This window comes from Pseudothermotoga hypogea DSM 11164 = NBRC 106472, from assembly GCF_000816145.1.
GTDB lineage: Bacteria > Thermotogota > Thermotogae > Thermotogales > DSM-5069 > Pseudothermotoga_A > Pseudothermotoga_A hypogea.
Genome location: NZ_CP007141.1, coordinates 1,037,663 through 1,153,005, shown reverse-complemented (window position 1 = coordinate 1,153,005; position 115,343 = coordinate 1,037,663). Strand labels below are relative to the sequence as shown.

The following is a 115,343-nucleotide window of genomic DNA, read 5'->3' as shown; positions in this document are numbered from 1 at the left end:
CATACGCTGATTCAGGAAGACGTCGAGTTCGACAACCTGGGACTGGTTGTCATAGACGAGCAGCACAGATTCGGCGTCAGGCAGAGAGAAGCTCTGATCAGTAAAGGCGCCGCGGTGGACACCCTCGTCATGACGGCAACACCCATACCGAGAACCCTCGCGCTGGCCGTCTACGGCGATCTTGACCTGACGATCATCGATGAGATGCCACCGGGAAGGAAGGATGTCAAAACGATTCTGGTGAGTGTGACCAAGATCGATCAAGTGTTCGACTTCGTCAGAAAAGAAGTGGAGGATGGCAATCAAGCGTTCATAGTTTATCCACTCATAGAGGAATCGGACAAGTTGCAGGTGAAGGCAGCGACTCAGATGTACGAGAAGTTGTCGAACGAGGTTTTCAAAGATCTGAGGGTGGGTCTGTTGCACGGTAGGATGAGTCAACAGGAGAAAGACGCGGTGATGGAAAAGTTTGCACGTGGCGACTTCGACATACTCGTCTCCACGACGGTCATCGAGGTGGGAATAGATGTGCCGAACGCGACAGTGATGGTCATCGAGAACCCAGAAAGGTTTGGCCTGGCACAGCTTCACCAGCTCCGTGGAAGGATCGGCAGGAGTGACAGGCAAGGTTACTGTTTCTTAGTCGTGGGCAACGTGGAGGAAGAGGCGCTGGAGAGGCTCAAATATTTCGCCAGCACCAAGAACGGTTTCGAAGTTGCCGAGTACGATATGAAACTCAGAGGGCCGGGCGAAATACTCGGTCTGAGACAGCACGGACTGCCAGATCTGAAAGTGGCCGATCTGATAAGGGACAAACAACTTCTTTTCAGAGCGAGAGAAGATGCCGAGTTCGTGATGAAAAATCTTGACAGGTTCAAGGCTCTCATCGAAAAAATTGAAAAAATCTACGGCGAGAGATTGAAACTGGTGAAGGTGGGATAAAATGGTGGGTGCGGCAGGAATCGAACCTGCGGCCTCTTCCTCGTGAGGGAAGCGCTCTCCCTCTGAGCTACGCACCCAGCTCGCAAGAAAAATTGTACCATTTGTGTTGGAGCATTTCAAGGGGAGGAAGGCATGAAAGTTCTACTCTATGCGGAAGCGAAAAGGCTTCTGTCGAGGTCTGGGATCGGTATCGCATTGAAACATCAAATGGAGGCGTTGAAGAGAGCAAACGTTGACTTCACGCTCGATATAGATGACGAGTACGATTTGGCACACATCAACACCGTTGGACCTGGGGCAAGATTTCTGGCCAGCAGTTGTCGATCGAGGAACATCCCTGTTATTTGGCACGTCCATACCACCGCTGAAGACATAAGGAACAGTTTCCTCTTCAGCAACGTGTACTCCAGATACGCAAGGTTCTCTCTGAGCAGGATCTACTCGAAAGCGAACTTCTTGTTGTTCCCAACACCTTACACTGAGAAGATCGTGAGGGGCTACGGTGTGAGAGTGCCCGGAGCGGTCGTATCGAACGGCGTGGATACCGAGTTCTTCAGAAGGGACGAAGACAGGGCAAAACAGTTCAGAAAGAAGCTAAGCTTGACAGGACCAATCGTTCTGTGCGTCGCACTGCCGTTCAGGAGAAAAGGAATTCACGACTTTGTCGAAGTTGCGAGGAAATTGAAGGAGTATCACTTCGTGTGGATTGGTTCAAAAGCTATTGCTTCCCTCTTGCCGAGAGATGTCAAAAAGCTCTTGAAGAATCCTCCTCCGAACGTCCTGTTTCCTGGTTTCATGCCTCAGGAAGAGCTCGTGGGGGCATATTCTGCTGCCGATGTTTTCTTTTTCCCCTCATACGAGGAAAACGAAGGGATTGCGGTGCTGGAAGCTTTGTCGTGCGAATGTGCCGTCGTTGTGAGAGATATACCGGTCTACGAGGGTTGGTTGCAAAATGGTGTAAATTGTCTCAAGGCAGAGAGCAACGAAGATTTCGAAGCGGCGATACGAAGACTCGTTGAGGACAGAGATCTTGCGAGGGATCTTGGTCAGGAAGCGAGAAAAACTGCTCTCGAGAGGGATCTGATCGTCGTTGGACGGAAACTCAAAACGGTGTATGAGGACGTGCTGAGAAAATGGCGAAAAAGTTGAGTAACCTCACAAAGGCTACCTTAATTCTTCTGGCGAGTCTGCTCATCGTTTTTCTGATCGCAGGTTTCACTGATTTGAGAGCGACGCTCGACGCTATGAAGAGAATCTCTTTTGAATGGATCTTTGCGATACTGCTACTCGTTCTGTTCGACTGGTTCTCCGAGACGTTGACTGTATGGCTGTTCGCCCGTTCGTACAAGGCCAAGGTATCACTCATCTATCTGTTCAAAAACACGCTCGTTGGAAGGTTCTTCTCCGCGATAACACCCTTCTCCACGGGTGGACAACCCGCACAGATCGCGTTTCTTGGAAAAAGAGGTGTTGAATATGGACAAGCCACGGCTATGCTCGTATCGCGCTTTCTTTTCTACCAGATCGTCGTGACGGGCGCGAGCGTCTTTGGGCTGCTCAGAGCATACTCGATGTTTGCGAAGAGGATCTCGAACCTTGCTTTGCTCGCGTTCTTCGGCTTCGCTTTGAACGGGTTCGTGCTCTTCTTACTGTTTCTTTTCACGCTGAACAGGTCCTTGGCGGAGAAAACGATTTCGAAGGTCTCGAAACTCTTCGTCTCTTTGAGGATCGTCAAGAGGAAGGAACTCTTTCAGCAAAAGTTGCTCGAACAAACAAGACTTTTTCACGACTGCATGACACAGTCTGCAAAGAATCCTTTGATCAGTGTTCTTGCCCTGCTCATGGCCCTGCTCGAGGTAGTGGCGAAGATCTCCGTCACCTACTTCGTGGCGAGATCTTTGAACATCACAAGTTCGTATTTCAACGTCGCCATGACGCAACTGGTCGTGTTCTTGGTTGCCTCTTTCGTTCCCACCCCGGGCGCAACCGGTGCGTCCGAGGGGGTTTACACGCTGTTCTTCAAGTTCTTGTTCGGTCCGAAGACCGTGGCGGCACTTTTGGTGTGGCGCTTCTTCACGTACTATTTGAACATCATCGTTGGTGGTTTGACCACGGCGCACGAGCTGGGGTGGATGAAAAATAAGAAGTCTTAGTTTAGCCTTGTGTGACGATCTTCGATCCACTCTTCTTCGCCATGTAGAGCCTTTCGTCTGCAACACGAATCAACTTGGTCAGTTCATCGCCATCTTCCGGAAACGTCGCGATACCTACAGAAGCGCTCAGTTGAAGCGTTAATTGATCGATTTTCATCGGTTCTTCCATCGCTTTGATGAGCCTCTCGGCAAATGCTTTTGCATCTTGCTTCGAACAATCGTACGCTGAGATCACGAATTCATCTCCACCGAACCGTGAGACCATATCGTTGGATCTCGTGAACCTTTCGAGTCTGGCCGCAACCAATTTCATAACTTCGTCTCCCACCTGGTGCCCATACGTATCGTTGATCGGTTTGAACTTGTCAAGGTCCATGAAAAGGATGCTCAAAGGTTTGTTCTCTCTCTTAGCCAGCTTGAGCATCTTTTCGGCGAACTCCTCAAGCAACCTTCTGTTTGGAAGATTGGTGAGAGTATCGTGGTACGACATGTACTCTAACAACTGGTTCTTCACTCTGAGTTGATTTTCGAGCTCGAGCCTGTTGAAGATGATTCCGAGCACGTTAGCCAAGACCTTGGCCAGGACGATCGAATCCTCGTTGAAAGCATCGCTCCTTTCAAAGTTGTCAAGGTTCAGCACCAACGCGAGCTCGTTTTTGATTCTCACAGGTATGATCAATGTTGCTTTGATCTTTTTTATTCCACCGAAATTTGCCAAAATACCTACACGTTTATCAGATTTGAGTAAGGCTTCATCGAATCTCTCTATGTCTTCCCTTAAGACTATTGCGTAGCTTCTATCCCTACCAACCCATTCTTCCTCCTCTTCGACGGTGAAGCTCACTTTCTGAAGCTCCTCAAGTTCATACCCCACCGCCGCGACGTACACGAATCGATCATTCTCTCTCACAAGAATCGATCCAGCCTGAGCTCCAGGCACGATCTTCATGGCCTTTTCCAAGACATCTTGATAGACATTTTCGGTTTGCCCACTCAGAAGTTTCGAAGCGATCTCACCTAAGTACTGGAGTATCTCCACGCAGGTTTCAAACTTTGACACACGCAACACTCCTTCACTCGTTTCAAATGTTCGTGAAGAACGTCCGACAAAAACAAAACGCAGTCTTGGGCTGACCATCACACTTTAGCAAAGAAAAGCAACAACACTCCAAACCGTTTTCTAATTGTATCATTTGCTCAGATTACCAACCCTTTAAGCATGTTCAACCCATTTTTACACGTTCACGGGTAAGTTTATGAACGAAACGATCAGTCATGACCTTGATCTGGTGCGTTCACTACGATCACACTCAACCGCGACTCATGATAAGCCTCGTATGTTATTATAACGAAGGAAATAGTTCAGGTGAAATTTATGTCTGAATGTATCCTGTAAAGTTTTGAATGGGGGGCCTGACGTGAGGTTAGAAATCGTGTTCAGGACTTACACCTGTTCCATTCCCATAAACTATCATTACCAGCTTTGTTCCTTTGTCTACAAAAGGTTGATGCATGTTGATCGTGATTTCGAATCTTTCTTACACGAGAAGGGATATAAAGGATTCAAGCTTTTCACGTTCTCACAACTGTTTTTTGAAAGGTCGGCCGTGAGATTTGATTCACTCTTGATATGGCCTGCGATGGGGAGATGGTACATATCGTCGGTGAGTGAGGAGTTCATCACGAACTTCTTCTCGTCTCTCATACAAGTTCCACAGATAGAAATTGAGGGCACAGTTTTTCCGATCGAACAGATCAATCTTTTGCAGGAGCCAAGCTTCGAAGGGTACGCAGAATTCTTCATGCTCTCCCCGCTCGTGGTGAGTGTTCCCATTGAACGAAACGGCAAATTGTATCACAAATACCTTTTGCCAAGCGATGAGCAGTTTGAACAAGTGCTCAATAAGAATTTGATCAAGAAATATGAGGCCTTTTACGGAGAAGCGATCGATGCTTCGATCACGATAGAACCTGACTGGGATTACATAAAAAGACGTAACAGGATCACAAAGCTCATAGATATACGAGGCATAAAGATAAAGGGCGCAGTCTTTCCATTCAAGGTGAGGGGTGATAGTAGATTGATAAAGCTTGGTTACGAAGTAGGGTTCGGCGAAAGAAACAGCCTTGGATTCGGAATGGTAGCACCTATGGTTTCTGAAGTACCGCTCAAGAAAATTTTTGAAATCAATCGGGGGTGAACCACACGATCACGGGCACAGTTTTGCTGAGTTCAACTGTGTGTGAGAGAGAAGCGTGGTTGATAGCTCACCAGATAGAACCAGACCAGTACAACCCTTTCATAGAAATAGGAAGACTGATACACACAGAGAGTTACAAGAACAATCGAATCAGAGAAATATCCCTGCCGGGCATCAAGATCGACATGATCTATGAGCAAGGGGAAATGGTTGTGGTCGGTGAGATCAAAAAATCCTCAAAGTTCCTTAAGGGTGCTCGAGTCCAGCTGCTCTACTATCTGTCGGAAATTAAAAAGAGAGGGGTCCAGGCTGTCGGGAAGATACTCATCCCCAAGGAGAAAAAGCAAATAACAGTCGTACTTGATGAGCAATCGTCAACGGAACTGAATGAAGCTATCAAGAAGGCAGAAGAGATAATTTCTTTACCGAAACCCCCTCAGCGGAGACGGTCATCCTTTTGTTCCAAGTGCGGTTATCAAGAATTCTGCTGGTCTTGAGGTGATCCTATGGCAGAACCGATATACATTTTTTCAGATGGTATTCTGAAGCGCAAGGAAAACACCATCTTACTTGAAACCAAGGATGGAAAAAGACATATACCAGTAGAAAACGTTTCAGAGATTAACATCTTTTCCGAAGTCGATTTGAACAAAAGACTGCTGGAGTTTTTGACCGAGAAACAGATAATAGTTCACTTTTTCAATCATTTCGGCTACTACGTTGGAAGCTATTATCCAAGGGAATTTCTCAACTCAGGCCTTGTGATACTCAAACAGGCCGAACACTACCTTAACAGCGAGAAGCGACTTTTGCTCGCAAGGATGTTCGTCAAAGGCGCACTGTGTAACATCATCAACACCTTGAAGAAGTACAACGATGACGATCAGTTTGCTGAAAGAATTCAAAGTATAAGAAATCACGTTGAAAATCTGATTCTGTGCTCAGAAGTGAATCAGTTGATGGCTCTCGAAGGTAACGCACGCGAGATCTACTACAGTTGTTTTGACCGAATGATAAAATCAGAGCATTTTCAATTTGGCTCTCGAACCAAGAGACCACCAGAGAACGAGCTGAATGCACTCATGAGCTTCGCGAACAGCTTACTCTACACCACGGTCTTGTCACAGATATACAGGACTCACTTGGACCCAAGGATCGGCTATTTGCACAGTACCAACAACAGAAGATTCACCTTGAATCTCGACATAGCTGAGATCTTCAAACCTGTTCTCGTGGACAGAATGATACTCACACTCGTCAACAGAAAGCAGATCAAACCAACAGATTTCCATCAAATAGCCGGCGGCATATCCATGAAAGAGAGTGCGAAAAAACTCTTGGTTCAGACGTTTGAAGAAAGACTTCAAGACACCATCCACCATGCAAAGCTGAAGAGACAGGTTTCTTATCGTTCACTGATCAGGATGGAAGCCTACAAAATCGAAAAACACATCTTGGAAGATGAGGAATACGAGCCATATCTCGGGTGAGCAGAGAGTTGGGTGTCGAAAATCCTAAGATTGATCCGTCAGTTAAGTGTGGACACAACTATTGGGGATAACCATGTACGTGATAGTCACGTACGACATCGAGCAGGAACGCGTCGGAAAGATCTTAAAAGTATGTAGAAAATATCTGAACTGGGTTCAAAACTCCGTTTTTGAAGGAGAGATAACACAAGCTAAATTCGAGAAACTGAAATTAGAGCTTCAGGAAAACATTGAAAGATCGAGAGATTCTGTCAGATTCTACATCATTAGTGACAAGACTCTGGTCACAGTCGAAGTACTTGGTCAAGAAAAGGGCTCAACCAGCTTCATGTACTGATAGGGGGTGAAACATGTGTTGACAAAGGTTATTGAGATTGGACGTTTGATGAGGCAGTCAGAGTATTATCGAAACTTTACAAAGGCAGTGAAGCAGGACAAGGGATTGGCTTTACTCGTCAGCTTAGAACCGTTAGAGTACAAAGGTGTTGTGGCGCTCGAGACACCAGGACCAGACCAAGCACATCTGTTGCTTTACACCGACCAGCTGGGACAAGTGTCAGGGAAATCACCTACAGTGAACTTGACCGTGAGCGGCAAGAGTCTGGAAAAAATAAAAGAAGCCATTGAGAAAGCCTTGCGAAAGTTCAGAAGGTTCTTCGAGGACGAGGAGGTCTTGAGAGATTTTGTCAAGCTTTTTGAAAAGAATCATTTGCAGATAGTCGAAGACTTAGAAAAACAACTCATGACTATGGAAGAAAAAGGCACTTACTTGACCATAATCTTGATAAAAAATGGTCAGGAAATGATGCCTGCCGAATACGAACCCTTCAAGGAGGTCTTCATAAAAAGGGCGCTCGAGAAGGCAACGAGCACAGGGGTTCAAGGTACGTGCCATTTTTGTGGCAAATCCAGACTTGTTTCCGCGACTGTCAACGAAGTCTTCAAATTCGCAACGTTCGATAAACCAGGATTCTCCCCAAGCTTGAAGATCGAGGGGGCTGTAAAAGTCCTGCCGATCTGCGAGGAATGTAAAACAGATCTGCAGAACGGGGCAAACATCGTGACCAGAGACCTCACGTTCAACTTTCTTGGGAGGACCATCTGGTTGATACCTTCATTGATGCACAAAAACGACTCGATTCTGAGTCGCGTGATAGAAAGAGTGAAGGAAAACTCCAAGACATTGAAAGACTTCGCCAGGAATGAGGAAGAAATCGAAGAAGCTCTTGCCGACGAAGATCCATTCGTTCATTATGACTTTCTCTTCATGGAAATAAACAAGAACCAGCAGAGAATAGAGTTGCATCTGACAGAGGTCTCTCCCACAAGACTTAGAAAACTGGTCACCGAAAGAAAAGAAGCTGCGAAGAGGATTGCTGTTGAAAATGTGCCTGAACCGACTCTCGGCTTGTTGTGGGACTTGTACGAGAAACCAACATCAAAGAGTGAAGCGAGAAAAGATTACCTTCAGTTAATTAGATCGATCTTTCACGGTGAGAGTTACAACCTGCAAAGATTCCTGTGGTACTGTATGCGAAAAATCAGAAAGGCTGTACAAGAAATAGATTCAAAGCAGACAAGGAATTTTCACTGGCGTACGCTGACTTATCTGAGCTTTGCAGCTGTTTTGTTTCTAAGCCAAATAGAGGTTTTCCATCTGAGAAAGGAGGGTGAATCAGTGGTTAGTAGCGAAGTGAGCGAGTTCTTCCAAAGGTACCCGGAATTTTTCAATGAACCTTGGAAAAAGGCAGTTTTCTTGACAGGGGTGCTCGCAGGGAAAGTCTTAGCGGTTCAGTACGCGAAAAGACAAGCAGCACCGTTCTTCAACAAACTTAAGGGACTGAAGATGAACATGCGGGATGTTCAAGGTCTTCTGCCAGAAATCCGAAACAAGCTTGAGCAGTACAAAAGTTACGGGCAAAGGACTGATCTTATCATGAAGGTTGCGGCGGAGTACTACTTGTCGGCTGGAGAAAAAAACATCACGATCGATGAACTGAACTTCGTTTTCACCCTTGGGTTGGCTTACTCGAACAAGGAACCTTTCAAGATCGAAGTCGAGGAGGTGGAGCAGAATGAACAATAGGTCTGAAATTCTCTTCTTGTACGATGTGAAATGGGCGAATCCAAACGGAGACCCACTCGACGAGAACAAACCACGGATTGACGAAGAAACGGAAAGATGCATCGTAACTGATGTCAGACTCAAAAGAACAATAAGGGACGAATGGTTGTCATGGGGAGAGACAATTTGGGTATCTGGTGAGGCGGTGAGCCCTGATAAGCGTCGTGAAGAGCTTAAGATCGAAAAGAAAGAGGACGCGTTGAAATGTCTGGACGTCAGATTGTTTGGCGCAGTGATTCCGATATCGAAACAGGCCGACACGTCCTACACTGGTCCAGTGCAGTTCAGGCCAGGTACATCACTTCACGCAGTCAAGGTGGTATTCCAACAGGGCACGGCAGCGTTCACGAGCCAGGATCAGGCACAACAGAGAAGTTTCAGAGAAGAGTATCTGATACCCTACGCACTTATAGCTTTCTACGGTGTTGCGAACGAAACCGCAGCAAAAATCACAAACGCGACCGAGGAAGACCTTCAAAAACTCCTCAAGGCCATTTGGGACGGGACAAAGAATCTCATCACACGTTCAAAAATGGAACACAACCCACGCCTTCTGATGAGAGTGGTTTACAAAGAAAATGTGAAATACCATATCGGTGAACTTGACTCTTACTTGGAGATTCAAAGCAGCGTCGATGAAAAGAGCATCAGAGATATCTCGGAAATTCAATTGAAAATTGACAAACTCTTAGAAAAACTTGATCAAAGCAAGGACCTAATAAAAAGGGTCGAACTGAAACAGAGCGACCGACTCACAGTGTTGAAGAACAATGCACCAGTAAAAATCAACGAGGTACTCGAAAGGATGAACATTGAGGTAGTGAATTTGCCATGAAAGTTTTAGTTTTTGACGTTTTCGGAAAATACGCTCTCTTCAGAAGAAGCTACACAACGACCAGCTCGACTTCGTATTCCTTCCCCCCCAGAACTGCGATATGCGGTCTTCTGGGAGCCATACTTGGCATACAAAACGATACTACCGAGAGCAGTGAACATCTGAGGACTTTCGATGATGCGCACTTTGCTGTAAAGCTGTTGAATCCGATCAAGAAGATCAACATAGCGACGAATTACGTTGAAACAAAGAGTGGCCAGAAACACGCGAGAATTCAGATAGTCTTGGAGTTGATCAAAAACCCAGCTTACAGAATATATGTTTCGGAGTTCGGTAAATACGAAGAGCTCCAATACTGCCTGAAGAACAAGATCAGCGTTTTCACACCCTACCTTGGTCAAGCACAAATGATAGCGAACTTCAGCTACGTGGGTTCTTTCGACGCTGAGCCTGTATCCACCCCGTTGGAAGTGCACACTGTGATAAAGGTCTTGGATGGCACAAAAATATTTCCACAAAAGGGACAATTGTTCATCAAGGAACGAATGACGTTGAACATGGACAATGAACGAACACCCACGGCTTTTGCCTCTTACTGGGTCGAGAAGAACGCAACACCCATAAAGCTGGTACATTACGTTGAGCAAGTCTACAGGATAAAGGAGCTGGGCGAAAACATATGCTGGATAGACTGAAGTCTCACCCAGATAGACTCTTGTTAGATCATCTCATTGGTACGGCTGAAAGAGCCACTAAGAAAGCTGAATTGATTCGATGGGAACCATTTGGAATCAACAAAGAGAGCGCTGTTCGATTGGTTCAACTTTGTGCGCTATGTCATGACTTTGGGAAGGCATCGAACGAATTTCAAAATTATATTCTGCATCCGGGCAGGGGGCATACGACGCATGCCCCCCTTTCCTCTTTAGTGACGTATCAAACTCTACTGGGTAATGGATTTGAGTCCAAACTTGCGGTCTTTGGTTATTTCGCTGTCAGATACCACCATGGTCATCTCCCGAATTTCGGATTTGTAGAAGAAAATCCGAGCGAGCTTGAGAAACAATTTCGCTCCGTTCCTCCAAGCCTTATTGAGTGGTTTGAGAAAGAAACAGGCACGAATTTGATGAATTTTGATGTCAAGGCGATATGCAGAAAAGTTCAAAGTCAGATTTCGAAACTCAGTTTCTTTACAGATTTCACGATGAAAGACTACATACTGTTGCACACACTGATTTCCATTTTGGTCAGTTCCGACAAAGAGGATGCCGCACTCAAGGATATGATCGTAGAAATAGAACCAAAGATCACGTTGGATCTCGTTCAAGGTTACATCAGGAATATAGCAAAGGATAATCCCATGTACTCATTGCGTCAGAGATTCCACGAGGAGATAGATCGATCGCTGAGTAGAATCGATAGCAAAATTCTTTCAATAACCGCCCCAACAGGTTTAGGTAAGACCTTGGCAAATATAAAGGTCGCCCTTTCTCTTGCGAAAAAAGACACCTTAATTGTTTACGCGCTGCCTTTCATAAACATAATAGACCAGACAATGGAATTGATGTACAAGATACTCGACGGTGTTGACCACGATGCCACTGTACTTTTACCTTACCACCATCTGGCGGATCCTTTGTTTTCAAGCAGAGAGTACGAACAATCATCGATACAACGTGTAATAGTAGAATGCTGGCACACACAGATGGTGATCACGACGTTCGTATCGCTCTTTGAATCGTTGTTCACGAATAGACGAATTCCCTTCTTTTACAAACTTTTGAACTCAGTAATCATCCTGGACGAAGTTCAATCGATACCTCACAAATATTGGGAACCAATCTCCCGAATACTATCCGAGCTCACGGAGTTCGGTAGTGTTGTGATTCTGTCTACAGCGACTCGACCGGCTCTATTGAAGAACGCCACGAGCATAGTGAAAGAAAACTACGGTGTTGATCTCAATCGTACAAGAATACACTTTCATGGAGAGGTGGGGTACGAAGAATTCTTTGATGTTGTAGAAGAAAATGTGAAAGAAGCTTTGAGGCTCGGGCAGAAACTGCTCATCATTCTAAATACAATAAAGCACTCGAGGGAGATCTTCGAGTACGTCCTGAAACGGTTCAAATTCGACCAATTGTTCTACTTATCATCGAATGTCATACCGAAACAGAGATTGGAGAGGTTAAGGAGAATGAAGCAGATTGATCGGGGACCTTTGATTTGTGTGAGCACCCAGGTTATCGAAGCTGGTGTGGATATATCTTTTGACAAGGTGATCAGAGACGACGCTCCACTTGACAGCATCATACAAGCAGCTGGACGATGTAACAGACACTTCGAGAATCGAATGGGGGAAGTTAATGTCTACGTCGTGAAAAAAAGCGAAAACAAAAGAAGCCTGGCCTCCTATGTGTACGATTCCATGCTATTGGGTATCACCAAGGAGGTTACGTCAAATCGGCAAGTCTGTGAGGAAAGAGAATTCTCTGATCTGGTTCAAGAATACTTTCAGAAAGTTGATAATCGAGGTAACACCGACAAGAAAAATCTCATCAATAGTTTCAAAACGCTAAAATTCGAAGAGATCTCCAACTTTCATCTCATCGAAGATGGAGCCCAATCGGTACCAGTCTATGTCGAGTACGATGACTTCGCAGTTCAGCTCAGGGAAGAGCTCAACTCGATAATGAACAAAGATCACGGTCTTGGAAAATTCGACAAACTGTCATCGATAAAGAGAATACTTCAGAAGATGGCTCTGTACACCATAGACGTTCGAATGAGCCGAGAGGAACTCACATCGGCGCTGATAGTTGAAAACGGTTTCGTCGTCGTGACAAGGGACAATCTATCGCATTGGTATAACGACCAAACAGGATTCCAGAGAAGTTCATCCGTACTCATGTTCTGACTTATTGATTCTCAGGTGTGTGGTCATATTGAATTAATAGTGCTTTAACTTGGAATAGCAAAACCTACGATTCCTAATCGTAAATGCTCTTTACTGAAGCTCTTGACAGACGCAGTGTTAGATTATTAATCATTTGTGAAAGAGCAAAGTTAATTGGGGATGTAAGATGATAGTATTCATCTTTTGGTGTGGTTATCCGTTTATTTGTGAAATTTCACAATCATCCTGGACAAATGTTAACGAAAGGCTTGCAAGAGTGTTTTGAGACAAATGGACCTTCGATAGAGGGAAAAACTCAGGAGATTCCTACTGAAAGTCGACGCGATGTTTTATCAGGACTCGTGGACAAAATCGCAAAAATGATGGTTCTTCGAGCTAAGTCAAACCCAGCGTACCCCTTATTATGAAGATCCGTTATTATATAATATCTATGGGTTCAATCGAATCTATGAGGAATGGAAACATCCACGTCTCGGTTGCTGTGTCTACAACTTTCTTAGTTCAATCGAATCTATGAGGAATGGAAACTAAGGAGAAAGGTTCAGAGCTAATCGGCTATCTAAACGGTTCAATCGAATCTATGAGGAATGGAAACAAAAATCAACCACTCCGCTTCTTATTGCCGAAAAGAGTTCAATCGAATCTATGAGGAATGGAAACAGCTCTCTCTTGTACGCAACCGCTACCGGCTCGTTTCGTTCAATCGAATCTATGAGGAATGGAAACTCTCTTGTGTAGATTTCCTTCGCATTCAAAAATGTTGTTCAATCGAATCTATGAGGAATGGAAACAAGCATATTACACAGTTCCGTATCTCCGCTGTATGCCGTTCAATCGAATCTATGAGGAATGGAAACATCTTGAAACTCCTCATACTTTCTCCCCCTCTCTAAGTTCAATCGAATCTATGAGGAATGGAAACTTTCCGTTCAGCCACCTGTACAGTTCCTTAAACCCGGTTCAATCGAATCTATGAGGAATGGAAACCACCCGAGAAAATACAAGCAAATATCGAGCAGATTAAGTTCAATCGAATCTATGAGGAATGGAAACCAGCAACGTATGTGTTAATGAGTTCGCCGACGCTTGGTTCAATCGAATCTATGAGGAATGGAAACTCGCGGATACGTTGTTCGTGTTCAGCCAAATAACACGTTCAATCGAATCTATGAGGAATGGAAACAATAGTTATCCCGTGGAAAGTATGCACTATGCACTAGTTCAATCGAATCTATGAGGAATGGAAACATTGCTCCTGCCGGAGACTTCGCTTCCGGATCCCAAGTTCAATCGAATCTATGAGGAATGGAAACAAAATAAACTCAAAGCAACATGGCAGGAAGTGAAGGGTTCAATCGAATCTATGAGGAATGGAAACCGGGCGAGGACACGTGGATTACACCGCCGCGGATAAGGTTCAATCGAATCTATGAGGAATGGAAACGGAGCTAAAACTCCACCAACCCACTTGGCAGTTCCGGTTCAATCGAATCTATGAGGAATGGAAACTTCCAGAATCGGTACCGTCTACGGCTGGGAATATACGGTTCAATCGAATCTATGAGGAATGGAAACTGCCATTCCTTCTCATGCTACACAGATCCTTGAAATGTTCAATCGAATCTATGAGGAATGGAAACAACAAAAGAAAAGCCCGCTTTGATGCGGGCTTTGAAAGTTCAATCGAATCTATGAGGAATGGAAACTTGTTCCTGTGCAGTAAAGATGCCTATTTTTACGAGAGTTCAATCGAATCTATGAGGAATGGAAACTTGAGATGATTGCGAAAACATCTTCAAGCAACGGAAGTTCAATCGAATCTATGAGGAATGGAAACCAGTTGAAAAGCTCGAGTCCACTCTCTATGGTGATCGTTCAATCGAATCTATGAGGAATGGAAACACTGCGCTGGAGAACGGGTTCCTTAGCTGTTGTCCAGTTCAATCGAATCTATGAGGAATGGAAACCGATTTAGACGTGTTCGTGGAACGTGGTGGGGGAGACGTTCAATCGAATCTATGAGGAATGGAAACTGCCATTCCTTCTCATGCTACACAGATCCTTGAAATGTTCAATCGAATCTATGAGGAATGGAAACTCGGACTAACGCGCGTGCTCGAACAGTTTGCTAAAAGTTCAATCGAATCTATGAGGAATGGAAACTAATGCTACACAGATCCTTGAAATAGACCCAAATACGGTTCAATCGAATCTATGAGGAATGGAAACAAGGCCTAACGATCACTCCCGACGACGGAACTGCGGGGTTCAATCGAATCTATGAGGAATGGAAACAGGACTTTCCTTTGCTTCAGGACGTGTTCGCGATCATGTTCAATCGAATCTATGAGGAATGGAAACTCCAACGTTTCTAAAGAGACTTTCATGTTCCCCCTCCGTTCAATCGAATCTATGAGGAATGGAAACGAGTTGACACAGAGGAATATAAGAAGCAGCTTGAATAGTTCAATCGAATCTATGAGGAATGGAAACGGAAACATCTCGCTATCTAACTATTCCGCGAACACGTTCAATCGAATCTATGAGGAATGGAAACAGTTGAATAGAATCTCCCACGTAGATATCGGAGACGTGTTCAATCGAATCTATGAGGAATGGAAACCGCACCGTGTGAGGATGTTGATTTTGTGTCGTTTCAGTTCAATCGAATCTATGAGGAATGGAAACTGTGGTGGTGGAAAAAGAGAACCAGAAGCTGAATATGTTCAATCGAATCTATGAGGAATGGAAACATTCTTCGCCAGGAAAGTCCTTTTTCTCTTAATTGAAGTTCAATCGAATCTATGAGGAATGGAAACAGCTTACGAAATCACATTCCAGTTCGTTGCTCAAGATGTTCAATCGAATCTATGAGGAATGGAAACTCGGTAGTTGGCTCCTGTCGACAAGCTTCATTCTTGGTTCAATCGAATCTATGAGGAATGGAAACTTCCTGAGGAAGACGCTCTCAGGGCCATAGATATTTGTTCAATCGAATCTATGAGGAATGGAAACTTATGATATTCCGATTGAGCTTTGTAAGCGGTTTGAGTTCAATCGAATCTATGAGGAATGGAAACTTTCGCAAGCGACAAGTTTTGAAGAGCTGGAGCAAAGTTCAATCGAATCTATGAGGAATGGAAACGCGTACGCGAGCGAATGCGCATCGGAAGCGGAGCGAGTTCAATCGAATCTATGAGGAATGGAAACCGGAATTCGACGGTGTTCATCATTTTGTACATATCTCGGTTCAATCGAATCTATGAGGAATGGAAACAAGGTAGCAATGTTGACGAGCTTGAAAGAGAGGAAGTTCAATCGAATCTATGAGGAATGGAAACCGAGGACGTTTATCTTGTGCTTTGCAGGATCGTATTCGTTCAATCGAATCTATGAGGAATGGAAACCATATCTAACGAACCGAGCGAAGGCGAATTTCTCATGTTCAATCGAATCTATGAGGAATGGAAACTGGATACCACATCTCCAGCTCATTCAAAAACTCTTCAAGTTCAATCGAATCTATGAGGAATGGAAACTAGTTTTGTTTTGGCATGCCTATCCCTCCGTCCAAATAGTTCAATCGAATCTATGAGGAATGGAAACCGTTCACAAAGCCTTCATTGTGCTTTTGCTCGTACTCGTTCAATCGAATCTATGAGGAATGGAAACTCGGATCAGTTGACCTCGTATCTCAAAACGCTATCGGGTTCAATCGAATCTATGAGGAATGGAAACTTGTATCCGTTGTTGCCCGAACGTGTGCCGGTTCTCGTTCAATCGAATCTATGAGGAATGGAAACACGATTGGTCGAGATAATGAAAGAACGAGGGTTCCAGTTCAATCGAATCTATGAGGAATGGAAACGAGAGAACGTGTAGTCGTGAGGAAAGGAAGTGATAGCGTTCAATCGAATCTATGAGGAATGGAAACTTTTCACCGCAGATTCAAATATTTAAGTGCAAAGGAGTTCAATCGAATCTATGAGGAATGGAAACCTCTTAAGAGAGTAGAAAAAGTAGAAAGGTTAGAAAGTTCAATCGAATCTATGAGGAATGGAAACCAGGGTTAGTCTGGCGTATGACGATTTGCGACCTGGTTCAATCGAATCTATGAGGAATGGAAACTCATGCCACATCTTTTGTGAAGACGAACGAAGCTACAAGTTCAATCGAATCTATGAGGAATGGAAACCCATTTGGCGCAAGTACTCCACCATACCATTTACGAGTTCAATCGAATCTATGAGGAATGGAAACAAGAATTCTTTCCAGAACTCAAGATCAGGATACTCGTTCAATCGAATCTATGAGGAATGGAAACACCTTACAATGATGGGCAAACTCCCACGCTCACTTCAAGTTCAATCGAATCTATGAGGAATGGAAACTGATATCCGCGACACTGATAGAGGCGGTCACACGACGTTCAATCGAATCTATGAGGAATGGAAACTGCTTTCCCTCCTCACGAAATACTCCCAGCTTCTCACCGTTCAATCGAATCTATGAGGAATGGAAACCGTTCTTCCATCTTCGTCGAGTTCGGTTCTTATCACTTGTTCAATCGAATCTATGAGGAATGGAAACCCAAACCCTCTTTCACGAGTTACTTCACGCGGTGATGTTCAATCGAATCTATGAGGAATGGAAACTGTTTCCGAGGCGATGCTCTCGAATATCGCGGACGCGTTCAATCGAATCTATGAGGAATGGAAACGCCGAGTTCAAATGAGCGCGTTTTCCTTCACGAAGAGTTCAATCGAATCTATGAGGAATGGAAACATAGGTTAGTGGGCACGTAAACGCTTCTTGTGGTTAGTTCAATCGAATCTATGAGGAATGGAAACCTCTCACACCCGACAACGCACCTGAAGGGAGTGTGGTGTTCAATCGAATCTATGAGGAATGGAAACTATCCTCGCAGTTCTTGCATACAACTGGGGAATCGGGTTCAATCGAATCTATGAGGAATGGAAACTTGGGACTTCTTTTTGAAAGGCGATGTCTCAAAGCTGTTCAATCGAATCTATGAGGAATGGAAACCCCTTTTAAGGGGGTGTGATGATGTCTTCGGGCATAGTTCAATCGAATCTATGAGGAATGGAAACCTGTGACGAAGAAAACTTTAAAGCTGTGGTACACCTCGTTCAATCGAATCTATGAGGAATGGAAACTAACACCGCTGGGACGTGTGAGTAGAGTGACAATCCAGTTCAATCGAATCTATGAGGAATGGAAACCTCGCAAGAATTGATAGATTCGTGGTATAGAACGACTGAGTTCAATCGAATCTATGAGGAATGGAAACCCGAGGATCGACTTTGTAATAACGCGAACACGATTCTCGTTCAATCGAATCTATGAGGAATGGAAACCGGTTCCTATATTACGGGTATGTAAACTGGTATACATGTTCAATCGAATCTATGAGGAATGGAAACATCAGTGGCACTTTGAATTACTTCGTAAAGCGGATGGGTTTCGATCGAATCTATGAGGAATGGAAACTTGAGCGAGCCACCACAATCTTCATGTATCTCGCCAAGAACTCCGAGTATCAGAAGATCGGCCTTCACCCGAACCTTGAACGGTCCCTCCGCATTTTTCCTTATCACAACACTCCCGTTGAAGTCGATGTTTCCCGTATCGTAGCCAAGATCTTTGTCGATCACGAGCAGTTCTCTTATACACCTTCGAATCTTTCAGTACGGTTGACCATCGCAGTTGGCAAGGATCTGCATCCCATCTGGTGACAAGCGAAGGTTTTCTCCTATGAAACTCGCCAGGTTAACGTCTTTTGGTTCTTGAACCTTGACGAGTTCACCGGTCACTGTTAAACGATCTTCACCTTCGAAAGCTTTCCTCTTGATCGCAAGTACATCGCCCTTGTTACACGTGAATATCTTGTAGAGCGATGCGGGATCCACCGACTCGCCTTCCTGAGGTTTTTCCAGAACGAAACCGCTGGCTGGGAAGAGAAATTCGACGGATGCGTCTTTGGGTAGAATCGGTTTCTTCCCAAAGGCAACTGGTATCTCGGAAAAGATCCTCTGTTCCTTCACAATTTTCTCGATGGCACCTTCGTCTATTCCGTAGACGACCTTCGCATCAGACAGAGCCTGTTTGATCTCTTCAACCGTGGGCATGACCCTCTTGAATCCAGGAATTATCATGACACTTGCGGTCATCTTGTCTTCGGACATGATGACTCGTACGATTGTTTCTACGTATTGTTCTTCCAAAAGGCTGAGCTCTGGCTAGGAATACCGACGGCCTTCTGAGGTCCCACTATGATTTCTACTTGACCAGAAAATTCATCGATTTGGACGCTCACTTTGTCATACCAATTGGGTCCATAGTTCTTCTTCAGAAGTGAAAGTAATTGCTCTATAGAATTGGACCTAACCGCTTCTTTCGATATTCCCCCAATTTTATTATGTCCGGCAAGGTGAGAGACAGGTCAAATCGAATTAACTGAATCGTGATGAAGTCATGTGACCCCGAGCTCTCGCACACGATAGAATACAATCAAGGAACTGTAAGAATCGGAGGTGTGGACTGTGAGATTCTCACAACTTTACGCTCCAACGGTCAAAGAAGCTCCCGCAGACGCGGAGGTCGTGAGCCACGCACTCTTGTACAGGGCGGGGTTCATCAGGAAGGCGGCTGCCGGGGTTTATACGTACCTGCCGCTGGCGAAGAGAACACTTTCGAAAATAGAGAACATCGTAAGGGAAGAGATGAACAAGATCGGTGCTCAAGAGATCTCCATGCCCATCATTCACCCTGCGGAGCTGTGGCAGATGACGGGGCGCTGGGATGATTATGGGGATGAGATGATGAAGCTCAAAGACAGGCACGGCAGAGACTTCGCGCTGGGCCCCACACACGAAGAGATGGTCACTTTCCTCGTCAAGGATGAGGTTCGTTCTTACAAACAACTTCCGCTTTTTCTGTACCAAATAGGTCCCAAGTACAGAGACGAGATCAGACCGAGGTTTGGACTACTGCGTGCCAGAGAGTTCATCATGAAGGATGGTTACAGTTTCCACGACAGCGAAGAATCTCTGGATGAAGCATACAAGGCCTGCAGCGATGCCTACAGTAAGATCGTAGAAAGGATCAATCTGAAATACATGATCGTCGAGGCGGCAAGTGGCGCGATCGGTGGAAGTCAATCGCACGAGTTCGTCAGTTTCGCGCAGGTTGGTGAAACGAACCTGCTCAGGTGTAACAGCTGTGGTTATTCCTCCAGTGACGAGCAGGCACCCTACAGAGGCGAGTACGAAAAAATCGAGGAGGACGAAAAGCTAATCCAGCTCGTTCACACGCCGAACGTGCGCACTGTCCAGCAGGTGGCGGACTTTTTGTCCGTCGAGCCGAAGAGGATCGTTAAGTCGCTTTTGTTCGTCGGCAGAAACGGTTTCGTCATGGCGCTGATCCAGGGTGACAGGGAACTGAACGTGGAGAAGTTGAAGGTTTTCATGAAGGACCAGTCTTTGAGGCTTGCCACTCCAGACGAAGTTTTCGAGACCTTCAAAGTGCCCATAGGATTTGTAGGACCGGTGGGCGTGAACGTGCCCATCGTCGCTGACCACGGTGTGAGGCATCTGAAGAACGTGGTCGTTGGTGGCATGAAGGAAGACTACCACTACGTGAACGCCAACGTTGGAAGAGATTTCAATCCAGATCATTACACGGATCTGGTGCTCGTCGTCGAGAACGACCCTTGTCCCGTGTGCGGAAAACCTCTGCAGGCGATGAAGGGCATCGAGCTGGGACACGTCTTCAAGCTCGGTACGAAGTACTCTCAGTCCATGGGTGCGTACTACATGGACAGAGAGGGCAATCTCAAGCCGTTCATAATGGGTTGCTACGGCTGGGGTGTTTCCAGGACAATGGCCGCCGTTGTGGAACAGCTCAACGATGAAGATGGGATCATCTGGCCAAGGTCCATCGCGCCTTATGAGGTCATCGTGACCGTCGTTTCGATGAACGATGAGAGACAAAAGAAGTTCGCCGAGTCTCTGTACAGAGAACTGAACAACAAAGGAATCGAAGCCCTTCTCGACGATCGAGAGATATCGCCGGGCATGAAGTTCAAAGATGCCGACCTGATAGGTTTCCCGCTCAGGATCACCGTTGGAAAGTCTCTGCAGGATGGCTTTGTCGAGTTGAAGCTGAGGAACGAGAAAAATCAAACCAGGATCGAGGCGGACGTCTCAAAAGTCGTCCAGACGTGCGTGAACATGCTCGATTCCTACGATCCGCAGAGAGGTAGATGAAACATGGGATTCTTCGAGAGACTGAAAAAGGGACTCGAAAAAACGAGGAAGTCTTTCTTCGATGGAATAAAGCAACTTCTCAAAGTAGGTAGAATCGACGAAGAGATGCTTCAAGAGCTCGAGGAACTGCTCATCGCCGCCGACGTTGGACACCAAACCACGACATGGATCATAGAAAAGCTCAAGCAAGAAAGACCGGACGATCCGATCGTTTCTCTGAAGAAGATCCTTGTCGAACTGCTGGAAGCCGACACCGCACTGAACTTGACAGGCTCACCGAGCGTGATAAGCGTGGTGGGAGTGAACGGCTCTGGCAAGACCACAACCGTTGCGAAGCTGGCTTCTCAGTTTCAGGCCATGGGCAAGAGCGTTGTGATGGCCGCCGCTGACACGTTCAGGGCCGCCGCGATCGAGCAACTCAAAGTCTGGGGTGAGAGGATCAATTGCACCGTGATCGCACACGAGGAAGGCAGTGATCCAGCTGCGGTCGCTTACGATGCGGTGAACCACGCAAAATCGAAGTCTAAAGACATCGTGATCATAGACACAGCGGGAAGACTGCACACCAAAAAGAATCTCATGGAGGAGCTCAGAAAGATACACAGGGTCGTTGCGAAACTCGTCGACGGTGCTCCACACGAAGTGCTGCTCGTCATAGATGCGACGACGGGTCAGAACGGTCTAATGCAGGCAAGGATCTTCAAAGAGATGGTGAACGTGACTGGTATCGTCATCACGAAGCTCGATGGAACGGCCAAGGGAGGCATCGCGCTGGCCATAAAGCACGAGCTTTCTCTACCGATCAAATTCATCGGTGTCGGTGAGAGCGTGGATGATCTCAAACCTTTCGATGCGAAGCAGTTCGTTGAGGCGTTACTGTCTTGAGAAATGGGAGTATAATCCTTTCGGACATTCGGAGGATGAAAGCTTGCGGACCTTTTGGCGTAAAAGATACGTTTGTCCCGTGTGCAAGAGCCAGTTCGAGGCGGTCAGGATCTTCAGTGACGCCATCAGGATCAAGAATCGAGAATCAGACCTGAAGCCCATCTATGATGGTGTGAACGCGCTCATGTTTCAGCTGGTGAGCTGTCCGAAGTGTTTGTACACATCGTTCGAGGACGATTTCGAGAATCTGACATCTTCCCAAGCAGAAACCATCGCCAGGATGCACGAGAAGCTGGAGCAGATCGAAATCGATCTGAGCGAAAGCAAAAAGGTTCGAGACGCCGCCGTTCAGTACAACATCGCCGCCGTGATGTACGTTGCGAGGGAAAAGTTGTTTCGTGCCGCTGAGAGCCTGTTAAAGCTGGCATGGCTCTACAGGGACGCGGGCGCTCCAGACGAGGAGAAGAAGGCCCTGGAACGAGCGAAGGAGCTGTTTTTAAAAAGCTACACCGAAGAAGATCTTTCGGAAGATCGCCAAATCGCTGCGCTCTTTTACCTCGGTGAGATCGAAAAACGCCTTGGGAACAGAAGAGAATCGGTTCGCTGGTTTTCCGAAATGTTCAGGAGGTTCTCAAAGAGCGACTCGATCTATGTGAAGCAAGCCAGACAAGAATGGCAGGAGGTTTCTCTCGAGAAATGAAAACTCTAAGATGGCTCTTGATCCTATCGATAGCGATGCTACCTTTTGCCTGTTCGCAGTACAATCAAGATATCCTGGCACAGATCAACAGAAAACTCGACGATTTCGAATACAGACTCGCGGCACTCGAGAGGAGCGTTTATTCGAACCAGAAAGCGGTCGAGAGTCTTCAGAGCGATGTGAAGAAGATCTCCGACGAATTGACAACTGCAAAAAGATTGATCAGTGAACAGAGGAGCATACCAACAGTCTCGCAGGACGATGTGAACCAGATCCTGGCGCGTATCACTTCCCTCGAGATGCGTTTCAACCAGCTGTCCGTGGCACTGAACGTTTCCGACATACGCCAGCTCATTTACAAGATCTCGGACTTAGAAACGGCACAAAAACAACAGCAAATCGCTTACGAAAGGTTCGTCAGAAGTACCGAGGAACTTCTGTCGCAAGTCAACGCGGAGGAAACGGCTAAAAGATTGAGCAGCTTGGAGAACAATCTAACCTCGATTTCGAACCAGATAGGCGAACTGATCGAACTTTCATCGAGGTTGAATGCCCTCGAGAAGGCCTTCGACACGCTGTCAACGACTCCGCAGGCGACCATCGTGAACGTATCAGCGATCGAGCGAGAGCTCTTCCAGGTGAGATCGAGAATGCAGGAAATCGAGATCAACTTGAAGCGCGAGATGGAGAGAAAATTCGAAGAGTTTTCCTCAAAGCAGATCGTTGCAAGCCCCGCGGACCTTCAGACCTACATCGCCAACACGACCGCACTGGTCAGACAGCTCAGCCTGGAGCTGGAGACGTTGCGCGGTACTGTGAGGGAATACGATAGAGAAAGGTTTCTGAGACTCGATCAGGAGTACATAACCTACGTGGTGAAACCCAACGACACGCTCTCGAGCATCATGCGCGCTTATGGCCTTGGACAGGACAAGCTCAGACTCATCATGGAACTGAACAATATACAGGATCCCAACAAACTGCTCGTGGGTCAGAGGATAAAGATTCCCATCATGGACAGAAGCTCCCTCTTCGCTTATCCGTTGGAGAAGCCTCTGAGTTTGGAGGATGTGGTCTCGACGTTCGGTCGGCCTGCAAGCGGTGGCGTCACAACGGGTATAACAATCAGCCTGCAGAGTGGTTCTCGCGTGTTCTCTATTCTGCCCGGGAGAATCGTGAGCATCCTTCAGGATGAGAAGGGCTATCATGTGCGCATCGACCATGGAAACGGTGTACTCGCGGTGTACGGAAACCTCTCGACGCTGAACGTGACCGCGAACAGCTGGGTCAGCAGGGGCCAGGTTATAGGAATGGTGAACAATCTGTTCCACTTCGAGATATGGATAGACGGAGAGCCGAAAGATCCTCTGCGCATCCTTCTCAAATACGTCGGCAGGTTTGAAGCCACGTTCTACTCCGAATGGGACGATGGGAAGTTGCCGGAACATCCAACTTTTCGTATCACTGCGCTCGGTACGATCCCGAAAGAGTGGAGGACCTTAGCTGCGGATCCTTCCGTCATTCCCTTAGGTAGTATCGTGTATATACCGCAGTTCGCGGACAAGCCCAATTTCGGTCTCTTCGTGGTCGAGGATACCGGACTTCTCATAAAAGGCAACATCGTCGACGTCTACGTCAACAATCCAAAGCAAGCTTTGCAGAACATGCGTGAGGAAGTTGACGTTTATCTCGTCACGTCGAAGATGAGGTGATCTTTTTGGGCATCACCGTTAAGAGTGAGTACGCTTTCAAGATACTTCTTTCGATCGGCGGATGTGGGGAACTGACCTCTCTCACGAAAGTTTCCCAAGGTGCGAACGTGCCGAAAGAGTTCGCTGAAAAGATCGTGCTGCAACTGCGAAAAGCCGGTATCGTGAAGGCGAGACGTGGAAGAAAAGGAGGCTACGAACTCGCCAAGGATCCGTCTCAGATCACCGCGTACGATATCGTGACGGCGGTGGATGAGTTGGACAAGATCGTGAAGTGCGATCCAGATATCTGTAACTGTGACGATAGGGAAAGCTGCGTGATCAAGAACATGATCTGGGACAGATTGATGAGCTGCATTAAAGAAACACTCATGAGTGTTACGCTCCGTGATCTGCTCGCTGCCTGCGGGAGGGAGGACACGTGAGAAAAGTCGTTCAAAACATTGCGGACGATTTTTTCGAGATCTTGCGCTACGACAAGAACAGATGGTTCGAATATTGGAAGATCTACAGAGCAAAGAACGAACCACTGATAGACGAGTATGAAAAGACGTTGAACTTATCTGAGGAATGGATCGTCACATTGTTGAAGAACATGGAGCGTCGAAACCTCGACAGACTCATGCAGTACTGGCACTCGATCTCGCACGAACAGAAGTACCACTGTTCGAAATTGATCACCGCAAAGCACGAGCTGTTCGAGCTCAGCCGCGAGGAGTTCGTGATCGTGCTGACCGGCCTGCTTGGCGTCAAGGACTGGGTCGCGGTAAAGGGTAAACGCGAATGGGTGATAATGATAGACCTTTTGAGCCTCTGGAACAACAAGAAGCTGGACGAACTTGCTTATGTTGCCTATCAGGCCGCGCTTGGCTTTAAGAGAGGCGAAAGGTACGGTGACTACGTTCCGAAAGAGGAGCTTTTTGCAAGACTCTGGAACAGGATCGAGGAAGCACTCGCACACGAAGAACTCGAAAAAACGATGGAGCAGGTATGCAGAATCCTCTATGAGAACGTACCCCATTACAACTGGGTTGGCTTCTATCTCACCGATCCTTCGAAACGCGACGAACTCGTGCTGGGACCGTTCGTTGGGGAGCCAACAGAACATGTGAGAATTCCTTTCGGAAGAGGCATATGCGGTCAGGCGGCCGAACGCAGAGTGACGTTCGTGGTCCAGGACGTGTCGAAAGAAACGAACTATCTTTCATGTAGTCCGAAGGTCGAATCGGAAATCGTGGTGCCGATCGTTGTCAACGGAGAGGTCCTCGGTGAGCTCGATATTGACAGCCACGTGTTGAACAGTTTTGATGAGAACGACAGGAATTTTCTTGAAAGAATCTGTGAAAAGATCTCACAAAAAGTGAGGATGAAAGGATGACGGTGAACGAGCTCGTCAGGAAAGCTGCAAAAAAACTCGAAACGCCGTTTTTACTGATCGACCTCGATATAGTTGAGGAAAACTACAGAAAACTTGCAAACGCCATCCCAGACTGCAGGATCTTCTACGCAGTGAAGGCCAACAGTCACCCGAGAATCATCGAGAGACTCAGAGATCTTGGAAGCAGTTTCGATGTGGCATCGGTGGGTGAAATCAACAAACTTTTGAGCCTGAATGTTACACCTGACAGGATGATCTTCGCAAACCCCATCAAGCGGGAAAAGGACATCGCCTATGCCTACGACATAGGCTTGAACCTGTTCGCGGCCGATTCACCCATGGAACTGGAAAAGATAGCAGAGAACGCTCCGGGATCTCAGGTGGTCATTCGCGTCGCTGTCGAAAACAGGCACAGCGACTGGCCACTCTCGAGGAAGTTCGGAGCAGATCCCATGACCGCCGTACAGCTCATTGAGCAGGCAGCCAGGTTGAGACTGAAACCAGTCGGTGTGAGCTTCCACGTCGGATCTCAGAACTACGATCCGAAGAGCTGGTGGAACGCGATCGAAAGCGTGGCACGCGTCTTCTACTGGGCCGAGAAACTACACGGGATCAATCTGAACGTCCTCGACATAGGTGGAGGTATACCCGTCAAACACGTCAAACCCATACCGACCGTGGATGAAATCGGAAACATCGTTGAGCAGGCGATCAACGAGTATCTCGGTGGAGTGAAGGACCTGCAGATCTTCGCCGAGCCGGGGCGTTCGATGGTTGGAGATTCGGCGATACTGGTCACAAGAGTCTTGCTGAGGTGCCAGCGCGGAAGTGAGGAGTGGGTTTACATCGATGCTGGAGTCTTTCACGGTCTGATGGAAACCATCGAGAATTTCCGTTATGAGATCGTTGTGGAAGGAAAAGAGGACGAGCAAAAGATGCCTTTCGTGCTGGCCGGCCCGACGTGTGACAGCGTCGATAAAGTATATGACGATGCGATGCTCCCTTACAACATCACCTTAGATGATATCGTGTACTTCATAAACGCAGGAGCCTACACCGTCGAGTACGCCACGAACTTCAACGGAATTCCTGGACCAAAAGTTTACTTCGTTCAAGACTTGGCCTCGACGATCTGAACGAACACTTGTCTCGCCCTTGGACCGTCGAATTCACAAAAGAAGACGCGTTGCCAGGTTCCAAGGGCGAGTTTTCCGTTCTCTATGAGGATCGTCACCGAAGGGCCTATCAAGCTGGCTTTGATGTGAGCGTCGCTGTTGCCTTCCAAATGGTGATAGTTTGCCCTGAAGGGGACGAGCTCGGAAAGTTTTTCGATGATGTCCAACCGAACGGAACTGTCAGCACCTTCGTTGATCGTGATGGCGGCCGTGGTGTGTGGCACGAACACGAAACAAACACCGCTTTTGACGCCCGATTCTCTCACAATCTGTTGAACCTGATCGGTGACATCGATCATCTCGATCCGTTGTTTCGTTCTCAAGGAGAAGCTCTTCATGGTTTTCTCACTCGAACATGACGTTGGTTATGATCACTATGTAGCCGTTGTGCTCTTCGAACTCGACCTTCACTCTCTCAGGGGAAACCTTGAAGGTGTCACTCACCCAGGTGACGATCTTCTCTTTTATCTTCTCTGAGTTCTCCTCGAACTCGGCTTTGGGGACGATCTCCGTAACAGAGACGGGCCTTCTCCTCTCGAGAATGGCCTCCAATCTTTTGTAAGCGGTGTCCCTACTCTTCTCTCGCTTCTTCTTTCTGCTGAAGAGGCCGAAGAACCACATCGTCATCAGCTCCTCTTCCTGCCGAAAAGATTTCTGAGGAAAGTCAAGAAACCTTTTTCCTGAACCTGCGCCAGATCCTGATCAAGCGGTATGGTTTCCCCCTTGAGTCGTCTCGCAACGTTCTCGAAGACTCTTGCCACACCAAGATCCCCATTCAGCACAACGGGTATACCTTTGTTTGTGGCAATGATTACGTCTTCGCAGTCCGGAATAACGCCGACGATCTCCAAAGCGAGTGTCGATGCAACGTCCTGCTCGGTGAGCATCTCTCCAGCCCTCACCATCTTTGGTTTGAACCTGTTCAGCACCACCTTCATCGCCTTCTCGTCGAAGCCGAGATTCTCCAGCAGACCAACGACCCTGTCCGCATCTGAGAGAGCCGGCAGTTCCGGCGTGGTGACTATCAGTGCCAGTTCGGCCGGTGCGACGGCGTTTCTGAACCCCCTCTCTATCCCCGCCGGGGAATCTATGATGATGTAGTCGAAAAGCGGGTGCAACGCTTTCACGACGGCCCTCATATCCTCGGGTGAAACCATTTCCTTGGTTGCAACCTGCGAAGTCGCCAGCAGATAGAGGTTACGTTGCTGCTTGTGCTTCACCAAAGCTTCCTGAGCACTGACCTTACCGTTCACCACATCGAGCAGCGTGTGCACAACTCTGTTTTCCAGACCAAGCACCACGTCCAGGTTCTTCAGCCCTATGTCCGCATCAATCACGCACACTTTGTCACCGAGCTTGGCGAGCGTACAACCAAGGTTGGCCGTAACTGTTGTTTTGCCAACCCCGCCTTTTCCAGACGTAACAACGATGACTTTGGCCACGAACGTTCACCACCTTGGAGCAACATTTTTCGCATAGATTTTACCACAGTGAGAACAACGTTGGATGCATAGTTCACCTACTACATATTGTGTGGTAGATTACGCACCACAACATGTGTAAAAGTGGTAGATTTCGTCTGAAAATGGCTTCAGTAGAGCATTTCGAGGTGGTAGATTTCTCCAAAGCCTGCTATTTTCATAGATAGAGTGATGTCATGCAAATTAGACCAGAATAGTCTAAAATTCGCTTTTTCTTTTATCATGCGTTTTTCAGAAATTTACCACCCAAAAGATTTAGAATTCAAGCGACTTTGAGCACTAATTTACCACTCTGGATGAGAAATTTACCACGCAACTTACCACGCAATCTACCACCCCCTCGGTGCGAGATTTATATCTTAGATAATGAATCTTCGTGAGCGCAAAATTTGCGTTACGAAACTTACCACCGCTATATTTATTACTACTACTACGAAAATGGTAGAATCTTTTTAGAAGTAGGGAAAAACCTTCTCAAAGCTGGGGGCGATTCGATTGTTTGTGAAAAACTGGATGAACACAGATTTTCCTCTGATTAGCGTTAGATCAACCGTTCAGGAGGCACTCAGTCAGATGAGAAAGTACAAAACGGACTACTGCGTCACCGTGGACGAAGAAGGAAAGTTCACCGGCTTCGTCTACAAGAACAACATCGCCAACGCTGAGCTCGAATCAAAAGTTGAAGACTACGTCGTGTTCCCGGACTTCTTCACACACGAAGACAGCTACATCGAAGAAGCCGCCCTGACTTTCAGGGAATCACAGGAACGTTGCCTTGCGGTTGTGGATTTTGATATGAAGGTCACGGGTGTGATCACGTTGACCGAAGTGCTGGAAGCGTTCGTGGCGATCACTGCCATGGACGAGCCCGGCGTTCGTGTCCTGCTCGAGTTGGAAGACAGGCCTGGCGAGCTCAAAAAAGTGTTTGACGTTTTCGCGCTGAACAGCATAAACGTGCTCGCTGTGAACACGGTTAAACGTGACGGTTCCCGAAGCGTGTCCGTAAAGCTCGACGCTCACGAACCAAAGCAGATAGAAAGATTGCTGAAAGAACATGGCATCCAGTTCTTGAAAATCGCAAAGGAGGAAGGATTCTGAAGCAGTTGTTCCTCGCGGCGGTCCAGGGTGCAACTGAATTCTTACCCGTGTCGAGTTCGGGTCATCTTTTGCTGTTCTCAAAGCTCTTGCAGGTCGATATCGACCTGCAGACAGTTGTTATGCTGCACGCGGGTAGCTTGCTCGCCATTTTATTGTTAGTTTATCGAGGCATTTTCAGGGCACTGAAGAACTGGAAGATTTTGATTAATTTAGTCATCTCCACCTTGCCCGCCATGTTTGTTGGCCTGTTCTTCGAAGAACAAGTCGAAGCGGTGTTTTCCAACGTGGGTTTCCTGCCGTTCTTCTTCGTCATCACGGCCGTTTTTCTACTTCTGTCCTCCTTGAAAGACGGAGAAAAAAGTTTAGATCACATGAGTGCAAGAGATGCACTTCTGATAGGTTTGTTCCAAGCGATCGCCATACTACCAGGAGTGTCACGCAGCGGGATGGTGCTATCCGCCGCGCTTCTGCTTGACTACAGAAGAGAAGAATCCGTTACGTACACTTTCCTCATGGCGATACCGGTTCTTCTGGGCGCGTCTTTGCTGAAGCTCAGGGAAACTTCTCTGACGATGAACCCTGCATTTCTGGTTTCTTTTCTCAGCAGTTTGGTGGCACTGGTGATCTTGAAGAAGGTAGTTTTGGTTCGAAAGTTGAGATGGTTCGCCGATTATTGTCTTGTCATAGCCTTTCTCAGCTTTCTTCTGGGGTGAGACCGATGAGATTTGAAGTTCTTGTACCTGGCGGTAGCATGAGAATTCCACCGTACGTGATGTCGCCTTACTGCACAGTGGCACTGCTCAGCGACGAGGAACGAACGGTACTCATAGAACCGGGCAGTTTTCCATCGTGGGAAGCTTTGGAACGAACGCTCAAAGAGAAGAATATCAAACCTGAGGACGTGACGGACCTGATAGTTTCACACGTACACATGGATCACATCTTCTGTTCGATCTTTTTCAAAAACGCCACGGTCCACGTCCACGAAAAGTACAGAGAGAGAAATTACGCCTCGTTCGGTCCAATTGCCGGACCGTTCTACACGATGGTGCTCTCAGGTTGGAAACAGGTTCACACGCTGAAAGACGGCGACGTGCTCTTCGACTGTGTGAAAGTCTTCCACACTCCTTACCATTCCTCCGAGCATATCTCGCTGTTGATAACGACTGAGAACATGGGTAAAGTCCTCATGCCGGGGGATATATGTTACAGCAGGATTGAGTATTTCGAGTACATGAAGGGTTACAAGAAAGATGCCACGGCGGAGTTTCTTAAAAAGATGTCTGAAGAGTGTGACTGGATTGTCTTTTCTCACGATCTTCCCATGAAGGTTGGTGGTGCGTGAATGGTGGAAGAATTCATCGATTACAGGGCAAAGTTGAACAGGTTGATTGAGGAGAAAGGCAACCTTCACACGAAACGTTTCATGAACCTGGACGCTCAGGTGTACGAAAAGGGCGCTCTGGACACGAAGACAAAAGAGATGCTCGGCTTGGTGGCCTCGATGGTCCTCAGGTGCAACGATTGTATAGCGTACCACATGATCAGACTCTTCCAGCTCGGAACGAGCGACGAGGAATTTTTCGAGATCTTCAACGTTGCGCTGATCGTGGGCGGTTCGATCGTGATACCGCATTTGAGGAAGGCAGTGGAAATTCTACAAGAGCTGAGGGAGCTCGAGAAGAATGGCAAGACTGTTTCTCTTTGATGGTACTGGCTTGGCGTACAGGGCTTATTATGCGATAGATCAGTCCCTCAGCACGAGCGATGGTATTCCAACGAATGCCACATATGGCTTGATGCGCATGATGATCAAGTTCCTCAAGGAACGCATCAGAGAGGGCGACTACGCGGGGTTCGCCATGGACAAGAAGACGAGGACCTACCGTCATGAGTTGCTCGCCGAATACAAAGCGCAAAGAGCCCCGGCGCCGGATGCTATGTTGCAACAGTTGCCCTACATAAAGAGAGGAGTCGAAGCGCTGGGTGTGAAGGTGCTCGAGTACGAAGGTTGTGAGGCAGACGATGTGATCGCAACACTCGCGAAGAAGGGCGAGAGTCGTTTCGAAGAGGTTCACATCGTCAGCGGCGATAAGGATGTTCTTCAGCTTGTGAGCGATAAGATAAAGGTCTGGAGACCCATCAAGGGCATTTCGGAGTTGGAGCTCTACGACGAGCAGAAGGTCCTGGAGAAGTTCCAAGTGCCACCCAATCACATCGTGGACTTGCTCGCGTTGGCTGGAGATACCGTGGACAACGTGCCCGGTGTGCAGGGGATCGGCCCGAAGACGGCAGTCGAGCTCATATCGAAGTATGGCAGTCTCGAGGAAATATACGAGAAGATCGATAAAAACAGCAGGCTGGGCAAGTTGCTCCTTCAACACAGAGAAGACGCCTTCAAGAGCAAGAAGCTCGTAACGCTCATGAGTGATCTGGAACTTGGTCTGAACTGGGAAGATTTGAGGTATGAGGGTTTCAAACAGGAGAAACTGATTGAATTTCTGAAAGAACTCGAGTTCTCAAGCTTGATGAAGGAGCTTGGACTCTACGCTCAGCAGCCCGAACAGACGCCTTACAGGGCGATCCTGACCGAGCAAGAGTTCGAGCAGCTCTTGCAGCGTATGCAAAGCAGTCAGTATGTCGTGATAGACACAGAGACAGATTCTTTGGATCCACTCAGTGCACACTTGGTGGGAATATCTGTCGCCCTGCCCGACAAGAGCAGTCATTACGTGCCTGTGGGTCACAGAAGAGGTCCCAACCTGCCGCTGGAGAAGGTCCTGAAAGGTTTGAAACCGATACTCGAGGATAAGACGATTAAAATCGTTGGACAGAACCTCAAGTACGATTATTCCATCTTCATGGCGCACGGCATCACGCCGAACCCGCCAGCCTTCGATACGATGATCGCGGCGTATCTGCTGAATCCAGACGAGAAGAGGTTCGGACTCGACGAACTCGCCCTGAAGTTTCTCAACTACAAGATGATGAGTTTCGACGAACTGGTCAAGAGCTCTTCTCCTCTGTTCAGTGCCGTGACCTTCGCCGATGTTGACGTTCAGGATGCAACGAAGTATTCTGCCGAGGATGCGGACGTGACGCGAAGACTTTACGAGCTTCTGAACGTCAAACTGCACGAGCAGGGTCTGACGGACGTGTTGGAGAAGATAGAAATGCCCCTGATAGTGGTGCTCGCCGAGATGGAACTCACGGGTGTGTACATGGATGTCTCCTATCTGAAGGATCTCTCTCTCAAGTACAGCGCGAAGATGAACGAGCTTTCGAGGCAGATATTCGACCTGGCTGGGGAAGTGTTCAATCTGAACTCTCCGAAGCAAACGGCCTACGTGTTGTTCGAAAAGCTCAAGATCAAACCGAAGGGTAAAACTCCAGGCGGTGAACTCTCCACGAGGGCCGATGTGTTGGAAGATTTGATTGAGGAACATCCCATTGTACCGTTGATACTTTCTTACAGGAAATATCAGAAACTGAAATCCACTTATCTGGATGTGTTGCCCAGGCTCGTACATCCAAAGACGGGAAGAATACACACGAGCTTCCATCAAACTGGTACGGCGACGGGAAGATTGAGCAGCAGCGATCCAAACTTGCAAAATCTTCCCAGCAAGCAGGAGGAAGGCAGGGAAATCAGAAAGGCCGTCGTGCCACAGCAGAGTGGATGGAAGATTCTGAGCGCGGATTATTCGCAGATCGAGTTGAGAGTACTTGCGCACATGAGCAAAGATGAGAACCTCATCGAGGCGTTCGTTAAGGACAAGGACGTTCACACGTTCACAGCAGCTCGCATCTTCGGCATCAGGGAAGAGGACGTCGGACCTGAGGAAAGATCCATAGGAAAAATGGTGAACTTTTCGATCATATACGGTGTTTCACCGTACGGTCTGTCGCAACGAACGGGACTGTCCTATCGGCAGGCGGAGGCTTTCATAAAAGAGTACTTCGAGCTCTACCCACATGTCAGAGAATATTTAACGAAGACTGTGGCCTTTGCGAAAACCCATGGGCACGTGAGAACACTTTTTGGAAGAAAGCGTGAGGTACCTCAGCTGAGATCCTCCGATTCCTCGGTTCGACAGGAAGGTGAGAGGATCGCGGTCAACACGCCCATACAGGGTACGGCGGCTGATATAATGAAACTTGCGATGATCGCAGTTCACAGGTTCCTGAAGGAGAAGGGCTTGAGAACGAAGATGATCCTGCAGGTCCACGATGAACTCGTTTTTGAGGTACCGAACGAAGAAGCCGAATTGGTTACAAAAAAGGTCAAGGAGATCATGGAAACGGTGGTAAAATTGTCAGTACCGTTGAAAGTGGATGTGAAACTGTCCGAACACTGGGAATGAGGAGGTATCAACGGTGGATGCACGCATCGTGAACGCGCTGATAGCGGCCGTTATGAACACGCTGAAGGCCCTGTTGAACGTCACACCGGCTGTTGGAAAGCCAGGTCTTCTGAAGGAGATCAAGCCGAAGTACGACATGGTCACCGTGATAGGTTTCAGCGGTGGTGTGGACGGTAACTTGATATATTCCTTCAGCCCGACCACGGCGTTGAAGATCGTATCGAAGATGATGGGTCTTCAGTACGATGCTCTTGACGATCTTGCCATGAGTGCGATCGGAGAGCTTGGAAACATGATCGCTGGTGCATTAGCCATGAACCTTGAGAAGGTCGGTTGCAGGATCGTCATAAGTCCACCAACCGTCGTTACGGGAAAGAACCTCAAGCTGACCGTAGAAGGACTCGCGATAAACCTTTTGACGAGCATTTTTGATGCCGAAGATACCGAGATCATTCTCGCAACGAAGGGCTCGATGAAGTGTCAACAATGATCGCTCTTGTTTTGGTGCTATCGTCCCTTTTGCTGATCTTGCTCGTTGTGGCGTTCCGTGTTTTTAGAGATACACAGGATGAGATCAAGAGGAGATCGGTCTGGTTGATAATTCTGTGTGTCGTATTATTGGTTTTGTCGACACTGTTTTGGATTTTGGGGGGATGAGGTGTGAAACAGTTGAACGAACTGTTCGATCTTAAGGCGAGACCATCACATCATTTGATGGTCTACTGCGGCCTGATTTTCTTCGTGGCAAACTTTCTCGGTTTGATAGCCTCAGTGATCGTTGTTGCGTCCTGGTCGCTCTACGCTAACAGATTCCTCGGTGTGACGCAGGGTCTGTCGTTCGTGAGTGGGCTTGGGTTGTTTGTTGGATTTCTCAAGTGGCGTGGCTCGATCAGAGAGATTCAGCGGCAACTCGCCGAGCGTTTTCCGAAGTACTCCTCTTTGATCTTGACGGGTGATGAACTTTGGATGCTCCTTGGACTTTCGGCATCCGTTGCCGGTCTGTTCGTAACACTCGTTCTTCCGTTCGGTTTCTTGCTCCTGCTCGCTGGACTGGTTATGCTGGAGTATCAGCTGTTGTCTGCGATGAAATCGCTGGAAGGTCAGGAACAAAAGTTCTTTTCGGAAAACGACGTGCAGATTTCGACATGTCTTTCGAAAACGTACGACGTGTCCTATCTGATCTATTCTCTCGTCACGCTCTACGGTCACAGCTTTGTCAGGATGCAGGAAAACCTTGAAGCGATCGAGTGCTATTTGAAGGTCAGACAGGACATTCTTGGGAGGTGAATGGATGAACTACAGGTTCACGACGCGAGGCTTTGAAGCCACAGCTGCCATGCATCAATATCTGGAGAAAAGGCTCGAGAAGGTCGACAGAGTCATCAAGGATGAGGAGCTCGTCTCGGCGGAAATCAAAGCCGAAAAGGACGCAGTGAATTACGTGGTGAAGGCGAACATCAATCTCAGAGGCAACGTGATCGTCGTTCAGGAGAAAGATCCCGATCTGTACGCGGCGATAGACAACCTGTGCGACGCACTCGAAAAGAAGGTCAAGAAACTCAAATCAACGATCAGAGATAAACACAGGGAACCCAAACAGCTGGAGATTCCGAGCGTAACGGAGGAAAGCGAGGAAGAAGTGGCCGAAACCAGGAGACTGCCTTTGAACGTGATGCCGATGGAGGAAGCCATTCTCCAGTTCAAGGCTATGGATAGACAGTTTTTCTTGTTCAGAAACAGCGAGACGGGTGAGATCAATCTCTTGCTCCTCAGAAAGGATGGAAAACTGAGCCTTTACGAATTCTTCGAGTGAGGTATTGAATGTGCCCACCGCTCTGATCATAAACGTTCATGAGAATTTCGTCAGTGGCGCTATTCTTGAAGATGGTGAGCTTCAAGAGGTCTTCGATGAAGAGAACGAGACCATAGCCGGGAACCTCTACGTGGGCGTGATACAGAAGATCATACCCGCCTTGAACGCAGCCTTCGTCGACATAGGCGAGGGGAAGAATGGCTTTCTCAGGATCAGTGATGTTGGTAAGTCTTACGTACAACAGGTGCTCAGTGGCAAGCAACCCGCAGAAGGCTCGAAGCTCTTGGTTCAGGTCAAACACGACGCTGTCGGACAGAAGGGGCCTCAGCTTACGTGCAAGCTTTCTCTGCCAGGTCGTTACGTGGTTTACTTTCCGATGTCTCGGGTCAGGGGTGTGTCAAAGAAGATCGTCGAACAGCGCGAGAGGGAGAGGTTGAGATCACTCTTTTCAAAGCTTGAGAAAAACGAAGGTCTCGTCATCAGAACTGCTTCTGAAGGTATGCCCATGGAAATCATAGAGGAGGAGCTTCAATCGCTCAGGCAAGAATGGCAGCAGATCCTGTCCAGTTTCAAAAGGTCGAGAAGAGTGAAATTGCTGAGAAGAGAACCCACGGCGATAGATTACGTTCTGAGAGAACGCTTGAACAAGAATGTCGATGAAGTTTACGTCAACGAAGAGAAGGCCTACGAGTTGGTCAAGCAGGAGGTCAAAAAGATCAGCAAATCCATCGTCGTGCACTTCGTTGAGGGAGACCTCTTCGAACGCTTTAGCATCTACCAGCAACTGAACCTTTTACAGAGACGTACGATAGACCTGCCCAGTGGGGGCTATCTGGCGCTCGACACGACGGAAGCCATGACCGTGTTCGACGTCAATTCCGCAAGTTTCACCGGTGGAAAAAACCACGCTGAACTGGCTTTCAGGATCAACATGGAGGCCGCGAAAGAGATTGCCAGACAGCTGAGATTGCGCAACATAGGTGGTATCGTGGTGGTGGACTTCATCGGAATGCCAAACAAAGAATACTACGACAGACTGTTCAAAAAGATCCGGGAATCGTTTGAGAAAGACCCAGCGCACGTGGAGCTTCTTGGGTTCACACGCCTTGGGCTGTTCGAGATGACGAGAAAAAGAAGAACCCCATCGAGCGAGCAACTGCTGTTCTCACCGTGCCCGATCTGCAAAGGTTCAGGCAGAGTGTTATCCGCCACGATTGTGCTGAAGAGACTCTCCAACGCGCTGAAGGAGATAGATCTGTCTCAATATGGTTCGGTGAAGATAAACCTCCACCAGCGTTTTTCCGGTTACATGGAGAAAATCAAGGCCCTCGTTCCGGCCCACAGGGAAAAAGTCAAGGTGAGCTTCACCCATCCCGATCCAAACGAGTTCGAGATCACACTATCTAAGAAGACTTAACGGTTGTTCCTGCTCAGGCTGGCGAACTGTGTGAGCCAGCTACCCTGAGCCTGCATCCTTGACACAACCTCTTCCATGGCGGAGAACTTGCTCCAGAGATACGCTTCTCTCTTCTGTAACCGTTCCAGCCAGCTCTGCAGTTGCTTTGCCAAGCTTCTCATCTGATTCGTTATGGTCCCGCTTATGCCCGCGATGCTGTCGATCCTTCCACCGAATCTGGTGAGTTCTCTGACGTAAGAGTGAATCTGTTGTGCGAAACCGTTCGTATCTCCAAAGAAGGCCCACACTTTCTCAGGATTTTCCCTTAGAACCGCCTTCAGCTGGTCTTCGTCGAGCTCGAGCTTTCCCATCTTCATGTTCTGATAACCGTAGCTGCTCGTCCTTATACCTATTTGCCACAGATAGGAGATCTCACCCTCGATACGTGTTGTTATGAAGCCTCTCAATCTGAAAAAGATCTCGTTCAGAAGTGGATCTCTTTGAAGAATCCCTTGCAGCTTCTCTTCCTCGCTGAGCTCTTCGGCGTTTTTGCCCGTCACCGGCTTTTCGTGGTACTTGTTGTAAATGTACTCCATGAGCTCGTTCCACTTGTCGACGAATTCCTTTACTTTCGAGACGATCGAATCAACGTCGTTCTCAACGTTGAAGCTCAGAGGCGTTTCGACCAGCCCTTTAACCTTTATCGAGAGTCCCATGTAACTGAATTCGGTTGTGGAAGAGTAGAGATCGATCCAGTTCACACCATCACTGCTCAACTGAACGTGTGTCACACCGCCGACGTTGAACTGACCGACGTCCATGCCGAGCAGTGCGAGCAGGTTCGTACCGTTGTCTTCGAAGGTTATAGCGTTCGCACCCGTTTGGTTCGATGTCACGATCAGTTTGTCTGAGTTCTGATCGTAAGCTGCAGTTACTCCAGCGTTGCTCGAGTTGATCGCGTCTATCAATTGATTCAACGTCATGTTTGTATCGACGTTGATCTCGACGTTGTTGATCTTCAAAACACCGCTTGTGATCGATATTCCACGGTAGGTAGAGATCTGAGACAGTGTCCTGTACGGTGAGACGGCTCCCACGTGTGCAGTGCTACGAAGAACGTATTCTCCAGCCTCTTGAACGATGGGAGCATCCTTCAGATTGAAAACGTGACTGAAGGTACCTTGTATCGTTTGGATGGCGAAAGCCTGACTGCTCTCGATGATCAGTTTTCCGTTCTCGAATCTGACGTTGCCATAACCGAAGATATCGTCGAGCTTGTTGACGATGTCAGAGATCGTGTCTTCCGTCGAGATGTTGACCGTGTGCACCGTCGCACCGACTTGGATCTTCAAGACGGAGTCGGTCGGGTTGTATCTGTAAACCAGATCGCCAAACTTCGTGGAAGGATCGACCTCGGGCCCTATCGTTCTTCCACTCGTCGTGGAACTTCTGCTCGCGATCGACAGCACTTTGATTTGGTAGCTGCCAACCAAGGCAGCGGCAGATGCTTCGATTGAGACTTTGTCAGAATCAATTGAGACTTTCTTCGCCATGAGTGTGGCCTGTAATTTGAAGCTGGCCAGAAAGGTTTCGAAGCTTTCGAGTTTTTCTTCCAGCTGCTGGTACGCCTTTTGTTTCAGCCCCAAACTCTCGTACTTCTGATACAATCTTTCAGCTGGTCTTGCCTCGATCTGCATCAACGCGTCCACGATGTCGGCCGTGTTCAACCCGGAGGCCAGACCACCGAACTGAATGTTTGACGATCTGTATCTGTAGTTTATACTCGACGCGATCTTGGATATGGCATCCATGATTCACACCTTCTCATCGAACAAGATACCCATCAACTCTTGAAGGTTCTTCGCGATCTTTACCGCCACCTCTGGTGGGATCTGCCTGACGATCTCACCTGTGTCTCTGTCCTTTATCTTGATGATTATCATGTTGAGTTCACGCTCTATCGTGAACTGGGCCTCCGTCTTGAAGAACCTGCTGAGCCTTTCAAAGGTTTTCTTGAGCGAGTCCATCGCCTTGGACAGATCCACATCGTTGTTCTGTTGTTTCTGAGGTTCTTCGGAGGCTTTCTCCACGTTCAACTGAAGTTGTTTCACGCTCTCAGTTTGAACCTTGTTCACATTCATAGTATTCGTGTTGTGATGAGGATCCATTCTCACAGAATCCACATTCATGGGTGCACCCCTTCCTCTATATTATTGATCGACGGACACACAGAATCCTTTAATCCGATGGTACAATTTTATCGATGAGCGCAGGAAGGTTTTCGTTACTTTTCGCGTTACTCACGTTCATAAGCTGTTTTGCGACCGTCGGTCTGAGGATCACGATTGTCTCTGACGAGCAGAGCAAAGAGCTCGCGAGTGACGTTGCCAGTTCTATTCTCTCACTCGTTCCTCAGAATGTGTTCGTCTCCATCGAAATGGATGGAGCAACGCTCACGAGTAACGATCTCGCTTCGATCGAAGAGGAGTTCGCTTTGAGCTTTTCTATCAGTTATGATGCCACGAGAAACGCTTACTACGCAAGCTGGCTGGAATTTGACAGTGTCGTTTACAGTTGCAGCTATTCGCCGAGAGCGGAAAAACCTTACAGGGAGTTCGTCAGAGAGTGCGCGCACTATCCGCTCGAGAAAGCCGCTCTGAGACTTTTGGTGACTGGCAAATTCGAAAAGTATCTGCGCGTGACCTACCATCCCTCGGTGGACGAATACAGCAGTTTCAGCCCCAACGGTGAGCTTTTCGCCTTCATCACCGATAGGCTTGGTGGTAACAGGAACATCGCCCTGTTGAACTTGACGGAAGGCACTCTGAAAGTTCTGCCCGTTCACGGCAGCAGCGAATACTTTCCCAGATTTTCACCCGACGGTTCGAGGCTCGCATTTCAAGGATCTCTGCACGGTTTTTGGAACATCTACGTGATGCCGATCGAAGACCACGCGAGGAACATCGTGCTCATCTCTGCTGGCAACGCACCCGCCTACTCACCAACGTGGCTGGATAACAACACGCTCTTGTACGTTCAAGACACAGAAGCTGGCAACGCCATGTACCGAGCCACGCTCGCCAGGCGCCGAACCAAACTGAACATAGAAGGCTTCGACATGGTGTTCTCACCGGCCGCACACGATGGGACGATTTACTTCGTTGGCCTCAAAGAAGCCAACTTCGGTATCTACGCGCTCACGCCCGAAGGAAGCGTTGTCTGCGTCGAGGATGGCTTCTACAACGAACACGATCCGGCGATTTCGCCGGATGGACGTTACCTCGCGTATTCCTGCAACTGTCTGGGATACTACGCCATATGGATCAAGGACCTACAAACCAACGAAAAGTGGTGTCTCACAGAAGAACTGAGGCAAGATGCATTTTACCCATCGTTTTCGCCCGATGGACAACTCGTTGGTTTCAGCGCGAGCGAAGGTTTCTTTGAACCGGACATATGGTTCGTCAGGTTCTTCAAACCTTCAGATTCTCAAGAGCAATCTTCTCTTCCTTAGACAAGATCTCTTCGGCGTTCAAGATGATCAACAGTTCTTCACCTATCTTGGCTATGCCTAAGATGAAGTTCGCCCTCGTTCCTCCAACGCCCGCCGGAGGTGGCTCAATCTGCTGGTCGGTCAGCGTGAGCACCTCGTGCACCTGATCGACGAGCAGGCCAACCCTCTTGCCCTTCATGTTCACGACGATGATCTTCGCTGACGCCGAACGGCCCGTGTCCGGCATGGAGAATTTCCTTTTCAGGTTGATGATCGGTATCACGTTGCCGCGCAAATTCATGATCCCCTCGACGTAGTCAGCAGATTCTGGCAGTTTCACGATCTTTCCCACTTCCACTATGCTGTCGATGTTCATGATGTCCAATGCAAACTTTTCTTCCCCCAGAGCGAAACTCACGACCTTCAGTTCCATTCGTGTAGCCTCCTTTTTCGATCAGCTTATCGTGATCAAGGTCTGCCCAGTCTCCACGTTGTCTCCTTCCTTCACGAGGACCTTAACAACCGTACCTTCGTGCTCGCTGACGATGTCGTTTTCCATCTTCATGGCCTCGAGAACCAACAGTTTCTGTCCTCGCTTGACCTGTTGTCCCTCGCTGACGTGCACCTTCACGACGAGACCCGACATCGGTGCTTTTACTTCTACACCACCAGCCTTTGGTGTTGGTTTCTCTTTCGGTTGTTCCACCTTCTTTGGCTCAGCTTTCACGTTTTGTGTTTGCACCTGCTGGGGTTTTTCAACCAACTGTGGCTTTTCGACGACGGGTTGAACCGATTGAACGATCGATGAGCCTCCGATCTCCTCGACCTCAACGATGTATTCTTTGTTGTTTATCACCACCCTGAACTTGCGCGCCATCCTCTCGCTCCTTTCCAACCGCTCTTTCTCCAGCTTGTGGTTCTCTCCTCGAAAGAAAGGACCCTACCTTTGGGTTGCATGACAGGTTTTTCACTCTCTAAGCTCATATAAGCCATCACCGCTCCAATGACGGCCGCCTCCATGGTTTCGTCCTGTTCAACGTTCTCCTCGGTTTTGACGAAATTTTGTGTGGTTTTCACCTCACCACGTGAGGTTCTGCGTTGTTGCGAGGTGAAGATCTTTTCCATTATCACAAAAATGATGTACAGTATCACGAACACCAGGAAAACCGATCCAATTCCAACCACGAGCACTGTGAGGTTGCTGATATCGTTGGACATACCATCACCTCACAACGGTATGTTGTCGTGTTTCTTCTTCGGCAACGACTGAACCTTGGTGCGACAGATCTCTAAAGCCTGAGCGATCCATTCTCTGGTCTTGACAGGCTCTATGACAGCATCAATGTAACCTCGCGACGCTGCCACGTAAGGGTTGGCAAACATTTCGCGGTACTGTTGTACCAGTTCTTTCCTCTTCTCCTCCGGATTCGGTGCAGTCTCTATCTCTTTTCTGAAAATGATGTTCGCCGCACCGTCCGGTCCCATGACCGCGATCTCCGCGGTGGGCCAGGCTGCGACCAGATCGGCGCCAAGGTGTTTGCTACCCATCGCGATGTAGGCTCCCCCATAGGCTTTCCTCAGTATCACGGTGATCTTCGGAACTGTTGCTTCACTGTAAGCGAACAAAAGCTTTGCACCATGTCTGATGATGCCTCCGTGTTCCTGTTGTACGCCCGGCAGGTAACCCGGTGTGTCCACGAAGGTGACAATGGGTATGTTGAAACAGTCGAGAAATCTTATGAACCTCGCGGCTTTGTCAGAAGAGTCTATGTCCAAAGAACCTGCGAGCACCGAAGGTTGATTGGCGACTATTCCAACGCTCGTGCCTGCGATCCTTGCGAAACCCACGACGATGTTTCTCGCATAGTTCTTGTGTACCTCGAAGAAGCTATCTTCATCGACTACCATTTCTATGACTTTCCTGACATCGTAACTCTTCGTGGGTTCCACAGGCACGATGTTGTTTATCTCTTCGCTCATTGAGAGTGAGTAGTTTCCGGGAACGAAATCGGGTTCTTCAAGGTTGTTCTGGGGAATGTAGGAGAGAAGTTTTTTGATGATCTGTATCGCTTCTTCCTCGTTCGAGGCCAGAAAGTGGGCGTTTCCGCTCTTGGAGTTGTGGACGTAAGCTCCACCGAGATCTTCCTGACTTATATCCTCGCCGGTCACGGCTTTGATCACGTTTGGGCCTGTGATGAACATCTTGGCCGTCTTGTCGATCATCACCACGAAATCCGTTATGGCGGGCGAATACACCGCACCACCCGCGCACGGGCCAGCTATGAGTGTGATCTGCGGTATAACACCAGATGCGAGCGTGTTCCTGTAGAAGATTCCTCCGTATCCAAAGAGCGAGTCCACACCCTCCTGAATCCTCGCTCCCCCAGAATCGTTTATACCGATCAAAGGAATACCGAGTTCCATGGCCAAATCCATGAGCTTCATGATCTTCTTGGCGTGCATCTCACCGAGAGAACCACCCATCACGGTGAAATCCTGCGAGAAAACCGCGACCAGCCTGCCGTTGATCTTTCCAATACCCGTCACGACACCATCGCAGGGAAGCTCTTCTTTGTCCAGGCCGAACGTTGTGGCTCTGTGCTTGACGAACTTGTCTATCTCCATGAAGGAACCTTCGTCCAAAAGGAGCGCGAGTCTCTCGCGGGCCGTCAACTTGCCCTGTGAATGCTGTTTTTCTATCTTGTCCTGTCCCCCTCCGAGTTCGACCTTTTGTTCCAACTCTTTGAGCTTTCTGATCAGCTCTTCCATGCACACTCCTCCTCAGTGATGACCTTCCACCAGTTCGACCAGAACCCCACCGACGGATTTCGGATGTAAGAACAGCACGCGCGTTCCTCCCGCACCGGGTCTTGGGGCATCCGAAAGTGGTTGAAAACCGTTTTTCTTCGCCATTTCAACGGCTTCATCTATTCCCGTCACGTTGAAGGCGATGTGATGGATGCCCTCACCCTTGCTCTCCAAGAACTTGTTGATCTCAGATTGCTCGTTCATCGGTTCGAGCAGCTCGATCTTGCTTTCACCAACTTCTATCATGTAGATGCGAATACCACGCTCTGGGAGTTCTTCGGTGTGCACTGATTTCAAACCGAGAAAGTCTGAGTAAAACCTCAGTCTTTCCGAAGCGTTTCTCACCACTATGCCGACGTGATCTATCCTATGAACCTGCACAGCTTCACCCCCTCCAAAAGTTTGATGGGGCGCTTGCCCCATCACGCAGCTTCTTCGCTCTTCTCCTGTTTTTTGTTTTCGTTCTTCTTGTTGTCCGTCACGTAGAAACCGCTACCTTTGAACACCACGGCCACTCTGCCAATGGAGCGTTTCATTTGTGAACCACACTCACAGAGGATCGTCGGATTTTCGTTCATTCCATGGAGGACGCGCTTTTCAGAACCGCATGTTTCACAAACATACCTGTAGAAGGGCATCTGGACCACCTCCTGGTCTGTTCGTTCGTCGATCCTTCATATATTATGCTACCTGAACTGATTTGCCAAACGGTTAATACTTCTTAAATGAGAATTAAGCCACGCTCTACGTAGGCTTTCGCGAGACACAGCATCTGACCCCAGCCGTACGCACAACCAAGCGCGATCGATAATTCCTTTTCACCGTCGACGAGCACGGAATCTTCTATCTTCAACCAAGATTCGTTCTTTCCGTGCGGTACAAATGTCATCTTTACCCTCGATCTGAAACCATCTTCGTATTCGTACCACCAAAACTCGAAGACCTTGAAGGTTTCCACGAAGATCACTACACCACGATCTTCCACAACTTCGTCCGCCGTGATTCGCTTCCAACGGAACCGAATGTGACCACCTTCGAAGGTTTCCATGCTCATACCGTCGGTGAACCACGGATCCCAGCCGTTGGGATTCACAAAGAGGTGCCACAACTTTTCCACCGAAACGTTGAAATGTTCCACGAAGTGCATTTTCACCGTTTGAAGCATCGACGACACCGACTCAATTTTACTATAGTGAGTGATAGAATAAAAAAGCACAGAAGGAGGTGAAAGCGTGGATTTTGAAATCTTCAAATTGAACATGATCTTAGAACTCTGGTACATCGTTCTGCCGATGTGTGTCTTCGTCGTCTTTGCGGCGAGGTACCTCGAGAACATCCTAATGTCGTTGCTCGGTTTTCTGCTCGGTAGTTTCTTCGTCAGTCCCTTGATCATCGAATGGATGGGGAGAGTCGAGTTCCTGAGTGGATTACAACAGAAACTTTTGGAGAACTCGACTGCGCATTTGATCTTCGTTCTCGTCTTGGGCGTGTTGTGTGGTGCGGTTCTGTACGGTCTGTACAAGATTTTCGTTTTCCTTGCAGGTTTTCTCGCGGCAGGTGCGCTGGGTTATTATCTGACGCGTCTGATCCTTCAGTCTAAGGAGCTGGGTGCGATCGGACAATTAGATCTAAACGTGCTCGTATCCATTGGTGTTGGGTTGTCACTCGGTGTGGTCTGCGGTCTGATCGCCGTTAGAAAGAGCAGTCAGGTGCTCGCCGTGATATCCCTTCTCGTTGCGAGTGGCCTTCTGTCCTTCTCTCTGGTGGGATGGTCGTACGTGCTGATGACGAGAAGTCCCACAGAGGAAATTTCGAAGATGTTCGAAAGCCAACCGATCACCTTCGCGTTCGTGGTCGTTTGGCTCGTTCTGTTCGCACTCAGCGTGCTTTTGAACTTCAAAAAGAGGGCCAGAGTGGCCCCTCGAGAAAGCAAAAGCAACAAGGTCAATCAGTGACCAAGAGCACACGAAAGACTCCAAGTTCGTTCAGTTTGTTCGCGATCTGTTCATCTTTGGTAACGTACACCTTGAAAATATCGGGCTTTTCCACAGCTGAAGCGACGAACAACGCGTTCGGATCGTTCTGAAGCACAAAGTTCGCTTCCTCTTGTGTCACACGCAGAAGCTTTCTCTCACCCACGAAGTTGTCCTTTTTCTTCGCGTACTGAGAAAAATCTTCCTTGATCTCCTGATAGACGTACCTCAGAATCTGAGCGAACGTGCTTGCCGGAGCGTAGCCTGGCAGGTATACTAAAGGAGTTGCCTCACTGCTGAAGAACCATGTGGTCGGCACACCACTGACGTTGAAATAGTTGAACAGTTGAGCGTAGCTCATCCTCTGTCCAAAGGCTTCTGTTGACCTGCTTGTGTCGTACATCGCTTCGACGAAAATGAAGTTCGCCATGATGAGTTCTTTCACCGTTCGGTCCGTGAGCGTTTCGTTCTTGAGCTTGACGCAGTATGGACAAGTTTGCGTTGTGAAGACGATGGCGAGTTTTTTCTGCTCGATCCTGGCAAGTTTTACCGCGATGTCCACGTCGTTCAAAAGAATGCTCTGGGTGAATCCAACCAATGCAAAGACTGTGAGCGCGATAGACAAGAACTTTTTCATTCAAACCACTCCTCTCAAACGAAGGCTTTTCCGCTGATGATCAAAAATCCTATGAGAAAAAGTAAAGCACTCGTTCCGTACTTCAAGATCCTTTCCCAAAGTGGCGTTCCAAAGCTCACCTTGGTGAGCAACTTCGACACGACTCCACCGATCGTCAAGAACGGTATGGATATACCCAGCGAATAGATGAAGAGTAGCATGGCTCCTTTCAACGCGGTTCCCTTCGTGGCGGCGATCGCCAAGATGGATGCCAGCACCGGACTGGCGCATGGAATCCAAACCAGACCCACACCGAGTCCCAATCCAACACCGGACAGAACTCCACCCGCCGTGAACTTGTTGAGTTTCACAGCCCTGGGCTTGAACAGTTGCACCTGCAGAAGGAACAACACACCCATGACGATGATCAAAGTGCCGGACACGTACCGAAGCAGATTCTTGTCCAGAAAACTGCCAAGGCTACCCGACAGGGCACCCAGAGCCGAGAAGGTCCCAGACAGTCCCAAAAAGAAGCCAGCTATCCTGAGGAAAGCAACTTTACCTTTATCGTACAAGAGTAGCGCCAAGAAAGAAGGTAACAATGGCAGGGCGCACGGGCTCAAGAAAGAGATCAAACCATGCACGAGCGCCGTCCAGATGTCGACCTGTGTGACAGTTATAGCCATGCGTTTTTCCCTCCAAAAGTAGACCGGTTTTGTCGGAAATATTTTATCACAGATCATGCGCGCACTACAACGATGTGTTGTAAAATTCTTGTGAGACGAACACGAACTCGTCAAAGTCAGGGGGAAGGCTCGTGAGGAAGCTAATAACTTTGTTTTGTCTGTTGTTGGTAACGATCTGTCTTTCTCAGCAAGTCAAGTTCGTCAGCGGTGATTTCTATCCACCTTTCATCTACAGAAACGAGCGCGGAGAAGTGGTGGGCATCTCCGTAGACATACTGAGAGCGATCGAGAAGGTTTCCGAACTGAGGTTCGACGTTGAACTTCTTCCGTTTTCAGAAGCCTTGCGCTTTGTTGAGAGTGGCCAAGCCGATATGATCAATTTGATCTTTAAAACCCCTGAGAGAGAAAGAGTGTTCTTGTTCTCAAAGCCGATTCTGAGAATCCAAAGCTTGGTGTGGGTGAGAAAGGATCTGAAGGTGAAAGATTTCAAAGACCTCACGGCGTTCGTGGTGGGGGTTGTCGAAGGCGATGCGAACGAAGCGTTGCTCAGAGCGAAGAATCCCTCGATCGTGTTCAGAAGATTCGCTGATCTCGATCAGCTCGTTCAAGCCGTCGAAAGAGGAGAGATCGATGTCTTTCTCATGGAAGATTTGACGGCAAGTTATTATCTGATAAAACACGATCTGTACCATCTTTTTGAAAGTCTTCCTCCAATCTCCGTCGAGTGGGCGTACTTCGCGTTTACAAAGTTGAAGCCACAGCTCGCGGAACAGTTCAACGCGGCTTTGGATCGCTTGCCGAGAGGAGAAATCGATAGGGTCATCAACCTCTTTGTGAAACCGAAATTTTTCTTTCCCATCTGGTTGCGTTGGTTGATACTCTCTGGATCTTTGGCGACTTTTCTGTTCTTCGTTGTCTTACTTCTCATCAACAAACGTCTCGCGCGTTTGGTGGAACAGCGCACCGAGGAGTTGAAAAAGAAGCACGAAGAACTTCAAACTTCTTATGAAGAACTCGATGCGATGAACCAGGAACTCAGGGCGAACAACGAAGAACTCGAAGCGATGAACCAAGAGTTGGAAAATCTCAACAAGATGCTCGAGGAAAAGACGGAACAAGCTGAGCGTTTTCAGATGGCTTTTCAGGACGTTCTGGATTTGACGAACAAACTGACTTACGAAACTCTGCAAGAAAAGGAGTTCCTTTTGCAGATCTTGACAGTTTTCAAGAGCTACTTGCCGAAGCAAGATTTCGCTGGTGTCATTCTAAGATCGAGTCAACCTGGTAGGATCACTTTTATAACGAGCAATAGAGAGCCTGTGGTTCGAAGAATTGAAGTGCTTCACGACTTTGGTTCGGCACGAAGCCAAGATGAGCTTTTGAGGATCATTGGCCAAGTTTGTGATGAAAAAGATCTAACTGGCTTAGAATTCGTTCCGATACGTTCTCAAGAGGTCACTCATGGTGTACTTTTCTATAAAACCGAAGCTTTGAGCGCGGTCGAGAGACAGTACATTGACAAATTCTCAAACTTCTTGGCCACGTTGCTTTCTCTAAGAAGCTATGTGAGAGAACAAGGATTGTTCCAAAGGAGGCTTTTGAGTGTCGTCGTCAAGGCGCTCGAGTACTACGACTACTACACCAGGGGACATTCTGAAAACGTCGCACGCTACGCCACACTCTTTGCAGAAAAGCTCGGACTCGATCGTAACACGATCAGGCGATTGTTTTGGGTTGGCATGGTGCACGATGTGGGCAAGATCTTCGTGCCACAGCACATCCTGAACAAGAACGGATTTCTCACGAGTGAAGAGTACGAGCTGGTCAAGATACATCCTCTGAAGAGTTTCGAGTTGCTCAACGAAGCTGGATTGGAAGACATAGCACGGATCGCGAGGCATCATCATGAGCGTTACGACGGCAAAGGCTATCCTGATGGATTGTCTGGCGAAAACATTCCGTTCGAATCGAGGATCTTGAGTATCGCGGACGCCTTCGATGCGATGACCACCGACAGACCTTACAAGAGGGGTATGGACCTGACAAATGCCATCGTTGAGATCGAACGCCACAGTGGCACTCAGTTCGATCCGTACTTGGCGAAGAGGTTCGTGGAATTCCTTAAGGAAGGTACTGAAATTTTCGTCAAGAGAGGTGGTTCTCAATGAAAGCGATGTTGAGGTTGAGAGTGAGTGAGCACGATGCGCACTACGCCGGTGGATTGGTCGACGGTGCCAAGATACTGCAACTCATGGGCGATGTGGCTACAGAACTTTTGATCAGACACGACGGTGACGAAGGTTTGTTGAGGGCGTACGAGACCGTCGAGTTCTTGAAACCCGTCTTCGCAGGAGATTTTCTCGAAGTTTATGGTGAAATCGTCGAGGTTGGCAACACCTCCAGAAAGATGAAGTTCGAGGTGTACAAAGTGATCAGCAACGCGCAGATTCCAGAACAACCTTCCGCTTGCGACGTGCTCGATCCACCCGTGCTCGTCGCGAAGGCCGTCGCAGTCTGCGTGGTCCCCAAGGACAAACAGAGGAGGTCACAAGGATGGAAAAGTTGATCATAACCGTCGCCGTTTGTGGCGCTGAGGTCACGAGGAAAGACACCCCTTACATCCCGATCAGCCCAGAAGAAATCGCTCAGCAAACCTACGAAGCTTACCTCGCGGGTGCATCCATAGTTCATCTGCATGTGAGAGACGAAAACGGCAATCCAACACAGGACCCGCAGATTTTCAAAAGAACGGTTCAATTGATAAGACAAAAGTGTCCCGACATCATCGTGCAGGTTTCCACCGGTGGGGCTGTGTGGATGACTCCGGAAGAGAGGCTCCAATCGCTCGAGGCCGATCCGGACATGGCCACGCTCACCACGGGCACGGTGAACTTCGGAAACGACGTGTTCTTCAACAGCATGCCTATGATAGAAAAGTTCGCCTTGGCCATGAAAGAGAAGGGTATCATGCCGGAGTTCGAGTGCTTCGATCTGGGACACATAAACAACGCCCTGACTTTGGTGAAGAAGAATCTGGTTCAAGGGCATCTTCACTTCGATTTCGTCATGGGAGTTCCGGGCGGTATAGCGGCGAACGCGAGAAATCTGGTCACGATGGTGGACAGCCTTCCTCCCGGTGCGACGTGGTCTGTGGCTGGGATAGGTAGACACGAGTTCGCCATGGCTGCTCTGGCAATCGTCATGGGAGGACACGTGAGAGTTGGCATGGAGGACAACATCTACATAGAGAAGGGTGTGCTTGCGAAGTCGAACGCCGAGCTGGTCCAAAAGGTCGTGAGGTTGGCCAGAGAACTCGGCAGGCCGATCGCCACGCCGAAAGAGGCCAGAGAAATTCTACAGCTCGGGGAGAGAAGAAAATGAAGGTTCTCATACTCGACTACGGCTCACAGTACACACAGCTCATCGCGCGTGTCGTGAGGGAACTTGGTTATTACAGCCAAGTGGTCCAGCCCGACGAAGATGTGGACGTCTCGGACATCGGTGCCTTGATCCTTTCGGGTGGACCTGCGAGCGTGTACGAGCCAAACGCGCCGAGACTTCCAAGTTGGTTCGAAGCCTACAAGGGAAAAGTGCTCGGAATATGCTACGGCATGCAGCTTCTCGCGCACGAGATGGGTGGAAAGGTCGAACCTGGAGAGCTCGCAGAGTACGGTAGAACGGAGATCGTGATCGTTGAAGATGATCCCATCTTCGAGAACGTTCCCAGGGAAAGTACCGTTTGGATGAGCCATTCAGACGTCGTGAAAGTTCTACCGAAGGGCTTTAAGGTCACGGCCCATTCGAAGAACGGAATGATAGTGTCTGCGAGCGATCGTGAAAGATTTTGGCTTTTGCAGTTCCATCCAGAGGTTCGCCACACACAGTTTGGAAGACAGATGCTGCAGAACTTTCTGAGCAGGATATGCGGTTTGAAACCGAACTGGAACTTGGAAGATTTCATCACACAAAAGATCGAAGAACTCAGAAAAGAATTGAGCGGTAAGAAGGTGATCGCCGCGCTCTCGGGTGGTGTGGATTCTTCAGTCGCGTGCGTCTTGGTGCACAGGGCGATCGGTACAAATCTGCGTTGCGTGTTCGTCGATCATGGCCTGTTGAGAAAGAACGAACCAGAAGAAGTGATGGATGTTTTCAAGAACATGCTGCAGTTGAACGTTGTGAAGATAGACGCGCGCGAGAGATTTTTGAGCAAACTGAAGGGTGTGGACGATCCAGAGAAGAAGAGGAAGATCATCGGAGAGGAGTTCATAAGAGTCTTCGAGCAAGAAGCGAAGAGTTACGGTGCGACGCACCTGGTTCAGGGCACGATCTATTCGGATGTGATAGAGAGTGCAAAGTCTGGCAAGAAAACGGCGGCGATAAAGAGCCATCACAACGTTGGAGGACTTCCAGAGAAGATGGATCTGAAGATAGTCGAGCCATTGAGGAACTTGTTCAAAGACGAAGTCAGGATCGTCGGAGAAATGCTCGGTATACCCAGGAGCGTGATCCACAGACAACCCTTCCCAGGCCCAGGTCTGGCTGTGCGCGTGATCGGGCCGGTGGACGAAGAGAAACTCGACATCCTCAGAGAGGCAGACTACATACTGATCGAAACGCTCAGAGAAACAGGATGGTACGAAAAGATCTGGCAAGCCTTCGCCGTACTTTTGCCGGTGAGGTCCGTGGGAGTGAGGGGAGATAGAAGGGCCTACGATTACGTGTTGGCGATAAGGTGTGTCGACAGCGTCGAGGGCATGACGGCCGATTGGTCGAAGATTCCACACGACGTGTTAGACTTGATATCGCGCAGGATTCTGAACGGCGTCAAAGGAGTCGGGAGGGTAGTGTACGACATCAGCTCAAAGCCACCGGCGACCATCGAGTGGGAATAGGCTGAGTCTCTATTTTGCTTCCTTCATAAAGAGTTTCAGCTTTCTGAATTTCGACATGTTGCTTCAGCTCAGGATGAGGGAGTTGTCGATAGACCTCTTCTCCATAAGTTTCCTCTCGACGATCACGAGCGCGGTTGGAAGCCTCGCAACTCCCTTTTGGGGAGCACTTAGCGACGAATCAAAGAGCAGAAAGAAAATCTTGTTGATAGCCATCTCGATCGCTCTCAGTTTCTTACCAGGTTACACCGTCGCGAAGCGGGCAGCACACTTCTTTTTCGTGGCTGCGATCTTCACTTTCTTTTCGAGCGCGTTCGACCCCATTTCGATGGCCATCTTCGTCGAGTCTTCGAAGATCAACAGCAACGTCGTTGTGAGCGTTGTCAACGCGGTGAACTCTTTTGGTATGGGTATGGGAAGGATCGTCATATCGCCGTTGTTGAATTTTCTTTCTGTGGTCCACGTGATGCTAATCTTGTTCTTCGTCGCACTGACGATGCTGTACTTCGTTCAGAAAACCGCGGTTGTACCACACCACAGGTACGAAATCCAAAGGACGAACCTTCAGAGAGTTTTCTCCGCGATAACTTCGAAGAGTGTTCTGAAGAAGAAGAACCTGTGGGCCATGTACCTCGGCTCGTTTTTGAGACAGCTGGGTATAGGCGGCACCTTCGCGCTGATAGCGGTCTACCTCGTTGAAGAGGTTGGCATGAAGAAGTCCGCGGCCATCCTGCTGGCCTCTGCCAATCCTTTCATGCAGGTGCCTTCACACTTCTTGGCAGCTTGGATGATGCAAAAAGTCCCGAGCAAGTACATCGCGGCCTTCGGGATGCTCGCATCCGGCGTTGGAGCACTGCTGTTCATACCAGCAGATTCAACGCTGACGGTCCTTCTGGCCTACGCGGTTTCGGGTCTTGGATTTGGAGCTTTCATCAACGGAGCGACGAACTTTGTCATAGAGAACGTGCCGACGAACAGACGGGCCGAGTTCCTCGGACTGTTGACTTCCGTCAGATCCTTCGGAAGCCTCTTTGGTCCACTGCTTGCGGGCTGGCTCGCAACCTTTTCCTTCTCGTTGGTCTTCATTGCGATGGGCTCGATCATGATCCTTGGTTCTATCCTGACGTTCGTTTACTGTCAGCGCTGATCGGGTCTTTCCTGCAGTCTGAACAAATCCGTCCTTTCGGTGTTGGACAGCAACGATTTTCTTCTGTGCGCAGCGTTCAAAGCCATCCTCTTGAGGATCGCGGGCAGATCGCTTTTGGTGAGCACTTCATTACCAAGGATCTGTTCCAACTGCGGAGAGAGTCTGTATCCGTCCTCGCTCTCAGGTTCAAAGACGATCTGGTCCGAATGGTCCTTTGTGATCGCTGGATTCACTCTGCTCAGGAATTTGATAGCGAATTCGATAAAAACGTCTCCCGTCTCTTCCGGTCTCTTCACGGCGGCGAGCCTTTCACGGTAGGCGCTCTCGAGTTCCTTTTCGAACTTCACGAAAGAGAGAACCTTTTCACCTCTCTTCACGGCTCATCCCTCCTCAAGAGGATCGTTCAGAAAGTACATCAGCCCCATGACGAGCAAGGCAGCTGTCTCGAACCTGAAGATCGTTTCTCCCAGACTGAACAGCGTGTACTTCGAACGCAGAACGTTCAACTCCACATCTGTGAAATCTCCTTCCGGACCGACGACGATGTTGTTGAAATACTTCGCACGAGAGATCGTCAGTGGTTCACCAGATCGATGGAGCACGAACGTTCTCGATGGTTCAACAGGAAGATCAAAATTGTCCAAGACCACAAGCTCTGGAAAATGGCATCTGGCACACTGTTTGGCCGCATTTCGGATCACGAGGTTCAGCTTGTCCAGCTTGTCGGCGTAAGATCTGCCCCTGTTTGGTTTGTAGATCAGCAGTCTCGCCATACCAAGTTCAACAGCCTTTTCCAAAAGCCATCTGAGTCTTTCCCAGCGCTGTGAAGCTATACACAACGTCAGCGGAAGTATCTTTTCCCTCTTCTCTTTAGACTCGACGACTCTAACGATCGATTCATCCTTGCCTATCTTCAGAACACGACAGCGATAGAGTTTTCCCTCTCCGTCCGTGACGAGTATCTCTTCATTTTCCTTGATTCTCACAACCTTCAAGTGCTGTGTCTCGTGCTCGTCGAGGACGATCTCTCCATCTTTCAACTTTCCGTAAAAAAGGTGGGGCAATCAGGGAATCACCTCGCAACCCAGATAAGGTTGCAAAGCTTTGGGAACATCTATTCTCCCATCGGGCCTCTGGTAGTTCTCCACGATCGCGACGAGCGTTCTTCCGATCGCCACGCCAGAACCGTTGAGCGTGTGAACGTAGTCGAGTTTGCCATCCCTTCTTCTGTAACGAATGTTTCCTCTCCTGGCTTGGAAATCCGCATCGTTGCTGCACGAAGATATCTCTTTGTAGGCGTTGTAAGATGGTAGCCAAACCTCCAGATCGTACGTCTTCGCAGCGCCGAAGCCCATGTCGCCCGTGCACAGCAAGACAACCCTGTAAGGTAGTTCCAATCTTCGTAGTACCTCTTCCGCGTGGTGAACGAGCGTTTCAAGGTCTTCGAAGGAACGCTGTGGAGTTGTCAGCCACACGAGCTCAACCTTGTCGAACTGGTGCTGTCTTATCATGCCACGCACATCTTTGCCGTAACTGCCCGCTTCTCTCCTGTAACAGGGTGTGTAAGCTGTGTAGAGGAGTGGAAGTTGTTTTTCTTCAAGGATTTCGTCCGCCCTGAGCGCCACCAATGGGACTTCGGCGGTGGGTATGAGGAACAGATCGTCCGAATCAATCCTGTACGCTTCCTCTTCGAACTTTGGAAGTTGCCCCGTGACGGTCATCGTGCTGCGCTTGACGAGGTGCGGCACCCAGACTTCGGTGTAACCGTGCTCCTTCGTGTGGAGATCGAGCATGAAATTGATCAGCGCGCGTTCGAGCCTTGCGAACGCCGAGTACATGATCGTGAAGCGCGAACCAGACAGTTTCGCGGCCCTGTCGAAATCCATCAACCCCAGCTGTGGACCAAGGTCCCAGTGTGGCTTCACTTCGAAATCGAACTTCCTCGGTTCACCCCATCTCCTGACCTCGACGTTGTGTGTTTCGTCCGGTCCGACTGGGACAGACTCGTGCGGAATGTTCGGCACGTAGAGCATGAGTCTGTCGAGTTTCTGTTTCACCTCGTCGAGTTCTTTTTCGATCGCGTCTATGCGCTCGCCTACGCCTTTTGCTTCCTCCATCAACTGCGTTGCTTCTTGTTCATCACCGCGCGCCTTCGCTTGCGCGACGCGTTTGGAAAGGTTGTTCCTCTGCGCCCTGAGTTGGTTCACTTCGTTGGTCAGTTGCCTCACTTTGGTGTCCAAAGAGACGATCTCATCCACGATGGCGGTGTCTTGGTTTCTGCTTTTCAGAGCGTTCTTCACTCTTTCTGGATCTTCCCTGAACAGACGTATGTCCAGCAAGCTCCATCACTCCTCCACAACGAGCTCCACCTTCGCGTTCGTCGCAGTCATCTCATCGTTCGCCGTTTTGATCTCCACCGCATCCGCCCACATCTTCAGGTTCTTTTCATGGTCCACGAGAACGACCGAACCGGTTAGTTTGATCAGGCCGAGCTTTCTATTGTAGAACAAACCGTTCGCAGAAGCCTCGATGTTGCCTTTGATCACACGGACAGGCTTGTCCGTTTGAAACACGTTTCCGTCCAGATCGATGGACAGTTTCTCGGCGAACAGCTGAACTTCATCGGAACTTTCCTCGTCTGTTATCTTTGCCTGAACGTTGCCCATCAACGTGCCCGTTTTGGTCTTCAAATCATACTTCAGGTTCGTTGCCGTCGCTTGACCGCTTTCGAACTCTATGAAGGTTGACGTTGCGTCGATCAATCTCCATTCGTTTTGCAACTTGGTCACGAGCATGGATTGACACAGAAGCGTCAACTTGTCTTCCTCGACGCGAACCTTCACGTTCCCCTCGTAGTAGGCCCTGTCTTTCTCCGGTTTGACGTAGTTCGACACGATGTGCACGGTCTTGGCAAAGCTCGTGATGAACAGACACAGAAGCAGGACGATCAAAAGATTTTTCTTCATCATCTCTCACTTTCCTCCCAAACCGAGGATGATCGCGAGCAATCCGATCGCGATCCCCGCAGCGCCCACTATGTAAGCCATGTTCAGGTTGGACTCCAAGCTCTTGTTTTTCGCCTCGAGCTCCTCTATCCTCCTCTGCAATCTCGACAAGTCCAGCGAGGCCAAGTTGCTTTCAAGATTCCTCAACTCTTGCTCTATCTTCGACGTTTTCTCGGCCAAGCCGTCGATCTGATCCTTCAGTTCCTGAATCTGTTGTTTCGATGCGAAGCTCTCGAGCGTGGTCAGTCTCTTTTGAAGATCCTGAATCTGAAGTTTCAGTCTGTTGGACTCTTCAATCCTGTCCGTCAGTTCCTTCTTTTGCAAAGCGAGCTCGTTCTGAAGGCTCTTGAGCGTGACGTTCAATCTATTTTCTGAGGACGATATCTTCTGATCGATCAAACTGGTGAACGCGGCAAACTCGTTCTTCGTCGAATCTTTGAGGCTTGCCAGTTCTGCGGACGTCTGGTCCAACTTCTTGGCGAGGGACTCCACAGAGCTCTTCAGTGCGGAAAGTTGTTGTGACAGGCTCAGAATCTGGTTCTTGATGCTTACCTGTTCGTTCAAAACATTGTTGAGGTCGCTCTGTTGTGCTTGCATCTGTTTGAACAGTTCCGAGTTCAACTTCTCAACGGCGTCGAGCCTTGCAGTCAATGCATCGATCTTGGCGAGCTGATTCTCTTGAGACTTGATGTAATCCAAGAGTTGTTTCTGAACTTGAGCGAAGAGTTCCTGTGAGAGCTTGTCCAGCTGACTCTGCAGATTCACCGTGGCGGTCTCGAGTTCCCTCAACCTTTGATCGTAAGTCCTGTAGGCCGCTTCGATACCAGACATTTTCGCGGAAACTTCCTTTTGAGTCTCCTCAAGGGCTGAGAATTTTTTCGAAAGCTCATCCAGTTGAAAGTTCTTGATCGTTCTGTATATGTACTGCGCAATATCGAACCGGGTGGTCAACAATCCTCCTCTGAAGTTACCGTTCTCATCCAGTTCCATGATCTTGTTTTCGACGACGAACGAAACGGGCGTGTAGATGTCCAAAACAGGAGAGACGTCCCTGATGTTCACCTGAGCGATCGACGAACATGCGATCAGAAAAACTACCAGTATGGTCATCCTCTTCACTTCAATCACCTCCCACTCTCACATGGCTCACCTTCGCTGGTTCGACGAGCACGTCCTTTTCCCAGCCCGTGACGCTCACCCTCAAAACGCTCGGTTTCACTGGATAGAATAACACAGGCGAAAGACCTACGAATTCCGAATTCACAAAACATTCCACAACGCTGTCGCTGAAGATGCACAGATAGCCCAGTTCTTCGGGAGAGAAACTGTAAAGTTTTCCAGCTTCGAACTCGATCGTTCTCTCTTTCTCGTTCATCTTGATGGTGTGAAATCCTTCAGGAAGATAGATCAACGACGGAGGCCTATAGATGATTCCTTCCACCGTGTAGAGTGTGTTTCTATCTCCCAAGGGCAAAACGGTAGCGACATCGAAGTTCGCTTCGATCTTTTTGTCTTCCGTGAGGTCCACCAGTCCCATCCACCGTTTTTCTCCCCAACGGGCTTCGACCAGATGGACCGTCTGGGCGAGTCGAACGCCGGTCGGGCCCCTTCCGACGCTCTTTCCATCGACGAAGATCACGGCTTCCTCCGGTACGACGATGTCGAGTTGAAAGACCCTCGGCTCGAGCGAAACGAACAGAAAGTTCTGACCCTGTTTGAGATCGAATTCGATCCGCTTCTCTTCGTAACCCATGCCCCTCACCAGAATCGTGTTCATGCCGACAGGAAGATCAACAAAGCTGGCAGGTTGTCTCTGTCTGAGACCTTCAACTTCCACTACCGCATGGGGAGGATTCGCCTGAACGAGCAGTTTTGCACTGGGTTCGAGAAAGAATTCGAAATGCTGAAGATCGTGGTCTGAAACGTGGATGGTTTGAAACAGTGACAGAAAGTCGGTTCTTTCCAACCTCACCTCGTGTTCACCGACCGTGAGTTTCAGATCGATTGGAGTTTCACCCACGAACGTTCCATCCACCCAGAGCTTCGCAGACGGTTTCGATGTTAGCCGCACGGTTGGAACGCTTGTAAGTTCGAAGTGCAGTTTCTCTCCCTCGCGTGCCTGTAAAGAAACGGACCTTCTGATTCTGCAGAATCCTTCTTTGTGCACCTCGATCTCGTATTCTTTCGGTTCCAGATCCACTTCGAGCGGGGTCTGACCCACCAGCTTTTTGTTGATCCACACCGAAGCACCGCTCGGTGTGGTGCTGATTTGCAAATTGGCAGACGCGATCAAAGCGACGAAGTAAGTTTTCTCTGGATCTTCCAGATAGACCGATCTGGTCAGATAACCAGGTTTGGCGAGCGTGAGCGTCGCGGGAAGGCTCACATCGATCTGCGCCACGCCGCTTCTGTCGGTCACGCCCAGCAAGACTGAACCGAGCCTCACCTCGACGTTCGGAACGTTGGTCACTAAGGTGACCGCAAAACAGAGTTGAGTGATGAGTAGAAACAGAATCAACGGCTTCTGCACTTTTCCATCTCTTCCTTGAGTTTTTCGAGCAGTTTGAGTAGCTCTCTGGATCTGTGCTCTCCAATGTTCTCAAGGACTTTTCCGATGAACTCGACTCGCCTTTCTATGACGCTGTCGATGATTTTCTTGCCCTTCTCGCTGATGGAGAGCATGTAAACTCTCTTGTCGATTCCTCGTTTTCTTTCCACGTAACCCGCGGTTTCCAGCCTCTTGGCGATCCCGCTCAGCGTGCTCTTCGCGATGCCCAAAGATTGACTCAGATCAACCATTTTCATTGGACCTCTGAAGTAAAGCCTTTGCAAAAGATCGAACTGTGCGGTCGTGATGGCATAATCCTTGAGCACGATTCTGCCTTCGACCTTAACGGTGAAGCAGATCTCTCTGAGCAGTTTTTCAACCTCTCTCTTCAAGATTCTTCCCTCCCCTTGAGGTTCAGAGCGACCGTTATCTCACCCTTGGTGTCTTTGAAAAGTTCCAACGCCTCGCTCACCTTGCCCCTGTACAGCTGTTGGAACATCTTCGTCATCTCTCTTCCAACGAAGATCTCACAGTCACCCAAGATCTCCAGCACATCCTTCAGTGTTGCCTGCATCCTGATCGCCGCTTCGAAGAACACCAGAACGAGTTTCTTTCCTTTCATCTCTCTCAAAAACTTTCTCCTCTTCTTGCCGCGAGGAAGAAAACCTGTAAAGAGCACGCGCGAAGTGTCGAACCCACAGAGCGCCATCGCACACGTGAGCGCACTCGGACCGGGCATCACATCGAGTTCGATACCTTTTCTCCAACAAGCGTCCACCAAATGCCCTCCCGGATCGGCCACCGACGGCATGCCCGAATCCGTCACTAAGCACACCTTTTTTCCCTCGCTGAGGAGCTTGAGGATCGAAGGTATACTTTTGGTCTGGTTGTGAACACCGTAGGACAGAATCTGTTTGTTCTCTATCCTGTAAAACTTGAGCAGTTTCAACGTTCTTCTCGTGTCCTCGGCCAAGATGACGTCCGCCTCTCTGAGCGCTTTGATTCCCCTTATGGTCATGTCTAACATGTTGCCTATCGGAGTACCGACGATCGTCAACTTACCGGGCAAGCGAACTGATCCTCCCTTTCGTAGACTCTGTTCAAAAGCTCACAGTTGAGCGTGAAATACTCGATGGGTCCAAAAAGTTCGCCGAAAGATTCGACCAACTTCTCTGAAAGATTTTCCAAAGACACGTCTTTCACTTCCTCCAGACCGATGAATTTGTCTTTCAAGCTGGCAGGGTCCAGGTTCAAGCATCTTGCGTACTCTTCAACGTGTGTTCTAAAAAGTATTGAACCATGTTCGAGTACGAAATCTTTCGTCCTCATCTGGGCGCTTCCCACCAATTTCTTTCCGTTCAGAGTGATCTCGTACATGGACGGCGATTCGAAACACGCAGGGCTCTTCGTGACCTGCCCCTTTCGTGGCTCTATTTCGACTGGCAGATCGAGTTTTCGCAACGCCGAGAAGATTCTTTCGCTGATCGTTCTGTGGAAATCTTCCAGGTTCTTCTTCGCAAGCTCGTGTGAACTCGGCACCATGAAAGCATAGGTGAGCTCGTCCCAGTGCAGCACCGCCCTGCCACCCGTCGGTCTGACGACGCACTCGATGCCCGCCTTTTCCATGTACTCTCTGTTCAACTCGATCCGTTTCTGGTGCTTTCCGAGCGAAATCGTGGGTCTTGCCCAGCTGTACAGCCTGAGCAAAGGTTGACTCGCCATCTCTGCTAAGACTACATCGATCGCCATGTTCGTCTTCGCAGGAAAGTTCCAAGTCTTCAAAAGAAACATGTCTTTCCCTCACAGTGGACGCTTCAAGATCTTCTTCGTTTCCCTCGGATAGGTTTTTTCCGTCGGTGCGAATTTTCTGAACTTCAAGAGCACCCTTCTTTCACCACCCGAGAGTCTGTACTCGACGCTTTCTTCGAGTTTAACTTTCAAAATCTCAGCAGCCCTTTTCGCCTGCGTCATCTCTTCAGGCCAGTTCGGTCCTTTGTAGAGAAGCAACAGCCCGTTGATCTTGCAGAACGGCGCGCAGAGTTCAAAAAGGATCCTCAAAGGTGCCACGGCGCGCGCCGTGACGTAATCGAAGCTTTCTCTGTAGCGATCGGCGAGGTTTTCTATCCTCTCACAGACCACCTCGACGTTTTTCAATCCGAGCTTTTCAATCGTGTTCGAAAGCCACACTGTTTTCTTTTTCGAGGAATCGACCAAGACACTCGTGATCGGATACACTATCGAGAGTACCACACCCGGAACTCCTCCACCGGTACCAACGTCCAGCAGTCTACCCTCGAGCCAACTGACAGGCAAGAGAACGTCGACAACGTGTTTGTGAACCGCAGATTCAAAATCTTCGATGCCCGACACATTGATGGGTGCATCGATGAGCAACAAAAGATAGCGAGCGATCAGCTCGATTTTCTGCTCGTTCATATCAATACCATAGCTCTTCAAAATTTCTCGAAGCTTTTCACAGTAAGCGTTTTCAACGTTCATCCGTTCAGCGAAGAGTTCACCGCACCAAACTGGGTGGATCTCTTCGTCCTCCTTGAAAACTATTGTACAGGTTTTTCAGAACAGGCTGATCTGCTCTTTCTCGGGCAGGCCCTCGAGCTCGACGTACTTTTTAAAGATGTCCAGGTGAGATTTGTTGAGCTTCGTTCTTTTCAATACGTCTTCGAGGGAACTGAAGGGTTTTTCGCTCCTCGCTCGAATTATGGACTCTGCAACACTGTCTCCAAGGTTCGGAAGCTTGTTGAAAGGTATGCGCAGTTTTTTCCCTTCGATGAGGAAGAGTCTCGCGTGGGATTTGTTTATGTTCGGTGGTAAGAAGGAAAAGCCACGTGCGAACATTTCGAGCATGACCTCGAGCGTGGTCTCCGCCGCCTTGTCCCGCACATCTTTTTCCCCAACATTGGAAAGTTCCGCGAGCTTCTTTTTGACCATTTCAGGTCCGTACAACGCCGCGTCGATGTCGAACTCTTCGCCTTTCAGCGTAAAGAAGGTCGCGTAGAAAGCGAGCGGATGGTGGACCTTGAAGTATGCGATCCTGAAGGCCATACTCACATAGGCAGCGGCGTGAGCCTTCGGAAAGAGATACTTTATACGTTTGCACGATTCGATGTACCACTCGGGTACATTCAATTCACGCATGAGCTTTTCGTCCTCTTCGCTCAAACCTTTACCTTTTCTGACGTTCTCCATTATCTTGAAGGCTTTCGATGCGTTCATGCCCATCTTTATCAGATAGTTCATGATGTCGTCCCTACAGGCGATGACCTGAGAGAGCGTGGCTTTGCCCTGTTCTATCCAATCTCGCGCGTTGTTGAGCCAAACGTCCGTACCGTGCGAAAGTCCCGAGATTCTCACAAGATCCGCAAAAGTCTTGGGCCTTGTCTCGGTCAGCATACCCCTGACGAACTGCGTTCCGAACTCTGGAATACCCAGAGTGCCCACGTCGGTCCTGTTGTCGAGATCCTGTGGTTTCACACCGAGTGGCTCGAGGCTCGAGAAGATCTTCAGCGTTTCCTCATCGTCCATCGGCACGCTCATCGGGTCTACGCCCGTCAGATCTTTGAGGATCTTGACGAACGTGGGATCATCGTGTCCGAGCGCATCTATCTTCACCAAATCGTCGTGGATGGATTCGTAATCGAAATGCGTTGTGAAAACCTTGGCTTCCTTCGTGTTCGCCGGATACTGAACGGGGGTGAAATCGTACACCTCGAACTCTTTCGGTATGATCATGAGTCCACCTGGGTGCTGGCCCGTGGTCCTCTTCACACCTGTGATGGCTGCAACGAGTCTTTCGACCTCGGCCTTTCTCACCTTTCTTCCAAGTTTCTCTTCGTACGCTCTCACGAAGCCGTAAGCCGTTCGTGCGGCTATGGTGTTTATCGTTCCTGCTCTGTAAACGTAATCTTTGCCGAAGAGTTCTTCAACGAACTTGTGCGCTTCTTCTTGATATTCTCCAGAGAAGTTCAAATCTATGTCTGGCACCTTGTCCCCCTCGAATCCCATGAAGGTCTCGAAGGGAATGTCTTGACCGTTGCGTTCCAGCAACCTTCCACACTTCGGACAGTTTTTCCTCGGCAGATCGAACCCAGAACCGTAGCGTCCAGACTCATTGAATTCGATGTAGTGACACTCCTTGCAGTAATAATGCGGCGGCAGGGGGTTCACTTCCGTTATACCCAGCAGGTGCGCGACGAGAGAAGAGCCAACCGAGCCTCGTGAGCCGACCACGTAACCATCCGAGAGGGACTTGTCGACCATCTTCTTCGCTATGAGATACAACACCGCGTAACCGTGGTTTATGATCGCGTTGAGCTCCTTATCGATCCTTTCTTGAATCGCTTTCGGCAACGGATCACCGTAGACTTCGACCGCCCTCTGCATGGTCAAGTTTCTTATCTGTTCCTCAGCCCCCTCGATCTTCGGAGTGTGGAGCTTTTTCTCGAGCGGCACGATGAAATCGATGCTTTCAGCGATCTGGTTTGTATGGTTAATCACCACTTCGCGCGCTTTCTGTTCGTCCTCGAGTATCTCCATGGCCGCTTCGATCATTTCTTCCGTCGTTCTCAGATAGGCCTTCGGCTGATCTGGAATCGTTTCGCTCTGTGGCGCCATGAGCACCTTTCTGATCTTTTCGTCCTCCGGGTCCAGAAAGTGCACATCCCCCGTCATCACGACTGGTATCTTCAGTTTCTCTCCGATCTCGCAGAGCCTCCTGTAGATCTGCTTGAGCTTCTCGCGCGAGATACCGAGCTCGTTGTACATCGGCACGAGATCCAGAGGCATGATCTCTATGAAGTCGTAGAAAGATGCGGTCTCTTCTATCTCTTCCTCATTCGCGCCGGCCAAGATCTCTTGCACCAGTTCTCCCGCAATGCATGCGCTTCCAATCAACAGGCCTGAACGCATGGTCTGAAGTTCACTTTTGGGTATGCGGGGCACGCTGTGGAAGTACTTCACATGCGCGTTTGAAACGAGCCTGTACAGGTTCTTCAAACCCTCTCTGTTTTGAACGAGGATCGTGGCGTGGAAGGGTTTGGATTGGGTGACGAGAGATTCCTTGTGCACCGATTCGACCTTTCTGAAACTCGTCACACCCTTCTCCTTGAGGATCTTCAAGAGCTCCACAAACACCTTGGCCGTCACCTTTGCGTCTTCGAGCGCCCTGTGGTGTTTGAAAGAGCCAACCTTGAAGTGAGAAACGAGCTTCTCGAGGTTGTAGCTCGAGAGTCGCACCAGTCTCTTCGCCAACGCCAAGGTGTCTATGACGGGTATGTTCCAATCGACGTCGCAGACTTTCTTGGCGTAGTGCCTTAAGAATCTGTAATCGAAGTTCGCGTTGTGGGCGACAAGAACGCTGTTTTCACAGAACTTCAGGAATTCTGGCAGGACCTCTTCTATACTCGGTTGGTCCTGAAGCATCTCGTCGGTGATGTTGGTGAATTGAACGGTGAAGGGATCGAGTTTCTCTTTAGGTTTCACGAGACTGTGGAACTCTTGAACGATCTCTCCGTTCTCGACAGCGACGGCACCGATCTCTATGATCTCGTTGAACATGGGATGGAGCCCCGTCGTCTCGAGGTCCACAACGACGTACCTGCTCGATTCCACGTCCACATCTTCACCGTTCAGAATGACGGGTTCCGCATCGTTCACAACGTACGCTTCTATACCGAAGATGGGCTTGATCCCATGAGTCTTGCACATCTCGAAGAACTGTGGAATACCCTGCACCACACCATGGTCGGTAAGCGCGATCGCTTTCCATCCCCACCTCGCGGCCGTCTTAACGTAGGCTTCTATGTCAAGCACGCTGTCCAGATCGCTGAACTTGCTGTGCGCGTGCAGTTCGACACGTTTCTGGTCCGATCTGTCCGTTCTTTCGTTATTTTCAAGCTTTTCGAACTCATCGACGTAGAGTGTCGGCTCGTTGTTCTCGTCGAATTTCAAAGTGCCCGAGAAAACGACGTGGTCCTGTTCCTGGATCTCGTTCAGAATTTTGTCCAAAACGCTGTTGGTCGCAACGCATAACAGCGAGTCTATCTTATCGGTTATGTACACCAGCAGGGTACGCTTTCTACCTTCCCTAAGGTCCATCTTGAAGACGGTACCCTCGACCCTGACCTTACCAGGTTCGGTCGGTAGATTCGACGGGCTGAAGAACTTCGATGTTTTTCTTCTCTTTTTGGGTTTTTCCTCGACCACCACGATGTGTTCTTCTTTCATGCTGTCCACAGGTGGTTGAATGACCTCTATCTCGATGGGTTTTTTGATATTCGTCAGGCTTTCTATCTTCTTACTCACGTCCTTCAGTTTTCCGTTGAGTCTTTCTCTTGCGAAGTCTCCCGTCACCTTAAGAACCACTCTGTCTTCGAAAACCAGCACGTCGTGCACGTATGGAAAACTTCCGTTCAGCTCTTTTCTGAGCTTTTCCAGTTCGATGTTTACCTTCGTGAACTGCAACGAAACGTGTGCGCCGAGTTCTCGAGACAGTCTTTCACAGAAGTCCGCCTGGCACGAAAACTCTCCGTCTATCCTAACGATCAAAGTGTTCGTGATCGCATCGTACACGACACCATGAACCGTGCGGGATTCTTCCAGATTTATTCCGAGCGATTCTGCAAGTTGCTTTAGATCAATCTTCAGTTCGTCGACGAACAGTCTTCTCATTGCTCGAACCTCCGCTCGAACATTCTTCTGTGCGCGTGACATATAGCGATTGCGAGCGCGTCGGCGGCGTCGTCCGGCCTCGGCTTTTCTTTCAGCCCCAGCAAGAGCGTGACCCACTTCTGAACATCGCCCTTGCTGGCCTTCCCGCTCCCTGTGACCGCCTTTTTCACCACGTGCGGCGTGTACTCGAAGATGGGAATATCGAGCTCCACCACTGCGAGCAACGACACGCCGCGAGCCTCTCCAACCGCAATGGCTGTGGTCACGTTCTTGTAAAAGAACAGCTGTTCCACGGCCACCTCATCGGGCGAATGGCTCTGAACGATTTTTTTGATCTGCTCATAGAGGCTTTTCAACCTCGACTGGATCGGCTCATCTTTCTCTGTGATGATGGCACCGTGGGCCACGTGGCAGAGCTTGTTCCCGAAGACTTCGATGACTCCGTAGCCGAACGTGCCAAACCCCGGGTCGAGCCCAAGTATTTTCAAAGGCGACACCCCAATCGGCGGGCAGTCAAAATTATATCCACAAAGAAGAGGGCATGTTTTGCCCTCAGTTTAAAAGTTGGGACACGATTCCAACAGGTTTCTCACTTTTCTTCCTGACCTATCTTCAGTATCGCGAGGAAGGCTTCCTGTGGAATACTCACCTGACCTATTTCTCTCAGTTTCTTCTTTCCCTCTTTCTGTTTTTCCAAAAGCTTCATCTTCCTCGTCACATCGCCACCGTAACATTTTGCGAGCACGTCTTTTCTTAGAGCCTTGATGTCCGCCCTCGCGATGATGCGGCCCGAAGCCTTCGCTTGAATGGGTATTTCGAACTGGTGCCTCGGTATGAGTTCTGCCAGCTTGTCCACCAGTTTTTTCGCGACCGTGTAGGCCTTGCTCTTGTGGACCAGCGTCGAAAGAGCATCCACAGGTTCTCTGTTTACCAAGATGGTGAGCTTGACGATCTCGGATTCCTCAAAGCCCATCATCTCGTAGTCCATGGAAGCGTAACCTCTACTCATCGCTTTCAGCTTGTCGAAGAAATCGCTGATGATTTCAGCGAGTGGTGCTTTGAAATACATGATGATCCTGTTCTTTCCCGCGTTCTCGGTGTGTTGCAGAGTGGCCCTTCTTTCGTTCTGCAGATGCGTCAGAATGTTTCCCATGTAATCTGTCGGTGTGATGATCGAAAGTTTCACGTAAGGTTCGTACACCTTCTCTATCTGATCCTCTTCCGGGAACTTCGCTGGATCGTTCACGATGATCGTTTCACCGTTTCTGAGAAGCACCTTGTACTCGACGTTCGGCGCGGTCATGATCACGCTAATTTCGAACTCGCGCTCGAGTCTTTCTCTCACCACGTCCATGTGCAGTAAACCGAGAAAACCGCACCTGAAACCGAAGCCCAAGGCGGGTGAAGTGGTCGGCTCGAAAGTGAGTGCCCAGTCATTCAGTTTGAGTTTTTCAAGCGATTTTTTCAACTCCTCGTAGTACTCGGGAAGTCCAGGGAACACGCTCGCGTACACCATGGGTTTGACGTCCCTGTAGCCTGGCAAGGGTTCGTCCGTGGGTGAGAGAGCGTTCGTAATCGTGTCGCCGACTTTCGCTTCGGAAACTTCCTTTATTCCAGCGATGACATAACCCACCTCACCCGGTCCCAAACTGTCCGTCGGAACCATGGTTGGGGTGAAGATTCCGATCTCCTCGACTTCGTATTTTTGGTTCGTCGACATGATCAGTATCTGGTCTTTCTTTTTGAGAACTCCGTCGAAGATGCGAACGTAAACGATGACGCCCCTGTACTTGTCGTACTTTGCGTCGAAGATGAGCGCTCTCAAAGGTTTGTTGGGATCACCCTTCGGCGGTCTGACCTGTTCTACGATCGCCCTCAAAACGTTTTCCACACCTTCACCCGTCTTGGCGCTCATTTTCAGCACGTCTTGTTTCGGCACTCCGAGCAGGTCCGCAACCTGTTGCAGACTCTCTTCAATGTTGGCGTTGGGAAGATCTATCTTGTTGAGCACGGGAACGATGTCGAGCTCGTTCTCGATGGCAAGATAACTGTGCGCCACGGTCTGCGCTTCTATTCCCTGCGAAGCGTCCACGATCAGCACGGCGCCTTCGCAGGCCGCCATGCTCCTGCTGACCTCGTACGAGAAATCGACGTGCCCCGGAGTGTCTATGATGTTTATCTCGTAATCCTGACCATCGTAGTTGTAGATCACCTTTACGGGCTGAGCCTTTATCGTGATGCCACGTTCCCTCTCGAGGTCCATCTGGTCCAAGAACTGCTCGTGCATCTTTCGTGGATCGACACTCTTGGTGAGCTCGAGTATCCTGTCGACGAACGTGGTCTTGCCGTGATCTATGTGAGCGATCGTACAGATGTTTCTTATGAACCTGGTGTCCTTCAAACCTATCTACCTCCGTTCAAAAGCCAGTCGATCGGCATCGCCTCCACTCTACCACAAAAACCATCCACGGTTTCGGCGCAGAAGAGCGCGTCACAGATCGCTTCGTAAACGCTTTCAACCGCAGCCCTGAAAAGTTCGTCGAAAAGTTCTTTCTCGTCGCGTACATGACCTTCTTTAGTTGAGAACGCTATACAAACATCTCCACTGCCATGATGACCCGCAGAACCCAGCATACCGAGTGCCAAGAAAGAATGTCTCGCGACACGTTTCAGTTGTCTTGAATCGAGTGGTACATCTGTGGCCAGAACGATCACGATCGAACCTTCACTCTTTTTCACCACACCACTTTTCACATGTTCACAAGCCCTCTTTCCCAGTATCGTGAGATCGTCAAAGCTACCGAAGTTGGCGAGTACGAGAGCTGAAAGAACGTGTCCGTCTTTGAGCTTTCTCGAGGCACTGCCTATACCACCTTTGAACCCAAAACTGACCATGCCCGTGCCCGTGCCCGCGCCCACAGAACCCAGTTCAAAAACTTCGCTCGCCTTCTCGTACGCTTCGACAACGTGCTCAGGCTTCACTGCGGGATAGAGTATGTCGTTCAGAAAACCGTCGTTGCACTCACCCACCACGGGATTGAGCGTTCTAAACTTTTTCTTAGTTTTCACCAGTTCAACGACACCTTGAAACGCGTACCCAACGCTCAAAGTGTTGGTGAGCACGATCGGTGTTTCGATCTGCCCGAGTTCTTCTATCTGCATCAGCCCAATCGATTTTCCAAACCCGTTCAGAACACTGCACGCCGCACTCAGAGGTTTTTCGAAGATCTCTTCGCTCGGCACTATGACTGTTACACCAGTTCGAACGATGGTCGGTTCGTTCGAAACTATCGTGACGTGACCGACGCGCACACCTTCCACGTCGCTCAAAAGGTTCCTCTCTCCAGGTTCGAGTTTTCCGAAAGTCAATCCAACGTCTCTGAAACGCGGTCGCACGTCTTTCCCTCCGTGATATTATAAAGCCTCTAAAGCCTCGATCGTGTGAGAATTGAGACTCCCCTTTAAAAAAAGTTGTCCAAAACGACGGGTCTGTCCCGTCATATCGTTGCAAGAAGGGATCGAGCATGGCTTTCGTTGGGATAGGAATGGTTATCGTTGCTGTGATTCTTTTTCTTATAGCGAGCATCTTTCTGGCGGATGCGTTTCTCGTCTTGACTGCGCTCGTCATACTTCTCATCGTCCTTGGGCTTTGGTATTTGAAAAAACGTCTGAAGTGAAACGGAGGTTGAAACATGGTCTATTCGCGAGCGCTGAAAGGTGTGATCACGGGGATAGTTTTCATAGTAACAGGTGCCACGACCGGATCTGCGGGCCTGGTGATCTTCGGCGTCGCTTTGATAATCCTCTCGATCGGGCTGGCGGTCTTCTTGAAGAAGGGGTTGTGATTTTACTTTCTTGCAAATTGAGAGTAATCTTCTCAGCGTAAATTCTCATCGCGTGCTCGCACCTTCCAAATCTCATCCTCCTCGATTCCTGTCCAAAATCCCACACCAACTTCGTCTCAATACAAGCTGGAACTCTTCGCCGGGGTCTTTGAAAACTCAATAGCCCCGGACCCCAAGACCTTCACCCACACGAGACTTTTGAAAACATCCCACGAATGCGCCGAACATCTCCAAGGAGGTGTTACGTTGCGCAAGGATCGTTACACCTTCAAACCGTTCACCCTCTTGACTGAACAAGAGCGCGAACTTCTCAGTTCGATCACACCCACGGTGAAACTTTTCGATGCGCAAATCTGGGAACAAAACCCACAAAAGTTCAATGTTCGATGCGAGCGATGCTACATCGAACCGCACATGGTCTTTTACACAGAAGATTGGTACCGCATCACGGGCTATGTGGTCTTCGAAGCCGAAGAAGATCGAACGCTGAGAATGATCGTGGAGGGTGAAAGCAAAGGACAAAGCCTTCTGCTGTGGTTCATCATGCCTGGTGAGCAGATCCAAACTTTGCTCGAACAAATTCCACCGTACACGGAAATCACGATCGTTCCTCAATTTCTCAAGTGGTACACCTACGTGTGAGGGGAGGTCGATAACTTGTTCGTGTTCTTCAAGGCTCTCAATGGTTACTACGACGCTCTGGGTTCCGTCGTGAGGATGTTCGAATCGATGCGGAAGGATCTGGAGAACTTCATCCAAATGGCAGAGCCTGAGGATCGCGAACGATACGAAGAAGCGTTGCTCGATCTGTCGATGAAGATGCAGAACACCTTCGCTGACGCGTACGCGATCGCTTTGGAGATCATGGACATCTTCCTAAAAGTGAACAAGGGCGGCGATCGAGGAAGTTGCCTCGTGGAGGAGCTGCCCAGCGCGCAGAGAACCCAACAGGAACTTTCGGAGAACTGAGATCTATTCTCCAACCTCGGGGTGGACACCAGTCCACCCTTTTTTCATTGACTTGAAAGTTCAGTCTTTGATACGACAACCATGGTGTGTTTGGACATGGTTCCACCGATATTCTTTTACAGAAACATTCGCTGAGTTTGAAGAAGCCGATGAATCGCATAACTTGAAACCCAACTGCTTGTGAAATCCTTCGAAAGTCGATACCTATTTCATTCTTCTTGAAAAGATTTTGTTTAAAAACAGTTTTGAACCGTGATATTATAGCAACAAGGAGCGATAGTTTTGACATTGTTGTATCAAATCGGCAGGCCCGTGTCAAAGAGAAAACCAGGTGAGACGGAAAAACTTGTCGATTTCAGTGTTGATGGAAGAATTTACACAGAATCCCTGTCGGGGATGGCACTGAAAAGGGCTCTGTCGGACGAAGGCAAACAGACGAAACTGGTTCTGATCTACCCCGTAAGCGCAGTCTTGAGTAAGGACATGGAGCCTCCGAACGATCTCGAACAATACCTTCGTTTTCCCAAGGAGTACCTGAGGGAACAGCTTCTGCAAGAGAACGTGGACGATCTGTTCGTCATCCACTCTTTGGGAACTTACATGTACTTCGATCGAGAAGTGACCTTCGATGTGAAGTACGATGACATCGTCCTGGAGATCTTTTTCGAGCTCGTCAAGAGATACTTGCAGGAAAAACCTGAAGATATCTACGTCGATGTTTCCACAGGCCACAACATCTCTGTGGTCGCGTTGGTCGAGGCCGTCGATCATTTCTTGAACTTTTTGGCTTTTCTCCACATCGATCGAGAGAAAGTTCCGAGGGTTTTCCAAGCTTTCTCTGATCCGATAATCGACAACAGATCTTCCATCTTCAAGATCCACGTCCAGCCCATCGAGCATCAATTTCATTTCAGCTCGCCTCTGCTTTCTTACATGGAGAAGAATGGCGTCAAACGCGATGACAGGTTAAACGTCCTTAAAAAAGCGTTGAAGGATAAAGCTTTCGCAGAAGAGAGCGTGGAAATGAGGACGGCCAAGAGGGAACTCACAAACATGCTTTTGAAAAGCGTTTTGGTCTTCCTCTCGATCTCGAAATCGTTGCCCTTACCGTTGTATTACTTCGATCGTGTCGGTACACTCGATCCAACGATCAACGTAAATCTTGATGATCCAGACACGGTCAAGAATCGTTTGTTCGCGTTCGTCGATTATACCCTCCAAAGACTCCAGAGGGATTACTCGCGTTCTTTGGGTTTGGACAAGGAATTTCTGATAGCAGTTGTAAACGAGCTCGCTCTCTACGATGGATTGGTTAGCATGCTGTTCGAGAACGACATCAAATCTTTCGACAGAGAGAAGAGTTTGGCATTTGAACTTCTATGCGAGAAGTTTGGGCAAATACTCAAGAAACTGAAGATCGAGAGTATCCTCTTCGAGAGCGAGACGAGCAATCTAAAGAACCGGTTCAAGAATTCGGAACATCTCGATCGATGGATCAGTATGTCGGTCGTGTACGATTCGGACGAACAGATGGATTCTAAACCCGACCAGCGAAACTTCTACGCGCACATAGGCCTTGAGAGGACGATCACAGAAGTACGGTTTGAGGGAAAAGAAGTGTACCTTCGCTACAGAGAGGACGCACCATTCAAAACGATATTCAAGTACGTCCTTGAAGCCTGAACTTCGTGTCGAATTTTTCTTTGAAAGTTCGTCATCAAACTTTGGGGGGTGATGCAGTGAGCTTCGAACGGCTTGAGGTCGAATGCAGGGTGATCACTCCGATGTTTTCCAGAGGAGCTCAGCAGAGTTCGTCTGGACAATACCCTTTCGAGTTGAGACCTCAAAGCATCAAGGGAGTTTTGAGATTCTGGTTCAGAGCCGTTGCACCACTCGTGATAAACGTCTATGAGCTCGACGTCGATGGACTGCCGGAAAAAGAGAAGAAAAAATGGAGGAACGTGAAGTACAAAGGTTTGAAATTCCTCGAGGGCTTGATCTTTGGTTCACAAGAAAGAAGAGCACCTTTTGGATTGATGGTGAATCCGTTTGACCGCGTTCAAACTAAGTCTCTCGGACAAATTGAAATTGAATACAAAGTTAAATTTAAAAATCAACTCATTAAATCTATGGGAAGCGGGAATCTAATAACAACATATGACTACATATTCTACGGACTTTATGATACCCCAAAAATGACCGTTTCTGAGAAAGGGACCGTTTCTAAGTATCTCCCACAAGACAGCATCCTCACGTTAACCTTCTTCTTCCACGATCCAAAGGTTAAGGAGATCATCCTATCACTCCTTCAACTGATTTCCATCTTCTCTGGTTTTGGAGCCAAGACGCGCAAGGGATTTGGAGGGTTCGAGATCGTCAATCCGCAAGGTTATCAGCGCTCGGTGGAGAAATACAAAGATGTCATCGAGAAGGTTACGAAAATGATCAAAGAATTTATCGAAGAACACAACAGAAAGAGCGACGTTCCAAAGCTTGTCCTCGGCAGAACGAATTTCAACGGTCTACCGGAGTTTCCGAGTTTCACACATTGCAAAGTTTTCAAGCTGGACAATTTAGCCGACTCGGCTCCGACAGAAGTTTTCAAGCGACTTTACAAAATTCAGATTGATAAGCAGAAGCGAAAAGTCGTCGAAAGGGGTTGGTATCCAGAGTTGAAGCATAAGTTGAGACGTTTGAACGGTGACTGCGTTGAAGATCTGAAAAACGCCCTGCTCAAAGGAAGTCATCAGATCACGATCCCACCGTCCATATTGGGTCTGCCACTTCAGTATCAGAATCTGCAAGACAAGAACAATCCCAATCTCTTCAGGGGTATCAAGGTGATCCTCTACTCCTCACTTGAGGAGGTCGAACAGATGAGGAATGATGAAATTGAAGGTCGCAAGGCTTCTCCACTCTTCATATCGATCCACAAATTTTCGGACGGCTGGAAACCGATCGTTCTGATCTTGGAAAGCAAGATCACGAGCAAGGCGAACCTTGGCCTTGAGAAAGACGTTCAGACGATGGGGGCGATAAGCAAAGTGTTTGAAGTGATTGGATTTGAGAATTATGAAAAACTTGAAAAGATAATCGAAAAAGAGATGGGGGGTGTGTGCATTTGATTCAAAGAGATGAGAATTTTTGGAAGAAAAAACTTTCCGCCATCCTGCACGATCCTCTCACGAAAGCTTTGAACATATCGGCGCACGAGAAGATCTCTAAGGATCTTGCGGAAAAGCTTGGCTTGGAGTTTCAAAGAGGTCCCGAAGACACAACCGCGAGCGCCATGGACAGGATACCTTTGCCCTTTGAAAAGAGCAGAGAGAAGCAAATAAAGATTGAACAAAATTTGGAATTCCTGCATCCTTTTTCTGGAGAAGTCGTGAAGTTGTTCGATGACCCGAGCGCTCTTCGTGAGATATTGGAGGAAAAACCCTTGTTCGATCGCTTCGAAGAATTCAAAAAGAAGTTTCCAGACAATTTCGAAAAACTCTACCATCTCGTGTGGTGGGTTCTGCCTTACGTGATACCCTATGCGCAGCTCTTGCCTGCCGACACACGTGTTCCGAACCATTCTATAGTGGACCACCTCGACACCACATCCGCACTCGTCCCATGTGTTGAGGGAAACAGAGTCAAAGCCTCACTGATTGCGATGCAGATCGGTCCAGTTCAAGAAACGATAGTCCAGGCGAGGAAAACTCGTGACCTGTGGGCGGGTAGTTATCTGATTTCCTACCTGATATACGGTGCGTTGGAAAAGCTCGGCCTTGGTCTTGGTTTCGATTCTATCATTTATCCGTACTTGAGGAACGTGAGCTTTTTGGAAGAAACGATGCGAAAATTGGGGATAAACTTTCCAAACGAATTGGCCAAGCTACCCAAGATGAGCGACAAGGTGGCGTGTTTACCGAACGTTTTCGTGGCGGTGGTACCGTCGAGCGAAGCCGATGAATGGATAAAAGAGTGCGAAAAAGCCATACTCGATCGTTGGAATCAACTCGCCGTGAAGACCGAGTCGAGCATTCTTCAAACCACAATGGACTTCGACTTGGATTCCTTCGACAGGCAGATCAATCTTTTCCCAACTATCGTGAAAGCCCGATTCGATCTGATTTCACCGAGCGAAGCGTTGAAGAAGGTCAAGAGGTTCTTCAAAGGCTCAGACGTGGAAGCATACGCGCAGATGCTGAAGGAAATCCAGCAACGTGACGGTTACGCTCCAAACGAAGGTAGTTATTACAACTACAGCTATAGGATCTTGGTTTCGAAACTCACCGCACTCAAGAACCAAAGGCTTTTCAAACCGTACGAGGAGATCAGAAACGGAAGGATCCTGGAAGCGGACGACTTCGGTGCCGGCGTGAAGGCCTGTGTAGAGTTCGTGGAAATTTTTGAAAATGAGGAAAAGAGAGATCTGCTCGGAGCGGTCAACGCAGTCAAGAGAAAGCTTCCAGAAATACTCCAAAAAGATGTGAGATATGAATCCACACGCGACATAGCGCAAAGAAATGTGGCCAATGAAGATTTGAAGGCTTCAGGTGAAGATAAAATGAAAAACCCCTATTTCGCCGTCCTGATGATGGACGGAGACGAAATGGGGAAATGGGTCAGTGGAGAGAAAGCTCCGAACGTTGATCAAACCTTTCACAGTAAGGTGAAAGACAGACTCGAGGATGAACTGCCAGAGCTTTGGGAAAAGCTCAGAGCCAGGAAGCTGATTCAGCCTTCCTACCACAGGCAGCTGTCAAGAACTCTTGGGATATTCTCTTCGCTCGTTGAGAGTGTTGTGGAGAGAAACGAGGGCATGCTGGTCTACTGTGGAGGAGACGACGTTTTGGCACTGCTTCCAGCGGACAAGGCGCTCAAGTGTGCCAACGAACTGAGAAAGTTGTTCAGAGGTGAAGGAATCGGTCTGGAAGTTGATGGTCACAAGTACGAGGCTGAGAACGGCATTCTTCATGTGGACGGCAAACGCTTCGCACCGTTGATGGGAGAAAGAGCAACAATTAGCGCAGGTATCTCTGTGGTGCACCATAAATTTCCGCTTCAGGTCGCTGTCAAACTTGCCAGAGAAGCTGAAGAGAAGGCCAAGGAGGACTACGGAAGAGACTCTTTCGTGGTTCATTTCGTTCGAAGGTCCGGGCAGATCACCGAAGTCGGTTCGAAGTGGAAGGTGGGTGGTCTTGACGTCGTAGAAGAGTTGGAATGCCTTTTCAACCTCATGATCGAGCTGAATGTTTCCAGAAGGAGTCTTTACAAACTCTTGAGCGATGACATTCAAATTTTATCGCAAGACGAATCTGTTCTGCAGAAGTTCGTTCACTACGTGATCAGAAGATCGATCCACGGAGAGACTGAAGAAAAGAAAGAGAAGGTCAAGATGTTTGCAAACAGGATCTTCACCTTCCTCAACAACTACAAGCTCTGTTGCAAAGATTCGAACGTCGAAAAGGCCTTAGAACTCATTCTGGCTTTCCGCACCATGAAGCGGGGTGATGAGAGATGAAATTGTATGCGATCTATTTCGAGCCGGAAGATTGGGTCGCCTTCAGAGAAGTCAGAAGGTTTGGACCATCCGACAGGGTTGAAAGCGTCTCTCTTCCAAGTCCTTTCCCATTCTACGGTGCGGTCAGAACGGCCTTGCTCAAGAAGTGGGGGATAAAACTGGAATTGGGAAGGTTCCCAGACATAGACGAGAAAAAGATAGAGATCATAGGTGGTCCAGACAACCCTGGCAAGATAAAAATGTTCGGACCCTTCATATTCAAAAGAACACAAAAAGGTATCGAGCATTATTTTCCTGCCCCGAGGAACATTTACAGATTCGACGGAAAGTACAAAACCATGCCCATATTGATGGAAAGCGACGGTGAATTCAAACTCCCTTGGATAGGTGAATTCAGTGGAGCAGTCAAGGTCGAGGCACAGTACATCGAAGCTTCCGAGATCAAAAAACTCAAAAGCGGTCAGGAATTTCAGCCGTCGGATCCAGATTGCTATGAAGTCGAACTTAGGCTCGGAATCGGTCTGAGCAAAGACTCGAAGTTGGCGGAGGAGAGAATGATATACACGATGAGCGTTTACAGGTTCAGAAACGGAGGTTTCTTCATGCTGTGCGACGAAGAAACGTGTGGGCTCGTTTCCCAGCTGGATGGTGTGTTCCTCGGTGCAAAGCAACGCTGGGCTAAGGTTTGGATCGAGGAATTCAAAGAAACAGACATCTTCCAACCACTCAACGGAAACGTAGCGGTTTGGCTCTTGACACCAGCGATATTCGACGACGGTATGATCCCGAAATCGAAGCAACTCCAAGATGCCAAGATACTGGGGATTGTGGGGGCTAAGAAGACCGTTATCTCAGGTTGGGACGTTGCTAACAACAGGTCCAAACCGATTCATCACGCTGCCGGTGTGGGGACGGTTTACTATCTGGATCGTCCAATCGATAGTTTTGTTCTCAGAGAGAGCAAGTTCAACGAGTTCGGTTTCGGAACGGTGGCCTTCATGAAATGGGATTACTTCGAAGGGGAGGAGTGAGAGAATATGGACAAACAAGTTTATTTGCTGTACGCTGAAACGCAGGTCCATGCGGGGAGCGGTTTTGAAATCGGCGTTGTTGATCTCCCAATACAGAGGGAGCGAACAACTGGTTTTCCGATTATCCAGGGTGTCAAGGGTGCGCTGAGGGCTTTCTTCAGGAACACTCAACAGGACAATTCGAAATCGAAGATTTTCGGCGATGAGATCGTACAGAACAACACGAAAGAAACGAAACCGGGCAAGGTCGCGTTTTCCGAGGCGAAGATACTGCTTTTCCCAGTTAGAAGCCAAGACAAGCTGTTCATCTGGGTGACTTGCCCATTGGTTCTTTCCAGATTTTTGAACGTCGCAGGTGAAAAAGAAGCGTTGGAAGAGATCGTGAAACTCGAGCTTGAGGAGGACAGGGCGATCGCGTTGGACGGTTCGAGTAGGATTTACATCGAGGAGATATCTTTGAACGCGAGAAACGATGTCTGCTTGGAGAAATTTCGAGAAGTACTCTCAAGGATTTCAACTTGTGCCCCGATCCAGTCACTCCAAACGAAGATGAGTAAGGATGTTGCCATAGTATCCGACACGATGTTTTGCGACATCGTCAAGACGATGACCGAGGTCATACCGAGGATAAGAATAAACGAGGCCACCAAGACGGTCGAAGAAGGTGCGCTTTGGTACGAAGAGTACTTGCCACAGGACACAGTCATGTATTTCGTGGCGAGAGTGATGGCGTACGGTAATGAAAATCTACTCAGTAAATTGCGCGAAAAAATCGATGGGAAGATTGTCAACATAGGTGGAAAGGAGACCATAGGAAAAGGAATGATGTGGGTCAACTGCTTTGGAGGTGACGAGGATGAGAAATCTGGAACTTGAAATGGCGAGACGTGCCATGGAGAAGGTCAAAGAAGTCGCGAACGAAGCTCAATCGAAACAAGAGTACCTCACCTTGGCGAGAAAGCTCGGTAGCATGATCATTCAAAACGGTCTGATCGGAACCATCACCTATCTAAAAAATAAATCCCAAGGTTTCGTGATCCTCGGTCATTTGTACGAGCTGGTCTCTCAACAGATCCCCGTGGACATATCGAAACCCGAAAGTGTGCCCGAGAGGGATTACTTCAAAGTTCAAGCCGTGGCCTTGGAAGCTTCCAAGTGGTTGAAGCGCTACGCCGAGATCCTCCTAAAGGAGTGAGGGATCGTGAGCCCAGAGAACCTGAGTTTGTTCTGGAACAAACTGGCTTTCAGATCGCTCAACGTGAACAGTCCAAACCTGCCGTTTGAAATGCTCAAGAAAGTGCAAGAGATCAAAACGAAAGATTTCATAATGGAAGCGAACCAAAGGAGAGACGAACTCCTGCGCAGGACCAACGTGGTTTTCGACGTGGTGATGAGATTGAAGGGTCGACTACTGGTGGGGGTGGGGAACGCTTCGATCATTGAAGTGGGGATGACTTTTTCGAGGAACTACGGTTTTCCAATCATTCCGAGCAGCAGCTTGAAAGGCTGTTTTTCGATGTATCTGAGGGAAATAGCAGGTTATGACAAAAAGAAGATCAAGGATCTCTTTGGAGAAGATGTGTCTGGAGACGACCACATCCAAGGTCGATTGGTCTTTTTGGACGCCATACCTGTTGAAAATGTCACTTTCTCCCTCGACATTGTCAACAACCACTTTGTCCCGTACTACTCGAGGGAATCACCTCCTCCGAACGATTGGTACAACCCCGTGCCAGTTGTGTACATCGTTGTCGAAGGGGGAAGGTTCAGGTTCACGGTGATAGAAGAAGGAGGATTGAGTGTTGAAGAGAAAACAGAGTTGCAAAAACATTTCATCGAAATGTTGAAATGGCACGGCTTGGGTGCGAAGACGAACTACGGTTACGGTAGGTTCGAACCGTTAGATGTGCCGAAATTGGTGCGTGAAGATCCTTCGAATCGTTTCGATCTTCGGGTGGACTGACTGTCCACCTTTATTTTTTGTGATATATTGAAGTTGATGTTGCAACGAAAAGGTTTCAGAATGGTTATGAACCGAAACGCGTCGAGCTTTGCCCCAACACTGGGTCGGCTCGACGAAGCGGTGACTCACTTCGACAAAACCATATAGGTGGATGTGACATTTGCTTTCAACTGTGTCCAAAGCGATGGGTGAAGATCGTTGTAGATACGTGGAACGTCACAGTGGTCTTTGAAAAGTGAGACGATCGACTCGACGAACAAAGAGAAAAGAGTTCGTTCCTTCAAGTACTTTCAACCTTCGGGTGGACCACCGTCCACCCTTCTTTCGAGGAGGTGTTGACTTTGACCGAAGAACTCAGACAGGATTTGGTTCAAATCAAAGAAACCATCTCCGAAAAACAGTTGCTCGAAATGCTTTAGAAAAGATATGCAACTTCTCATGGTGAGGCGACGGGACGGCTCATTTACCGAGGCAAAGAGGCAAATTGGGGCACGGATGACCCTAGGGCCAAGCGAAAGTCTGGATGTACAGGGAACGCGAGGGTTCGAGAAGAAGCTGGTGTGATGCTCTCGAAACGAAGCAGGGAGTGGTGAAAACGCACAGAGAATCCTTTGAGGTCCCAGTTTTGGTGGGAAAATCGTTCGTGGTGTTTGACGACGGGAAGAATAGGATCTTTCTCTTTGCGAACAGGGCTGAAACTGGAGGGAACGAATCGCCCCCTCAAAACGTTTTTTGGCGAGTTTCTAACGACGTCCGTTTCCTGAAACTCGGACGGCGAAGAGGAGATACACGAGAAAATCGTTCTATTCGAGATGATAGTCTTGTCAATCACCAAAGCGGACAAGATCACTCAAAAGATTTTCGATAGGACAAGGCTGGGGAACTTAGCACCCGTGCCAGTCAAAAAGCTCTTCTGTCTTGATACATGGATTCAGTCCCCGAAAAGAGGGATAAAATACATTTGAGAAGAGTGCAGAGAAATAGCAGGGATGTCAAAATGTTGTGACGTCTTAATGATCGTTATTACCTTTATTTTAACTTGATCTTTGACAACTAAATCTGTGATTTACCAAATTCTGAACAGTTCTTTTAGAGCCTGCTTTAGAATATGTGATTGTAACTTTCGTGTGAACTCATCCTTTTCCTGTCTCACAGAGGGGGGATCCCCAAAACATGCCTTTTCGAAAGTTCTCATTACAAGGGTCCTTCTCGAAACGTCCAATGTAACATCGTCCTTTGCAACAAACTGCTTTGTCAGTAATAGAGCCACTTCTACGGGGTTTAGAGAGGTCCTATGAGGGATGGAAACGAGTGTTTGAACGGCGTTTTCGACACGCACAACTGGCAGTTTAGAGAGGTCCTATGAGGGATGGAAACCAGATTTGCAGAGTCGAACACATAGTCTTTTGAAATAATCGAAGGTTTAGAGAGGTCCTATGAGGGATGGAAACATCTCGGTGTTGAAAAACATAGCTATCAGCCAGCTGAAATATTCCTGTTTAGAGAGGTCCTATGAGGGATGGAAACTCTATCGGGTCAATGAAATACGCCAATGGTACCAGTTTAGAGAGGTCCTATGAGGGATGGAAACAAACGGGTGAGCGTTTCGCTCACCCGTCCATACTCCATGTTTAGAGAGGTCCTATGAGGGATGGAAACAAAGCTCGTCTATCTTATCCCACTTCGATTCTCTTCCAGCCACAGTTTAGAGAGGTCCTATGAGGGATGGAAACGTTCAGTTTCAACGTCGAGCAAGTGCCAGCCGAAAAAGCGGCGTTTAGAGAGGTCCTATGAGGGATGGAAACACCTTCTGTGCCTCCTTTGTCTAATACGCATACAATGTTACGGTTTAGAGAGGTCCTATGAGGGATGGAAACGTTCAGTTTCAACGTCGAGCAAGTGCCAGCCGAAAAAGCGGCGTTTAGAGAGGTCCTATGAGGGATGGAAACACCTTCTGTGCCTCCTTTGTCTAATACGCATACAATGTTACGGTTTAGAGAGGTCCTATGAGGGATGGAAACTTATTTTCTGCGGGTCTGTTGTATGAGCCATTGCCGTTGCCGGTTTAGAGAGGTCCTATGAGGGATGGAAACGAGCACACAGAAAGTTTCCTTCCGAAGATTCGGAAAAAGTTCAGAGAAGTCCTATGGGGACCCAACTGCATCGGTCCGAATGGAGATCTTTCCTGAAATGGATGGGACGTGGAAGGTGCCTCCGAGTTCAAACCGCGAATCTCTTCGACCTGAATGAAGTTTTTCTCGAGAGAATGAAAACTGATGATAGGGGCGGAAGTTGTCCAAATCGGATCCTTCCCTGAGGGATCGAGACCCGCCGGTCGGATCGAAGATCGTCGTCTCGCGGACAGAGGCTTTGAACGTTCTGTTTTCTGTGATGAGACTTCGATGCGAGAATTTGCAAAGAAGTGTTATAATTCTATTGAAGTACTGGGATGTGGGGGGACGTGATGGATAACTACCATCATTCTTTTTTTCTCGCGACTGATCCGTACGAGTACCTTCGATTCGTAAGAAGGAGGGTTTTGTCAAGAGAAAAGCTTTTGAAGGACTTCGAGCTCCTTCCCAAGGACCAGCCCAACAGGAAGTTGATCTTCTACGAGGTGTTCAAACTTTTCTTGGAAAATAGAGATCACGCCAATGCGGCCCTCCTACTCTCCAAGGAGTATTCGCTGAGCTTCGAGCAGTCCATGCGCGTGGTTTTGTCTGACCATAAAGAAGTGAAGTTTCCAGTGGTGGGTGGAGAATCGAGCGATGTGCGACGAGCTTTGGTCTTCAACTCGAACTTAGAGTTCTGCAACTTAACGGAGCACACACCGAAGCTCAGAATCATTGAAAGGCTCGTCGGTTTCGAACTGTCCGTGCTGTTCGATGGAGATTTCTGTGGAGATTCCTTCATGCTCGCTGTCGCAGTAGGGGCGTTGTCGAAGAATTTACCGAATCATGTGGCTTTTTCGGGTTGCTTGGACGAGCATGGGAACGTCGCTTTAGCGGAAAGCTTGGAAAGAAAGCTGAGGGTGTGTTCTGAGCAAGGGTTAGAACTGTTGACAGGCTTGGATGTGCGAAACTTCAGAGATTTGGTTGATTTTTTCGACACTCGAGAACACCATGTTCCAGTGTATCTGTGTTACAAGCACAGCGAACGTGTAGAGGATCGTGGTTGGGAAGAGTTGAGAGAGACCGTGGAAAGGTCTTTCCCCAGCAAGAGTTTGGAGCTTTACAGAAAGATCTACAGAGTCGAGATGTTCCATCGAAGGCACATGTTACAGGAAAATGAGTACGCTTCGGAGTTGAGAAGAGCTTTCGAGACACTGCAAGTGGTGTTTCAGTCGGGTGGAGTTCCACACTTGGCGATCAACGGGCCAGCATCTTTTGCGATGGCGCTCGGCATTGCGGTGGGTGCGAAGAGAAGGATCGCTGTGTACCATTACCAAGGTGGGTATCACTTGGTGTTGGATCTCACCGGCCCAGAGAAGCTGAGGAAGATCAAGGCTTTGAAAAGAGAAGAGGAACTTGAGCTTTTGGAGTACGAATTGCTTGGTGATGGTGAAGAAGCTGCGTTCGTGATACATTTAGCCTCGCACGATCCACTGCCACAGGTGAGGGAGTTTTTGAAGAACAGAGACGTGTTCATTGCGTACGTACGTTCGAAACAACCTGGCATGTTGAAGATCGGTGATTGGACCGAGTATGTTTGCGAACTCTTCTCGGTCACGCAGATCGTCAAAAGAAGACGCGCCTATCGTGGCGCGTCTTTCTTTTTGAGCTGCCCTGTACCGATCGCCTTCGGTTTTGGGGTCGCATTCGGTGACTACGCGTCCGGTTTTGTTTACCAATACGATCAGGCCTCATCGAGATATGTTCCGATTTTTCGAATAGAACAGTTATCTCAAACGGTTTTGTCGAATCAAGGGGGTCTCGTTCGTTGAAATAGTTGAAAGCCGGACAAAGTCGTGGGGGTTGAGATACATGGAAACAGTTTACGTTTTCAAGAACGGCTATCTCAGGAAAAAGAATGCCACATTGTTCATTGAACCGAAAGACAAGGATGAGAAACCGGTCTACATTCCTCTAAAGAACGTCTCATCTCTGATGGTTTTCTCCGAAGTCGAACTCAACAAGAAAACCTTAGAGCTATTCTCGAAAGCTCAGACACCGGTGTTCTTTTACAGCTACTACGGAGACTACATAGGTTGTTTCTATCCCGTCGAAGAAAACAAAACCGGAGAGGTTTTGCTCTTACAGTTTAAGCATTTTGAGGACCTGGAGAGGCGCATATTCATTGCCAAAGAAATTCTTCTTGCCACGGCTGAGAATTTGGTCAGAGTCCTCGAAGACTATCTGGAGAATTTCAGCTCCCTCGATGAAAGCATCAACTACATCCAAAAACTCAAAGACAGCTATCACAGGCAAAACACTATTGCGAGCCTAATGGCGATCGAGGGTAACATCAAAAAATGCTACTACAAAGCGCTTGGAGAGATACTCTCGCGAAAGGACTTCAAGTTCGAAGAGAGAGTTGTGAGACCACCAAAGGACGAGATCAACGCGATGCTAAGCTTTGGATATTCTGTGCTGTACAACGTCGTGCTCGCTGAGATTTTCAAAACATCCCTCGAGCCTTCGATAAGTTTTCTACACGAGCCGAACAAGAGGAAGCACTCTTTGCAATTTGACATAGCAGAGATTTTCAAGCCGATCATCGTTGACAAAGCGATCCTGACTTTGGTGAACAAAGGAATGATCAAAAAAGAACACTTCAGAGAGGTGGAAGGCGGAGTTTATCTGAACAACGATGGTAAGAAGATTTTACTCGAAGAGATCGAGGAAAGGCTCGAAAGAACCAGAAAAAATGAACACGGGCAGAATTTGTCGTATCGCACTTTGATACGTTACGAGTGCTACAAACTCATCCGGCATCTCAAAGGTGAAGGAACTTACTCGGCGTTTCGCTTGTGACGGAGGTGGAACTGTGGAATTGGAAACTTTGAAAGATGTGTTGTATTTGGCTTCACTCTTTCATGACATAGGAAAGTTCCGACAGAGAGGAAAACTCGATGAAGACCTCAAAAAGCGAATCAGAAAAGAATTCAGTTACGAGATCAAAAGTGATCCACAAAGAGGCATTGCTCACGAGTACGTGGGCGCGTATGTCTATAAGAACTCAAAACTTCCTTTCAAAGAAGAAGCTCCAATCTTGATATCGCATCACCATGAACAGCTTTCGAATCTGAAAACTGAGTACGACGTGCTCACCAAGCTTTTGACGATCTCAGATCGCATATCGGCTTCCGAGCGAGAGGAACAGCAGACTTCTTCCGAACGGAAAATCAAGCTCATGCGTTCCATAATATCTTCCGTGTCGTTGAAAGGAGAGAGGAAACCACCATATTACAAGCCCATCTCTCGTTTTTCCAGATTCGAAGGTTTGATGGATAAGGATCAAGCTGAAGAATACGACCACGAAGAAGATTACGAGAGACTCTGGAAAGAGTTCGAAGAATTGATCTCACAAGACGATCTTCTGCGCTCTTACGAAGACAAGGAGAAAAGGTATCTGTTCTTCGAGAGGATCTACCACCTTTTGAAAGAGTACACCTCGAACATTCCATCGGCCTACTACTACAGCGAACCGAACGTCTCATTGTTTTCACATGCGATTTCGACCGCAGCCATAGCCATTTCGCTGTTCAAACAATTTGAAGAAAAGCTGTTTGAGAAATCTAACGATCGCTTCGTTTTCGCCGAGAGGATATTCAGCTCGATCGAAAGTCTCATAAGAAGCTACAGTAGCCTGAGGAGCGATCAGCCTTTACCGAACGACGAACCCGTTCTGGGGATCATAAAGGGCGATGTGTCCGGCATTCAAAACTTCATCTACAACGTTCCAAATGCCCATGGATTGAAGAAACTGCGTGGTAGATCCTTTTTCATAGCTTACCTTGCAGAAGTCATAGCGAGGTACATTGTTGAAAAAGAGGGCCTGTACATCGCGAACATACTGTTCTGTGGAGGCGGGCATTTCTACATCCTTGTTCCCGCCAGAGCATTCGACAGACTGAGCAAATATCAAAAGATCCTGGACGAAAAGCTTTTCAAGGCGTTCAGCATAGACCTGAGCGTGTTGCTGGTCGGGAAAGAACTCACACTGTACGACATCTTGAACTTTAAGGTTCATGAAGAGCTTTCGCGTAAGCTCGAGGCAGAAAAGAACAGAAAGTTTTCGAGAATATTGGATTCGCTGTTTTCCAGACCGATCGATCTCTCAGGTCCAGTCTGTCCGTACTGCAATAGGAGGATGAAACAAAAGGGCCCGGATCAGGAACTCGAGTGCGAATTTTGCGAGTCTTTCGCACACATCGGAGCCGAGCTTGTTAAGAAAAGGTACATGAAGCTTTTGAAGACATCGGAGATCGAGAATCCGAAGAGTGCCAACGAAGTTTTCAAAATGTTTGGCTACATGATCGAATTCACAGACAACCCAAACGAGTTTTCGTACGCATTGAACAAGGACGAATTCGATCCGAAAAAATCGATGTACTTTGTCAAAACCGCCAACTACATCTCCAAAGAGCTCGTCGAGGGTATGGAGAAGACGACTGACCTGGAGACGATGGCGGAAAGGGCGAAGGGAGTCAAGAGATGGGGAATACTCAGGGGAGATCTGGACAACCTCGGCAAGGTGTTCGCATCGATCACGAACGTTGAAGAGAACCAGAAGAGTTCGATTTCCATGGTCTCAACTCTCTCTTCTGAGATAGAGCTGTTCTTCGGCGTTGAGCTGGAAAAGTTCGTCGCCAAAGAATTCAAAAACTGCAATGTGGTGTACTCGGGTGGAGACGACTTCATGATACTTGGACCATGGAACGAACTTCCTATGCTTTCACAAGGCATTGCAAAACATTTTGCGGATTATTCAAGGAATGAAGAACTATCCATATCCATGGCCGTGGCGATCGCACCGAGCAGAAAATATCCAGTCTACAAGCTTGGTGTCGAAGCGGGTGAAATGCTCGAGAAACTCGCAAAGTCTTACATGAGAAACGGTTTGGAAAAGTCTGCACTCGCCTTGTTCAGTGGATGCGTCGGATGGGAAGAATTTGCGGATTTTCTCGAAAAGAAAAAGCTACTGGAAAAGATCGTCGAGGATCACGATGTGACGAAAAATCTCATTCACACGCTGAAAGTTTTCGTCGAAAGACAGAAGAAGAAAGAACCAACGAAGATCTGGCAACTTTACTACTATGTCGCAAGGCTCATTGAAAGACAGACGAACAACGAAGCAAAGAAAGACATCCAAAGTTTTTTCAATGACATCCTGGTCGGTAGGAACAGACTCTACGAAAAACTCGATCTGTTGTTGGAATGGGTGCACAACGAGACGAGAAAAGTGGAAATTAAGGGCATTTCGAATTAATGGGAGGTGTTCTGATGGGTGACAATAAGGATGCCAGACAACAGCAAACCAGAGGAAACAACAATTTACAAGAAAACTTCAAAGCGGTCGTCAGACTCATCGAACAAAATGAAGTGAACTACGACCAATTGCATGAACTGGCCGAAAAGATAGCAAAAGATCTGAAGCTGAACTCGACCAAAATAAGAAAATTCTACAACTTTGCCAAAAAGATCAAGACCATGAAGCAGCTTGGGCAAGAAGTTGATCTGAAGAGAGATTTGAACAGGTTCATCGCAATTCTACTGTACGATGCCGGAAGGGAAGAAGATAAAAAAAAGAAGCTGATCATGAAGGAGTTCGCTGAAGGTATGAGGCAGATAGCAGAAAAGGTCAAGATCCATTCCAAGCTCGAATACGCCTATGACATCTTTGTCGATTTCTTCGAAGCGCTCGTCGCTTATCACAGGTACTATCAAGCTGTAAAGAAAGAAAACGAACGGGAGGGAAGTGAACGATGAGTAATGAGAACAAAATCAAGCTGGTTGGGAAGTACATCCTGACGGCGGACATCGAACTCGTAACGGGTCTGCACATCGGTACGAGCAAAGAGGAAGTCGAAGTCGGAGGTCTGGACAATCCAGTGGTGAAAGATCCATTTGGCAATCCTTACATTCCCGGCAGCAGTTTGAAAGGAAAAATGCGCATGCTCATGGAGTTCCACGAAGGATTGGTCGATAGTAGTGGCAAAGTTCACAGTTGCCAGAAGAAAGATTGCAAGATTTGTGGCCTGTTTGGAAGAGCAATTGAGAAAAAAGAGGAAAACACTCAGAGTCCTCCCATTTTCAACAGAACCAGGCTGATAGTGAGAGACGCAAAGCTGGACAAAGACAGTTTAAAGGATTTGGAAAACCTCCTCGAAACGAGGTGGACTGAGATCAAGTATGAAAATTCCATAAACAGAATCACATCGGCAGCTCTGCCAAGACCTCAGGAACGTGTTCCGGCAGGTGCAAGGTTCAAGGCAGAGTTTGTCGTGAACATATTCGAAGGAGATGAAGGTGGAGACAAGAATGAAGATGGAGACAAGAAAAACCCTTATCTTGATTGCTTACTCACGGCGATGGAACTGCTCGAGGACGATTACCTTGGTGGAAGTGGCACGAGGGGCTATGGAAAGATCAAGTTCAAAAACATAACTATAAAGCGTCGCGATGCTTCCTACTATTCTGGAGATGAGAAAGTTGAAGAGGTTCGGGTTTACGGTGATAGTCCGAAAGAAGTGAGAAACAAGCTCAAGCAATCATAAAAGGGATGTGGGAGGATGACGTACCGAGTTAAGCTGAGATTCAGAGCACCGCTCCACGTTGGATTTATGGATACGGCTTACGAGCTGTCAGATACGCTGATTCATTCAGACACCATCTTCAGCGCACTCATCTGCTCCCATGCCCTTCTCTACGGTGAGGACTGTACCGATGAACTGCTTCGTGCCTTGGTGGAAGGTAAAACGCGGTTGTTGATCTCCTCCGCCTTTCCAAGCGTTGGAAATGTTCACTTCTTTCCCAAACCAAAGGGTGAGGACTTCGGACTGAGCAAAAATTCTTTGTCTTCCAGCTCTCAGTTTAAGAAGCTTAAGAAGGTCAGATTCGTCGACGAGGATGTTCTTTTCAAGAGAGCTCAGGTGAGTCTGGAGAACGTTCGTGGACAATTCCTCACCAAGGACAGGGAGGCTTTGAAAGAAGAACCGTTCCTGATAATCGAGCGTCCAAGGGTTTCGGTGAACAGATACGATTCGAGTTCGAACCTCTTCTACTTTGCGGAGGTTCACTTCAACGAAAACGCGGGGCTGTGGTTTTACCTGTCTGCGGATGCAAACATCGAGAAAGAGATTCTTTCGGCATTGAAGCTCTTGTCGGAGGAAGGCTTTGGTGGTGATAGAACCTACGGATTTGGCACGTTCGATTTCGAGTTGGAGCAAACCACCGTTCCGAACTCAGGGAACAGATATCTGCTGATCTCTGTGTGTGTTCCGAACACCTCAGAGGTCAAAGCGGTGCCTGAAAAGGTCTTGAACTACGATCTGGTTCACAGGACTGGCTACGTGCACATGAGCGACAGGAGGGCGAAGAAAGTCCTGGCTTTCGCCGAAGGCAGTGTGTTCAAAGAGCCAATTGAAGGGACTATCCTGGACGTTTCGCCAGAAGGCTTCGAGCAACAATACGGGCACAGGGTCTTTAGATACGCCAGAGCCTTCCTGGTGGCGTACGAAGGTGGTGATTGATGTGAACCCGGGATTCTCGAGTTGGATCGAGATAGAACCGGTATCACCCGTTTTCATAGGTTCTGATGAAAAAATAGAAAGGTTCGAGACGATCGTCGAGGGAAACATGGTGTACATTTTGGACTTTCAAAAACTTCTGGGAAGAGATGATTTCGTTGAACTGTTCGTCGCGAAGATGCAGGATATTCTGGACCCCTCAGTGAAGGACAGGGCGATGAAAGAAATCTTTCAGAAGCTGAATTTGAAGCTATCCGAAGTCTCTCTGGACAGTTTCCCAGCCCAGTGGAGAAACAACAAGCCGGACAACCTCCAAATGAAGAGGTTCGTTAGATCGGCAGGAAGGTATTACGTCCCTGGAAGTTCCATAAAGGGTGCCATTAGGACAGCTTTGATAAGAAGCGATCAGAGTCTTGTTCGACGTTTTGAAGACCTATTAAAGACGATTGTGGAAGATTCCATGAAAGAATCCAAACAGGGAATGAAAAGAGAGAAAGAGCGAAACATCAACATTAAAGGGGGAATCTTCGGTTCGCCCAACCAATCTCCGTTCAGACTACTCGAAATCTCAGATAGTGACTTTATAGACAAAAAGTTCGTCAAATTCAAACTCATCACAGTGAGGAACCTGTTGAATGTGAAAACAAAGATTTCCATGATGTTGGAGCTCTGGCTTGACAAGCAAGATGAATCCAACAAAGTTCGTGTGCTTTTGCAATCCAGAGTGGATAGGTTATCCCAGATGAAGAATTGGATCACAGATCCAGGTAAATTGCTCGAGACGCTTGGGGATAAAGGCAAGTTCATCGAGGCCGTCAAAAGTGCGACCGAAAAGATCATCCAATTGGAAATAGAGAGGATCAAGAAAGCTTTGAATTCAAACGAGTTCAAGTTGATCTTGGGCTTTTACGAAAAACTGCGTGAAGAGAACAAAAAGATGAGAGATGGATTTATTCTCAGGCTCGGTGCTCAAACTGGTTTTTTCAGCAAAACCTTCTTTACCAGATTTCTTAACAGGAATGAGCTGGAATTCTTGAAATCGACCCACAAGGTCTATAATTTGTTCCCAGTGTCGATCAGCATTGCAGAACCGTCTTATGAATCACCGGTGCCAAAGCCGCTTGGATGGGTTAGAGTGAGGTTCGTTTCTTAACTGGGGTGATGCATTTGATTGAAATTTCCGTGCACTGGAAATTCACCGAACCAGCTTTAATCGATGAAGATACTGTGTGTGCAATTGAGGACTTCTTTTGCAGAAATAATTTGAAAATTTTTTCCTTCTCTGACTTCATAGCCAAAAAGGTTTACTCAAGCGCCTTCGGCTATACCGTTGTTGGAGAAGCTCTCTTGAAGCTTCGGCTCCTGGCGGGAAACATTGGATCGGTTTTGAGAGGCATCCTCAAACTTTCGGTCGATGGCTCCACACCCGTGTTTGCTGACATTGACGACATCAAGCCATCGAATACCGGTTATCTGGTTCTGGAAAGTAGTTTCGGAAATTTGGATGTCGAGAGGCTCGTTCGTGACTGTTACCAAAGCTATTCGGGGATTTGTCGTGAGGTTTTCAACAGCAAACCAGAAACACTCAATCTCGTTCCGGTGTTCACGAAAATCACCGAGAACCTGTACAGAGTTGACTTGTTCGGTTCGGATCGAATGATCGAGCTTTGGAATTTGATCGGCTTTCGATTCCACGATTATCGTTCCTTTTTCTACCATCAAACGGATTTGCCCATTTTGAAAGAAATCTGCAAGAAGTTGAGGAGGAGAGTGGAGTGAGGCTTTATATCGATTTCGAATTTGACAAGCTCGAACTCCCAGTTGATTACAACCATATCTTACATGCATTTGTGCTCAACCTTATCGAGGATGATGAGTTAAGGTATTTCATCCATGAAGAGGGTTACAGATACCAAAAAAGGAAGTACAAAATGTACTGCTTCTCGAGATTGCTCGGTAACTTTCAACTGAACCATGATCGTAAGACCATTGAATTCGATAAAAACGTCACCTTGATAGTTTCCTCCTTCGACGATAACCTGATCGAGCTCTTGGTAGACAAACTCTCCAGATTTGAAACCCTGCATCTTGGGGAGAACAAGGTTAGACCGTCCAAGATCTCTCTCTTCGATCTTCCACGAACGAATTTCATACAGGTTTCAACGAAATCACCGGTGACGGTCTATTCCACAATTGAAGAGCGCGGAAAAAGGATCACGATATATCACGATCCCGAGAGCGAGGACTTCATCAGGATCTTGAAGGAAAATCTGAAGAGAAAATACTTAGCGATCTTTGGAGAAGAGTTTGAACATGAGTTCGACCTCGAAATACAACACGTTGGAAAGCAGCCGAAGAAGGTTGTGATGGTCTACAAAAACAGAAAAATAGATGGCTGGCTGACATCCTTCGATATGAAAGGTCCATACAAAATACTCAAGCTTGCCTATGACACCGGTATCGGGTCTAAGAACTCTGTCGGATTCGGTTGCATAGAATTGATCGACAGTCCCTTAGGGAAGATTTGAGGAGGAAGATGTTTTGTCCAAGTACCATCTGGTCGTCTATGATGTGAACGAAAAACAGGTTGGAAAGGTTCACAAAATCTTGTCGAGGTACCTGTTCTGGCAACAGAACTCCACATTCGAGGGGTATCTTCCGAAGAGTAGTGTAAAGGAACTGCTGAGAAAAGTTAGACGCCTCCTAACAGGCGAAGATGCCTTAGTGGTTTATTTTCTGACTTCTAAAGAAAGACTCAGAAAAGAGGTTCTCGGGATAGACAAATCAAGAACTGTCGGAAAAATCGTGGTCTAACCTATGAACTTGAAATCCGTTCGGACCTCTCCCAAGACGATCTTGTGTGGTTGTCTGTCGGTGTCGATCAAATAAAAATACACGCTATCCTCTTTCTCATCTATAACTTTCAGCAACTCCCTTTTCAGGCTCTCGTAGGATTCTTTCGTCAAAAAACCCTCGAGGACCGAACGAATGGTCCAATTCAGATACTTTCGAGAAATCTTCAAAACCTTATTTACCCTCTTGACGTTCACATCGTAAACCATTATAACGTACAAATTGATCCTCTCCCGAGTAAAGAGACGGATTCGAGTCGAAAAAATTGACTTTTCTTTTGCCCGATTTTGTTTTAAAATTCTGTTGACAGAAGATCACGGGGAGAATTTGCCATGGAAAAGCTCCATGAAAGACGGTTTGTATCGAACCTGGTGATCTTTTTCCAGCCGGCGAAAACTGCGGGAAGGTTCTTGGGAACGAGATACTTGAGTGAGTCCAAGTGGGGAGTTCGTAACAGCCGGCCCGGCTTGGTCCAAAAGAAGAACGAGACTACCTACTTGTGCGCTTTTTTAAGTACAAAACCTCATTCGAACTTACAGCTCAATGTTGTCGAGTGTTGTCCGCTGGGCAACTTGAAAAGGATCCTCAAGCACGAGAACTACATAATGTGCATTGATTCGAAATCCGTTTTCGAATTTCCGAGCTTCTTGGTGGAAGAGTGGAGAAGGTGTGGAAGGATCAAGTTCGTGGTGAGTTGCTTTTTTGATCTACAGAACTGGAGTGAAGAGTGTGTCAAAAGAATTGGATCGTGAAATACTCAAGTTTCTCGAAGACCGAAAGGTGACGCCAACCTTGGAAAAGATGTTGAGGGAGATCGTTTCCTTCAATCTCGTCGACATCCTCGGACGAGAGAACGTTCTCAAGATCTTCGGTAACGAGAAATCCGCCGTCGATGAGATTTTCCAAGATGTTTTGGGTGCATTCTGGGAGAAGAGATCTGAGATCTTGACGAGGAACATTGATAATCTGACTGGTTATTTGGTGAAGTCCGTGGAGAACAAAATCTACGATTATGCGAGGTCGAAAAAGCGGAAGAAAGTCCTTTCCTTGGATTCGATCAGTGATTCAGAATCGGAAGAATCGACTTTTCTCGACTTTATCCAATTGGAAGAAGAAGCACGAAGAGATCCCTTAGAACAGATTCTTGCCGAGAAAAACTTCGAGGCGCTGAGAAACCTTTTTAGCGGTAAAGAGAAAGATCTGTGCGATTTTTTCTACAAAAAACTCTTTTCGGATGAAAAAACGAATATCTTCGCATCTGGGAAGACTGTCCAAGCGAGGTACAAATCACACGAAAGGCTCGCCAAGAGGATTAGAGATTTCGTGATGGAAAACGGTATCACAGAAGCGGAATTCAGCAGGATCGTGGAAATTTACATGTCAGAAATCTGCGAAAAGATCCGTCAAAATAGGTGAAAAGTAGTTGGAATGGAGGCGTGATGCGTGGGTTATCTCAAAAGACGTCTCGAGTTTTACAAGAGAGCGCAGAAGAGGATAAAGAGTTTGAAAGAAGGTCCTGAGACCACTTCCATTCGTTTGGGAGATGTCATTTGTGTCTGGGGTGACACCGGTCCGATCTACGGTGTTGTGACTGAGGAGGGCGTCGTCAAGAACTGTATCCTCCTCAGCCCAGAACTGTTTCTCGCGGGGGATGGATTGTTGCTGAGAGTGGAACACCTCGTGAACCTGCTCAGGGTCACGCCCATCAATTTCTATTTGACCCCCAGCACACAAAGAGCGTGTGAAGTGATTGGTAAGCTGAAACAAGAAGACCTAACGAAGGTCGTGGGGAATCACCAAAAGCTTCGTGAAGAGAACTGGACCGGCGTTCGAAAAGAGTTCTTCGAGTACGAAACCAAGCGGATAGAGATTCTCTACGACATGTTTCTGGAGTTCCTAAACCAGATCGAACAGAGTGAATCACAAACCGTCACACTGAGATGGGACGAGTTGAAACGTCTGTTCGAGGAAAAAGATTTGGAATTGATCTTTCCCGACGTCCCGGTGGCACAAAGTTCTGCCGTCGATCTCGGAAAGTTTCTCATTGTCAGGACCGAATCCGGGATAAGGATCATTTTCTCGGACGAGCTGATTTCCAAAACCGGGAAACTAACGCTCGTCGGAAAAACCATTTACAGCGGGCGAATTCCGCCGGAACTGTTCATAACTTTCGAGAATCCTCCCGCTGTGGAAGCTCTTAAGAACATTCTGAATGTTGACGTGGGGGCGGAGAGAGAATGAACGAGCGGCTTGGGAAACTTTGGCAGGAATACAAGGAAAAAGTTAAGGCTGGACAGGATCCGCGGACACTCTACCAACAAATGGTCTGGCCTATACTGCTGGATTCCTGGAAAAAATCGCCTGTTGTTGAACCACAAAAGTTCCAGTTTGATGTTTCCATTCACACTCTTGGCACCAGCCCAGAGGCGACAACACTTGCGATCTTGGGAACCAGATCCAGTGAGGTCTACGTAATCCACACACCCGAGACGAGAAAGTACCTGGAGCAGATCAGAAGAGACGTTGGAGTAGAACTTTACCCCATTGAGATTGAAAAAAACGATGTTGTGACCATATACAAAAGGATCAAAGAAGTGGTGGAAAGAAACATTGGAAAAGCCGTGGCTCTGGACGTGACCGGCGGTACCAAGGCCATGAGCGCCGGAATGGCGAGCGGAGGATTCTTTTTCAGAAGATTCTTTCCGAACATAAGAGTGGTGTACGTGGACAACGAAGAATACGACGAAGAGCTCAGACGTCCAGTGGCAGGGAGTGAGAAGCTTGTCATCTTGCCTTCCCCCCACGAAGTGCTCGGGGATGTGGATGCGTTCTTCGCCCTGGAACATTACTCGAAGGGAGAATTTTACGAAGCGCAGAGGTACTTCCGAGAGACAGCAAAGAAAACCAAAGATAACAGATACAACGTCTTAGCTGACATTTGCGTGATGTATCACGCCTGGTATTCACTGGACATAGAAACAGCTTTCGAGAAATCCAGAAAGCTCGTGGAAGAACTTCAAACAGACACGTGGTTGAACCACCCGCTTGGAAAATCTCGTGGATTCTTTGAAACTCAAAGCAAAATCCTCGAAGCCATCAAGAGATTTCTTGAAGAGAAAGACTACACCCGGAATAAATTCGGTGTTTTTGCACTGGCGAAGACGCTGTTGAAAAAGAGCGAGAAACATGAAATGCATGGAGAAACCATACTGACAGCTCTGTGCGCTTACCGTGCTCTGGAGCTACTCCTGCAAGAAAGGCTCAGCCTGTACAATTTGACACCCGACATGCCCTTAACTGACGAAGATAAGATTGCGATTAGAAGAGAGATGTCGAAGATACTTCAGAAGCCGGAAGACCAGGTGGAGATGCACGACAAACTCGGTTTGTTCGGGATGGCAATCCTTTTGATCGTGAAAAAAGACAGTTGTGTTCAAGGGATTTTCGATCAGAAAAGGTTGAAAGCACTGTCATTGGCACTCCAATCGAGAAATTCTTCTCTGTTGATACACGGATTCGATTTTCCGAACGAAAAACAGGTGGAATACATCAAAGAATGCGCCAGAAAACTCCTTAAAGATCTCGAGATCAGGGCAGAACTTCGCTTGGATCCAAGCATCGACATGTGCTTCGAGAAAGCAGGGCTCGACCTTTTTAAATGGTGATTGCTATTTCTTGATCACTGTTACTAAAACTTTTCAGTGGTCTTTGACAATTAAATCTGATGTTTACCCATTTCCAAAAGCTTCATCTGAAGCCTATTCTAAAAACAGGTATTGTAACGTTCATATGAACCACCCACTTGTGCCTCAAAAAATGAGAGACTCAGTAGAAGTGCCATTTTCGAAAAGCTTCAACAGAAGGGCACTTCCAAAAAGGTCGAATGTAACATCGTCTCGACTCAAAAAGTGCCGTCTTAATAATAAAGCCACTTCCACGGGTTTAGAAGGCTCCTATGAGGGATGGAAACGCAACATGCAATTTAGATCGTAGTTCTTTTTTCTTGCAAGTTCTTGTTTAGAAGGCTCCTATGAGGGATGGAAACAACATGCTATTCGCCTCCTTTCACCAACACACTCTGTCAAATTCCCGTTTAGAAGGCTCCTATGAGGGATGGAAACATCCAATCCTGAATCTCTCGTACTCTCATCATACCTCCGCGTTTAGAAGGCTCCTATGAGGGATGGAAACATCAGTATGAACTATGTTTTCAACCGTGCATTTAAAAGTTTAGAAGGCTCCTATGAGGGATGGAAACAAGTTCATGCCGAGTTTGGCGAACAACATGGCGATTTCAAACGCGTTTAGAAGGCTCCTATGAGGGATGGAAACTCATGGCACAAAACAACGTCATAATAGGACTCGGGAGTTTAGAAGGCTCCTATGAGGGATGGAAACTGAAGAAATACCCAAAGAACCGCGTTCGCTGTGAAAATGTTTAGAAGGCTCCTATGAGGGATGGAAACCAGTCTTTCAATCTCCTTAAGTAACTGCGCCTTCTCGTGTTTAGAAGGCTCCTATGAGGGATGGAAACCCTTCTTCACTATCCCATAGTACACGCCATAAGGAAAAAGGAGTTTAGAAGGCTCCTATGAGGGATGGAAACCAGTCTTTCAATCTCCTTAAGTAACTGCGCCTTCTCGTGTTTAGAAGGCTCCTATGAGGGATGGAAACTGAGCGTTTCCGCTCACGCCTTTAGATCTTCAAGATGTTTAGAAGGCTCCTATGAGGGATGGAAACAACATGCTATTCGCCTCCTTTCACCAACACACTCTGTCAAATTCCCGTTTAGAAGGCTCCTATGAGGGATGGAAACTCGGGATCAAGACACTTTGAGCTCACGAAACAATTTAAGAGTTTAGAAGGCTCCTATGAGGGATGGAAACTTCCAGTGCTTCTTCTCTTTGCTATTGCAGGAACCAAAGTTTAGAAGGCTCCTATGAGGGATGGAAACTGCCGTCAAGATTGTAATGGCTTCTGTTTCTTTGAATCGGGCCGGGTTTGGAAGGCCTTATAATGGCTGGAAATGGACGTCCGTGTCGGAACTAATCCACACGTTCTGGTAAGTCAAGCCACGGTGAAGCAAAATGCTCGATCTCTTTTAGGGTATTAAGAAAAGATCAATTCTCTATCCAAGCCCCAACGATGTGCGCACCATGGAACGCTTTGAATGATCGATGATAATGTATGCCATATGGTCTGGTTGTTTTAGAATAAAATTGGGAGCTAAGGAATGAAGAAGATCTTCTTTTCGTTTGTTGCGCTGTTGCTGTTGCTGATGCTTTTTTCCTGCGATCCGAAGATCGCGGAGGAGGGAAAGAAACATCTCGATGTGACATCGTACCGTTTCGAGCAACTGGACGGTCTGAAGATCGCCTACCGAGAGTTTTCGGATCCATCGAAACCCACATTGGTGTTGATACATGGCTTTATGGGCAACACGACGAATTTCGAAAAGTTGTTTCCACACCTTGCTGAAAACTTTCATCTGCTGGTTGTCGATCTTCCCGGTTTTGGTCTGAGCGACAAACAGATCAATAAGCCGTTGTCCCGAAGGTACATGGCGTGGGTCGTTGGCGAGCTTCTCAAGAAGAAGGGCATCGTAAGGTATCATGTGCTTGGACACTCCATGGGTTCTGAGGTCGCCGCGTGGCTCGCTCTGGATCGTCCAGAGAACGTCGCTTCTTTGATCTTGGTGAGCAGTTCGATTTGTGTGGACAGTTCGAACCAGACGAGGAACTTTTCAGACAACGTGTTCGTTAGAATCTTTCTCAGACTGGCCTTCTTGAATTACACGAACACGAAGAACACCTTCAAAAACTTGCTCGTGGTGAAAGAGAATTTCGATGAAAAACAGTTTTTGAGCAACTACTATTTGGTCTACCAAACCCCGGTGAAGGTCGTCTTCCAACTGGCCCAAGCTGTGGATACAGAAGAATTGCGTGAGCTTTTGCCATCTTTGAACCTTCCAACGCTCATAATTTGGGGCTTACAGGACAACGCTACGCCTGTGGAGGGTGCGAGCTGTTTGGCACAGAAGATAGCGAACAGTCGAGTCGTGCTCTTGGACCAAGCTGGGCATCTTCCAATGATCGATCAGCCTGAGAAGATGGTGCGAGCCATAGAGCAGTTTTTGCTCGGTCTGTGAGTGAAGATCGCCGTGAGGGGGTAGATGCTGTGCAGACTGAAAAGCTCAGTTTGAAAACCAAGATCGGTTATGGTCTTGGAGATCTCTACGGTGGTGGAGCGTTCATCATTCTTGGTACGTACTATCTGCACTTTCTCACCGATGTGGTCAAGATCGCACCCGTTTTGGCGGGCTTGATCATCATGATAAGCAAGATCTGGGACGCCGTCACCGACCCTCTGATGGGTATGATCTCGGATCGAACGCGCACCAGATTCGGTAGAAGAAGACCTTACTTTCTTCTTGGCATACCTCTGATCTTCATCTCCTTCTGGCTGTTGTGGTATCCTGTGGGTTTTGCTCAGGAATGGCAGAGGTTCGCTTACATGCTCTTTTCTTATCTGTTCTTCGTCACTGTCATAACTATGGTCATGATCCCTTACAACGCCTTGGCACCAGAACTAACGCTCGACTACAACGAAAGAACCTCTTTGACCGCGTTTCGCATGTTCTTCTCCATGCTCTCTTCTGTCATATGTGCGATCCTGCCGTTGGAGATAGTCAAAAGGTTCGATTCTCCAAAGACTGGCTACACCGCTATGGCCACGTTCTTCGGCGCCTTCTTCGCAATACCTTTTTTGTTCACCTTCCTCGCGACGAAAGAGAGGAAAGAGTTTCAGCAACCAGTCTTCAAGTTCAACTTCAAAGAATTTGTCGAACCGTTCAAGAACAAAACATTCGTCTATGTGCTTTTGATGTATTTGTTCAGTTTTCTGACGATGGACGTGATCATGAGCATACTGATCTACTACATGACTTACTACATCAAGAAGGGGAACATAACGAATCTGGCGCTCGGGGTGCTTTTGATCTCCGAGATCGTCTTCATACCCTTCTGGAGCTTCGTTGCGAAGAAATATGGAAAGCGCGTGGCGTTTCTTTCCAGCGTCATGGTTTGGATCGTGGCGATGTTCTACAGCTTGACCATCACACCCGCCAGTCCCACAGCTTTGATATACTTCTTCGCAGTTTTCACCGGCATTGGCACAGGTGGAGTGGTGATCACGATTTATTCCATCTTCGCCGACGTTCCCGACGTGGACGAGCTGAAGAGTGGCAGAAGGCGTGAAGGAATCTATTCTGGTCTTTTCACGTTCATGAGAAAGCTCAGTTCCGCGGTGGGATTGTTTTTGGTTTCGAGCCTCATTTCCGTGGCAGGTTACAGACCAGCTCAAGAACAAACTGAAACTTTCCTGTTCGTGCTCAGGCTCATGTTCGCATTCTTACCCGTTGTGCTTCTAACGTTTGCGCTCATCTTCGCGCTCAAGTATCCTCTGACCAAACAGTTGCACGAAACGTTGAAGAAGATACTGCAATTGAAGAGACAGAACTTAGAGCTGAGCGAAGAGCTCAGAGCACAAGAGGAAAACTTGAAGGCCAAGCTGATCGGCTGAGATCTGGTTGTCGAGACTCAAGGGCTGAGAACTTGACGGCGTTCGTTCATTCGTCCAGCTCCGGCATGTCCACACCGTGGTTGTAGGCGTATTCCAAGGCCTTTATCTGCATGTTCTTCATTTCGTCAACGAAGCTTCCGGCCTTGTTGCTCAGTTTCGGTACCCTTTGCACAACGTCTATGGCGATGCTGAATCTGTCTATCTGGTTGAGGATAGCCAGTTGCATCGGAGTGGTTATCCCTCCTCTACCTTTCAGGAAGTTGGTGAGATGGGTCAAATCTATTCCGATCTTTCGGTTCTCTCTGTATCCTCTGACGTGTAAATTGTTGTGGTTCTTTCTTCTGTAGGTGAGCCTGTGTATGAGCCAAGGATAGCCATGGAAGTTGAAGATCACGGGTTTGTCGACGGTGAAGTAGGAATCGAAGTCTTTGTCGGTCAAACCATCTGGATGCTCTTGGTTCGGCGTCAAACAGAATAGGTTCACGACGTTCACGAACCTTATTCTCAGATCCGGGCAGTGTTCGATGAGGATCTTCACTGCCTTGACTGCCTCTTTCGTGGGTATGTCTCCACAACTGGCGATCACCACGTCAGGCTCTTCGTCCGGAAAGTTGCTGGCGAACTTCCAAACCCCCAGTCCTTTCATCGCGTGTTCCTTCGCCTCTTCGATGTTCAGATACTGTGGATGTTTTTGTTTGTCCACCACTATTATGTTTATTCTGTTCGTACTTTGCAGACACTGCCAGACGATGAACAACAATGTGTTAGCGTCGGGTGGAAAATAAACTCTCACCACGTTCGGCCACTTGTCCACCACCGAATTGATGAACCCAGGATCTTGATGGGTGAAACCGTTGTGGTCTTGTCTCCAGACCACGGAGGTTAACAGCAAATTCAACGACGAGACTGGCATCCTCCAAGGTATGTCTGAGGATATGTCGAGCCACTTTCCGAACTGGTTCACCATGGAAGAAATGATCGGCGCGAAACCTTCGTAGGTGTTCAGAATTCCGTGTCTACCAGTCAGAATGTAACCTTCCAAAAGACCCTCGACCGTGTGTTCCGAGAGCATTTCGATCGTTCTACCGAACGGGCTCAAATGACCTTCATCTTCGTCTTCGACGAGTGTCTTGGCAACCCATGCCTTGCCGAACTCGAAAACGTCGTAGAGTCTGTTGGAATGCGTCTCGTCCGGACCGAAAAGTCGAAAGTTGTTGGGGTTGAGCCTCATGACTTCTCTGAGAAACATACCCAAAGGTCTGGTGTTTTCCGCCTTGTTCGCCGGATCGATGCAGAAAGCTTCTATCTTTGGAAGTTTGAGCGGCACGCGCAACATGCCACCGTTCGCGTAAGGTGACTCTCCTATCTTCTTCTTTGGTACGGCTCTGAGGATCTCGTCGATCGGTCTGCCGTTCTGATCGAAGAGTTTCTCTGGTTCGTAACTTCTCAGCCATTCTTCCAAAATTCTCAGATGCTCAGGATTATTTCTCGCGTCCGAGAACGGAACCTGGTGAGCCCTCCAGTACCCTTCGATGTACCTGTCGTTCACCTTTCTTGGTGCAGTCCAACCCTTGGGAGTTTTCAGGATGATCATGGGATAGATGGGTCTGAACGGTTCGGTGTGCGATTTGATATCGAGTATCCTCTCAACGGCCCAGTCCATGGCTTGAGCCATGCTCTCGTGCGCTTGTATGGGTTCTTCTGCGATGACCAACTTGGGCTCGTAACCGTAACCTTTGAACAAATTGATCAGTTCTTCTTCGTCAATCCTGGCGAGTATTGTGGGATTGTTTATCTTGTAACCGTTGAGCAGCAAAACGGGCAGAACCACACCGTCTCTGACCGGATTAATGAACTTGTTAACGTGCCACGACGTGGCGAGTGGTCCTGTTTCGGCTTCCCCATCGCCCACGACCGCCACGGCCAGAAGTTTGGGATTGTCCAGCACGGCCCCGTAGGAATGGGACAGAACGTATCCGAGCTCTCCCCCTTCTTGGATCGATCCTGGCAGCTCAGGAGTGCAATGGCTACCCAAGCCGGCGGGGAAGGAAAAGGATCGAAAGAGCTTCTTCAAGCCCTCCTCATCCAACGTGAAGTGTGGATAATACTTGACGAGCGTCTGATCCAAATACAGCGGAGCTATGTAACCGGGTGCACCATGGCCTGGTCCGACCACGAACAGGCAGTCCAAATCGTACTTTTCGATGATCCTGTTGGTGTGAGCGTAGATGAAACTTATACCTGGACTCGCTCCCCAGTGGCCAAGCAACCTTCTCTTGATGTGTTCAGGTTTCAACGGCTCTTTCAAAAGTACGTTGTCCCAAAGGTATATCATCCCAGTCGCGATGTAACATGAAGCCTTCCAATAAAGGTGCAAATTTTTCAGCTCCATGCTTACCCCTCCAAACCTAATCGATTATCAAAATTATACCTCTGCACCACATTAAAGTGTTTCATTTTGGAACAATTTCACGTACTTTTTTACGTCGAACTTTTTGGCACACCCTTCGTAACTCATGTACCTTATCTTGCCGTATATGGGTCTTTCCTTCCATGGCCGATCGTGAACACCGCCAATCGACCAAGCTATTCCAGCATAACCGTTCGGATCTCTGCCGTCCAGCTCGTACTTGTCGTTCAACTATATGGCGTACTTCAGCGCGACCTTTGCGTTCTCTGTCCATTCCAAGATCTTCTTTGCCCAATACATGCGCATGTAACCGTGCATCTTTCCCGTTTTGGTCAACTGCCTCTGCGCGGCGTTCCAAAGTTCGTCGTGTGTCTTCGCGTTCTCGAGCTCTTCAAGCGGGTAGACGTACTTTCTTTCGTCTTTTTCGTGTTTCAGCAAAGTTTCCTTGGCCCAGTTGGGGAAAGCTTCGAAAGAGTCGTAGTTCGAATTGTAAAAGCAGAAGTTGTCAGAAAGTTCTTTTCGAACGATGAGCTCTTCCAAGAAAGCTTCGACCGAGGATGGGTATTCGTCGTGAAACTTCAAAACTTCGAGCGCGACCCTCTGTGCGGAGATCTGGCCGAAGTGCAGATAAGGCGAAAGGTTCGAAGTTCCATCCACCGTTGGATCGTTCCGCAGAGCTTCGTAGCGCTCGAGCTTTTCGTTCAAGAACTGTTCGAGGACTTGTCTTGCATGACTTTCGCCCGGTTTGAGCCATTCGACTGGTTGGACAGAAAAGTCTATCTCGAGCTTTTTGGTGATTTCATTTAAATCCAAGTCTTGTCTAATCCCAGAACTCTTCATTTTGATGAGCCTTGGAAAATCTTCCAAGAATTCCTTCATGTACTTTTTCATCTTGGGCCTGAGCGTGTACGCACCGTATTCCTGCTTGTTGGAGATGAAGAACGCTGGAACGATGTTGTGCGCATCCACTTCGTAGCAAGGTATGTCAATCTTTTCGAGCAGTTCTTTCTTCCAGCTTCGAACGATTCTCAAGGGGTTGAAATCGCACACCAGACAGGACGCGTTCAGTTCCTTCAAAATTCGAGCGATCTGCTGGGCTGGTTCACCGAAGCTCACCAAAAGAGGAATGTTGTGCTCTTCTAAATTTTTCTTCACTTCCAAAAGTCCGCTCAACATGAAGTGATACTGTCTGTATGTCGCGTCCAAGAACTTGGCAACGACGTTGAAGAGGACGATCAAAGGAACATCTTTTGAGAGCGCCAGATCTTGTGCGAACAGGAGTGCCCAATTGTCTTGAGACCTTTGATCTCTCTGCATCCAGTAAACAACCGGACCAGTTCTTTCGCTCTCGACACACTTCAGGGTCCTCACTCTTTTCGGATTGACGGAAAAGTTTTCCATGCCAACAACACCTCTGACACATTTTAACCAAAATGCGGTGATAGGTGAAAGGCAATGCGAGTGTTGCCAAATGCCTTCGAACGGTGGCAATTACCAATATTCGCAGGGAACAGATGGGAAATTCTTTGGACAAGGAGACGCGGCGGGTCCATTTTAGATTTTCGCGCGGTGTGAAAAAGTCATGTGCCACATTCAGTCCTGAAGTCCCAAGGTTTGCGTGTTCAGAAAGATTGTGAGTGAAGAAACTGTGATCCTACGTTGGACACTGTGGCGGACGACTTTGTTTCAAAGAAAAAAGCCCCCGAAGGGGGCTAAAATTGGTAAAGTTCCAAGATATCTTCCTCGCACAGGACGAACTGGACCTTCTGATGTCTCTGTTTGACGAAGCTGAAGGGATGATCGTTGTGTTTGGGAGCGTTTTCACCGTCTTTGAGCATGTTGAAGAGCTTTCTTCTCACGTACTGTTTCACATAACCTGCCTGATCCCCACGGCCATCGAAATCGTCGAGCGCAATCAAGAGCAAATAGCACGCAGTCTGATAGAGATCTTCGTAACTTTCAATGTTCCAACCATATCTTTCGTACACTACCTTGCATAGGCCTCTCAAGTACGGTTCGTACTTTTCCCAGTTCGAAAACGTCGTTTTCACGCCGCTTTCTCCTTCCATATCGTTTGGTTGAAGTACTTGACGATGTTGTCTATGGCGATGTCGAGCATCCAGTCGAAGACGAACTGAGGCATGGGTAGTTTGATGTTGAACTGTTTCAGAAAGGAATAAACCATCTCTTTGACCTCTTGTTTTTTCTTCGCTCCATCCTTTGGTCTTTCAACCAGACAGATGGCGAGTGCGAGGAGCTTAGCTACGGTGTTGAGGACTTCCACGAAGTTCACAATTTCACCTCCTTTGACTCGAAGAGTCGTCGAAACCGCACACACGAACGAACCGCCAGTGGGACGGCCTCGGGTTTGGTATTTCTCGAGGAGCGCTCCCATAATATAATATACGTATGTATACATATCATGGAAGAAGAGGACCGGTTAAGAAACAGTTCCCCTTGGGATAAAAAGATGTTTAACTGTTGTCGATCTCGGGACAACGGCGCAAAGGAACGGAAAAACGCTCGTGTTATCATCGTGCGGGAAGGATCGAGGAGGGTTTTTGTGGAAAGTTTCACTTACGAATCGATCTTTGGGCCGATGTGTGTGAGAATGAAAAACGGCAGGGTTTATGGAATAGAACTTGGAAAAAGGTGTGCTGGTGCTGAGTCGAACCCAGAAGTCTTTCAACAGTTGGAAGAGTATTTCAGAGGAATAAGAAAACAGCTCGACTTTCCTGTGGAAGTTCGTGCTACAGAGTTTCAACTGCGAGTCTGGCAAGCTTTGAGAAACATACCTTACGGTTCTACGATCAGCTATGGAGAGCTTGCGAAAAAACTTGGCACCTCACCAAGAGCGGTTGGTCAGGCGTTGAAACGAAATCCGTTGCCTCTCTACTTTCCGTGTCACAGGGTAGTGGGTAAGACTTCTATTGGAGGTTTCAGTGCGGGGTTGAATTGGAAGAAGAATCTGCTCGCGCTCGAGCGTGGTGAAAGATGCGCTGGAAAGTCATAGGCTTTCTGTGTGGCTTTTTGCTGAGTGTTTCTGTGCTTTTTTATCTCTACGTTGATTTCACGAAAGATCTCGATTCACCTGAATCGAAGATTCCCACCGGATTTTTGCTCCTGTACTCGGACGGAACTTTCATGTCACTTCCCAGATCTTTCTGGGTCAAGCTCGAGGATGTGCCACCTTATTTTCTGAACGCCTTGTTGGTCTCTGAAGACAAGCGTTTCTATTACCATGCGGGTGTGGACCCGATTGGGATCGCGAGGGCGATCGTGAGGAACATCAGCAGCATGTCGATCAACGAAGGTGGTAGCACGATCACTCAGCAGTTGGCTCGCACGCTGTATCTGACACCGACCGTGACTTGGCAAAGAAAGTTGAAGGAGCTGTTCATTGCGTTGTGGTTGGAGAGGCACAGGACCAAGGAAGAGATCCTGCAGATGTACATAAACTCCGTTTACATGGGTAACGGTCTTTACGGTTTTGCCAGCGCCTCACGGTACTACTTCGGTAAAGAGTTGGGCGATGTGACGCTGAACGAGGCAGCCATCTTGGTGGCTGTTGTGAGATCTCCGGAGAATTTCAATCCTTTGAGGAACTGGAATATTTCCAGACTCAAGGCAAAAACGGTTCTGGACGCTCTGCTCAAGGAAGGTTACATAAACAGTCTCGTTCACAAAAGGGCCGTCGAGGAACTCGAAGCCATGACTTATGCCGGCAACTTCAAGATGGACATGGACGAAGAGATATTTTGGAGAGTCGTAAGAGAGCTTCAACAGCTCGGTTACGGTTTGAACGAGCTGAGACAGGGATACAAAATCTACACGACTTTGGACAGGAATCTTTCTCAAGCGGCGTCGAGTTTGCCACGCACGGTCGTTGTCGAAGCGATAGATCCTATGTCTGGAGCCGTTTTACTTTACAGGGGCGTTGGCTCGACGTATCCAGAAGGTCGTAGACTGCTCGGCTCTGCGATAAAGCCGTTCTATTACTATCTGGCGATCTTGGAAGGCTGGTCGATAGACAGCGAGTTGGTGGACCTGCCGTTGAAGATTGGGGACTGGACACCTGAAAATTTCGACAAGGGTTATCGTGGGATCGTCACGATGAGACAGGCGCTGGTGGATTCTTTGAACATACCGTCGGTGAATCTGTTCATGCAGCTCGGCAAAGAGAATGTGGTGGAGTTTCTCAAAAACGAGCTGAAGATCGCAGGTCATTATCCTGAAGATATGACAATCGCGCTGGGAACTCTCGAAACAGCCCCAGAAGAGGTTTTGAAAGCATATTCTGCAATCTTCAACGGTGGTGTGGTTCTACAACCTTACATCGTGAAGCGCATCGAGGACATGAACGGAAGAACGATCTACGAAGCTTCACCAAAGGTGCTGAACGTTGTGAAAGCAAGAAGACTCAGCCCCATGGAGGCCTCGATGGTCTTGTTGAACGTCATGAGAGAAGTGGTTGAGAGAGGAACGGGCGTGCGTGCGAGACAAAGAGTGCCCGTAGCAGGTAAGACTGGAACTTCTTTGAAGACGGCTTGGTTCGTCGGAGGAGATCAAAACTTTATCATGGCGGTTGCCGTGGACGGTGAGGATCTGGTGGGTGGCGTACACGCCGCGCCGATTTGGTCTCAGTTGGTTTCCAATTACAACTATCTGGGTAAAATGCCGAAGTGGAAAGTGCAGGTGAGTCTGTCTACGAAGACGACTCTGCCATCCCTGACGCTCGATGTGGACAGACTCGTGCAGTGGTTGCAGGAGGGCACTCTGAGCATTGACGCGCTGGTTGAAATCACATCAAGGCTGGACAGTTCTGCTTTGCTCGATTTTCTAAGCAGTATAAATGAACGCTCGCCACAGCTGGCAAAAGAACTTTGGGAAAAAATCAAGCTCAAGCGCTCATGGTGAGATGATAGAATAAAATCTGTGTGGCTGAAAAAGTACAAGTTCACGATCCTGTTTTTGATCGTTTGTGCGATCTTTACCGTGATAATTTTTTTCAAGGCGCGCATCAACGCCAGTTATTTTGTCTTCCTTCCTGGTTACAGATCTGGAGTCAGTATTGAGCAGATAGACAATGAAGAGCTCAAATCTTTTTTCAAGATCATACAGAAATTCAACGACGGTTCTCAGTTCGTGGTAGTTTTACACCATCCTGATGGTTTCTTCTCTCCACAGGTTTTGTCGAGGGCTGTGGAACTTCAAGAGCGGCTTTCCAACCTGTCGTACATGAAGAACGTGCTGAGCGTCATAAATTACAGTTTCAGAAAGCCTTACTTCGATGGTTCCACACTCGATGCAGCGATTCTCGAAGATCCTGAGGCGAGTTCTTTCATTTCGAAGGATGGAAAGTATTTGCTTCTGTACTGCACCCTGAGCGTGAATTGTGACGAAGACAAAGCTTTACAAGAGATAGACAAGATTCTGAGCGATTTTCGTGATCTGAAAGCCATGCCGTTTGGCCAACTCATCATAAACAAGCATCTGTTCGGGGAGATCATGCGTCAGGTCTTCGTCTATCCTGCGATCATCTTTTTGGTGATACTCTTCATCTTCTATCTTCAAACTCGATCTTTGAAGGCGAGCTTTGTGTCTCTTTTGATTCCAGTGTTCGCGAACGTGATAGTTTACGGTGTGGTGAGTTTGCTCGGTGTGGAACTGAACACGATGAGTGTCATGTGTGTGAGTTTTCTGATCATTATAGGTTCTGCCTACGGACTTCACTTTTACAACGGCGTGGTGAGGTTCAAAGACAGAGTGAGAAAAGAGATGCTCACACCGATTTTCTTCTCCATGTTCACCACGAGCGTCGGGTTTCTTTCGTTCCTCTTCGTCGAGATCACGGCCTTCAGACATCTGGGTTTGATGGTCAGTTCGGGACTCACGCTGGTCTTCGTCATTCTGTTCAGCTCAGGTTACGAGCTACTTCGAAGCGAAAAACCGATCAAACGAGGAACGCTCCTTCTCAGGCTCAAGAGCGAGAGTCTGGGACGCATCATGCTCGTTTTCTCCATCGTTCTCGTAACGATGACCTTTCTTTTTATACCGCGAATAGAAGTTGGTATGGACCAGGCCGCGTATTTTTCGAAAAGCAGTGCTATCGGTCAGGCGCTGGCGATCTTGACGGAAAAGTTTTCGTACCGGGAACCCGTGTACGTGATGGTCGAGAAGCAGAGCATCTTCACGATGAAAGATTCGCAACAGATAGCCAAACTCGTCGAAGATCTGCGCCGAATCGATGGTGTGTCCTCGGTCCAGTTCCCCATGGCGTATCCGATACCCACCTTGGTGCTCATGTCGCGTCTTCAACCAGCGATCCATCACTTCGTTGCCGACGGGCGCACGATCAGGATCGCGGTGAACCTCACCGAGGAAGGTTACAGAAAAGCGGGAGAGATGAAAGACAGGCTCAGGGAAGTGCTCGAAGAATATCCAGAGTACACCTTCACCGTTGCGAGTGCGGCGTTCGTGGTCGATCAGATCAACTCGAGGATCGTCGCGAGTCAGGTTCAGAGCCTCACGATGTCGCTCTTGTTCATCTTTGGTTCAGTTCTCTTCGCGTTCAGAAATGTTCTGCTGTCACTTTTGATCGTCGTACCAGTTGTTTTAACGGCTCTTTCGAATTTCTTCTTCATGGGCTTGCTCGGCTTGAAACTGGACGTCGCCACATCGATCGTCGCCAGCATCCTTGTAGGTTTAGTGGTTGACTACTCGATCCACCTCGCGCACGATATGAGAAGAACCAAAGACGTGTTCCTCTCGATCGAAAACATCTCGATGCCGGTGCTCGCGAACGGCTTGGGTTTGATCGGTGGTTTCTTGGTGCTCGTCTTTTCGAGGCTCGCGCTCTTTAGAGATGTTTCGCTCTTGCTCATACTCGGCATTGGCTTCGGGGTGGCTTTCACGCTCTTCTCTCAGCCGATACTGATTAAGAGTTTTGCCAAGAATGATGTTAAGCAAGAGACAACACGAAAGCTCAGCTGAGCTCTTTTCCTTGCGCCAATCTCATTGACGTTCACACGGTTGTTGTTCGCCCGTCAGAATCTCACCGTGTAGATCCTATGCACGAAAGCGTTTTCGTATTCGTAATTGTCGATCCTCTCAACGTGCCAACCTTTTGGAAGGACCAGATTCACGTTGACTTGTCTATCTTCAAGGTTCACCAGATGGATCTTCAACGTGCCATTCTGTTCGAAACTGCTGACAATGATAAAACCGTCCGCTTCGACGGTCCAAGGTTGGTGAGGTTTCACCAGCTCGATCAACTCCTGTGCGTCGAACGGATGGGTGAAAACGTAGCAATAGTTCAGATAATTGAAGAACAGAAAGTTCGCTTTTTCCATCCTCTTTCTCCAACTCGGATCGTTGAAGTACGCAGAGAAGTTCAGCAGTGAAAGGATCTGTTCGAGATAGAGTTGCTCTTCTGGCTTGGAAAGCTGCGCGAGTCTTTCGTAAGTCTCTTTCCAAACGATCTTTTCGTTCTCGAAAGGTGAGTATCCAAGGAAGATCTTCTTTCCTTTGAAATCTTTGATCTTCTCCATCTCACTCTTTTCAAAGATCGGTGGTACGAGTAAGACTTCAACGTTTTCGAAGTCGTCCCAGACCACTTTGTAATCGATTCGATTCTTGATCAATTCGTGTTGCGCGGCGAAAAATGGAAGGTACGTCCTTTCCCAATGGAAGGTGAGCGAATCGTACGGATGAAAGATCGCGATCTTTGTGGTCCTCTTTCCGTAGCAATCTTTCCAAACGCCTTTTTCACCCTTGAACCAGCTGTGGTAATCTGCGATCTGTTTGCGTACCTCTTCGAATTTCTCATCGGTGATGAGCGTCCATTTTCCGTCGTGGAAATATTCAGTACCCTTCAGGACCATGACCGAATCGTTGGCATAAGCTTCCGCCATCCCTTGCAGATAGTTCCTGATGGGATAAACCGCATCCGTACCGATACCGAGCATGTACGGAACGGAAGTGACGGGTTTTCCCTTGCTGTGCGCATGAGCGATCCTGTAGGTCATGGTGTTGAAGATCTGTAGACCTTTGAACTTCCTTGGAAGCTGGTGGTTCTCGATCATGACCCAGTCCTGAACTTCGAACGCGTTTCTCAGATCCACCCCCGCCATGATCGCAAGTTTGCTCAAACATGCCTCGAAGGAGTTCGAAGAGACCACCACGTTCGGATTGATGGACTTTGCAAGTTTTGCGAGCTCCTCTATGGTCTCCCAGAGAACTTTCCTCCTCCAGATCAAATACGCTCTCGATTCTTCGTTCTCCGACAGATACTCTGGAATACCGCGGACATTTAAGCTGAGAGATTTCGCAAATTCTCTGAACTGCTTCTGGCATCTGTCACAGTAACACGGCCTGAAACCGAACCATGAACCGAAGACGTTGTCGAAAAACACTCCATCTGCTCCGGCCTCGACGATTTCTTTGACGATGCCTGTAAGGTGCACCTTCCATTCCTCGTCCGTCGGGCAGGTCAAATAACGACCGGAGTAGTAGTTGATCTTGTTCCCAAACTGATCCATCGCGTACCATCGCTTGGTGACGTAAGAACCGTCGAAGACCGTGTTGGAAAATTGAACGTATCCCAGCACCCTCAAGCCTTCTTCATGGTATTCTTTCACCGTCCGTTTGAAATATTCGTGATCTTCGTGCTCGATCTCAGGTGGAAAACCCCAGTTGTACGTGCAATAGGCCCAGTTGTAGCCCATCTCTTTCAGTCTTCTCGCACCTATCCTCAGTCCTCCCTCCATGTGGACCTTCTCATCGACGGCGGTGCCCGGAAACTTCACTTTGTTTATCCTGATCGTTCCTGGCCCTGCCCACATGTAGACCGAAAAATGGTTCCATTTTTCCACCATTTCGAACACCTCCGTTTCATGATTTTATCTGTAACACCATCGCGAACGCGAAACTGCTCCACGCTTGCTGCAGCGATCCACGCGGATAGCACGGTGAATAATACTCGACCAAGTTCACCCAGCCGTTCTCGAGCGAATACTTCCACCAACTCAAGAGTGGATACTCGTGGTCCAAATCATACCTTGACTTCGCAAGGGCATAAATGCTACTCAGATACGGCCAGCAGCTTCCGTTGTGGTATCTGTAAGGAAAGGCGCTTTTGCCGAACAGATGCGATCTTCTTTTGTAGTGCGGCCATACGGTCATGACGCCCCAGTCGCCGTAAGGTTGCGATGGGTTGTTTCTGGTTTCCAGAAACTTTTCCATCTTCAAAAGTGTGGATCTTGCTTTGTCTTCGTCGGCAACATCGAAGATGATCGAAACCACAGTGTCGAGCGCAAGATGGTCCTCCACGTAACTTCCAATGAAATCGACGAAGTAACCTTTTCTCTCATCGAAGAGAACCTCGTTGAACTTCTTTCTCGTTGAAAGATACCGAGATTCCCAGAACTCTGCTTGCTCGCGCATGTCCATCATCTTCAAAAGCTTCGAAGCTTCCCTCATGGCTGCGGCGTGCAAGGCGGCGTCGTAGGTGACGAAGCCATCTCTGAACACGTTGTCTGCCCAATCGAGACAGTCGTGAGGTTTCTTGAAAAGATCGTTTTCAACGAAGTTTTCGGCGTATCTCAGCACCTTGAGTATTTTTTCGAGAACTGTGTCTGAATCGATACGTTCCTTCAGGATCGAAACGTCTTGAGTTTTCTCAACGTACTTCGAGACCAACAGCACGAAGAGAAAACCGGAATCGTGGTGTCCACTCCACCAGTCGTTTTCGTACTTCACACCCGCAGCGAGAGCGGGATATTCCTTCTTCAATTGTGCGAGGAACATCTTCTCTTCATCGCTCAAGAACATCACACCGCTCGGACAGCCATCGTCGTGCACCGCACTGGCTAAGATGAGAATCTGCTCTCTGACCAGATCTGCCCGCACGTCGAGCAAACTCAAACACGTCCAGAACGAGTCTCTGAAGTAGGTCCTCGGTGGGAAAGAGTAGTTAACACCCGCGGCGAAGGCGTGAACTTTTCCAAGATCTTTCCAGTTGCTGAGCGCGGTGTGGAGTGCGAACAGTGCCAGACTCTTTTTCAATTCATTCAAGTTTCTCGGAACGTGGTCTTTCAAAAATTGGTTGTAGGAGAGATTCTCAGCTCGTTCGTTGACGATCTCTTTCTGCGTGGAGAATCGAAGCTTCAACTCTTTGTTCGTCGCAGAGAGTTTCAGCGTGAAGGTTTCATCTTTTCTTTGAAGATCTTCGATCTTTCCCTCCAGAACCTCGATTCTGACCAAATTTGACAGGTCTATGTTGGAACCTTCGACGATCACGTTCAAAGGTTTTTTGAAGTTGTAGGTTGGTCCGAAAGGTACTTTGAAATGTTTTTCGAGTGGCGCTTTGAAGGATAGGGTCAATCTTTCCATCCCTTTGATCTGCCACAGCACCGATCTTATCCAAGGTGAGGTGAAGAAAGACCAAGTGGTTTTCTCGTGCGAGAACTCGCAACCGTTCGGCCAGAGTCGACAGCTCGTCGGGTTTGGAAGATCGTTCTTCGAGAATTCGATCAGAAGACCTTTCTTGGACGAAAAGAGCTCGGCTGGAGTTCCATTCTTAAGTCGCAAGGTAAGCTCGATGTTGGACATGATGTAATCTTCATTTGAACCTTCGTAGATCACTTGTCCATCGACGATCGTGTACCTCACACGCCTTCACCTCACTTGATCGCGCCCGTGGTGATACCCTTGACGAAGTACTTTTGAAGGGCTATGAAGACAATCAGAACCGGTACCATTGAAAGCACCGTCATCGCCAACAGAGGTCCCCACTGAACGATGTGTTCGCCTGCGTAAAGTCCAAGGGCGAGCTGTATCGTGTAAAGTTTCGGTGAACCCACCACGATCATCGGCCAGAGGAAATCGTTCCAGCGCCAGGTGAAAGACAGGACCGCAAGAGCGGCGATCAGAGGCTGTGTCAGAGGCAGAATGATTCTGAAGAAAATCTTGATCTCGTTGGCTCCGTCGATTCTTGCACTCTCTATCACAGAGTCCGGTATTGCGGATACTATGTACTTCTGTGCCAAAAAGATTCCCGTGGGCGTTGCGGCGGGTGGGATGATGAGCCCCCAGAGCGTGTTTATCATCCCCAACCTCGACAGAACGAGGTATATGGGCACCATGATGACCTGCAGGGGTATCATCAACATCGAGAGGATGAAAGTAGAGACCTGGTTTTTGAAGCGGAACTGGTACTTTGCAAGCGCATATCCACCCATGACACTTATGATGACAGTGATCAGCGTCGCTGAGACTGAGACCAAGAAAGAGTTTCTGAAGAAGAGTGCGAACTGGGTTTTACGAACGACTTGAAGGTAGTTGACGAGCGTCGGTTGGCTTATCAACTTTGGGGGCCAAGAGAAAAGGTCCGCTTCGTCTTTGAAGCTGGAGAAGATCGTCCAGACTATCGGTGAAACGTAGAGAAAGGCAAACAGATAAACTGCAAGATTCAGCAAAATGTGGATCAGCTTCTTCATACCTCTTCCTCCAGAATCCTGATCTGTATCAGCGATAGCGTTATCAATATGGCAAAGAGGATCACGGACATCGCGGATGCCATACCAAGTTTACGTTCCAAAAATGCGGTGTAATAGATCTTTTGAGCGAGTACAGTAGTCGCTGTGCCGGGACCACCTGCGGTGAAGACATAGATGATTTCGAAGCTTCTCATGGACATGATCGTGCTCAGAACTAAAACCAGGACCGCTGTAGGTTTAAGCAACGGGAAAATGATCTTCCAGAACCTCACCCAGCGGTTCGCACCGTCCAAAGCGGCGGCTTCGTAGACTTCCGTTGGGATCGCGGTCAGAGCGGAGTTGAACATGACCATGAAATAGCCCGCAACGTTCCAAACGGTCACCAGCACGACACTCAAAAAGGCGAGTCGTCGATCGAGCAACCAAGGGATCGGTGAAGCACCGTTCTTCAACAACAATATATTGATCAGTCCGGCATCGTAGTCCAGAAACCATTTCCACGAGACACCGATGATGGAAGGAGACAGCAACCAAGGCCAGTAGAAGAGTGCTCTCAAGAACGCTTTGCCTTTGATCAGATCGGAGCTCGTGATAACGGCCAAGAAGAGCGATGTGAAGAAGGCGATCGGAACGACCATCGCCGAGTACATGAAAGTTCTCAAAAGAACTCTCCCAAAATCGCTCGCACCACCGAACAGATATCGAAAGTTGGCCAGCCCGATGAACTTTCCAGAGAATCTGACCATGTCGTAATCCGTCAGTGCGTAGTAAAAACTACTCAACGCCGGAGTGACCACGAAGATGGTGAATATGACAAGATTTGGCAAAAGGAACAACCACGCGTAATACTGTCTCTTCAAAATATCTACCCCTTTTCGAAGAGCCCGGGCCTCGCCCGGGCTCTTTCATCACTTTCCGGCGGCCTTTCTCAGGATCGCGGCGAGTTCTTTGAAGGCCTGTTCTGGTGTTTTCTCTTTCGCGATCGCAGCCTTGATGTGATCGTTTATCACTGCTCTGTTCGTCTGCACGATGGCGGCGGTGTCCGGATCGTACCAATCGGGAACCATGCTACCGCGCGTGGATTGATCGAGGTCTTTCATGACGATGGTGTACACTTCGTTGATCAGAGGATCTTCTATCTTGACTTTGTCTGCCAAGTCTTTGCGGTCCGGTATCAAGAAGAGTTTACCAGCGAACTCTGCGAGGTTCTGCTCGTTCGTCAAGAAGAACGCGAGCGCCGCACCTTTTTCGGTGAATGGTACTATGTACTTTCCACCGGTCATGACCGCACGCTCGCGCTTGTACGGCCACATGACGACACCCCAGTCGAATTTCAACTGCTCTCTGAACTGTGCCAGCATCCAAGTTCCAGAGACGTACATCGCCGCAAGACCGTTTTGGAAGTATTTTGCCGGTGCGTCACCCGTGAGCCACACTGCCTTGGGTATGAGATCTTCGTCGTGCAGCTTGACGAAGAATTCGAGTGCTTCGATCGATTCCTTCGAATCGATTATGATGTTCTTTCCTTCCCTGTCCCATATGCCGCCACCGAACACGTACAATAGGTTGGCGAACCTGTAAGGACTGAAATCGTAGACCAATGCGTACCTTGCGGCACCGCTCTGCTTGATCTTCTTCATGGCTGCGTACCACTCGTCGATGGTCCACGGCCTGTCCTTGGGTGGCTCTATGCCGGCTTTCTTGAAGATCTCCTTGTTGTAGAAGATCGCGTGTGCGTCGGAAGTGTAAGGAATACCAATGACCTTACCGTACTTCTCGTACAGCTTCTTGAAACCGGCCTTGTAGAAGGAAACGTTGTCGAGCCATTCTTCGAACTTCATGCCCGTGTACTTCTCCACCAAAGGTTTGAGATCGACCGCGTAATCCAACCAGGGCAGCAGGTCCGTCTCCCTTGCCACGTCTGGTGGAGAGCCTGCCTTCGCCATGGCGGCGAGCTTGGGCTTGTACTCCAGATAATACGGCAGGTTCAGTATGACCACCTTTTCACCCGTCTGTTTGGTGAATCTGTTGGTCTGTTCTGTGATCAGATCGAAGTCTGGACCGTCTGTGAACCACATGAGCACGGTGTCTGCGAAGACTGAGAGTGCAGCGATGACCATCAACAGAACCAACAACCTCTTCATACCAACACCTCCTCGAAAGAGTGTGATTTCTCACAGACGCATGAACCTCTGTTGCACCGCGAAGACTGCTCCGAGCGCGACGTCGAACCTTTCAACTTGACCTTTGCGCAAGTTCAGATTCTCGTAGAACTGGCTTGGAAGAAGTTCTTTCAACGTTGATAGCAAGATCTCTGAGATGTGCTCATAGTGGTTTTGACCTATTCTTCCTTTGAGGATGATCAACTGCGGGTCGAACAAGAGAACGGCGTTCGCGACGGCCGCCGCGATGTGTTTCAAACCTCTCTTCAACGATTCTCTCAGTTCCGCACTGTGCGTCATCGCGTCGAAGACATCTTCACTGTTCAGTCCGAGACTCGCCAACCTTTTGCTGATCGCATGACCTGAGAATCTTCTCGCCAGATGTCCGAAACTTTCTTCCTCGCACAGTTCTGGTTCTGATCGATCCAAGTCCGTGATCATCCACCCGAACTCTCCAGCCTTGCCGTAGAAACCTTCGTAGATCCTTCCGTCCAAGAGCACGGCACAACCAAGACCACTGTCGATGAAGACGAACAGAACGCTCTGGGACCCTCGAGCCGCACCCAAGCGATGTTCAGCGAGGGCAGCAGCTTTGACCCTGTTCACGACGATCACGCTCAAATCAGACTTTTCAGAGACCTCAAACGCAAGATCGTAGTTCGTCAAGCCTATCGCTGGAGCCGTTCTTACAACTCGACTGGTTGGGTCCACCATTCCAGCGATACCTATACCGACACCGAGTATCTTTTCCTTTGGTAACTGGTTTTCTTCCAAAGTTCGTTCCACCTTCTCCTTGCAGAAAGACACCAAGTGATTCGGTTCGACCGATCTGGGTATCTTCTCTTCCCGCGAATCGATCACGCGTCCAGCCAAATCTGTGACGATCAGTTCGAAGTACTTCTCTTCCAATTCGATTCCAACGCAGTACCACGCGTCTGGAACGAACTGCAAGGTGATCTTCGGTCTTCCCACCCTCGTTTTCCTTGTCCCAGATTCCACCACCAAGCCCTTCTTGATCAGCCGAGC

General features: G+C 48.2%; 107 protein-coding genes, 1 tRNA gene, 1 pseudogene and 3 CRISPR repeat arrays (2 of these 112 running past the window's edge). Of the genes and pseudogenes, 64 read left to right on the top strand and 45 right to left on the bottom strand.

Translation table 11 applies throughout. The features are described from left to right. Positions 1-942, top strand: the final stretch of a protein-coding gene (recG, locus tag AJ81_RS05735; protein ID WP_031505521.1) for an ATP-dependent DNA helicase RecG. The gene continues 1,428 nt to the left of window position 1, outside the view; the window shows 942 of its 2,370 coding nt (coding positions 1,429-2,370); the start codon falls outside the window, past its left edge; the stop codon is at positions 940-942. A 2-nt stretch (positions 943-944) separates the two neighbouring features. Here the strand turns inward: recG and AJ81_RS05730 are convergent. Continuing rightward, positions 945-1,019, bottom strand: a tRNA-Val gene (locus tag AJ81_RS05730). A 55-nt stretch (positions 1,020-1,074) separates the two neighbouring features. Between AJ81_RS05730 and AJ81_RS05725 the strand changes: the two genes are divergently transcribed. Together AJ81_RS05725 and AJ81_RS05720 are read left to right on the top strand one after the other, a co-directional pair. Continuing rightward, positions 1,075-2,091 (top strand): glycosyltransferase family 4 protein, encoded by a 1,017-nt coding sequence (locus tag AJ81_RS05725; protein WP_031505523.1) that lies wholly within the window; start codon positions 1,075-1,077, stop codon positions 2,089-2,091. Continuing rightward, complete coding sequence (locus AJ81_RS05720) at positions 2,076-3,095, top strand: lysylphosphatidylglycerol synthase transmembrane domain-containing protein (RefSeq protein ID WP_038059903.1); 1,020 nt, start codon at positions 2,076-2,078, stop codon at positions 3,093-3,095. Before AJ81_RS05725 ends, AJ81_RS05720 begins: the two co-directional genes overlap by 16 nt. A gap of 1 nt (position 3,096) precedes the next feature. On the opposite strand, the gene AJ81_RS05715 is transcribed toward AJ81_RS05720, so the two are convergent. Next, positions 3,097-4,155, bottom strand: coding sequence for a sensor domain-containing diguanylate cyclase (locus AJ81_RS05715; protein WP_031505526.1), 1,059 nt, complete (start codon positions 4,153-4,155; stop codon positions 3,097-3,099). 358 nt (positions 4,156-4,513) lie between these two features. On the opposite strand from AJ81_RS05715, the gene cas6 (AJ81_RS05710) reads away from it, so the two are divergent. The 8 genes from cas6 (AJ81_RS05710) to AJ81_RS05675 all read left to right on the top strand — a co-directional run bounded on the left by cas6 (AJ81_RS05710) (position 4,514) and on the right by AJ81_RS05675 (position 12,663). Then, a complete protein-coding gene (cas6, locus tag AJ81_RS05710; RefSeq protein WP_051368711.1) occupies positions 4,514-5,296 on the top strand; it encodes a CRISPR-associated endoribonuclease Cas6 in 783 nt (260 codons plus the stop codon). Beyond that, positions 5,293-5,793, top strand: coding sequence for a CRISPR-associated protein Cas4 (gene cas4 / locus AJ81_RS05705; protein ID WP_031505530.1), 501 nt, complete (start codon positions 5,293-5,295; stop codon positions 5,791-5,793). The genes cas6 (AJ81_RS05710) and cas4 overlap by 4 nt, the downstream gene beginning before the upstream one ends. A 9-nt stretch (positions 5,794-5,802) precedes the next feature. Further along, complete coding sequence (gene cas1b, locus AJ81_RS05700; protein ID WP_031505531.1) at positions 5,803-6,786, top strand: type I-B CRISPR-associated endonuclease Cas1b; 984 nt, start codon at positions 5,803-5,805, stop codon at positions 6,784-6,786. Between the two features lie 73 nt (positions 6,787-6,859). Further along, a complete protein-coding gene (gene cas2, locus AJ81_RS05695) occupies positions 6,860-7,123 on the top strand; it encodes a CRISPR-associated endonuclease Cas2 (protein WP_031505533.1) in 264 nt (87 codons plus the stop codon). Positions 7,124-7,138: 15 nt separating this feature from the next. Further along, complete coding sequence (locus AJ81_RS05690) at positions 7,139-8,872, top strand: TIGR02556 family CRISPR-associated protein (RefSeq protein WP_031505535.1); 1,734 nt, start codon at positions 7,139-7,141, stop codon at positions 8,870-8,872. Next, the gene (gene cas7b, locus AJ81_RS05685; protein WP_038059905.1) at positions 8,862-9,746 is read left to right on the top strand and encodes a type I-B CRISPR-associated protein Cas7/Csh2; all 885 of its coding nucleotides are present in this window, start codon (positions 8,862-8,864) and stop codon (positions 9,744-9,746) included. Before AJ81_RS05690 ends, cas7b begins: the two co-directional genes overlap by 11 nt. Then, a complete protein-coding gene (gene cas5b / locus AJ81_RS05680) occupies positions 9,743-10,441 on the top strand; it encodes a type I-B CRISPR-associated protein Cas5b (RefSeq protein ID WP_031505537.1) in 699 nt (232 codons plus the stop codon). The genes cas7b and cas5b overlap by 4 nt, the downstream gene beginning before the upstream one ends. Continuing rightward, entirely contained in the window at positions 10,426-12,663 is a 2,238-nt protein-coding gene (locus tag AJ81_RS05675) for a CRISPR-associated helicase/endonuclease Cas3 (RefSeq protein ID WP_081708837.1), read from the top strand. The genes cas5b and AJ81_RS05675 overlap by 16 nt, the downstream gene beginning before the upstream one ends. 434 nt (positions 12,664-13,097) lie before the next feature. Next, positions 13,098-18,174: a CRISPR direct-repeat array (repeat unit 29 nt; unit sequence GTTCAATCGAATCTATGAGGAATGGAAAC). Positions 18,175-18,191: 17 nt separating this feature from the next. Here the strand turns inward: AJ81_RS05675 and AJ81_RS11100 are convergent. After that, positions 18,192-18,338, bottom strand: a pseudogene (locus AJ81_RS11100) (FapA family protein); the annotation flags it as partial. A 30-nt stretch (positions 18,339-18,368) separates the two neighbouring features. Continuing rightward, on the bottom strand, positions 18,369-18,908 hold the full coding sequence (locus tag AJ81_RS05670) for a FapA family protein (RefSeq protein ID WP_031505152.1): 540 nt from the start codon (positions 18,906-18,908) through the stop codon (positions 18,369-18,371). Positions 18,909-19,226: 318 nt separating this feature from the next. Here AJ81_RS05670 and AJ81_RS05665 point away from each other — a divergent pair, with 318 nt between their 5' ends. Genes AJ81_RS05665 through AJ81_RS05635 form a run of 7 tightly spaced genes read left to right on the top strand, consistent with a single transcriptional unit; the run spans position 19,227 to position 26,759 of the window. Further along, positions 19,227-20,951: a proline--tRNA ligase gene (locus AJ81_RS05665; RefSeq protein ID WP_031505153.1), complete on the top strand. Its 1,725-nt coding sequence runs from the start codon at positions 19,227-19,229 to the stop codon at positions 20,949-20,951. A gap of 3 nt (positions 20,952-20,954) precedes the next feature. Further along, positions 20,955-21,836, top strand: coding sequence for a signal recognition particle-docking protein FtsY (gene ftsY, locus AJ81_RS05660; RefSeq protein ID WP_031505154.1), 882 nt, complete (start codon positions 20,955-20,957; stop codon positions 21,834-21,836). Between the two features lie 43 nt (positions 21,837-21,879). Further along, a complete protein-coding gene (locus tag AJ81_RS05655) occupies positions 21,880-22,536 on the top strand; it encodes a DUF2225 domain-containing protein (RefSeq protein WP_031505155.1) in 657 nt (218 codons plus the stop codon). Next, a complete protein-coding gene (locus AJ81_RS11080; protein WP_031505156.1) occupies positions 22,533-24,248 on the top strand; it encodes a peptidoglycan DD-metalloendopeptidase family protein in 1,716 nt (571 codons plus the stop codon). Before AJ81_RS05655 ends, AJ81_RS11080 begins: the two co-directional genes overlap by 4 nt. 5 nt (positions 24,249-24,253) lie before the next feature. Beyond that, on the top strand, positions 24,254-24,670 hold the full coding sequence (locus AJ81_RS05645; RefSeq protein WP_031505157.1) for an RrF2 family transcriptional regulator: 417 nt from the start codon (positions 24,254-24,256) through the stop codon (positions 24,668-24,670). Further along, positions 24,667-25,623 carry a GAF domain-containing protein gene (locus AJ81_RS05640; RefSeq protein ID WP_031505158.1) on the top strand — a complete coding sequence of 319 codons (957 nt, stop codon included), beginning with the start codon at positions 24,667-24,669 and terminating at the stop codon, positions 25,621-25,623. Before AJ81_RS05645 ends, AJ81_RS05640 begins: the two co-directional genes overlap by 4 nt. Then, a complete protein-coding gene (locus AJ81_RS05635; RefSeq protein WP_031505159.1) occupies positions 25,620-26,759 on the top strand; it encodes a type III PLP-dependent enzyme in 1,140 nt (379 codons plus the stop codon). Before AJ81_RS05640 ends, AJ81_RS05635 begins: the two co-directional genes overlap by 4 nt. On the opposite strand, the gene AJ81_RS05630 is transcribed toward AJ81_RS05635, so the two are convergent. Genes AJ81_RS05630 through minD form a run of 3 tightly spaced genes read right to left on the bottom strand, consistent with a single transcriptional unit; the run spans position 26,735 to position 28,240 of the window. Next, complete coding sequence (locus tag AJ81_RS05630; RefSeq protein WP_031505160.1) at positions 26,735-27,136, bottom strand: secondary thiamine-phosphate synthase enzyme YjbQ; 402 nt, start codon at positions 27,134-27,136, stop codon at positions 26,735-26,737. The genes AJ81_RS05635 and AJ81_RS05630 overlap by 25 nt on opposite strands. A gap of 7 nt (positions 27,137-27,143) precedes the next feature. Beyond that, positions 27,144-27,419, bottom strand: a complete 276-nt coding sequence (locus AJ81_RS05625) for a hypothetical protein (protein ID WP_031505161.1) — start codon at positions 27,417-27,419, stop codon at positions 27,144-27,146. A gap of 5 nt (positions 27,420-27,424) precedes the next feature. Beyond that, a complete protein-coding gene (gene minD, locus AJ81_RS05620; RefSeq protein WP_031505162.1) occupies positions 27,425-28,240 on the bottom strand; it encodes a septum site-determining protein MinD in 816 nt (271 codons plus the stop codon). A gap of 552 nt (positions 28,241-28,792) precedes the next feature. Between minD and AJ81_RS05615 the strand changes: the two genes are divergently transcribed. From AJ81_RS05615 to AJ81_RS05575, 9 genes are all read left to right on the top strand, one after another. Beyond that, the gene (locus AJ81_RS05615) at positions 28,793-29,377 is read left to right on the top strand and encodes a CBS domain-containing protein (protein ID WP_231845482.1); all 585 of its coding nucleotides are present in this window, start codon (positions 28,793-28,795) and stop codon (positions 29,375-29,377) included. Between the two features lie 5 nt (positions 29,378-29,382). Beyond that, entirely contained in the window at positions 29,383-30,090 is a 708-nt protein-coding gene (locus AJ81_RS05610; RefSeq protein ID WP_081708836.1) for an undecaprenyl-diphosphate phosphatase, read from the top strand. A 5-nt stretch (positions 30,091-30,095) separates the two neighbouring features. Then, on the top strand, positions 30,096-30,722 hold the full coding sequence (locus tag AJ81_RS05605; RefSeq protein WP_031505165.1) for an MBL fold metallo-hydrolase: 627 nt from the start codon (positions 30,096-30,098) through the stop codon (positions 30,720-30,722). After that, positions 30,723-31,085, top strand: a complete 363-nt coding sequence (locus AJ81_RS05600; RefSeq protein WP_031505166.1) for a carboxymuconolactone decarboxylase family protein — start codon at positions 30,723-30,725, stop codon at positions 31,083-31,085. Beyond that, entirely contained in the window at positions 31,063-33,741 is a 2,679-nt protein-coding gene (gene polA, locus AJ81_RS05595) for a DNA polymerase I (protein WP_031505167.1), read from the top strand. Before AJ81_RS05600 ends, polA begins: the two co-directional genes overlap by 23 nt. A 13-nt stretch (positions 33,742-33,754) precedes the next feature. Further along, positions 33,755-34,231: a chemotaxis protein CheX gene (locus AJ81_RS05590; protein ID WP_031505168.1), complete on the top strand. Its 477-nt coding sequence runs from the start codon at positions 33,755-33,757 to the stop codon at positions 34,229-34,231. A gap of 170 nt (positions 34,232-34,401) precedes the next feature. Further along, positions 34,402-35,028 (top strand): hypothetical protein, encoded by a 627-nt coding sequence (locus tag AJ81_RS05585; RefSeq protein WP_031505169.1) that lies wholly within the window; start codon positions 34,402-34,404, stop codon positions 35,026-35,028. 4 nt (positions 35,029-35,032) lie between these two features. Beyond that, a complete protein-coding gene (hpf, locus tag AJ81_RS05580; RefSeq protein WP_031505170.1) occupies positions 35,033-35,554 on the top strand; it encodes a ribosome hibernation-promoting factor, HPF/YfiA family in 522 nt (173 codons plus the stop codon). Between the two features lie 10 nt (positions 35,555-35,564). Beyond that, positions 35,565-36,971: an Rne/Rng family ribonuclease gene (locus AJ81_RS05575; RefSeq protein WP_051368710.1), complete on the top strand. Its 1,407-nt coding sequence runs from the start codon at positions 35,565-35,567 to the stop codon at positions 36,969-36,971. On the opposite strand, the gene fliD is transcribed toward AJ81_RS05575, so the two are convergent. Continuing rightward, complete coding sequence (gene fliD, locus AJ81_RS05570) at positions 36,968-38,761, bottom strand: flagellar filament capping protein FliD (RefSeq protein ID WP_031505172.1); 1,794 nt, start codon at positions 38,759-38,761, stop codon at positions 36,968-36,970. The two genes, AJ81_RS05575 and fliD, sit on opposite strands and share 4 nt — an antisense overlap. A 3-nt stretch (positions 38,762-38,764) precedes the next feature. Continuing rightward, on the bottom strand, positions 38,765-39,139 hold the full coding sequence (locus tag AJ81_RS05565) for a flagellar protein FlaG (protein ID WP_051368709.1): 375 nt from the start codon (positions 39,137-39,139) through the stop codon (positions 38,765-38,767). A gap of 74 nt (positions 39,140-39,213) precedes the next feature. On the opposite strand from AJ81_RS05565, the gene AJ81_RS05560 reads away from it, so the two are divergent. Next, complete coding sequence (locus AJ81_RS05560) at positions 39,214-40,464, top strand: TolB-like translocation protein (protein WP_031505174.1); 1,251 nt, start codon at positions 39,214-39,216, stop codon at positions 40,462-40,464. Here AJ81_RS05560 and AJ81_RS05555 read toward each other — a convergent pair. The 7 genes from AJ81_RS05555 to AJ81_RS05525 form a co-directional block, all read right to left on the bottom strand. Continuing rightward, the gene (locus AJ81_RS05555; RefSeq protein ID WP_031505175.1) at positions 40,424-40,876 is read right to left on the bottom strand and encodes a chemotaxis protein CheW; all 453 of its coding nucleotides are present in this window, start codon (positions 40,874-40,876) and stop codon (positions 40,424-40,426) included. The two genes, AJ81_RS05560 and AJ81_RS05555, sit on opposite strands and share 41 nt — an antisense overlap. A 21-nt stretch (positions 40,877-40,897) precedes the next feature. Further along, positions 40,898-41,320 (bottom strand): biotin/lipoyl-containing protein, encoded by a 423-nt coding sequence (locus AJ81_RS05550; RefSeq protein WP_031505176.1) that lies wholly within the window; start codon positions 41,318-41,320, stop codon positions 40,898-40,900. Continuing rightward, positions 41,296-41,661 (bottom strand): OadG family protein, encoded by a 366-nt coding sequence (locus AJ81_RS05545; RefSeq protein WP_031505177.1) that lies wholly within the window; start codon positions 41,659-41,661, stop codon positions 41,296-41,298. Before AJ81_RS05545 ends, AJ81_RS05550 begins: the two co-directional genes overlap by 25 nt. A gap of 9 nt (positions 41,662-41,670) precedes the next feature. Continuing rightward, positions 41,671-43,212 carry an acyl-CoA carboxylase subunit beta gene (locus AJ81_RS05540; protein WP_031505178.1) on the bottom strand — a complete coding sequence of 514 codons (1,542 nt, stop codon included), beginning with the start codon at positions 43,210-43,212 and terminating at the stop codon, positions 41,671-41,673. A 12-nt stretch (positions 43,213-43,224) separates the two neighbouring features. Further along, positions 43,225-43,632, bottom strand: coding sequence for a methylmalonyl-CoA epimerase (gene mce / locus AJ81_RS05535; RefSeq protein ID WP_031505179.1), 408 nt, complete (start codon positions 43,630-43,632; stop codon positions 43,225-43,227). 41 nt (positions 43,633-43,673) lie between these two features. Next, complete coding sequence (locus AJ81_RS05530; protein ID WP_031505180.1) at positions 43,674-43,889, bottom strand: FmdB family zinc ribbon protein; 216 nt, start codon at positions 43,887-43,889, stop codon at positions 43,674-43,676. Between the two features lie 83 nt (positions 43,890-43,972). Next, positions 43,973-44,416, bottom strand: a complete 444-nt coding sequence (locus AJ81_RS05525) for an SRPBCC family protein (RefSeq protein ID WP_031505181.1) — start codon at positions 44,414-44,416, stop codon at positions 43,973-43,975. A gap of 67 nt (positions 44,417-44,483) precedes the next feature. On the opposite strand from AJ81_RS05525, the gene AJ81_RS05520 reads away from it, so the two are divergent. Then, on the top strand, positions 44,484-45,206 hold the full coding sequence (locus tag AJ81_RS05520; RefSeq protein ID WP_031505182.1) for a hypothetical protein: 723 nt from the start codon (positions 44,484-44,486) through the stop codon (positions 45,204-45,206). Here AJ81_RS05520 and AJ81_RS05515 read toward each other — a convergent pair. Both AJ81_RS05515 and AJ81_RS05510 read right to left on the bottom strand, forming a co-directional pair. Then, the gene (locus AJ81_RS05515; RefSeq protein WP_031505183.1) at positions 45,196-45,861 is read right to left on the bottom strand and encodes a thioredoxin family protein; all 666 of its coding nucleotides are present in this window, start codon (positions 45,859-45,861) and stop codon (positions 45,196-45,198) included. The genes AJ81_RS05520 and AJ81_RS05515 overlap by 11 nt on opposite strands. A 14-nt stretch (positions 45,862-45,875) precedes the next feature. After that, positions 45,876-46,526, bottom strand: coding sequence for a cytochrome c biogenesis CcdA family protein (locus AJ81_RS05510; protein ID WP_031505184.1), 651 nt, complete (start codon positions 46,524-46,526; stop codon positions 45,876-45,878). Positions 46,527-46,657: 131 nt separating this feature from the next. On the opposite strand from AJ81_RS05510, the gene AJ81_RS05505 reads away from it, so the two are divergent. Genes AJ81_RS05505 through AJ81_RS05485 form a run of 5 tightly spaced genes read left to right on the top strand, consistent with a single transcriptional unit; the run spans position 46,658 to position 52,562 of the window. Next, on the top strand, positions 46,658-48,694 hold the full coding sequence (locus tag AJ81_RS05505) for an HD domain-containing phosphohydrolase (RefSeq protein ID WP_051368707.1): 2,037 nt from the start codon (positions 46,658-46,660) through the stop codon (positions 48,692-48,694). Continuing rightward, positions 48,691-49,092, top strand: a complete 402-nt coding sequence (gene kal, locus AJ81_RS05500; protein ID WP_031505186.1) for a 3-aminobutyryl-CoA ammonia lyase — start codon at positions 48,691-48,693, stop codon at positions 49,090-49,092. Before AJ81_RS05505 ends, kal begins: the two co-directional genes overlap by 4 nt. After that, the gene (gene kce / locus AJ81_RS05495) at positions 49,080-49,907 is read left to right on the top strand and encodes a 3-keto-5-aminohexanoate cleavage enzyme (protein ID WP_031505187.1); all 828 of its coding nucleotides are present in this window, start codon (positions 49,080-49,082) and stop codon (positions 49,905-49,907) included. The genes kal and kce overlap by 13 nt, the downstream gene beginning before the upstream one ends. After that, positions 49,904-51,418: a glutamine-hydrolyzing GMP synthase gene (gene guaA, locus AJ81_RS05490; RefSeq protein ID WP_031505188.1), complete on the top strand. Its 1,515-nt coding sequence runs from the start codon at positions 49,904-49,906 to the stop codon at positions 51,416-51,418. The genes kce and guaA overlap by 4 nt, the downstream gene beginning before the upstream one ends. Before the next feature lies 1 nt (position 51,419). Then, positions 51,420-52,562 (top strand): MFS transporter, encoded by a 1,143-nt coding sequence (locus AJ81_RS05485; RefSeq protein ID WP_257008775.1) that lies wholly within the window; start codon positions 51,420-51,422, stop codon positions 52,560-52,562. On the opposite strand, the gene AJ81_RS05480 is transcribed toward AJ81_RS05485, so the two are convergent. From AJ81_RS05480 to AJ81_RS05415, 14 genes are all read right to left on the bottom strand, one after another. Next, entirely contained in the window at positions 52,553-52,939 is a 387-nt protein-coding gene (locus tag AJ81_RS05480) for a hypothetical protein (protein WP_031505190.1), read from the bottom strand. The two genes, AJ81_RS05485 and AJ81_RS05480, sit on opposite strands and share 10 nt — an antisense overlap. Positions 52,940-52,942: 3 nt before the next feature. After that, entirely contained in the window at positions 52,943-53,626 is a 684-nt protein-coding gene (locus tag AJ81_RS05475; RefSeq protein ID WP_031505191.1) for a 16S rRNA (uracil(1498)-N(3))-methyltransferase, read from the bottom strand. After that, on the bottom strand, positions 53,627-54,901 hold the full coding sequence (serS, locus tag AJ81_RS05470; RefSeq protein ID WP_031505192.1) for a serine--tRNA ligase: 1,275 nt from the start codon (positions 54,899-54,901) through the stop codon (positions 53,627-53,629). Between the two features lie 6 nt (positions 54,902-54,907). Then, positions 54,908-55,528: an LPS export ABC transporter periplasmic protein LptC gene (gene lptC, locus AJ81_RS05465; protein WP_096325206.1), complete on the bottom strand. Its 621-nt coding sequence runs from the start codon at positions 55,526-55,528 to the stop codon at positions 54,908-54,910. A gap of 6 nt (positions 55,529-55,534) precedes the next feature. Next, positions 55,535-56,686 (bottom strand): coiled-coil domain-containing protein, encoded by a 1,152-nt coding sequence (locus AJ81_RS05460; protein WP_031505194.1) that lies wholly within the window; start codon positions 56,684-56,686, stop codon positions 55,535-55,537. A 1-nt stretch (position 56,687) separates the two neighbouring features. Next, positions 56,688-58,097, bottom strand: coding sequence for a PEGA domain-containing protein (locus tag AJ81_RS05455; protein ID WP_031505195.1), 1,410 nt, complete (start codon positions 58,095-58,097; stop codon positions 56,688-56,690). Beyond that, positions 58,082-58,507, bottom strand: coding sequence for a MarR family winged helix-turn-helix transcriptional regulator (locus AJ81_RS05450; RefSeq protein ID WP_031505196.1), 426 nt, complete (start codon positions 58,505-58,507; stop codon positions 58,082-58,084). The genes AJ81_RS05455 and AJ81_RS05450 overlap by 16 nt, the downstream gene beginning before the upstream one ends. Further along, complete coding sequence (gene rsmI, locus AJ81_RS05445) at positions 58,504-59,142, bottom strand: 16S rRNA (cytidine(1402)-2'-O)-methyltransferase (protein WP_051368950.1); 639 nt, start codon at positions 59,140-59,142, stop codon at positions 58,504-58,506. Before rsmI ends, AJ81_RS05450 begins: the two co-directional genes overlap by 4 nt. 26 nt (positions 59,143-59,168) lie before the next feature. After that, positions 59,169-59,906 (bottom strand): lipoate--protein ligase family protein, encoded by a 738-nt coding sequence (locus AJ81_RS05440; protein WP_031505198.1) that lies wholly within the window; start codon positions 59,904-59,906, stop codon positions 59,169-59,171. A 9-nt stretch (positions 59,907-59,915) separates the two neighbouring features. After that, positions 59,916-60,614 carry a 16S rRNA (guanine(527)-N(7))-methyltransferase RsmG gene (rsmG, locus tag AJ81_RS05435; protein ID WP_031505199.1) on the bottom strand — a complete coding sequence of 233 codons (699 nt, stop codon included), beginning with the start codon at positions 60,612-60,614 and terminating at the stop codon, positions 59,916-59,918. 75 nt (positions 60,615-60,689) lie between these two features. Then, a complete protein-coding gene (locus AJ81_RS05430; RefSeq protein WP_031505200.1) occupies positions 60,690-64,802 on the bottom strand; it encodes a PolC-type DNA polymerase III in 4,113 nt (1,370 codons plus the stop codon). Further along, entirely contained in the window at positions 64,799-65,290 is a 492-nt protein-coding gene (ruvC, locus tag AJ81_RS05425) for a crossover junction endodeoxyribonuclease RuvC (RefSeq protein WP_031505201.1), read from the bottom strand. The genes AJ81_RS05430 and ruvC overlap by 4 nt, the downstream gene beginning before the upstream one ends. Before the next feature lie 101 nt (positions 65,291-65,391). Then, a complete protein-coding gene (lepA, locus tag AJ81_RS05420) occupies positions 65,392-67,203 on the bottom strand; it encodes a translation elongation factor 4 (protein ID WP_031505202.1) in 1,812 nt (603 codons plus the stop codon). 2 nt (positions 67,204-67,205) lie between these two features. After that, a complete protein-coding gene (locus AJ81_RS05415) occupies positions 67,206-68,198 on the bottom strand; it encodes a P1 family peptidase (protein ID WP_031505203.1) in 993 nt (330 codons plus the stop codon). Positions 68,199-68,326: 128 nt separating this feature from the next. On the opposite strand from AJ81_RS05415, the gene AJ81_RS10805 reads away from it, so the two are divergent. From AJ81_RS10805 to cmr6, 11 genes are all read left to right on the top strand, one after another. Further along, positions 68,327-68,479: a hypothetical protein gene (locus AJ81_RS10805; RefSeq protein WP_154655781.1), complete on the top strand. Its 153-nt coding sequence runs from the start codon at positions 68,327-68,329 to the stop codon at positions 68,477-68,479. Positions 68,480-68,494: 15 nt separating this feature from the next. Beyond that, positions 68,495-68,647: a hypothetical protein gene (locus AJ81_RS10800; protein ID WP_154655782.1), complete on the top strand. Its 153-nt coding sequence runs from the start codon at positions 68,495-68,497 to the stop codon at positions 68,645-68,647. A gap of 246 nt (positions 68,648-68,893) precedes the next feature. After that, positions 68,894-69,289 carry a hypothetical protein gene (locus tag AJ81_RS05410; protein ID WP_031505204.1) on the top strand — a complete coding sequence of 132 codons (396 nt, stop codon included), beginning with the start codon at positions 68,894-68,896 and terminating at the stop codon, positions 69,287-69,289. A gap of 15 nt (positions 69,290-69,304) precedes the next feature. Next, positions 69,305-69,616: a hypothetical protein gene (locus AJ81_RS05405; RefSeq protein WP_031505205.1), complete on the top strand. Its 312-nt coding sequence runs from the start codon at positions 69,305-69,307 to the stop codon at positions 69,614-69,616. Positions 69,617-69,898: 282 nt separating this feature from the next. After that, positions 69,899-71,299, top strand: coding sequence for a TM1812 family CRISPR-associated protein (locus tag AJ81_RS05400; RefSeq protein ID WP_031505206.1), 1,401 nt, complete (start codon positions 69,899-69,901; stop codon positions 71,297-71,299). Between the two features lie 56 nt (positions 71,300-71,355). Further along, on the top strand, positions 71,356-72,741 hold the full coding sequence (gene cmr1, locus AJ81_RS05395; RefSeq protein ID WP_051368706.1) for a type III-B CRISPR module RAMP protein Cmr1: 1,386 nt from the start codon (positions 71,356-71,358) through the stop codon (positions 72,739-72,741). Next, positions 72,738-75,128, top strand: coding sequence for a type III-B CRISPR-associated protein Cas10/Cmr2 (gene cas10 / locus AJ81_RS05390; protein WP_051368705.1), 2,391 nt, complete (start codon positions 72,738-72,740; stop codon positions 75,126-75,128). The genes cmr1 and cas10 (AJ81_RS05390) overlap by 4 nt, the downstream gene beginning before the upstream one ends. Continuing rightward, positions 75,125-76,159 carry a type III-B CRISPR module-associated protein Cmr3 gene (gene cmr3, locus AJ81_RS05385; RefSeq protein WP_031505209.1) on the top strand — a complete coding sequence of 345 codons (1,035 nt, stop codon included), beginning with the start codon at positions 75,125-75,127 and terminating at the stop codon, positions 76,157-76,159. The genes cas10 (AJ81_RS05390) and cmr3 overlap by 4 nt, the downstream gene beginning before the upstream one ends. Before the next feature lie 6 nt (positions 76,160-76,165). Continuing rightward, on the top strand, positions 76,166-77,035 hold the full coding sequence (cmr4, locus tag AJ81_RS05380; protein WP_031505210.1) for a type III-B CRISPR module RAMP protein Cmr4: 870 nt from the start codon (positions 76,166-76,168) through the stop codon (positions 77,033-77,035). Continuing rightward, positions 77,016-77,354, top strand: coding sequence for a type III-B CRISPR module-associated protein Cmr5 (gene cmr5, locus AJ81_RS05375; protein ID WP_031505211.1), 339 nt, complete (start codon positions 77,016-77,018; stop codon positions 77,352-77,354). Before cmr4 ends, cmr5 begins: the two co-directional genes overlap by 20 nt. Before the next feature lie 6 nt (positions 77,355-77,360). Further along, entirely contained in the window at positions 77,361-78,122 is a 762-nt protein-coding gene (gene cmr6 / locus AJ81_RS05370; RefSeq protein ID WP_051368704.1) for a type III-B CRISPR module RAMP protein Cmr6, read from the top strand. Between the two features lie 125 nt (positions 78,123-78,247). On the opposite strand, the gene AJ81_RS10795 is transcribed toward cmr6, so the two are convergent. Beyond that, positions 78,248-78,406: a hypothetical protein gene (locus tag AJ81_RS10795; RefSeq protein ID WP_154655783.1), complete on the bottom strand. Its 159-nt coding sequence runs from the start codon at positions 78,404-78,406 to the stop codon at positions 78,248-78,250. Between the two features lie 995 nt (positions 78,407-79,401). After that, a CRISPR array of direct repeats spans positions 79,402-80,215; the repeat unit is 30 nt; unit sequence GTTTAGAGAGGTCCTATGAGGGATGGAAAC. 446 nt (positions 80,216-80,661) lie between these two features. Between AJ81_RS10795 and AJ81_RS05355 the strand changes: the two genes are divergently transcribed. The 10 genes from AJ81_RS05355 (at position 80,662) to cas2 (AJ81_RS05310) (ending at position 90,627) form a co-directional block, all read left to right on the top strand. Further along, a complete protein-coding gene (locus AJ81_RS05355; protein WP_157724358.1) occupies positions 80,662-82,065 on the top strand; it encodes an SAVED domain-containing protein in 1,404 nt (467 codons plus the stop codon). Positions 82,066-82,105: 40 nt separating this feature from the next. Next, positions 82,106-83,095 (top strand): type I-B CRISPR-associated endonuclease Cas1b, encoded by a 990-nt coding sequence (cas1b, locus tag AJ81_RS05350; protein WP_031505215.1) that lies wholly within the window; start codon positions 82,106-82,108, stop codon positions 83,093-83,095. A gap of 13 nt (positions 83,096-83,108) precedes the next feature. Continuing rightward, the gene (cas10, locus tag AJ81_RS05345; RefSeq protein ID WP_031505216.1) at positions 83,109-85,553 is read left to right on the top strand and encodes a type III-A CRISPR-associated protein Cas10/Csm1; all 2,445 of its coding nucleotides are present in this window, start codon (positions 83,109-83,111) and stop codon (positions 85,551-85,553) included. A 14-nt stretch (positions 85,554-85,567) separates the two neighbouring features. Then, on the top strand, positions 85,568-86,053 hold the full coding sequence (csm2, locus tag AJ81_RS05340; protein WP_031505217.1) for a type III-A CRISPR-associated protein Csm2: 486 nt from the start codon (positions 85,568-85,570) through the stop codon (positions 86,051-86,053). Continuing rightward, positions 86,050-86,841, top strand: coding sequence for a type III-A CRISPR-associated RAMP protein Csm3 (gene csm3 / locus AJ81_RS05335; RefSeq protein WP_031505218.1), 792 nt, complete (start codon positions 86,050-86,052; stop codon positions 86,839-86,841). Before csm2 ends, csm3 begins: the two co-directional genes overlap by 4 nt. Before the next feature lie 15 nt (positions 86,842-86,856). Next, positions 86,857-87,816: a type III-A CRISPR-associated RAMP protein Csm4 gene (gene csm4, locus AJ81_RS05330; protein WP_031505219.1), complete on the top strand. Its 960-nt coding sequence runs from the start codon at positions 86,857-86,859 to the stop codon at positions 87,814-87,816. Next, a complete protein-coding gene (gene csm5, locus AJ81_RS05325; RefSeq protein WP_157724357.1) occupies positions 87,806-88,966 on the top strand; it encodes a type III-A CRISPR-associated RAMP protein Csm5 in 1,161 nt (386 codons plus the stop codon). Before csm4 ends, csm5 begins: the two co-directional genes overlap by 11 nt. 194 nt (positions 88,967-89,160) lie before the next feature. Continuing rightward, positions 89,161-89,592, top strand: a complete 432-nt coding sequence (locus AJ81_RS05320; protein ID WP_144316855.1) for a hypothetical protein — start codon at positions 89,161-89,163, stop codon at positions 89,590-89,592. Then, entirely contained in the window at positions 89,589-90,341 is a 753-nt protein-coding gene (gene cas6, locus AJ81_RS05315; protein ID WP_031505222.1) for a CRISPR-associated endoribonuclease Cas6, read from the top strand. Before AJ81_RS05320 ends, cas6 (AJ81_RS05315) begins: the two co-directional genes overlap by 4 nt. 13 nt (positions 90,342-90,354) lie before the next feature. Beyond that, the gene (gene cas2 / locus AJ81_RS05310) at positions 90,355-90,627 is read left to right on the top strand and encodes a CRISPR-associated endonuclease Cas2 (protein ID WP_031505223.1); all 273 of its coding nucleotides are present in this window, start codon (positions 90,355-90,357) and stop codon (positions 90,625-90,627) included. Here cas2 (AJ81_RS05310) and cas2 (AJ81_RS05305) read toward each other — a convergent pair. Beyond that, positions 90,624-90,887 (bottom strand): CRISPR-associated endonuclease Cas2, encoded by a 264-nt coding sequence (cas2, locus tag AJ81_RS05305; protein ID WP_031505224.1) that lies wholly within the window; start codon positions 90,885-90,887, stop codon positions 90,624-90,626. The genes cas2 (AJ81_RS05310) and cas2 (AJ81_RS05305) overlap by 4 nt on opposite strands. 111 nt (positions 90,888-90,998) lie before the next feature. Here cas2 (AJ81_RS05305) and AJ81_RS10960 point away from each other — a divergent pair, with 111 nt between their 5' ends. The 6 genes from AJ81_RS10960 to AJ81_RS05275 all read left to right on the top strand — a co-directional run bounded on the left by AJ81_RS10960 (position 90,999) and on the right by AJ81_RS05275 (position 98,247). Next, positions 90,999-91,418 carry a hypothetical protein gene (locus AJ81_RS10960; protein ID WP_031505225.1) on the top strand — a complete coding sequence of 140 codons (420 nt, stop codon included), beginning with the start codon at positions 90,999-91,001 and terminating at the stop codon, positions 91,416-91,418. Continuing rightward, positions 91,396-92,082 carry an RNA polymerase sigma factor gene (locus AJ81_RS05295; RefSeq protein ID WP_031505226.1) on the top strand — a complete coding sequence of 229 codons (687 nt, stop codon included), beginning with the start codon at positions 91,396-91,398 and terminating at the stop codon, positions 92,080-92,082. The genes AJ81_RS10960 and AJ81_RS05295 overlap by 23 nt, the downstream gene beginning before the upstream one ends. Before the next feature lie 27 nt (positions 92,083-92,109). After that, positions 92,110-92,907, top strand: a complete 798-nt coding sequence (locus tag AJ81_RS05290) for a hypothetical protein (protein ID WP_031505227.1) — start codon at positions 92,110-92,112, stop codon at positions 92,905-92,907. Then, positions 92,904-94,331, top strand: coding sequence for a hypothetical protein (locus AJ81_RS05285; RefSeq protein WP_038059871.1), 1,428 nt, complete (start codon positions 92,904-92,906; stop codon positions 94,329-94,331). Before AJ81_RS05290 ends, AJ81_RS05285 begins: the two co-directional genes overlap by 4 nt. Positions 94,332-94,606: 275 nt before the next feature. Beyond that, positions 94,607-95,620: direct repeats of the CRISPR family, unit length 30 nt; unit sequence GTTTAGAAGGCTCCTATGAGGGATGGAAAC. Between the two features lie 279 nt (positions 95,621-95,899). After that, positions 95,900-96,814: an alpha/beta fold hydrolase gene (locus tag AJ81_RS05280; protein WP_031505013.1), complete on the top strand. Its 915-nt coding sequence runs from the start codon at positions 95,900-95,902 to the stop codon at positions 96,812-96,814. A 29-nt stretch (positions 96,815-96,843) separates the two neighbouring features. Further along, positions 96,844-98,247, top strand: coding sequence for an MFS transporter (locus AJ81_RS05275; protein WP_031505012.1), 1,404 nt, complete (start codon positions 96,844-96,846; stop codon positions 98,245-98,247). Between the two features lie 46 nt (positions 98,248-98,293). On the opposite strand, the gene AJ81_RS05270 is transcribed toward AJ81_RS05275, so the two are convergent. From AJ81_RS05270 to AJ81_RS05255, 5 genes are all read right to left on the bottom strand, one after another. Further along, on the bottom strand, positions 98,294-100,639 hold the full coding sequence (locus tag AJ81_RS05270) for a phosphoketolase family protein (RefSeq protein ID WP_031505011.1): 2,346 nt from the start codon (positions 100,637-100,639) through the stop codon (positions 98,294-98,296). A 51-nt stretch (positions 100,640-100,690) separates the two neighbouring features. Continuing rightward, entirely contained in the window at positions 100,691-100,888 is a 198-nt protein-coding gene (locus AJ81_RS10955; protein ID WP_197536853.1) for a hypothetical protein, read from the bottom strand. Then, on the bottom strand, positions 100,889-102,058 hold the full coding sequence (locus AJ81_RS05265; protein WP_197536852.1) for a deoxyribodipyrimidine photo-lyase: 1,170 nt from the start codon (positions 102,056-102,058) through the stop codon (positions 100,889-100,891). Positions 102,059-102,369: 311 nt separating this feature from the next. Continuing rightward, positions 102,370-102,708, bottom strand: a complete 339-nt coding sequence (locus tag AJ81_RS05260; protein ID WP_031505010.1) for a sigma factor — start codon at positions 102,706-102,708, stop codon at positions 102,370-102,372. After that, a complete protein-coding gene (locus AJ81_RS05255) occupies positions 102,705-102,950 on the bottom strand; it encodes a hypothetical protein (RefSeq protein ID WP_051368703.1) in 246 nt (81 codons plus the stop codon). The genes AJ81_RS05260 and AJ81_RS05255 overlap by 4 nt, the downstream gene beginning before the upstream one ends. A gap of 270 nt (positions 102,951-103,220) precedes the next feature. Here AJ81_RS05255 and AJ81_RS05250 point away from each other — a divergent pair, with 270 nt between their 5' ends. Genes AJ81_RS05250 through AJ81_RS05240 form a run of 3 tightly spaced genes read left to right on the top strand, consistent with a single transcriptional unit; the run spans position 103,221 to position 107,650 of the window. Then, positions 103,221-103,670, top strand: coding sequence for a methylated-DNA--[protein]-cysteine S-methyltransferase (locus AJ81_RS05250; RefSeq protein WP_306452428.1), 450 nt, complete (start codon positions 103,221-103,223; stop codon positions 103,668-103,670). After that, positions 103,652-105,574, top strand: a complete 1,923-nt coding sequence (locus tag AJ81_RS05245) for a transglycosylase domain-containing protein (protein ID WP_031505007.1) — start codon at positions 103,652-103,654, stop codon at positions 105,572-105,574. Before AJ81_RS05250 ends, AJ81_RS05245 begins: the two co-directional genes overlap by 19 nt. An 18-nt stretch (positions 105,575-105,592) precedes the next feature. Then, entirely contained in the window at positions 105,593-107,650 is a 2,058-nt protein-coding gene (locus AJ81_RS05240) for an efflux RND transporter permease subunit (protein WP_231845447.1), read from the top strand. Positions 107,651-107,703: 53 nt separating this feature from the next. On the opposite strand, the gene AJ81_RS05235 is transcribed toward AJ81_RS05240, so the two are convergent. The 6 genes in view from AJ81_RS05235 to AJ81_RS05210 are tightly spaced (at most 48 nt apart) and all read right to left on the bottom strand, a layout consistent with a single transcriptional unit that may run on beyond the window. Beyond that, complete coding sequence (locus tag AJ81_RS05235) at positions 107,704-109,533, bottom strand: hypothetical protein (RefSeq protein ID WP_031505005.1); 1,830 nt, start codon at positions 109,531-109,533, stop codon at positions 107,704-107,706. A 16-nt stretch (positions 109,534-109,549) separates the two neighbouring features. Beyond that, positions 109,550-111,328, bottom strand: coding sequence for an amylo-alpha-1,6-glucosidase (locus AJ81_RS05230; protein WP_051368702.1), 1,779 nt, complete (start codon positions 111,326-111,328; stop codon positions 109,550-109,552). Positions 111,329-111,339: 11 nt separating this feature from the next. Beyond that, positions 111,340-112,155 (bottom strand): carbohydrate ABC transporter permease, encoded by an 816-nt coding sequence (locus AJ81_RS05225; RefSeq protein ID WP_031505003.1) that lies wholly within the window; start codon positions 112,153-112,155, stop codon positions 111,340-111,342. Then, the gene (locus AJ81_RS05220; protein ID WP_051368701.1) at positions 112,152-113,015 is read right to left on the bottom strand and encodes a carbohydrate ABC transporter permease; all 864 of its coding nucleotides are present in this window, start codon (positions 113,013-113,015) and stop codon (positions 112,152-112,154) included. Before AJ81_RS05220 ends, AJ81_RS05225 begins: the two co-directional genes overlap by 4 nt. A gap of 48 nt (positions 113,016-113,063) precedes the next feature. Further along, positions 113,064-114,299 carry an ABC transporter substrate-binding protein gene (locus tag AJ81_RS05215; RefSeq protein WP_031505001.1) on the bottom strand — a complete coding sequence of 412 codons (1,236 nt, stop codon included), beginning with the start codon at positions 114,297-114,299 and terminating at the stop codon, positions 113,064-113,066. 30 nt (positions 114,300-114,329) lie between these two features. Beyond that, a protein-coding gene (locus AJ81_RS05210) for an ROK family transcriptional regulator (protein ID WP_031505000.1) crosses the window boundary here: on the bottom strand, positions 114,330-115,343 show its 3' portion. The gene runs 117 nt beyond the window's last position; 1,014 of the gene's 1,131 nt are visible here — the last part of the coding sequence; the start codon falls outside the window, past its right edge; the stop codon is at positions 114,330-114,332.

What these genes read in the sequence shown, in the direction of transcription:
- AJ81_RS05215 (WP_031505001.1), bottom strand. Translation starts at nt 114,299, where the DNA reads ATGAAGAGGTTGTTGGTTCTGTTGATGGTCATCGCTGCACTCTCAGTC.
- rsmI (WP_051368950.1), bottom strand. Translation starts at nt 59,142, where the DNA reads ATGTTAGACATGACCATAAGGGGAATCAAAGCGCTCAGAGAGGCGGAC.
- AJ81_RS05530 (WP_031505180.1), bottom strand. Translation starts at nt 43,889, where the DNA reads ATGCCCTTCTACAGGTATGTTTGTGAAACATGCGGTTCTGAAAAGCGC.
- AJ81_RS05235 (WP_031505005.1), bottom strand. Translation starts at nt 109,533, where the DNA reads ATGGTGGAAAAATGGAACCATTTTTCGGTCTACATGTGGGCAGGGCCA.
- AJ81_RS05245 (WP_031505007.1), top strand. Translation starts at nt 103,652, where the DNA reads ATGCGCTGGAAAGTCATAGGCTTTCTGTGTGGCTTTTTGCTGAGTGTT.
- AJ81_RS05625 (WP_031505161.1), bottom strand. Translation starts at nt 27,419, where the DNA reads ATGTGGTTCTTCGGCCTCTTCAGCAGAAAGAAGAAGCGAGAGAAGAGT.
- cmr5 (WP_031505211.1), top strand. Translation starts at nt 77,016, where the DNA reads ATGAGAAATCTGGAACTTGAAATGGCGAGACGTGCCATGGAGAAGGTC.
- cas1b (WP_031505531.1), top strand. Translation starts at nt 5,803, where the DNA reads ATGGCAGAACCGATATACATTTTTTCAGATGGTATTCTGAAGCGCAAG.
- rsmG (WP_031505199.1), bottom strand. Translation starts at nt 60,614, where the DNA reads ATGAACGTTGAAAACGCTTACTGTGAAAAGCTTCGAGAAATTTTGAAG.
- AJ81_RS10960 (WP_031505225.1), top strand. Translation starts at nt 90,999, where the DNA reads ATGGAAAAGCTCCATGAAAGACGGTTTGTATCGAACCTGGTGATCTTT.
- lptC (WP_096325206.1), bottom strand. Translation starts at nt 55,528, where the DNA reads ATGAAGAAAAATCTTTTGATCGTCCTGCTTCTGTGTCTGTTCATCACG.
- AJ81_RS05265 (WP_197536852.1), bottom strand. Translation starts at nt 102,058, where the DNA reads ATGGAAAACTTTTCCGTCAATCCGAAAAGAGTGAGGACCCTGAAGTGT.
- AJ81_RS05725 (WP_031505523.1), top strand. Translation starts at nt 1,075, where the DNA reads ATGAAAGTTCTACTCTATGCGGAAGCGAAAAGGCTTCTGTCGAGGTCT.
- AJ81_RS05270 (WP_031505011.1), bottom strand. Translation starts at nt 100,639, where the DNA reads ATGGAGCTGAAAAATTTGCACCTTTATTGGAAGGCTTCATGTTACATC.
- AJ81_RS05720 (WP_038059903.1), top strand. Translation starts at nt 2,076, where the DNA reads ATGGCGAAAAAGTTGAGTAACCTCACAAAGGCTACCTTAATTCTTCTG.
- csm3 (WP_031505218.1), top strand. Translation starts at nt 86,050, where the DNA reads ATGAGTAATGAGAACAAAATCAAGCTGGTTGGGAAGTACATCCTGACG.
- guaA (WP_031505188.1), top strand. Translation starts at nt 49,904, where the DNA reads ATGAAGGTTCTCATACTCGACTACGGCTCACAGTACACACAGCTCATC.
- AJ81_RS05515 (WP_031505183.1), bottom strand. Translation starts at nt 45,861, where the DNA reads ATGAAAAAGTTCTTGTCTATCGCGCTCACAGTCTTTGCATTGGTTGGA.
- AJ81_RS05605 (WP_031505165.1), top strand. Translation starts at nt 30,096, where the DNA reads ATGAGATTTGAAGTTCTTGTACCTGGCGGTAGCATGAGAATTCCACCG.
- kce (WP_031505187.1), top strand. Translation starts at nt 49,080, where the DNA reads ATGGAAAAGTTGATCATAACCGTCGCCGTTTGTGGCGCTGAGGTCACG.
- AJ81_RS05440 (WP_031505198.1), bottom strand. Translation starts at nt 59,906, where the DNA reads ATGTTTCTTTTGAAGACTTGGAACTTTCCTGCGAAGACGAACATGGCG.
- AJ81_RS05510 (WP_031505184.1), bottom strand. Translation starts at nt 46,526, where the DNA reads ATGGCTATAACTGTCACACAGGTCGACATCTGGACGGCGCTCGTGCAT.
- csm4 (WP_031505219.1), top strand. Translation starts at nt 86,857, where the DNA reads ATGACGTACCGAGTTAAGCTGAGATTCAGAGCACCGCTCCACGTTGGA.
- AJ81_RS05280 (WP_031505013.1), top strand. Translation starts at nt 95,900, where the DNA reads ATGAAGAAGATCTTCTTTTCGTTTGTTGCGCTGTTGCTGTTGCTGATG.
- polA (WP_031505167.1), top strand. Translation starts at nt 31,063, where the DNA reads ATGGCAAGACTGTTTCTCTTTGATGGTACTGGCTTGGCGTACAGGGCT.
- AJ81_RS05565 (WP_051368709.1), bottom strand. Translation starts at nt 39,139, where the DNA reads ATGAATGTGGATTCTGTGAGAATGGATCCTCATCACAACACGAATACT.
- AJ81_RS05540 (WP_031505178.1), bottom strand. Translation starts at nt 43,212, where the DNA reads ATGGAAGAGCTGATCAGAAAGCTCAAAGAGTTGGAACAAAAGGTCGAA.
- cas5b (WP_031505537.1), top strand. Translation starts at nt 9,743, where the DNA reads ATGAAAGTTTTAGTTTTTGACGTTTTCGGAAAATACGCTCTCTTCAGA.
- AJ81_RS05560 (WP_031505174.1), top strand. Translation starts at nt 39,214, where the DNA reads ATGAGCGCAGGAAGGTTTTCGTTACTTTTCGCGTTACTCACGTTCATA.
- AJ81_RS05675 (WP_081708837.1), top strand. Translation starts at nt 10,426, where the DNA reads ATGCTGGATAGACTGAAGTCTCACCCAGATAGACTCTTGTTAGATCAT.
- AJ81_RS05550 (WP_031505176.1), bottom strand. Translation starts at nt 41,320, where the DNA reads ATGGCGCGCAAGTTCAGGGTGGTGATAAACAACAAAGAATACATCGTT.
- fliD (WP_031505172.1), bottom strand. Translation starts at nt 38,761, where the DNA reads ATGGATGCCATATCCAAGATCGCGTCGAGTATAAACTACAGATACAGA.
- AJ81_RS05545 (WP_031505177.1), bottom strand. Translation starts at nt 41,661, where the DNA reads ATGTCCAACGATATCAGCAACCTCACAGTGCTCGTGGTTGGAATTGGA.
- csm2 (WP_031505217.1), top strand. Translation starts at nt 85,568, where the DNA reads ATGGGTGACAATAAGGATGCCAGACAACAGCAAACCAGAGGAAACAAC.
- AJ81_RS05525 (WP_031505181.1), bottom strand. Translation starts at nt 44,416, where the DNA reads ATGCTTCAAACGGTGAAAATGCACTTCGTGGAACATTTCAACGTTTCG.
- AJ81_RS05555 (WP_031505175.1), bottom strand. Translation starts at nt 40,876, where the DNA reads ATGGAACTGAAGGTCGTGAGTTTCGCTCTGGGGGAAGAAAAGTTTGCA.
- cas1b (WP_031505215.1), top strand. Translation starts at nt 82,106, where the DNA reads ATGGAAACAGTTTACGTTTTCAAGAACGGCTATCTCAGGAAAAAGAAT.
- AJ81_RS11080 (WP_031505156.1), top strand. Translation starts at nt 22,533, where the DNA reads ATGAAAACTCTAAGATGGCTCTTGATCCTATCGATAGCGATGCTACCT.
- AJ81_RS05635 (WP_031505159.1), top strand. Translation starts at nt 25,620, where the DNA reads ATGACGGTGAACGAGCTCGTCAGGAAAGCTGCAAAAAAACTCGAAACG.
- cmr3 (WP_031505209.1), top strand. Translation starts at nt 75,125, where the DNA reads ATGAAATTGTATGCGATCTATTTCGAGCCGGAAGATTGGGTCGCCTTC.
- kal (WP_031505186.1), top strand. Translation starts at nt 48,691, where the DNA reads ATGAAAGCGATGTTGAGGTTGAGAGTGAGTGAGCACGATGCGCACTAC.
- hpf (WP_031505170.1), top strand. Translation starts at nt 35,033, where the DNA reads ATGAACTACAGGTTCACGACGCGAGGCTTTGAAGCCACAGCTGCCATG.
- cas2 (WP_031505533.1), top strand. Translation starts at nt 6,860, where the DNA reads ATGTACGTGATAGTCACGTACGACATCGAGCAGGAACGCGTCGGAAAG.
- AJ81_RS05430 (WP_031505200.1), bottom strand. Translation starts at nt 64,802, where the DNA reads ATGAGAAGACTGTTCGTCGACGAACTGAAGATTGATCTAAAGCAACTT.
- AJ81_RS05600 (WP_031505166.1), top strand. Translation starts at nt 30,723, where the DNA reads ATGGTGGAAGAATTCATCGATTACAGGGCAAAGTTGAACAGGTTGATT.
- AJ81_RS10800 (WP_154655782.1), top strand. Translation starts at nt 68,495, where the DNA reads ATGGTCTATTCGCGAGCGCTGAAAGGTGTGATCACGGGGATAGTTTTC.
- AJ81_RS05285 (WP_038059871.1), top strand. Translation starts at nt 92,904, where the DNA reads ATGAACGAGCGGCTTGGGAAACTTTGGCAGGAATACAAGGAAAAAGTT.
- AJ81_RS05225 (WP_031505003.1), bottom strand. Translation starts at nt 112,155, where the DNA reads ATGAAGAAGCTGATCCACATTTTGCTGAATCTTGCAGTTTATCTGTTT.
- cmr4 (WP_031505210.1), top strand. Translation starts at nt 76,166, where the DNA reads ATGGACAAACAAGTTTATTTGCTGTACGCTGAAACGCAGGTCCATGCG.
- AJ81_RS10805 (WP_154655781.1), top strand. Translation starts at nt 68,327, where the DNA reads ATGGCTTTCGTTGGGATAGGAATGGTTATCGTTGCTGTGATTCTTTTT.
- AJ81_RS05630 (WP_031505160.1), bottom strand. Translation starts at nt 27,136, where the DNA reads ATGAAGAGCTTCTCCTTGAGAACGAAACAACGGATCGAGATGATCGAT.
- cas7b (WP_038059905.1), top strand. Translation starts at nt 8,862, where the DNA reads ATGAACAATAGGTCTGAAATTCTCTTCTTGTACGATGTGAAATGGGCG.
- ftsY (WP_031505154.1), top strand. Translation starts at nt 20,955, where the DNA reads ATGGGATTCTTCGAGAGACTGAAAAAGGGACTCGAAAAAACGAGGAAG.
- AJ81_RS05615 (WP_231845482.1), top strand. Translation starts at nt 28,793, where the DNA reads ATGAACACAGATTTTCCTCTGATTAGCGTTAGATCAACCGTTCAGGAG.